This window comes from Arcicella sp. GW822-FHT02H01, assembly GCF_058802005.1.
Window position 1 is genome coordinate 4,597,128 of sequence record NZ_JBXANT010000001.1, and the last position, 115,343, is coordinate 4,712,470.

The 115,343-nt window shown below is 35.7% G+C and carries 108 protein-coding genes, 1 tRNA gene and 2 pseudogenes (2 of these 111 cut by a window edge); 48 read left to right on the forward strand and 63 right to left on the reverse strand.

Going from position 1 to position 115,343, the window contains the following annotated elements; genetic code table 11:
* From AC1RNE_RS19155 to AC1RNE_RS19175, 5 genes and pseudogenes are all read right to left on the reverse strand, one after another.
* A protein-coding gene (locus AC1RNE_RS19155; protein ID WP_492803175.1) for a hypothetical protein crosses the window boundary here: on the reverse strand, positions 1 to 26 show its 5' end (the start). Its footprint begins 3,334 nt before the window's first position; only the first 26 of its 3,360 coding nucleotides appear in the window; its start codon is at positions 24 to 26; its stop codon lies beyond the left edge, outside the window.
* 477 nt (positions 27 to 503) lie between these two features.
* Positions 504 to 1,344 (reverse strand): annotated as a pseudogene (locus AC1RNE_RS19160) (transposase).
* Positions 1,345 to 1,419: 75 nt separating this feature from the next.
* Positions 1,420 to 1,776, reverse strand: coding sequence for a hypothetical protein (locus AC1RNE_RS19165; protein ID WP_492803176.1), 357 nt, complete (start codon positions 1,774 to 1,776; stop codon positions 1,420 to 1,422).
* 25 nt (positions 1,777 to 1,801) lie between these two features.
* The gene (locus AC1RNE_RS19170; RefSeq protein ID WP_492803169.1) at positions 1,802 to 3,121 is read right to left on the reverse strand and encodes a phage integrase SAM-like domain-containing protein; all 1,320 of its coding nucleotides are present in this window, start codon (positions 3,119 to 3,121) and stop codon (positions 1,802 to 1,804) included.
* 292 nt (positions 3,122 to 3,413) lie between these two features.
* A tRNA-Ser gene (locus tag AC1RNE_RS19175) sits at positions 3,414 to 3,498 on the reverse strand.
* Positions 3,499 to 3,734: 236 nt separating this feature from the next.
* Between AC1RNE_RS19175 and msrB the strand changes: the two genes are divergently transcribed.
* From msrB to hemF, 3 genes are all read left to right on the forward strand, one after another.
* Entirely contained in the window at positions 3,735 to 4,208 is a 474-nt protein-coding gene (gene msrB / locus AC1RNE_RS19180) for a peptide-methionine (R)-S-oxide reductase MsrB (RefSeq protein ID WP_492803178.1), read from the forward strand.
* Between the two features lie 152 nt (positions 4,209 to 4,360).
* On the forward strand, positions 4,361 to 6,934 hold the full coding sequence (locus tag AC1RNE_RS19185; protein ID WP_492803179.1) for a penicillin-binding protein 1A: 2,574 nt from the start codon (positions 4,361 to 4,363) through the stop codon (positions 6,932 to 6,934).
* Between the two features lie 34 nt (positions 6,935 to 6,968).
* Positions 6,969 to 7,862 carry an oxygen-dependent coproporphyrinogen oxidase gene (gene hemF, locus AC1RNE_RS19190; protein ID WP_492803181.1) on the forward strand — a complete coding sequence of 298 codons (894 nt, stop codon included), beginning with the start codon at positions 6,969 to 6,971 and terminating at the stop codon, positions 7,860 to 7,862.
* A 24-nt stretch (positions 7,863 to 7,886) separates the two neighbouring features.
* Here the strand turns inward: hemF and AC1RNE_RS19195 are convergent, their stop codons facing one another.
* The 3 genes from AC1RNE_RS19195 to AC1RNE_RS19205 all read right to left on the reverse strand — a co-directional run bounded on the left by AC1RNE_RS19195 (position 7,887) and on the right by AC1RNE_RS19205 (position 10,220).
* Positions 7,887 to 8,339: a helix-turn-helix transcriptional regulator gene (locus AC1RNE_RS19195; RefSeq protein ID WP_492803182.1), complete on the reverse strand. Its 453-nt coding sequence runs from the start codon at positions 8,337 to 8,339 to the stop codon at positions 7,887 to 7,889.
* Between the two features lie 280 nt (positions 8,340 to 8,619).
* Positions 8,620 to 9,030, reverse strand: coding sequence for a hypothetical protein (locus AC1RNE_RS19200; protein ID WP_492803184.1), 411 nt, complete (start codon positions 9,028 to 9,030; stop codon positions 8,620 to 8,622).
* Between the two features lie 95 nt (positions 9,031 to 9,125).
* The gene (locus AC1RNE_RS19205) at positions 9,126 to 10,220 is read right to left on the reverse strand and encodes an o-succinylbenzoate synthase (RefSeq protein WP_492803186.1); all 1,095 of its coding nucleotides are present in this window, start codon (positions 10,218 to 10,220) and stop codon (positions 9,126 to 9,128) included.
* Between the two features lie 402 nt (positions 10,221 to 10,622).
* On the opposite strand from AC1RNE_RS19205, the gene lpxK reads away from it, so the two are divergent.
* The 6 genes from lpxK (at position 10,623) to AC1RNE_RS19235 (ending at position 19,355) form a co-directional block, all read left to right on the forward strand.
* The gene (gene lpxK / locus AC1RNE_RS19210) at positions 10,623 to 11,651 is read left to right on the forward strand and encodes a tetraacyldisaccharide 4'-kinase (RefSeq protein ID WP_492803187.1); all 1,029 of its coding nucleotides are present in this window, start codon (positions 10,623 to 10,625) and stop codon (positions 11,649 to 11,651) included.
* Between the two features lie 110 nt (positions 11,652 to 11,761).
* Positions 11,762 to 13,774 carry a putative porin gene (locus AC1RNE_RS19215; RefSeq protein WP_492803189.1) on the forward strand — a complete coding sequence of 671 codons (2,013 nt, stop codon included), beginning with the start codon at positions 11,762 to 11,764 and terminating at the stop codon, positions 13,772 to 13,774.
* Between the two features lie 242 nt (positions 13,775 to 14,016).
* Positions 14,017 to 14,634, forward strand: coding sequence for a MiaE family protein (locus tag AC1RNE_RS19220; protein WP_492803190.1), 618 nt, complete (start codon positions 14,017 to 14,019; stop codon positions 14,632 to 14,634).
* 438 nt (positions 14,635 to 15,072) lie between these two features.
* Positions 15,073 to 18,060: a PD-(D/E)XK nuclease family protein gene (locus tag AC1RNE_RS19225; protein WP_492803192.1), complete on the forward strand. Its 2,988-nt coding sequence runs from the start codon at positions 15,073 to 15,075 to the stop codon at positions 18,058 to 18,060.
* 213 nt (positions 18,061 to 18,273) lie between these two features.
* On the forward strand, positions 18,274 to 18,765 hold the full coding sequence (locus AC1RNE_RS19230) for an RNA polymerase sigma factor (protein WP_492803194.1): 492 nt from the start codon (positions 18,274 to 18,276) through the stop codon (positions 18,763 to 18,765).
* A gap of 2 nt (positions 18,766 to 18,767) precedes the next feature.
* Entirely contained in the window at positions 18,768 to 19,355 is a 588-nt protein-coding gene (locus AC1RNE_RS19235; RefSeq protein ID WP_492803195.1) for a hypothetical protein, read from the forward strand.
* A 64-nt stretch (positions 19,356 to 19,419) separates the two neighbouring features.
* Here AC1RNE_RS19235 and AC1RNE_RS19240 read toward each other — a convergent pair whose 3' ends face one another.
* On the reverse strand, positions 19,420 to 20,964 hold the full coding sequence (locus AC1RNE_RS19240) for a hypothetical protein (RefSeq protein ID WP_492803196.1): 1,545 nt from the start codon (positions 20,962 to 20,964) through the stop codon (positions 19,420 to 19,422).
* Positions 20,965 to 20,973: 9 nt separating this feature from the next.
* Complete coding sequence (locus tag AC1RNE_RS19245) at positions 20,974 to 21,513, reverse strand: RNA polymerase sigma factor (protein WP_492803198.1); 540 nt, start codon at positions 21,511 to 21,513, stop codon at positions 20,974 to 20,976.
* 331 nt (positions 21,514 to 21,844) lie between these two features.
* Here AC1RNE_RS19245 and AC1RNE_RS19250 point away from each other — a divergent pair, with 331 nt between their 5' ends.
* The gene (locus tag AC1RNE_RS19250; RefSeq protein ID WP_492803199.1) at positions 21,845 to 22,825 is read left to right on the forward strand and encodes an oxygenase MpaB family protein; all 981 of its coding nucleotides are present in this window, start codon (positions 21,845 to 21,847) and stop codon (positions 22,823 to 22,825) included.
* 391 nt (positions 22,826 to 23,216) lie between these two features.
* Here the strand turns inward: AC1RNE_RS19250 and AC1RNE_RS19255 are convergent, their stop codons facing one another.
* Complete coding sequence (locus AC1RNE_RS19255) at positions 23,217 to 23,627, reverse strand: SRPBCC domain-containing protein (protein ID WP_492803200.1); 411 nt, start codon at positions 23,625 to 23,627, stop codon at positions 23,217 to 23,219.
* Positions 23,628 to 24,106: 479 nt separating this feature from the next.
* On the opposite strand from AC1RNE_RS19255, the gene AC1RNE_RS19260 reads away from it, so the two are divergent.
* Together AC1RNE_RS19260 and AC1RNE_RS19265 are read left to right on the forward strand one after the other, a co-directional pair.
* On the forward strand, positions 24,107 to 25,813 hold the full coding sequence (locus AC1RNE_RS19260) for an FAD-dependent oxidoreductase (RefSeq protein WP_492803202.1): 1,707 nt from the start codon (positions 24,107 to 24,109) through the stop codon (positions 25,811 to 25,813).
* An 18-nt stretch (positions 25,814 to 25,831) separates the two neighbouring features.
* A complete protein-coding gene (locus AC1RNE_RS19265; RefSeq protein WP_492803204.1) occupies positions 25,832 to 26,296 on the forward strand; it encodes a VOC family protein in 465 nt (154 codons plus the stop codon).
* 159 nt (positions 26,297 to 26,455) lie between these two features.
* On the opposite strand, the gene AC1RNE_RS19270 is transcribed toward AC1RNE_RS19265, so the two are convergent.
* Positions 26,456 to 26,992 (reverse strand): REP-associated tyrosine transposase, encoded by a 537-nt coding sequence (locus AC1RNE_RS19270; RefSeq protein WP_492803206.1) that lies wholly within the window; start codon positions 26,990 to 26,992, stop codon positions 26,456 to 26,458.
* Positions 26,993 to 27,081: 89 nt separating this feature from the next.
* Positions 27,082 to 27,813, reverse strand: a complete 732-nt coding sequence (locus AC1RNE_RS19275; protein ID WP_492803208.1) for an LOG family protein — start codon at positions 27,811 to 27,813, stop codon at positions 27,082 to 27,084.
* 110 nt (positions 27,814 to 27,923) lie between these two features.
* On the opposite strand from AC1RNE_RS19275, the gene rpiB reads away from it, so the two are divergent.
* The gene (gene rpiB / locus AC1RNE_RS19280; RefSeq protein WP_492803210.1) at positions 27,924 to 28,364 is read left to right on the forward strand and encodes a ribose 5-phosphate isomerase B; all 441 of its coding nucleotides are present in this window, start codon (positions 27,924 to 27,926) and stop codon (positions 28,362 to 28,364) included.
* 70 nt (positions 28,365 to 28,434) lie between these two features.
* Here rpiB and AC1RNE_RS19285 read toward each other — a convergent pair whose 3' ends face one another.
* Positions 28,435 to 29,832, reverse strand: coding sequence for a hypothetical protein (locus AC1RNE_RS19285; protein ID WP_492803212.1), 1,398 nt, complete (start codon positions 29,830 to 29,832; stop codon positions 28,435 to 28,437).
* A 147-nt stretch (positions 29,833 to 29,979) separates the two neighbouring features.
* Between AC1RNE_RS19285 and rbfA the strand changes: the two genes are divergently transcribed.
* Both rbfA and AC1RNE_RS19295 read left to right on the forward strand, forming a co-directional pair.
* Positions 29,980 to 30,360 (forward strand): 30S ribosome-binding factor RbfA, encoded by a 381-nt coding sequence (gene rbfA / locus AC1RNE_RS19290; RefSeq protein WP_309921334.1) that lies wholly within the window; start codon positions 29,980 to 29,982, stop codon positions 30,358 to 30,360.
* 169 nt (positions 30,361 to 30,529) lie between these two features.
* Complete coding sequence (locus AC1RNE_RS19295; RefSeq protein WP_492803214.1) at positions 30,530 to 31,750, forward strand: ABC transporter permease; 1,221 nt, start codon at positions 30,530 to 30,532, stop codon at positions 31,748 to 31,750.
* A 235-nt stretch (positions 31,751 to 31,985) separates the two neighbouring features.
* On the opposite strand, the gene AC1RNE_RS19300 is transcribed toward AC1RNE_RS19295, so the two are convergent.
* The 5 genes from AC1RNE_RS19300 to AC1RNE_RS19320 all read right to left on the reverse strand — a co-directional run bounded on the left by AC1RNE_RS19300 (position 31,986) and on the right by AC1RNE_RS19320 (position 35,181).
* A complete protein-coding gene (locus AC1RNE_RS19300; protein WP_492803216.1) occupies positions 31,986 to 33,218 on the reverse strand; it encodes a dicarboxylate/amino acid:cation symporter in 1,233 nt (410 codons plus the stop codon).
* A gap of 124 nt (positions 33,219 to 33,342) precedes the next feature.
* On the reverse strand, positions 33,343 to 33,777 hold the full coding sequence (locus AC1RNE_RS19305) for an SRPBCC family protein (protein ID WP_492803218.1): 435 nt from the start codon (positions 33,775 to 33,777) through the stop codon (positions 33,343 to 33,345).
* A 6-nt stretch (positions 33,778 to 33,783) separates the two neighbouring features.
* Positions 33,784 to 34,257 (reverse strand): Dps family protein, encoded by a 474-nt coding sequence (locus AC1RNE_RS19310; protein WP_492803219.1) that lies wholly within the window; start codon positions 34,255 to 34,257, stop codon positions 33,784 to 33,786.
* Positions 34,258 to 34,287: 30 nt separating this feature from the next.
* The gene (locus tag AC1RNE_RS19315) at positions 34,288 to 34,635 is read right to left on the reverse strand and encodes a hypothetical protein (protein ID WP_492803221.1); all 348 of its coding nucleotides are present in this window, start codon (positions 34,633 to 34,635) and stop codon (positions 34,288 to 34,290) included.
* Between the two features lie 189 nt (positions 34,636 to 34,824).
* Positions 34,825 to 35,181, reverse strand: coding sequence for a tRNA-binding protein (locus tag AC1RNE_RS19320; protein ID WP_492803223.1), 357 nt, complete (start codon positions 35,179 to 35,181; stop codon positions 34,825 to 34,827).
* A gap of 181 nt (positions 35,182 to 35,362) precedes the next feature.
* On the opposite strand from AC1RNE_RS19320, the gene AC1RNE_RS19325 reads away from it, so the two are divergent.
* Positions 35,363 to 35,593 (forward strand): hypothetical protein, encoded by a 231-nt coding sequence (locus AC1RNE_RS19325; protein ID WP_492803225.1) that lies wholly within the window; start codon positions 35,363 to 35,365, stop codon positions 35,591 to 35,593.
* A gap of 127 nt (positions 35,594 to 35,720) precedes the next feature.
* On the opposite strand, the gene gloA2 is transcribed toward AC1RNE_RS19325, so the two are convergent.
* The 3 genes from gloA2 to AC1RNE_RS19340 form a co-directional block, all read right to left on the reverse strand.
* Positions 35,721 to 36,110 carry an SMU1112c/YaeR family gloxylase I-like metalloprotein gene (gloA2, locus tag AC1RNE_RS19330; RefSeq protein ID WP_492803227.1) on the reverse strand — a complete coding sequence of 130 codons (390 nt, stop codon included), beginning with the start codon at positions 36,108 to 36,110 and terminating at the stop codon, positions 35,721 to 35,723.
* Positions 36,111 to 36,241: 131 nt separating this feature from the next.
* On the reverse strand, positions 36,242 to 36,742 hold the full coding sequence (locus AC1RNE_RS19335; RefSeq protein WP_492803228.1) for a DinB family protein: 501 nt from the start codon (positions 36,740 to 36,742) through the stop codon (positions 36,242 to 36,244).
* 88 nt (positions 36,743 to 36,830) lie between these two features.
* Entirely contained in the window at positions 36,831 to 37,523 is a 693-nt protein-coding gene (locus AC1RNE_RS19340) for a helix-turn-helix transcriptional regulator (protein WP_492803229.1), read from the reverse strand.
* 403 nt (positions 37,524 to 37,926) lie between these two features.
* Between AC1RNE_RS19340 and AC1RNE_RS19345 the strand changes: the two genes are divergently transcribed.
* Together AC1RNE_RS19345 and AC1RNE_RS19350 are read left to right on the forward strand one after the other, a co-directional pair.
* Entirely contained in the window at positions 37,927 to 39,540 is a 1,614-nt protein-coding gene (locus AC1RNE_RS19345; protein WP_492803230.1) for a helix-turn-helix domain-containing protein, read from the forward strand.
* A 138-nt stretch (positions 39,541 to 39,678) separates the two neighbouring features.
* Positions 39,679 to 40,044, forward strand: a complete 366-nt coding sequence (locus AC1RNE_RS19350; protein ID WP_492803231.1) for a LytR/AlgR family response regulator transcription factor — start codon at positions 39,679 to 39,681, stop codon at positions 40,042 to 40,044.
* A gap of 679 nt (positions 40,045 to 40,723) precedes the next feature.
* Here AC1RNE_RS19350 and AC1RNE_RS19355 read toward each other — a convergent pair.
* From AC1RNE_RS19355 to AC1RNE_RS19365, 3 genes are all read right to left on the reverse strand, one after another.
* Positions 40,724 to 42,085, reverse strand: coding sequence for a RagB/SusD family nutrient uptake outer membrane protein (locus AC1RNE_RS19355; protein WP_492803233.1), 1,362 nt, complete (start codon positions 42,083 to 42,085; stop codon positions 40,724 to 40,726).
* A 79-nt stretch (positions 42,086 to 42,164) separates the two neighbouring features.
* The gene (locus tag AC1RNE_RS19360) at positions 42,165 to 45,227 is read right to left on the reverse strand and encodes a SusC/RagA family TonB-linked outer membrane protein (RefSeq protein WP_492803235.1); all 3,063 of its coding nucleotides are present in this window, start codon (positions 45,225 to 45,227) and stop codon (positions 42,165 to 42,167) included.
* A 355-nt stretch (positions 45,228 to 45,582) separates the two neighbouring features.
* Positions 45,583 to 46,335 (reverse strand): patatin-like phospholipase family protein, encoded by a 753-nt coding sequence (locus AC1RNE_RS19365; RefSeq protein WP_492803237.1) that lies wholly within the window; start codon positions 46,333 to 46,335, stop codon positions 45,583 to 45,585.
* Between the two features lie 115 nt (positions 46,336 to 46,450).
* On the opposite strand from AC1RNE_RS19365, the gene AC1RNE_RS19370 reads away from it, so the two are divergent.
* The 3 genes from AC1RNE_RS19370 to AC1RNE_RS19380 all read left to right on the forward strand — a co-directional run bounded on the left by AC1RNE_RS19370 (position 46,451) and on the right by AC1RNE_RS19380 (position 50,395).
* On the forward strand, positions 46,451 to 47,296 hold the full coding sequence (locus AC1RNE_RS19370; RefSeq protein WP_492803239.1) for an MBL fold metallo-hydrolase: 846 nt from the start codon (positions 46,451 to 46,453) through the stop codon (positions 47,294 to 47,296).
* 179 nt (positions 47,297 to 47,475) lie between these two features.
* Positions 47,476 to 48,222 carry a BamJ family beta-barrel-assembly machinery protein gene (gene bamJ, locus AC1RNE_RS19375; protein WP_492803241.1) on the forward strand — a complete coding sequence of 249 codons (747 nt, stop codon included), beginning with the start codon at positions 47,476 to 47,478 and terminating at the stop codon, positions 48,220 to 48,222.
* Positions 48,223 to 48,226: 4 nt separating this feature from the next.
* Positions 48,227 to 50,395 (forward strand): carboxy terminal-processing peptidase, encoded by a 2,169-nt coding sequence (locus tag AC1RNE_RS19380; RefSeq protein WP_492803243.1) that lies wholly within the window; start codon positions 48,227 to 48,229, stop codon positions 50,393 to 50,395.
* A 204-nt stretch (positions 50,396 to 50,599) separates the two neighbouring features.
* Here the strand turns inward: AC1RNE_RS19380 and AC1RNE_RS19385 are convergent, their stop codons facing one another.
* The 3 genes from AC1RNE_RS19385 to AC1RNE_RS19395 form a co-directional block, all read right to left on the reverse strand.
* Positions 50,600 to 50,767 (reverse strand): FeoB-associated Cys-rich membrane protein, encoded by a 168-nt coding sequence (locus AC1RNE_RS19385; protein WP_492803244.1) that lies wholly within the window; start codon positions 50,765 to 50,767, stop codon positions 50,600 to 50,602.
* 18 nt (positions 50,768 to 50,785) lie between these two features.
* A complete protein-coding gene (locus AC1RNE_RS19390) occupies positions 50,786 to 51,589 on the reverse strand; it encodes an inositol monophosphatase family protein (RefSeq protein ID WP_492803246.1) in 804 nt (267 codons plus the stop codon).
* Between the two features lie 144 nt (positions 51,590 to 51,733).
* Positions 51,734 to 54,178, reverse strand: coding sequence for a hypothetical protein (locus AC1RNE_RS19395; RefSeq protein WP_492803247.1), 2,445 nt, complete (start codon positions 54,176 to 54,178; stop codon positions 51,734 to 51,736).
* Positions 54,179 to 54,432: 254 nt separating this feature from the next.
* On the opposite strand from AC1RNE_RS19395, the gene lolA1 reads away from it, so the two are divergent.
* Positions 54,433 to 55,068, forward strand: a complete 636-nt coding sequence (lolA1, locus tag AC1RNE_RS19400; RefSeq protein ID WP_492803249.1) for an outer membrane lipoprotein periplasmic chaperone LolA1 — start codon at positions 54,433 to 54,435, stop codon at positions 55,066 to 55,068.
* 157 nt (positions 55,069 to 55,225) lie between these two features.
* Here lolA1 and AC1RNE_RS19405 read toward each other — a convergent pair whose 3' ends face one another.
* The 13 genes from AC1RNE_RS19405 to asnS all read right to left on the reverse strand — a co-directional run bounded on the left by AC1RNE_RS19405 (position 55,226) and on the right by asnS (position 66,580).
* A complete protein-coding gene (locus AC1RNE_RS19405) occupies positions 55,226 to 56,020 on the reverse strand; it encodes a sterol desaturase family protein (protein ID WP_492803250.1) in 795 nt (264 codons plus the stop codon).
* A gap of 225 nt (positions 56,021 to 56,245) precedes the next feature.
* On the reverse strand, positions 56,246 to 57,553 hold the full coding sequence (murA, locus tag AC1RNE_RS19410; RefSeq protein WP_492803251.1) for a UDP-N-acetylglucosamine 1-carboxyvinyltransferase: 1,308 nt from the start codon (positions 57,551 to 57,553) through the stop codon (positions 56,246 to 56,248).
* Between the two features lie 78 nt (positions 57,554 to 57,631).
* On the reverse strand, positions 57,632 to 58,468 hold the full coding sequence (locus AC1RNE_RS19415; protein WP_309921222.1) for a DUF4290 domain-containing protein: 837 nt from the start codon (positions 58,466 to 58,468) through the stop codon (positions 57,632 to 57,634).
* A 41-nt stretch (positions 58,469 to 58,509) separates the two neighbouring features.
* Positions 58,510 to 58,839 (reverse strand): diacylglycerol kinase family protein, encoded by a 330-nt coding sequence (locus AC1RNE_RS19420; RefSeq protein ID WP_492803253.1) that lies wholly within the window; start codon positions 58,837 to 58,839, stop codon positions 58,510 to 58,512.
* 49 nt (positions 58,840 to 58,888) lie between these two features.
* On the reverse strand, positions 58,889 to 59,554 hold the full coding sequence (locus AC1RNE_RS19425; RefSeq protein ID WP_492803255.1) for a DUF1361 domain-containing protein: 666 nt from the start codon (positions 59,552 to 59,554) through the stop codon (positions 58,889 to 58,891).
* Entirely contained in the window at positions 59,541 to 59,966 is a 426-nt protein-coding gene (locus tag AC1RNE_RS19430; RefSeq protein WP_492803256.1) for a hypothetical protein, read from the reverse strand. The genes AC1RNE_RS19425 and AC1RNE_RS19430 overlap by 14 nt, the downstream gene beginning before the upstream one ends.
* Positions 59,963 to 61,453: a DUF4153 domain-containing protein gene (locus AC1RNE_RS19435; protein ID WP_492803258.1), complete on the reverse strand. Its 1,491-nt coding sequence runs from the start codon at positions 61,451 to 61,453 to the stop codon at positions 59,963 to 59,965. Before AC1RNE_RS19435 ends, AC1RNE_RS19430 begins: the two co-directional genes overlap by 4 nt.
* A gap of 38 nt (positions 61,454 to 61,491) precedes the next feature.
* Entirely contained in the window at positions 61,492 to 61,791 is a 300-nt protein-coding gene (locus tag AC1RNE_RS19440; protein WP_492803259.1) for a winged helix-turn-helix domain-containing protein, read from the reverse strand.
* Positions 61,792 to 62,033: 242 nt separating this feature from the next.
* Complete coding sequence (gene creD, locus AC1RNE_RS19445; RefSeq protein ID WP_492803260.1) at positions 62,034 to 63,452, reverse strand: cell envelope integrity protein CreD; 1,419 nt, start codon at positions 63,450 to 63,452, stop codon at positions 62,034 to 62,036.
* A 95-nt stretch (positions 63,453 to 63,547) separates the two neighbouring features.
* Positions 63,548 to 63,847: a winged helix-turn-helix domain-containing protein gene (locus tag AC1RNE_RS19450; RefSeq protein ID WP_492803262.1), complete on the reverse strand. Its 300-nt coding sequence runs from the start codon at positions 63,845 to 63,847 to the stop codon at positions 63,548 to 63,550.
* 48 nt (positions 63,848 to 63,895) lie between these two features.
* Positions 63,896 to 64,507 carry a hypothetical protein gene (locus AC1RNE_RS19455; protein WP_492803263.1) on the reverse strand — a complete coding sequence of 204 codons (612 nt, stop codon included), beginning with the start codon at positions 64,505 to 64,507 and terminating at the stop codon, positions 63,896 to 63,898.
* 83 nt (positions 64,508 to 64,590) lie between these two features.
* Complete coding sequence (locus tag AC1RNE_RS19460; protein WP_492803264.1) at positions 64,591 to 65,055, reverse strand: nuclear transport factor 2 family protein; 465 nt, start codon at positions 65,053 to 65,055, stop codon at positions 64,591 to 64,593.
* A 94-nt stretch (positions 65,056 to 65,149) separates the two neighbouring features.
* Positions 65,150 to 66,580 carry an asparagine--tRNA ligase gene (gene asnS, locus AC1RNE_RS19465; RefSeq protein ID WP_492803266.1) on the reverse strand — a complete coding sequence of 477 codons (1,431 nt, stop codon included), beginning with the start codon at positions 66,578 to 66,580 and terminating at the stop codon, positions 65,150 to 65,152.
* A gap of 431 nt (positions 66,581 to 67,011) precedes the next feature.
* Between asnS and rpoN the strand changes: the two genes are divergently transcribed.
* From rpoN to AC1RNE_RS19480, 3 genes are all read left to right on the forward strand, one after another.
* The gene (gene rpoN, locus AC1RNE_RS19470; protein WP_492803268.1) at positions 67,012 to 68,469 is read left to right on the forward strand and encodes an RNA polymerase factor sigma-54; all 1,458 of its coding nucleotides are present in this window, start codon (positions 67,012 to 67,014) and stop codon (positions 68,467 to 68,469) included.
* Between the two features lie 108 nt (positions 68,470 to 68,577).
* On the forward strand, positions 68,578 to 69,228 hold the full coding sequence (locus tag AC1RNE_RS19475; protein ID WP_492803269.1) for a hypothetical protein: 651 nt from the start codon (positions 68,578 to 68,580) through the stop codon (positions 69,226 to 69,228).
* Positions 69,229 to 69,295: 67 nt separating this feature from the next.
* Positions 69,296 to 70,075, forward strand: coding sequence for an enoyl-CoA hydratase/isomerase family protein (locus AC1RNE_RS19480; protein WP_492803270.1), 780 nt, complete (start codon positions 69,296 to 69,298; stop codon positions 70,073 to 70,075).
* A gap of 540 nt (positions 70,076 to 70,615) precedes the next feature.
* Here the strand turns inward: AC1RNE_RS19480 and AC1RNE_RS19485 are convergent.
* On the reverse strand, positions 70,616 to 71,995 hold the full coding sequence (locus AC1RNE_RS19485) for a Gfo/Idh/MocA family protein (protein WP_492803271.1): 1,380 nt from the start codon (positions 71,993 to 71,995) through the stop codon (positions 70,616 to 70,618).
* Between the two features lie 160 nt (positions 71,996 to 72,155).
* Here AC1RNE_RS19485 and AC1RNE_RS19490 point away from each other — a divergent pair, with 160 nt between their 5' ends.
* Both AC1RNE_RS19490 and AC1RNE_RS19495 read left to right on the forward strand, forming a co-directional pair.
* Positions 72,156 to 73,178 carry an SPASM domain-containing protein gene (locus AC1RNE_RS19490; protein ID WP_492803273.1) on the forward strand — a complete coding sequence of 341 codons (1,023 nt, stop codon included), beginning with the start codon at positions 72,156 to 72,158 and terminating at the stop codon, positions 73,176 to 73,178.
* 115 nt (positions 73,179 to 73,293) lie between these two features.
* A complete protein-coding gene (locus AC1RNE_RS19495) occupies positions 73,294 to 74,433 on the forward strand; it encodes a poly(ethylene terephthalate) hydrolase family protein (RefSeq protein WP_492803274.1) in 1,140 nt (379 codons plus the stop codon).
* A gap of 126 nt (positions 74,434 to 74,559) precedes the next feature.
* On the opposite strand, the gene AC1RNE_RS19500 is transcribed toward AC1RNE_RS19495, so the two are convergent.
* Positions 74,560 to 75,312 (reverse strand): hypothetical protein, encoded by a 753-nt coding sequence (locus AC1RNE_RS19500; protein ID WP_492803275.1) that lies wholly within the window; start codon positions 75,310 to 75,312, stop codon positions 74,560 to 74,562.
* A 202-nt stretch (positions 75,313 to 75,514) separates the two neighbouring features.
* Here AC1RNE_RS19500 and AC1RNE_RS19505 point away from each other — a divergent pair, with 202 nt between their 5' ends.
* Positions 75,515 to 76,528 (forward strand): sensor histidine kinase, encoded by a 1,014-nt coding sequence (locus tag AC1RNE_RS19505; protein ID WP_492803277.1) that lies wholly within the window; start codon positions 75,515 to 75,517, stop codon positions 76,526 to 76,528.
* Positions 76,525 to 77,244: a LytR/AlgR family response regulator transcription factor gene (locus AC1RNE_RS19510; protein ID WP_492803279.1), complete on the forward strand. Its 720-nt coding sequence runs from the start codon at positions 76,525 to 76,527 to the stop codon at positions 77,242 to 77,244. Before AC1RNE_RS19505 ends, AC1RNE_RS19510 begins: the two co-directional genes overlap by 4 nt.
* 152 nt (positions 77,245 to 77,396) lie before the next feature.
* On the opposite strand, the gene AC1RNE_RS19515 is transcribed toward AC1RNE_RS19510, so the two are convergent.
* From AC1RNE_RS19515 to AC1RNE_RS19540, 6 genes are all read right to left on the reverse strand, one after another.
* Entirely contained in the window at positions 77,397 to 78,320 is a 924-nt protein-coding gene (locus AC1RNE_RS19515) for a ketopantoate reductase family protein (protein WP_492803281.1), read from the reverse strand.
* Positions 78,310 to 80,211 (reverse strand): CocE/NonD family hydrolase, encoded by a 1,902-nt coding sequence (locus tag AC1RNE_RS19520; RefSeq protein WP_492803283.1) that lies wholly within the window; start codon positions 80,209 to 80,211, stop codon positions 78,310 to 78,312. The genes AC1RNE_RS19515 and AC1RNE_RS19520 overlap by 11 nt, the downstream gene beginning before the upstream one ends.
* A gap of 10 nt (positions 80,212 to 80,221) precedes the next feature.
* Entirely contained in the window at positions 80,222 to 80,779 is a 558-nt protein-coding gene (locus tag AC1RNE_RS19525) for a DUF1572 domain-containing protein (RefSeq protein WP_492803285.1), read from the reverse strand.
* Positions 80,780 to 80,791: 12 nt separating this feature from the next.
* Complete coding sequence (locus AC1RNE_RS19530; RefSeq protein ID WP_492803287.1) at positions 80,792 to 81,073, reverse strand: antibiotic biosynthesis monooxygenase; 282 nt, start codon at positions 81,071 to 81,073, stop codon at positions 80,792 to 80,794.
* A gap of 19 nt (positions 81,074 to 81,092) precedes the next feature.
* Complete coding sequence (locus tag AC1RNE_RS19535) at positions 81,093 to 81,929, reverse strand: alpha/beta hydrolase (RefSeq protein WP_492803289.1); 837 nt, start codon at positions 81,927 to 81,929, stop codon at positions 81,093 to 81,095.
* A gap of 63 nt (positions 81,930 to 81,992) precedes the next feature.
* Positions 81,993 to 82,589, reverse strand: a complete 597-nt coding sequence (locus AC1RNE_RS19540; protein WP_492803291.1) for a TetR/AcrR family transcriptional regulator — start codon at positions 82,587 to 82,589, stop codon at positions 81,993 to 81,995.
* 398 nt (positions 82,590 to 82,987) lie between these two features.
* On the opposite strand from AC1RNE_RS19540, the gene AC1RNE_RS19545 reads away from it, so the two are divergent.
* Positions 82,988 to 83,299, forward strand: a complete 312-nt coding sequence (locus tag AC1RNE_RS19545) for a hypothetical protein (RefSeq protein WP_492803292.1) — start codon at positions 82,988 to 82,990, stop codon at positions 83,297 to 83,299.
* A 30-nt stretch (positions 83,300 to 83,329) separates the two neighbouring features.
* Here the strand turns inward: AC1RNE_RS19545 and AC1RNE_RS19550 are convergent, their stop codons facing one another.
* Entirely contained in the window at positions 83,330 to 83,545 is a 216-nt protein-coding gene (locus AC1RNE_RS19550) for a hypothetical protein (RefSeq protein WP_492803294.1), read from the reverse strand.
* Positions 83,546 to 84,016: 471 nt separating this feature from the next.
* On the opposite strand from AC1RNE_RS19550, the gene AC1RNE_RS19555 reads away from it, so the two are divergent.
* From AC1RNE_RS19555 to AC1RNE_RS19585, 7 genes are all read left to right on the forward strand, one after another.
* The gene (locus tag AC1RNE_RS19555; protein WP_492803296.1) at positions 84,017 to 84,712 is read left to right on the forward strand and encodes a hypothetical protein; all 696 of its coding nucleotides are present in this window, start codon (positions 84,017 to 84,019) and stop codon (positions 84,710 to 84,712) included.
* A gap of 504 nt (positions 84,713 to 85,216) precedes the next feature.
* Positions 85,217 to 85,663 (forward strand): hypothetical protein, encoded by a 447-nt coding sequence (locus AC1RNE_RS19560; RefSeq protein ID WP_492803298.1) that lies wholly within the window; start codon positions 85,217 to 85,219, stop codon positions 85,661 to 85,663.
* Positions 85,664 to 85,911: 248 nt separating this feature from the next.
* Entirely contained in the window at positions 85,912 to 86,391 is a 480-nt protein-coding gene (locus tag AC1RNE_RS19565) for a MarR family winged helix-turn-helix transcriptional regulator (protein ID WP_492803300.1), read from the forward strand.
* Positions 86,392 to 86,520: 129 nt separating this feature from the next.
* Positions 86,521 to 87,303, forward strand: coding sequence for a PhzF family phenazine biosynthesis protein (locus AC1RNE_RS19570; protein WP_492803302.1), 783 nt, complete (start codon positions 86,521 to 86,523; stop codon positions 87,301 to 87,303).
* Between the two features lie 13 nt (positions 87,304 to 87,316).
* Entirely contained in the window at positions 87,317 to 88,279 is a 963-nt protein-coding gene (locus AC1RNE_RS19575; RefSeq protein WP_492803304.1) for a GNAT family N-acetyltransferase, read from the forward strand.
* A 1-nt stretch (position 88,280) separates the two neighbouring features.
* Positions 88,281 to 88,775 carry a GNAT family N-acetyltransferase gene (locus AC1RNE_RS19580; protein ID WP_492803306.1) on the forward strand — a complete coding sequence of 165 codons (495 nt, stop codon included), beginning with the start codon at positions 88,281 to 88,283 and terminating at the stop codon, positions 88,773 to 88,775.
* Between the two features lie 49 nt (positions 88,776 to 88,824).
* A complete protein-coding gene (locus AC1RNE_RS19585; RefSeq protein ID WP_492803308.1) occupies positions 88,825 to 89,925 on the forward strand; it encodes a hypothetical protein in 1,101 nt (366 codons plus the stop codon).
* Here the strand turns inward: AC1RNE_RS19585 and AC1RNE_RS19590 are convergent.
* The 4 genes from AC1RNE_RS19590 to AC1RNE_RS19605 form a co-directional block, all read right to left on the reverse strand.
* A complete protein-coding gene (locus tag AC1RNE_RS19590) occupies positions 89,882 to 90,571 on the reverse strand; it encodes a hypothetical protein (protein ID WP_492803309.1) in 690 nt (229 codons plus the stop codon). The genes AC1RNE_RS19585 and AC1RNE_RS19590 overlap by 44 nt on opposite strands.
* Positions 90,572 to 90,582: 11 nt before the next feature.
* Positions 90,583 to 90,951: a GntR family transcriptional regulator gene (locus AC1RNE_RS19595; RefSeq protein WP_309919152.1), complete on the reverse strand. Its 369-nt coding sequence runs from the start codon at positions 90,949 to 90,951 to the stop codon at positions 90,583 to 90,585.
* A 1-nt stretch (position 90,952) separates the two neighbouring features.
* Positions 90,953 to 91,717 (reverse strand): hypothetical protein, encoded by a 765-nt coding sequence (locus tag AC1RNE_RS19600; RefSeq protein WP_492803310.1) that lies wholly within the window; start codon positions 91,715 to 91,717, stop codon positions 90,953 to 90,955.
* A gap of 65 nt (positions 91,718 to 91,782) precedes the next feature.
* On the reverse strand, positions 91,783 to 92,616 hold the full coding sequence (locus AC1RNE_RS19605) for an ABC transporter ATP-binding protein (protein WP_492803312.1): 834 nt from the start codon (positions 92,614 to 92,616) through the stop codon (positions 91,783 to 91,785).
* A gap of 238 nt (positions 92,617 to 92,854) precedes the next feature.
* On the opposite strand from AC1RNE_RS19605, the gene AC1RNE_RS19610 reads away from it, so the two are divergent.
* Positions 92,855 to 93,055 (forward strand): hypothetical protein, encoded by a 201-nt coding sequence (locus AC1RNE_RS19610; protein ID WP_309919161.1) that lies wholly within the window; start codon positions 92,855 to 92,857, stop codon positions 93,053 to 93,055.
* A 471-nt stretch (positions 93,056 to 93,526) separates the two neighbouring features.
* On the opposite strand, the gene AC1RNE_RS19615 is transcribed toward AC1RNE_RS19610, so the two are convergent.
* Positions 93,527 to 94,792 carry a dipeptidase gene (locus AC1RNE_RS19615; RefSeq protein ID WP_492803314.1) on the reverse strand — a complete coding sequence of 422 codons (1,266 nt, stop codon included), beginning with the start codon at positions 94,790 to 94,792 and terminating at the stop codon, positions 93,527 to 93,529.
* Between the two features lie 125 nt (positions 94,793 to 94,917).
* Here AC1RNE_RS19615 and AC1RNE_RS19620 point away from each other — a divergent pair, with 125 nt between their 5' ends.
* Entirely contained in the window at positions 94,918 to 95,844 is a 927-nt protein-coding gene (locus AC1RNE_RS19620) for a carbohydrate kinase family protein (RefSeq protein WP_492803316.1), read from the forward strand.
* A gap of 64 nt (positions 95,845 to 95,908) precedes the next feature.
* Here the strand turns inward: AC1RNE_RS19620 and AC1RNE_RS19625 are convergent.
* From AC1RNE_RS19625 to AC1RNE_RS19640, 4 genes and pseudogenes are all read right to left on the reverse strand, one after another.
* Positions 95,909 to 96,226 (reverse strand): annotated as a pseudogene (locus tag AC1RNE_RS19625) (putative toxin-antitoxin system toxin component, PIN family); the annotation flags it as partial.
* Between the two features lie 97 nt (positions 96,227 to 96,323).
* Entirely contained in the window at positions 96,324 to 96,548 is a 225-nt protein-coding gene (locus AC1RNE_RS19630) for a DUF8507 family protein (protein WP_492803317.1), read from the reverse strand.
* A 165-nt stretch (positions 96,549 to 96,713) separates the two neighbouring features.
* Positions 96,714 to 97,739 (reverse strand): 3-dehydroquinate synthase, encoded by a 1,026-nt coding sequence (gene aroB / locus AC1RNE_RS19635; RefSeq protein ID WP_492803319.1) that lies wholly within the window; start codon positions 97,737 to 97,739, stop codon positions 96,714 to 96,716.
* Between the two features lie 112 nt (positions 97,740 to 97,851).
* A complete protein-coding gene (locus tag AC1RNE_RS19640; protein ID WP_492803320.1) occupies positions 97,852 to 98,619 on the reverse strand; it encodes a DeoR/GlpR family DNA-binding transcription regulator in 768 nt (255 codons plus the stop codon).
* 213 nt (positions 98,620 to 98,832) lie between these two features.
* On the opposite strand from AC1RNE_RS19640, the gene AC1RNE_RS19645 reads away from it, so the two are divergent.
* The 3 genes from AC1RNE_RS19645 to AC1RNE_RS19655 all read left to right on the forward strand — a co-directional run bounded on the left by AC1RNE_RS19645 (position 98,833) and on the right by AC1RNE_RS19655 (position 104,241).
* Positions 98,833 to 101,847 carry a SusC/RagA family TonB-linked outer membrane protein gene (locus tag AC1RNE_RS19645; RefSeq protein ID WP_492803322.1) on the forward strand — a complete coding sequence of 1,005 codons (3,015 nt, stop codon included), beginning with the start codon at positions 98,833 to 98,835 and terminating at the stop codon, positions 101,845 to 101,847.
* A gap of 100 nt (positions 101,848 to 101,947) precedes the next feature.
* Complete coding sequence (locus tag AC1RNE_RS19650) at positions 101,948 to 103,267, forward strand: RagB/SusD family nutrient uptake outer membrane protein (protein WP_492803324.1); 1,320 nt, start codon at positions 101,948 to 101,950, stop codon at positions 103,265 to 103,267.
* 248 nt (positions 103,268 to 103,515) lie between these two features.
* Positions 103,516 to 104,241: a GAF domain-containing protein gene (locus tag AC1RNE_RS19655; protein ID WP_492803326.1), complete on the forward strand. Its 726-nt coding sequence runs from the start codon at positions 103,516 to 103,518 to the stop codon at positions 104,239 to 104,241.
* A 159-nt stretch (positions 104,242 to 104,400) separates the two neighbouring features.
* On the opposite strand, the gene glmS is transcribed toward AC1RNE_RS19655, so the two are convergent.
* The 3 genes from glmS to AC1RNE_RS19670 form a co-directional block, all read right to left on the reverse strand.
* Entirely contained in the window at positions 104,401 to 106,236 is a 1,836-nt protein-coding gene (gene glmS, locus AC1RNE_RS19660) for a glutamine--fructose-6-phosphate transaminase (isomerizing) (protein WP_492803327.1), read from the reverse strand.
* Between the two features lie 161 nt (positions 106,237 to 106,397).
* Positions 106,398 to 107,963, reverse strand: coding sequence for a DUF4270 family protein (locus AC1RNE_RS19665; RefSeq protein WP_492803329.1), 1,566 nt, complete (start codon positions 107,961 to 107,963; stop codon positions 106,398 to 106,400).
* Positions 107,875 to 108,684, reverse strand: a complete 810-nt coding sequence (locus AC1RNE_RS19670; RefSeq protein WP_309919185.1) for a glycogen/starch synthase — start codon at positions 108,682 to 108,684, stop codon at positions 107,875 to 107,877. The genes AC1RNE_RS19665 and AC1RNE_RS19670 overlap by 89 nt, the downstream gene beginning before the upstream one ends.
* A gap of 355 nt (positions 108,685 to 109,039) precedes the next feature.
* Here AC1RNE_RS19670 and panC point away from each other — a divergent pair, with 355 nt between their 5' ends.
* The 5 genes from panC (at position 109,040) to AC1RNE_RS19695 (ending at position 112,780) form a co-directional block, all read left to right on the forward strand.
* Positions 109,040 to 109,876: a pantoate--beta-alanine ligase gene (panC, locus tag AC1RNE_RS19675; RefSeq protein ID WP_492803332.1), complete on the forward strand. Its 837-nt coding sequence runs from the start codon at positions 109,040 to 109,042 to the stop codon at positions 109,874 to 109,876.
* A 104-nt stretch (positions 109,877 to 109,980) separates the two neighbouring features.
* Positions 109,981 to 110,331, forward strand: coding sequence for an aspartate 1-decarboxylase (gene panD, locus AC1RNE_RS19680; protein WP_492803334.1), 351 nt, complete (start codon positions 109,981 to 109,983; stop codon positions 110,329 to 110,331).
* 92 nt (positions 110,332 to 110,423) lie between these two features.
* Positions 110,424 to 111,416 (forward strand): lysylphosphatidylglycerol synthase transmembrane domain-containing protein, encoded by a 993-nt coding sequence (locus AC1RNE_RS19685; protein ID WP_492803335.1) that lies wholly within the window; start codon positions 110,424 to 110,426, stop codon positions 111,414 to 111,416.
* Positions 111,388 to 111,864 (forward strand): D-glycero-beta-D-manno-heptose 1-phosphate adenylyltransferase, encoded by a 477-nt coding sequence (gene rfaE2 / locus AC1RNE_RS19690; protein ID WP_492803337.1) that lies wholly within the window; start codon positions 111,388 to 111,390, stop codon positions 111,862 to 111,864. Before AC1RNE_RS19685 ends, rfaE2 begins: the two co-directional genes overlap by 29 nt.
* A gap of 223 nt (positions 111,865 to 112,087) precedes the next feature.
* Positions 112,088 to 112,780, forward strand: a complete 693-nt coding sequence (locus AC1RNE_RS19695) for a zinc metallopeptidase (protein ID WP_492803338.1) — start codon at positions 112,088 to 112,090, stop codon at positions 112,778 to 112,780.
* Between the two features lie 320 nt (positions 112,781 to 113,100).
* Here AC1RNE_RS19695 and AC1RNE_RS19700 read toward each other — a convergent pair whose 3' ends face one another.
* Positions 113,101 to 114,753: an amino acid permease gene (locus AC1RNE_RS19700; protein WP_492803340.1), complete on the reverse strand. Its 1,653-nt coding sequence runs from the start codon at positions 114,751 to 114,753 to the stop codon at positions 113,101 to 113,103.
* A 258-nt stretch (positions 114,754 to 115,011) separates the two neighbouring features.
* Here AC1RNE_RS19700 and AC1RNE_RS19705 point away from each other — a divergent pair, with 258 nt between their 5' ends.
* Positions 115,012 to 115,343, forward strand: partial view of a glycosyltransferase family 2 protein gene (locus tag AC1RNE_RS19705; RefSeq protein ID WP_492803342.1) — the 5' portion only. The gene runs 676 nt beyond the window's last position; the window shows 332 of its 1,008 coding nt (coding positions 1-332); the start codon lies at positions 115,012 to 115,014; its stop codon lies beyond the right edge, outside the window.

The following is a 115,343-nucleotide window of genomic DNA, read 5'->3' on the forward strand; positions in this document are numbered from 1 at the left end:
CTAATGGTAGAATAAGTGCTAGACATTGAATTTTTTGTTGGTAAAAAGGACATAGAAAGCTTATTACAAATGTAGGATGATCTCATTTTTTGTTGTAGTAGTTATAATTATAAAATCAAAAGTGGATTTTTTTTGGTTTAAGGTAGCTTTGAATTTTAAAATAGTTGATAATAAACAAATATATTTAAGTGACCTTGAAAAATAAAAAGGACAAATTTTTAGAAGAAATCAATACAAACTGTAAAGATTTAAATTAAGGATATGACAATAGAAAAAGATTTTAAGTGGTTAAATAATTTATTTTGCTAACGCTGTTTGATGTGATTTATAAAGAGTTTTCTCTAAATATAAATACCATAAATAACTATACAAATAAACAAAATAATTTTTAATTTTTAAATATAATTTGTTTAGAATTATGGAAAAAATTCTAAAATAAATTTAGGTAACTTTTATAGTTTCTAATCTTAAAAATACCTCAAAATGGAAATCTTATTACGAAATCATCTTGATTTTTTTATTTTCTTAATTGCCATGATAATAAAAGCGATAAAGTTAAATCCCATCCAACTTGAGAGCGTTGTATCAAATCGATTTAACAAAGACCTATAACTATCTATTCATGGGTTAGTTCTTTCAATAGAATATCTCTCTTTGTAAAGTTCTTCGTCAATGATGCGAGACCAATTATCGTCAGTAGTGTTCCTTTTGTTATGAGCAATATTGGCAATAATTTGTTTTTGATAGCATAATTGATGTAAGTTTTCTGCGTCAAATCGCATCGGCGAACCGCCCTCCATCTGCATTCATAAATAGTCAATCAACTGAGATATTAGCATCCTCTAACATCTTGGTAAGTTCCTCAAAAGTCTTCTTGATATTAAATAAATCATTGTGATTACCTAAAACTGGCGTTGACATAGCTAATACAAGTCCCTGTTTATCAGTTAAGTAAAGGAAGTTAGTTGTTTTTCACTTCTTTCTGCCTTGATAAGCAACTTGCTCTCCACCTCACATGCATGAAGAATGACTTCCATCTAAGTTTATCATTGAAAGGTCGAAAGAAGACTTATACTTTTTCAAAAGTTCTATCCAACATTTCTTCCACATACCTTCCTTACACCAACGACGATAATGTCCAAAAACAGTTTTGTAATTAAGAACATGAGTGCTGAATAAACTATCGACAGGTAATAAATGCCATTGAATCCCAATCTTGAGCTTGTAAAGAATACAGTTAATGATTTCACAAGTCGGAGCTTGTGGCTTAAACCCTCGTTTTCTCAGAGGTAAATGACAAATTATTTCTGATTCTATTATATCTTTGCTCAGTACGTAGTACATAAAAAGGTCGCTTTGGTATGGTTCGCAAAACAAATATCAGCAACCTTTTTTATTTTTAAGCAATTCTATCAAAAGTCAAGATGACTTCATAATATGTTTATTAAGTAGTTGATGTACTTTGTGGATATTTTTTCGGGTTAGCGGATTGTTTTTGGCAAAAGAATAGGAATCGTACAAATCATCAGTTTTTTTGGTATAATCAGGCAAAAACTCAATACCAAATCTTTTGTGTTTGATATATGAATCAAGTTCAATTTCTTCTCCTTCAATCTTACTAGAATATACTGAAGCAACAGCTGTATAAAAGCAGAAATTATCTGTCGAGAGTTCGGCATCATATAAATCAATAAAAGCAGATTTTGTCTGAGCTTTCCAGCTCAGACAAAATTCTGATAACAAAAAGGAAGGGATTATTTTTAATTGATAGTCCATGTTAAGGTGTTTTAGTATAATAAATTTACAGTCCCATATTTGAAAATATACCACTTATATTGGTAATTTTTAAGTTTTCTAAATCTTGAGCTTCTAGGAATGCCCTGTATTTCTTACTTTTCTGAATTTCAATTACAACCCTTCTTTCATCAGCTTTTCCATACTTACTTAAATATCTAAGGTTTTTAATTCCTAGTAAAACCATAACACCGTCTGTACTCCAACCTTTGTCATTCAATAACCAATCGACTAGGGTTTTTCTACCAGCTTTAATACTAATTTTTTGGACAAGCATTTCAGGAAATTCTAATTCTGCTGCGATAAGTTTAAGATGATCATTCATTGTTGCATTTGATTTTATAGGTAAGTTGGCCCATCCATCGTACTTATTTAGAATTTCTTCTACCTCGGCAAAATACGGTACTTTAGCTACTACTTTTGTTTTAATTCTGGATTTGTAAATCCACATTTTTCCATCTATACCTAATTTGTAGTGCTTTTCTTTTACCTTTTCATCTTTAGCAGTCTTTATAATTTCAATTAAATCAGCATAGTGAAAGCCCGTCTTACAAAAAATGATAAATAAATCTGCTACTTCTTGTTTAGCTTGTGTTCTAAATTTGTGATTTTTAAGTTGTTGAAACTGAAATTCGGAAAGGTAAATAAAATCATCAGCCTCTGGTTCAATAAATGTTATGTCAGCAATAGGATTAATGTGGCAGCCATCTACATTATTTGCCCCCCAAGTTGCAATTTGTTTGACTACTTGACATCTCTTGTGCACAGTTAGCGGAGCATATTTTTCATGGGTTTCCATCCAAAACCTAAACGACTTTAAGTAAGTAGGAGTAAATTCTGAAATTGTTAATTTAGGAGCTTTCTTATATAGGAAAAAATTAAGTAAACTATCCCTTACATTTCTATATTTTGTTAAAGAACCCAAACTTAATTTTTTTCCGTACAATTCAGGGTCTTTTACAAATTTTTGCCAAGCATCTGCTACCTCGATAAAACTCGGTTCTGCTATAATTTTTTCTTCAGGAAGAGGTTTCCCGAAATCCAAAATTGTTTGTTTTAATTTCTTAACATCAAAAGGTTCATTTTTTCTTTTTAACAAATTGTAAGCAAAGTGGATGTCCGATTCAATTTGGGAAAGCGTTTCATTTTTTAAACTTGCTAAAGGGTCATCATTTTTAATCCTTTTATTTAAAGTATCCCAATTATCTGAAAGAATCTTAATGTTTGTTGAACCAAGCTCGATTCTTTCTCCATTGTAACTGATTTTGGTGTAAATTTTTGAGTAGGACGGATTGCTACAACTGTGACGCATAAATAGAATTTCCATACGGTGTCCTAGGATTTTTTTTTCATGTGGTAGATATTAAATTAAGTGTTGAACATTTAATCTAAAAAAATCCACTTGTTGCTAAAAAGTTATTTGTTTAATGCCGAAAAGTGCCACCAGACGTTTTACAAGTGCCACCACTTTTGCCACCAGAATAATTTTGGCTGAGATATATTTCTTTTGAATTGTAGGAGCTTAAGACAGGGAAAAGGCTTTAAAATGCCCAAAAACAAAAAATCCTACCTTTTTTGAGGTAGGATTATGCTCATAATCAGACAAATATGTGACCTTGTAGAGAGTGAGGGATTCGAACCCCCGGACCTGTAACAGTCAACAGTTTTCAAGACTGCCGCAATCGACCACTCTGCCAACTCTCTTCGTTTTTGATGATGCAAAATTAGTACTTTCTTTCTTTTTGTGCAACTTTAAAGTGAAAAAAATATCAAAAAAAAATAACAAACAATTAACTTGTACTGATTATCAAGTAGATAAAATAAAAAAAACTTTTACACTTTTTTTTTCGTATATGATAATATAGCGTAGCTGAGGGTCTCCTAGGCATGTTTTATTAAACCAAATCCCTCTTGGAGACAGGGGGACATACAATCTTAATATGAAAAATCTACTATTGTCACTATTCATTGCTGTTATTACAGCGGCCTGCAAAGGTTATGCACAGGAGGAAATGCCTCAAAAGTTTGAAATTGAGAAGTCGGATGAGGCGTGGAAGAAAACGTTAACACCTGAACAATTCCAGATTACTCGAAAGAAGGGTACTGAAAAAGCTTTTTCGGGCAAGTATGTGTATAATCATCAGGTAGGAACTTATCATTGTGTGTGTTGTAAGCAAGAGATTTTTACTTCAAATACTAAATTTGAAGCTGGCACCGGTTGGCCATCATTCTGGAGTCCGATAAGTAATACTAATGTATTAGTAGTCTCAAATGACGGCGGAGGGATGTCTCAGGAAGAAGTAATTTGTAGCAAATGTGGGGCACACTTAGGGTATCTTTTTGATGATGGCCCTAAACCAACAGGAAAACGCTATAGTATTAATTCGCTATCGTTGGTATTTGAAAAAAAATAATAAAGAAAAATAATTAAGTTGATTCATACGCTTATTAGTGTATGAATCAATTTTTTAACATTAAAGCTTTCATTTTCTATCTTAATTCACTCCCTAATCTAAAAGTTTTGTCGTAAATTGTCACCTATTTTAGTTTGATAAATAAGTGCGTGATGAACAAGATAAAACAAATCATTCAAAATCTTAGTGTTATTCTTCAAGCAGCTCTATTGAATTCTCTGCATTGGCTTTGGCTTCAAACAGATAAGTTGTTGGTTGGGATACTGGGTGAAGAAAAGGTACAATCATTTTACAAACGCCTTGATAGCATTAAGGCTTATTTTTCAGATTTTAAACATAGCTTCGATAAAGAGTCTACCTATTATCGTCCGATAAAAACGCTCTGGAAATCTTTTGCATGGACAGTCTTCGCAGGCGCGTTTTACCTTTTTTGTATTCAAACAAACTTTTTGTGGCTAACGGGCGAGATGCCTTCAGTAGGTGAATTGCAGAATCCTAAACTTTCGCAATCATCAGAGATTTACTCAGAAGATAATGTTTTGATGGGTAAGTTCTTTCAAGAAAACCGTACTCCCGTTAAAAACTATAAAGACCTTTCGCCTTATTTAGTGAAAGCACTAGTGGCTACTGAAGATGCCCGCTTTTACCAACATTCAGGAATTGACTTTAGAGCTGTCTTTGGGGTAGCTGTAGGGATTGTTACAGGTGCTAGCGAACGTGGAGGAGGTAGTACTATTACGCAACAATTAGCTAAAAACCTTTTTAAAACCCGTAAAAAGCAAGGTGTTTCAAAGAAAGGCTTATTTGGATATGTACCTGTGTTGGGCAAATTCGTCATAAAGACCAAAGAGTGGTTAACGGCTATTAAGCTTGAAAGGTATTATACCAAAGAAGAAATCATTTTATGGTATTTGAATACGGTTGATTTTGGGAGTAATTCTTATGGTATAAAAGTAGCCGCCAAGACCTATTTCAATACGTCGCCAGATAGCTTAAATGTGCAAGAATCTGCGGTGTTAGTAGGAATGCAGAAGGCTACTAATACATATAATCCAAGAAGAAATTACGAAAAATCGTTGAAAAGAAGAAATACGGTATTGTCGCAAATGTTAAAGTATGGTTATTTGACGAAAGTCAACTATGACTCTCTGTCAAAATTGCCAATCACTTTAAAAATTAATGAAGAGTCGCCTTATGATGGTACTAGTAACTATTTCAAAACGGCAGTAGCCAAGGCTTTGAGAGAATGGGCTGATACCAGTGATGTAGATTTAGACTTATACCGAGATGGGTTGAAAATTATTACTACTGTAGACTCAAGGATGCAAATCTATGCAGAATCGTCCTTGCAAGAAGGAATGAGGGTTTTGCAAAAAACATTTGATAACCACTGGGCAGGTAAAAATCCTTGGTCAGACGAAAAAGGAAACGAGATTCCCGGTTTTATTGATACCGTAGCCAAGCGTACAAGCTATTATAAATCGCTGGCAGTAAAATACAAGAACAACCAAGATTCTATTTGGCATTACATGAAAGATGTAAAGCGTAAAATGTGGGTGTATTCAAGAAATGGGTCGGGTGAAGAAGAAATGACAATGAGTGCCTACGATTCGATTGTATATTACAAACGCTTTTTACAAGCTGGTATGATGAGTATGGATCCTTTTACAGGGCACATCAAAGCGTGGGTAGGTGGTCTAGATTTTCAGTATTTCAAGTATGACCACGTTAATCAAGGACGCCGCCAGCCGGGTTCTACTTTCAAGCCATTTGTATATACTACTGCCATTGATGGCCCTAAAGATATGTCACCTTGCTCGCAGATTACTGATGAACCTTTTGAGATAGAGGTAGAAGAGAAAGGCGAGAAAAAAATATGGCGTCCGCATAATGCCGATGGTAGGTTTACTTATCAGACGATGTCGCTGAGGCGAGCCATGGCACGTTCTATCAACTCGTGTGCGGCATGGCTTACCAACGAAGTTGGTCCCGACTCAGTTGTGTATTATGCCCAAAAGATGGGTATAAAAAGTCCACTGGCGGCTGTGCCTTCTATCGGGCTTGGGTCAAATGATGTTACGCTCTTTGAAATGGTCGGAGCGTATGGTTGCTTCTTGAATGAAGGAATGTACACCCAACCTATGCTGGTTGTTGAGATTCAAGATAGAAACGGCAATACGATTCATACTTTTGAACCTGAACGTCATCAAGCCATCAGAAAAGAATCGGCTCAGTTGATGAGATATATGCTAGAAGGAGGATTGGAAGAACAAGGGGGTACTTCGCAAAACCTTTGGTCGTTCAAAGATTTATTTGATGGTAAAGACCGCTATAAATCACGCTTTGCAGGAAAAACGGGTACAACCTCAAACCACTCTGATGGTTGGTATATGGGGTTAACTAGTAATTTGGTAACGGGTACGTGGGTAGGAGGAGACGACCGCTCTATTCACTTTAGGAGTGGGGCGTATGGTGAGGGTTCCAAGACGGCACTGCCGTTGTTTGGGCGGTATATGTCTAAAGTAGTGAAAGACCCAACCCTCGAGGCTTATCATCCCGTACCTTTTGAAAAACTGGATATCAAGCGTGTAGGAAAGACATTCAATTGTGTGACAAGATATGCAGCAGTAAATGATTCAACCAGTGCCGATAGCAATGGTGTACGGTCTGATTCACTGGCTCCGATAAGACAAGGGGAGGCTAGGGTAGATACGAGTAGGAATTAGGAAAATGAGGTTCTTATCTTAAATTTTAAAAACTATGACAAAAGAAAGCATCTCTGAATACTTTAAGGAATTACAAAATCAGATTTGTATTGCCCTGGAAAATGCCGATGGAAAAGCAACTTTTCATGAAGATAACTGGCAACGTGAAGGTGGCGGTGGCGGACGTAGCAGAGTAATCCAACAAGGGAATGTCATCGAAAAGGGTGGTGTAATGTTTTCGGCTGTTTGGGGAGACCTCCACGAGAAAATGTTGGCTTCGATGGGGTTAACGGAGAAAGTTGACTTTTTTGCGACAGGCGTATCGATTGTATTACATCCGCATAGCCCTAAAGTACCAATTATCCACATGAATGTGAGGTACTTTGAGATGTCTAACGGAACCTATTGGTTTGGCGGAGGTATAGACCTTACCCCGCATTATGTAGTAGAAGAAGATGCCGTTTGGTTTCATCAATACTTAAAAAATATTTGTGACGAACATAACGAGGCTTACTATCCTAAATTCAAAACTTGGGCGGATGATTATTTCTTTAATACACATAGAAATGAAACACGGGGTATTGGAGGAATATTTTTTGATTATCAGAAGCCTAACGAAACCCGTAATAAACAACAATTGTTTGCTTTTGTAAAGGCAATTGGCGAATCTTTTGCACCGATTTATACCCATTTCATGCAAAAGAACAAAGATTTACCTTTTACGGAAGAAGAGAAAACTTTTCAAATGCTTCGTCGGGGACGTTACGTAGAATTTAATTTAGTGCATGACAGGGGCACTAAGTTTGGACTAGAAACCAACGGAAGGACTGAATCAATCCTGATGTCGATGCCACCTATGGCACAATGGGTTTACGATTTTAAAGCCGAGGAAGGTTCAGAAGAAGAAAAAACCTTGAGCTTGTTAAAGAAAAGTATTAATTGGGTTTAGAGGTTTCTCTAAACCTTTTTTTGTCTACCCCCTAATTTTTTCTTCAAGCAATTTAATCTGAATTTGTAAGGAAGTAATTACAGATGATTTACTATCGAGTAATTGTTTTAATAATTGCAACTGTACCTCTAAGCCCTCAATTTGCTGGTGGAGTAATTTATTATGAAACTCTAGCTGTTTGTTACGGTCACTAAAATCACTAGGAGATTCTTTCTGAACAATGCTAGATTGTATAAGTAGGTTTTGTTGTAGTTCCTCCGCAGAAGTAACTGCAAAATCTAGTTTTTGTAAATTATCTAGGTTTATTCCGAAGTAGTTACAAATGGCATCACAAACATCTAATGAAGGGAAAGTATGTCCATTTTCATAGTCAGACAACGCACTTTTACTAACATCCAGTATCTTGCCCAATGCTTCTAATGTCAACTTATTTCTTTTTCTCAGTATTCTGAGATTGGCACTAAACTTACTTTCCATTTAATCTATTATTTGTTAACGCAATTTAACGATTTGTAGGATGTTCTGAAAATCAATAATTTGTTTAAATGGTAATTTGATTTTTCTAAATCAGAAAGGTCTCCGCAACACCTTTCGCAGAGACCTTTAGGTTCAATTATTCAACAAAGGTAACCTCATCCCCAATCCTCGCCAAGAAAGGCTCTCAGCTCAAAAAGTTTTCTTCTCAGCACGAGAGGAAGTTACATGGTCACCGACCGTTGTAGATGAGGTAAATATTTGTAATAACTTTTAGATACTCTTATTCAGCCTCTGCCGACCATACAATCTTTTTCTTTTTACCAACTACCAATACAATTCTGGTAGGGCTTGGCAAAAGCATTAGTCTTGCATTAGCAACTGGGTTTTCTTCTAGTTCTACTTCTACGCCAGCATCAGCACCTACTTCAATGCCACCGTCGCTAGTTTCTTTGAACGAACGAGCCAAATAAGCAGTTGGTAATAATACATCTGAATCTGGACAATATTCTTTATGAATTTCTTGCAGAATATTCTCTAAAAAATCAGCGTATTTATCATTAAAATCATCTTCTAAATCGTGAAGGGCTTCTTCTACATCGTCGTAATCACGGTGATCATAACCCATTTGACTAAGAGCGATTCGTTTTTCAAACAAAGAAAGAAGTTCTTTATCAAGTTCCTGAATATTCATTGAATTAAATTTTGTAATTGATATATGCAATACAAAATTGCAAAGTACTTAGTTGAATCTCAAATTTATCGGCAAAAATTTATCACAAAAAAATCCTAAACCAAAAAGCTAAGGGGAGCTAAATCCCAAGCCTGTTGAGGATTATACAGAATTTTGCCATCACTAATTTCTAGTGGCGAAGCAATATTATTATGGTACAATTGCCCCGTACCAAGCCCTTGTGGCAAAGGATTGTTGAATTCGGCAGTAAATTGACTGATGGCATTCAAGCCAACGTTCGATTCTAAAGCAGACGTAAGCCACCATCCAATTTTTAAACGATTGGCATTTTCAATCCATTCTCGGCATTGCTGAAAACCGCCCACTAAGGTAGGTTTTAAGATAATGTATTGAGGCATTATTTTTTTGAGCAACTTATATTTTTCAGTGTATTCTCGTACACCGATTAGTTCTTCATCTAGGGCAATTGGAATAGGAGTAACTTGGCAAAGTTCTGCCATTAAATCTTCGTTGCCATGACGAATGGGTTGCTCGATGGAATGTAGTTGATATTGAGCTAGACGTTGTAGCTTGGGCAGTACTTCATCTATCGAAAAAGCCCCGTTGGCATCTACGCGTAAGGTAATTTGTTCAGCAGTATAGCGTTTGCGGATGTATTCTAGCAGTTCACATTCTTTATCAAAATCAATAGCACCTACTTTTATTTTGATGGTATGATAGCCAGCCGCTAGCTTTTGGTCTATTTGACGAAGCATAAAATCCTTGCTTCCCATCCAGACCAATCCATTGATTTCTATTTGACGTTCGGCCTTTGCAAAGCCATTGTTAAAGGGCTTTTGCTTGCCACCATTCATTAAATCGAGCATGGCAGTTTCGAAACCAAAAACAACCGAAGGAAATGATTTTTCGAGTACTTGTTCAAGGATGATGTTCAAGTTCCACGGATATACCTCTAATTCAAGGGTATTGAAGTTTTCGCAGATACCAAGTAGTTGTAATTCAAAATCTGGGCGGTCGTCAATACTGAGTCCTTTTAAGGGAGAACATTCACCCAAACCAAAAACAGTAGGATTTTCGGAGTCAAAAATCTTAATGAAGTAGCTATCTTTGTGCGTTAGCACACCTCGAGACGTTCCTGCCTCGAAATTAAAATTCAGTGTATATTTTGCAAAGACAGCTTTAAGACTCATTTTCTGGTAAGCCCAATTGTTTTAAAGAATTTAGCAATAAGAATTTTGCCGAAATAAATAAATTTCAGCAATTATTTTGTAATTAATCGTCTGATTGTGTGTGTATTAATGGTTATGAATAGACCTTCCGAGAGCTAAGTACTTCGTTAAAGTATCTTAAAAGGGATTTGAAATTAGTAAAAAGTCAGAACTCTTTATGAATTTTACAGTGTAAAATTTTTATTTTTTCTGAACAAGGCAAAATTTACTACTTTTTTGAAGGTAATTTCAAATAAAAGGTAAATATATTGTAACATCATTTACTGCCCGACCCATCCCTAGCGAGGGACTTAAGTCCCTCGCTAGGGATGATGGTTTTAATATTCCTAGTCGCAGGAAGGGTGAGGTAAAACAAAAAAAACTATGCGGTTTTTTCTTTTTCCTTTTACATGGTTGTATGGTTTCATTACCGATTGTCGTAATTTCTGTTACGACAATCATCTGTTTTTTAAAGTCAGTCAGTTTGAAAAGCCTGTTATCAATATTGGGAATTTAACAGTTGGTGGAACAGGCAAGACGCCACATGTAGAATACTTGATTAAGTTGTTAAAAAATCGTTTTTCAATAGTCATTCTTAGCCGAGGCTATGGACGAAAAACCAAAGGGTTTATCGTAGCAGATGCGTTGGCAACGGCTGAAACCATTGGTGACGAACCGATGCAGTTTTATAATAAATTTCATAAAGTACTAAAAGTTACTGTTGGGGAAAAGAGAGCAGAAGCATTGACGAATATTTTTAAGATTTTTCCTAAAACAGACCTCGTCGTGCTAGACGATGCCTTTCAGCACAGGGCTGTAAAACCATCATTGAATATATTATTGATGGATTATAACAGACCTATTTACGAAGATTACGCTTTTCCCTTAGGACGGCTCAGAGAACGCCGTCATGGGGCTAAAAGAGCGGATATATTGATAGTCAGTAAGTGTCCCGACGATTTATCTGTTGTAGCACAACAAAAAATCAGTGAAAATATTTTGCCTTATTTATCCCCACAAACACCCATTTTTTTTACAGGAATACGTTATGGTAAGCCACAGGCAATTAATGGAAATATTCAAGGAGCTTGTCATAAAACAGTCTTATTAGTGTCGGGCATAGCACGTCCTGAGCCTTTTGAGGCTTATTGTAGACAAAATTTTAAGGTGGTTCAACATTTAATTTATAAAGACCATCATCATTTCAATGAGAAAGATTTTAGCTTGATACTGGAAACATTTCATAACATTCAAGAACCAGAAAAAAGTATTTTAATGACCGAAAAAGACATGGTAAAGTTTCAAGATTTCCTTGACAGTAAGGAGATATCAATGTTTTATCTACCAATTGAGATTTATTTCTTGAATAATAGCCATCAATTATTTGATGATTTAATCCTGAGAAGAATGTAGGGCAACAAAATAAAGTTTAAATTGCCTTATTCAAGCTTTTTAGCAATTTATGATGTCTAGTTGGTACATGTGCTTGAACCTCTTTCGCCTTTTTTATTTAATTTTGTATTGTGAATTTTAAAAGATATATCCTGACTTTCTTAGGACTTCTGCTTTCGGAGGTCTTATTGGCACAAATTCCTTCAACTTTTGGTACGGGAAATACGTCAACAAATAATTTTCCGCAAGGAAAAACAACAGATAAACCTAAAAGTCCTACTGGTAGGGCAGGCGTGGATGACTCTACAAAGGTTATTTATGGACCTACTTCTACCCAATACTTTTTAGAGGAAGATGTTTTCAATAATCGTAAAAAGCTTATCCCGATTGATACTTCCCTTGGCGAAGGACATAATTATAACTTTATTCAACGCAACAGAAACCTGTATCAAGATTTAGGGAATATTGGCACAGCGATACGTCCTATATTTTTTAAAGAACCTGAGCAAATAGGGACGATGCTAGGCTATGATGCCTATTCCCTTTATGCCTTTAAACCTAATCAAGTAAGGTATTTCAATACACGTTCGCCTTTTACCAACTTGGTGTATGTAACGGGGGGTAATGAACAAGATTTATTACAATTTGAATTTAGTAGAAACGTAGATTCTTTATGGAATTTTAGTATCAATCTACAGCGAATAGTGACGAATAAGCAATTAGTGACGAGTTCTACTTCAACCAATAAAAATGCGATTGGTCATTGGGACTTTATGTTGCATACCAATTACCAAACCAAGAACAAGAAGTACCAATTGTTGGCCTACGCCAATTTATCAGACCATAATTCTAATGACGAAGGTGGCGTGTTGCCCCAAGGCAGAAGCTACGATTTGATATTACAACAAGGCAATAATGCGGCTATCGTCAACAATGCTTCTACGCGGGATAAGTTTTATAACCTGCATTTATACCATGAATATGTAGGATATAAGGCTTTTCAAGTATATCAAGTAGTGGACTATCAGACTAGAAAAGTACAATTCAGAGACCCTGACTATGTAGCCAACTGGACAAGCGGATTTTACCCAATAGCCTATGATTCATTAGGCAAAGGCTATCGCTATACTACTGATACCACTGTTACGAACAAAATGAAATTGGATTCGCTTTATAACGAAAGTCAATACAGTATTTTTGAACATAAGTCGGGTATCAAAGGCTTTTACAAAGGATTCAATTATCGTCTTCATTTGCGTCAGCGATTCTTTAGTTTCAGTAACCCTTTGTATAATTACAGCATTAACAGAAACGAAAACTTTTTGGGGGTTTGGTTGAACCAATATTTCAAGGATAGCACCAGAGCCTTCGCGGAAGTAGAATATTTGCTGACAGGTAGTGATTTTAAATTGAATGTAGAGTTTCAAGGTAAGTGGCTAACATTGGGAGGAAGGGCAATGTCTACTTCACCCACCTTGGTACAGCAAATAACCTTTAACGATGGCTTTAGGTGGGACAAAAATACCAATGCCTTCGTCACCGACCGTGGTATTAGCAATAATATGCAAACCTACCACGCTTATGCTTCGGCGAGTCCTAAGTTTGGGAAACTGACGCTAAGACCAAGCGTTGATATTAGTTTGGTTAACAGTTATATTTATTACGACACGCTAGCATTTGTAAAACAAGCAAGCTCAGATATTGCTATTTTTAAAGCTGGTCTTGGGTATGATTTTCACAAAGGAAGATTCTCGACAGTAGGACAATTGTATTTAACCACGACAACTGGACCCGACTTAATCAGGATTCCGAAGATTTTTGCGAATACTCGCTTTGCCTTTGATTTACTCTATAAAAAGAGACTCTTTATTCATACAGGTGTCGAGCTCCACTACAAGTCGAACTACTATGCAGATGCCTATATGCCTGCTATTCAGCAATTTCATTTGCAAGATAAACAAATGATTAATGGGTATGTCCAAGCAGATATATTTGCTGATATGCGTATTAACAGGGTACGCTTGTTTGTAAAATTTGCCAACGTAGCCCAAGGACTTTTGGGCAATGGCTATTATGCCGCCCCAGGTTTTTTAGGAATGGGAAGAACCTTTGGATTTGGCTTGCAATGGTTGTTGTTTGATTAGGAGGAGGACTTTAGGACTAGAAGACTTTAGGATTGGAGGACACAAGATGTTAGACTTTAGACCTAAAAAATCTCCCAAATCAGCGTATCAAATCTGTGTAAATCTGCGGGTTAAAAACTTTTGAAGAAGGCAGGTTTTAGGACTTGAAGACTTTAGATATAGGGTTAAAAAAATCACCATTCACTCAATCACTCAATAGACAATTCCGAAAGCCGATGACCGAAAGCTGAAACCTATACATTATGACAAACGAACAAAAACAATACGCTACAAAAACAATGTTGGGTTTAAAACTTCCAACTGACCCACGTTGGGTAAATATTGCGGAGAAAAATATTGGAGAGATATTAATAGACCATGCCTATTGTGAGCAAAAGGCAGCCTCGTCATGTATTTCATTAATCATTCAGTTTCCTGAAAAAGAAAAACTCAGAGAAGTATTGATGCCTGTGGTTTCGGAAGAATGGGCACATTTCAGAATGGTAATTAAAGAATTAGACAAACGAGGCTTATCATTGGGCAATCCTCGCAAGGATTTGTACGTTCATCAGTTATATGAAGGTATGAAACGGGGAGGGTCGAGAGAGGAGCAATTGGGTGAACGCCTTTTTATGAATGCTTTGATAGAAGCCCGTAGTTGCGAACGTTTCAGGTTGCTTTCTTTGGAGATTTCTGATGAAAGTCTCAGAGAGTTTTACCATGAATTAATGATTTCAGAGGCAGGACATTATGTTAATTTTATCGACCTTGCTAAGGAGTATTTATCTGAAAGCTATGTAAAACAACGCTGGAATGAATGGCTTGAAATGGAAGCTGAAATCATGAAAAATCTGGAGATGAGAGGAGATAGGGTGCATTAGTTTTTTAGATTGAAGACTTTAGGACTGGAGGACTTTAGGATTTTTAGATTTAAGACGCTAGACGAAAGACATAAGAAGCAAGAGAAAAGGCTTTTGATTCTAGGGCTAAAAAAATCTCCAAAATCAGCGTATCTAATTAGCGTAAATCAGCGGGTAAATATTTTTGGAGACACAAGATTTTATGACTAGATGACTTTAGGATTTTTAGATTTAAGACGCTAGACGAAAGACACAAGAAGCAAGAGAAAAGGTTTTTGATTCTAGGGCTAAAAAAATCTCCAAAATCAGCGTATCTAATTAGCGTAAATCAGCGGGTAAAGATTTTTTGAAGATAGAAGGAACAAGATTTTACTAGGTGACGTGTGATAGTCGATAGCCAATTTAATACCATAGCTGACAGCCGACGACTGATGACTGACAGCCATAAAAATAATTATAATGCAAACCTTTCTTGATCAAGCTGCTGAACATATTTATAAACAACATACGCTCAATCAGCTGAGTCGCGTTTGTATCGTTATCCCTTCACGCCGTGGGGTTTTGTACTTCAAAGAAGCCTTAGCCAGACTTTCCGATAAGCCCTTTTTAGCCCCTGATGTATTGGCAATTGATGACTTTGTAAATACAATGACGGGTGTCCGACAGATAGACCAAGTAGCATTACTGTTTGAACTCTACGATGTTTTTAAGGAGATAGATACAAATGTAGTTTTTGAAAGATTCATGACATGGGCAAGTACCCTGTTGAATGATTTTGATAAAATAGATCAATATCTGGTAGATGCTAAAGCCCTATTTTCATACATGACAGAAGCCAAAGCCTTAGAGCGTTGGCAGATGCAATTAGGAGAGTCTCAAAGAGAGAAAAACCTAAAAACCGACCGTACTGATCGTTATTTTAAGCTATTTGAGAACATCTATTCAGTTTATCTCAATTTGCGTCAACGTCTAAAAGACAAAGGATTGCACTATCGCGGAATGGCGTATCGGGAGTTAGCAGAAAATGTTGATAAATATATTCTGGAAAAAGAGCGTCATACAAAGTATTATTTTGTGGGGTTTAATGCCCTAAGTGATGCCGAAGAAGCAATCATCAGGACGTTACTGAAAAGAAAAAACTTTGCCGAAACACTGTGGGATTCGGATACATATTATTTATACAACAAAGACCAAAGGGCAGGAAATTGGCTTCGTCAATATAAAAATGGCGATGAGAAAAACGGTAAGACGCCACTCTTTAATGAAGAATGGAAATGGCAGTCGGAAGAACTTTTGAAGGGCTCAAAGAACATTCAAATTATAGGCGTTTCTAATGCTAGTGTACAAGCCAAAGTAGCGGGAGATATTTATAAAAATTGGCAAAATTCAACTAATCTTACTGCTGATGACAAATCGCAAACAGCCATTGTGTTGGGCGACGAGAATCTGTTAGTACCCGTGATGAATTCTTTAGATGAATCCGTCAAAGATTTCAATATTACGATGGGGCTTTCTTTGCGGAACTCCATGCTTTTTACCTTGATAGATGCCCTTTTTGAGCTACAAAGGAATTTAGTAGAATTTAAAACAGAAGATGATGAAACAGTAAAAATTCCAAAATTCTCGCATCGACAAATTGTAAGAGTACTAAATCATCCTTTCTTGAGGAGGTATGAGTTGGTAAAGTTTCAGGTTCAACAAGGGGAGGTTCAAACCGAAAACCCCATCCGCAAAACCCTGCGGGAAATCACTGAAAGAAATCGTGTTTTTTTAAGCTCTAAAGAACTATTAGAAATTGCGGAAAATGAACCACTGTTCACTACAATTTTTAAACATTGGTATAACAAACCCAGAAATGCGATTAAGTGTTTTTATGAATTAATCGACTTATTAAGGGATGTTTACAGGGATAATCAAGATGCTATTGAAACAGAATACCTTTATCAATTTTACCTGATTTTGCAAAGAATGGAAGTAATCTTGCAAGAACGAGGCGAAACCGTGAGTATCCGTAGTTTCAAAACATTCTTGTATGAACTGATTAAACAAACCAAAATTCCTTTTGAATCTGAAACAGACGAAAGTCTACAAATTATGGGGATGTTGGAAACACGTACCCTTGATTTTGAAAAGGTAATTATACTGTCGGTTAATGAAAAAACATTACCACAAGGGAAACGCCAAAATACGCTTATTCCTTTTGATGCCCTAAGCGACCCACAGTTCAATTTGCCGACACACAACCATGCTGATGCCGTGATGGCTTATCACTTTTTTAGGCTATTACAACGTGCTAAAGAAATAGTATTAGTGCATGTGTTACCCTCAGATACCTATGGAGCTGGCGAAAAAAGTCGTTTTATCTTACAGATAGAACACGAATTAGCCAAGTTGAATAAAAATTTAAACATTACTTATCCAACCGTAAAATTTATAGGATTAGGAGAGTCGGAAGAGGTAGAAGAAACCCCTTTGCTCATTCAGAAAACCGTCGATATTCTGGCATTTATCGAAAATGAAATCACTGATAAAGGCATTTATCCTTCTCAGCTCAACCAGTTTCTGGATTGTTCTTTAAAATACTATTTTACACGCATTGCAGGTATCAAGCAAGAAGAAGAAGTTGAAGAAAAAATCGGCGTTGATACGTTTGGTAACTGGGTGCATAAAAACTTTGAGAACATTGATAAAAACTTTGTCGAGAAAGGAAGTACTATCGAGAAAGAAGGTTTACAAATAGTACTGGATAACATCGATGACTATTTAAAACAAGCCTTTATAGAGACGAATCAGGGTTTGAAAGTAGATGATGGCATGAACTTTATTTTATACCAAATTGGTGAAACCATTGTTAAGAAATTTATTAATTATCAATTAACCAACGAGCTTTTCCCGATTGAACTATTAGACGTAGAAAAAACACTAAAAGTAAGTTTCAATGCCAATGTAAATGGCAAAGAATTAGTAGTGAAAATAGCAGGAAGAATAGACCGATTGGATAGGGTGTCAGGTAATAAAATCAGGGTAATTGATTATAAAACGGGTAAAGTAGAAGCCAAAGATTTGCTCATGAAACCCGAAGATTTTGAAGAAAAGCTACTAGGAGATACCGATAAAGACAAATTTCGCCAGCTTTGGCTGTATAAATACATGGTGCTGAAACAGATGCTTTCGGTAAAGGGATTAACCATCAGAGGCGTAAAATTACCAGAGGATGCCAACGAAGTAAGTGCTGGCATTTATTCGTTCCGTAATATAGATGAAGGATTGTTGGAACAAAAAATCAATTTTACGCTGGGAGAAACAGCACAGGAGTTTGTGATAGAATCGGAAAAATACCTCAATCGTTTTGTCAATGAGTTATTAGACCCCGTAAAACCATTTGAAAAAACCAAAGACCAAACTAAATGCGAATACTGTGATTACCGACGGATTTGTGGAAGGTAACAACATCAAAAAGGTAGGGTCGTATGCAATACGACCTCTCTACGACCTTACTAGCAAGGAAACAATTTATATGATACCAAAAATGACGAATGCAATTCGTCACTACTGAACTGTCCCCTTCAAAATATTTCCCAATTATTTTTCCTTCTCTTGTGATTTTTTCACCATGTTGTACACTAATACAGTATCATCAATAAAAAGGATAACATCTTAGTGGACAAAAAGGAAACATTTATAAAAGCAATAAAAGAGAATGAAGGATTTATCTTCAAAATTGCTGCTGTATATACCAATAATACAGACGATAAGCAAGATTTAGTACAAGAAATCATTTACCAACTTTGGAAATCGTACGACTCTTTTAATCACCAAGCAAGTCTGAGTACATGGATGTACAGGATTGCGTTGAATGTAGCAATTTATCAACTAAAAGTCTCGAAAAGAAGGGTTTTGACTGTCCCCATTGATGGTTATTTTTTGGATAATCAAGACAATGATGATAGTGATACAGAAGAACAATGGCAAATATTTAGACGACTAATTGATAGCCTGAATTTATTAGATAAAGGTATTGTCATGCTCTATTTAGAGAATAAAAACTATGAGGAAATTGCAGAAATTATTGGTATTTCAGTGAGCAATGTAGGCACTAAACTTTCAAGAATTAAAGAAAAACTAAAAGCACAAATTACTAAACAACGATAACAATGGAATTAGATGATTTAAAAAACACTTGGGAAAAGGCAAATAGTCCATCAGAAAAACAACGTTTAACCTCTCAAATCATAGACCAAATGACACAGCAAAAATATGACTCGAAAATGAAGAAAATTGCTTATCCAGAAATAGCAGGAATAGCCGTTTGTTTAATTGGCGGAGCTTTTATAGCCATCAACTTTTATAAATTAGATACCGCTTTTTTGCAAGGTGTCGGTATTTTATCAATAATGCTATTACTAACGCTTTCTGGAATTAGTTTGTTAAGTTTACGACAATTCAATATATCCACAGATGTCAATAAGCCTTATGCAGAAACGCTTAAAATGTTTGCTAGTCAGAAAATGCAATTCTTCAAACTACAGAAAATCAATGTAACGTTGTGCTATTTATTGTTGGTTACAGTAATCATTTTATTGTCTAAACTCTTCAATGGTAAAGACATCACAGACAGTAAATCTTTTTGGATATTCTCCTTTACTATTGGCTATATCTTCTTATTATTTTACTCGAAATGGGTAGCTAAATTTTATCAGAAAACATTGAAAGAAACAGAAGAATTATTGGCAGAATTATAAATTATCAATCAGTAGGGTCGTATGGCATACGACCCCAATTGTCTAATGCAAGGTTTATTTATCCCTACAAACTCAAATTAATACCAACCTGTAAAGCATTGCTTCGCATATACGTTTTTACTTCTTGATTTTGTACCCACGAATTAAATGAATTTTGGGTTGAACCTTCTATATGCAAACCCAATCTTGGAGCAAATTGCCAGCGAATACCAAGGCCAGCTCGAATACCAAACACAAAATCAGAGGCATTTTCAAGATGACCATCGGTATAGCTAAATTTAGCTTTTTCCGCTAATGCTAAAGACGACATCAGCATCATTCGAGAATCATTTGCTATATAAGTATAAGAGGTTTGTCTTTGAAAAACAAAATCAGCAAGTGCATATAGTTGAAAATTGATGTATTTTTTCTTTTTACTTTTAAAGGATATAATATCATTCTGAGTGGTTAATGCCAAGCTATAAGTCTTCATCGTATGATTTTCAAACAAGAATACGTCTCTTGTGGTATCTAAAGTATTAGGCACTTTTGTAACAAAACCATCAAACCTATCAATAGGAATATTAACTGTACCAGTTGGCAAAACTGCACTATAATATTGCATACCATTTTTGGTAGTTAAATTTATTTTGGGAGACACCCACAAACTACTCCAAATAGGTAAATAAATGTATGGAGCACCCACATCATAAGTATTGTATGCCAAACTTATGCCCATTCTTGATCTTTTTGTGAGTTTCCACGCAACGCCAGCTTTCAAATTATAGGCTGTTCCTTTGTCAGGATATTGGGTAGTACCTATTAAAGATTTATCAGATTTTAAAGTCCATTCATTCCAGAGTTTACCATAATCGAATGAAAAGATAGGGTGTTTTAAACTGAATTTAGAGCCTGTATCTTCAGATTTACCCTCATGTTTGTCTAACCCTTCATCAGTCAACGGTTGAATGGGACGAATTTTACCAATAAGGTTTTTATTGTTTTTCGTTGATAAATCATTCAATTTTAGGTCTTTATGGATGATTATATTCAGATTGTTATTGGCTACCTTGTTGTCTGTAGTAAGTATTGCGGTATTGTTATTGTCAATTGCTACAGATGATGAGTTTGTGGTACTGTTAGTTTTATCACCATCAACTTTAGTTGAATACAATCTTGTATGATTTACTGGTTTTCTATAAACCGTAGACTTGACAGCTTTTTGCTTCTCTACATGATTAACAAAACTAACTAAACTACTTGTTGAATTTTCAATATCATTCTTTTCAGATTTACCCTCATTAGCTATGTTGTTTGTGCCTACTTTTTCATCTTTTGAGTTAGCTAATACTTGTGTTGTATTTATTTCTTTACCAAGTGAAGCAATCTCTTGATAATTCGCCTTCATTGTTTCATTATCATCTGTTAAAAACCAGAAAGCGATACCAGCAGTAATGATAAGTCCCAATGATAAGATAGTATATTTAAGCAAAGGTGTTATGCCTGCGGTTTCTTTACCAATGGTTTCGGTAGCGATACTACTCCAAAGGTTTTCGGGCGGAGGAAAAGCTTGATTTTCAAGAGACTTTTTGAAAAAGCTATCTAATTTATGTTCTTGGTTATTTTCCATTGTTAGTCTTTATTTCGTTACCGCCGATAATTTTTTCTGTAAAATTCTTCTAGCATCTGCTAAGTTAGATTTAGAAGTACCCTCGCCAATACCCAATTGTTCAGCGATTTCTCGGTGTTTCAATCCTTCAAAAACATAAAGGTTAAACACCAATCTGTATGATGGTGGTAATTCTTGAATGAGTTGTAAAATTTCTTGGCTTGATAAATAACCTAGGATGTCATCATCGCTTTCTAGGTCAAAAGTCTCCTCATGGTTGTTTATCGTTACCTGCTTCCACTTGGTTTTGCTTCTGAAATACTCTAAGGCAGTGTTTACCACTATTCGTTTTGCCCACCCTTCAAAAGAACCTTCATTTCTGAAATTTTTTAGTTGGTGGTAAATCTTGATAAAACTTTCTTGTAAAATATCCTTAGCTTCGTCTTTGTCAGCCGCATAACGCAAACACACGCCAAACATTTTTGGCGAAATAACTTGGTAAATCTTCTCGAAAACAAGATGATTTCCCTCTTGAAATTGTTCTATGTATGATGAGAGTTTATCAGGCATAATTTTAAACGAATAGCTAAGAAATCGATTTCTAAAGATAAGATGGATTTTGTGTAGAAAAGGTGGGGTGGAGGAGAGAATTTTTTTTGAGATAAAAGACGCTAGATTTAAGACTTTAGATACAAGACTAAAGAAAGCGAATTACAGATGAATGAAAATAACATTAAGACTAAAAAATTCTCCAGAATCTGCGTATTAAATCAGCATAAATCAGCGGGTAAAGATTTTTTGAAAGAACTACTTTATTGGTCATGATTTTTTGCCCGCAGATTTACAGAGATTTGAATCACAGATTTACGCAGATTTTTCTAACGTCCTAAAGTCCCCTAAAATGCAACTAATTAAACCAACCCGCTACTTTCCGAATGAATTAATGGACAAACTTCGCCAAACTGGTGATGAAGTAGCTGATAATATCATTCTACAAGTATTTCAGCAAACCGAGATGGCAGGGCTGCGTCATTTTTTCCAATGGCTCAATACTAACGAAACAGAATATTCTTTAGCAATTGTCAACGAATTCGTAAATCAGCAACCCATTTTACCAGACTTTGCTAATTGGAAAATGATGCAAAAAGGCATGAAGTTTTTTCAAGAAAATCAAGAACGTATTAGTATTATGTTGGCTTGTTTGGCTTTGCCGTATTGTTATGCAGGAGCAGATGGTGCAAGAGTGTTAGCAAAATCACAGCGGATTCAAACAGATACCCTAAAGCGACTAGAAGAAACAGGTGACTTTATATTTACCGTAATGCAAGAAAAAAACTGGCACAATGGTATTGCTTATCGTAAAATATTAAAGATAAGATTAATGCACGCCACCATCCGTTTTTTTTCAACATATCATGGAACATGGGATAACGCATGGGGAAAACCCGTCAATCAAGAAGATATGGCTGGTACAAATGGAGCTTTTTCATACATTGTTATCAGAGGTTTAAGGAAGTCGGGGAAAGCACCCGAAAGTACAGAAGCCGAAGCCTATTTGCATGTATGGAATGTAATTAGCCATATCATGGGCGTAGAAAAAGTATTAATCCCTAATAACCTTAGAGAAGCCTTTACGCTCGACAAAGTAATTGCCAAGCGCCAGTTTCGGTCGTCTGAAGAAGGTAAGTTACTTACCAAAGCCCTTTTACAAACCTTAGAAAGCTTTGTGCCAAATACGTTGTTAAAATTATTTCCAGCAGCACAAATGCGTTTTTTATTGGGCAATGAAGTAGCAGATTTATTAGGCATTCCTGCTGTTCCATTTGAAAGTAAATTGATACCTTTTATTCCTAGCAAGGTATTATTTAAGTCTTCTGAATAATACTAGTAGAAAGTTGACACTTCTCCTGCTTGGCGTAGTGTTCCTACACTACGTCAGTGTGTACTGCAATGTTACATTGCAAAAATGCAAGGCCTTTTATAATTATGTTCAAGTTGTGTACTCATACCACTATCCTTTTTGGACTAGGTGTAGCCTTCTAAGAAGCCCCTGCTTGGCGTAGTGTTCCTACACTACGTCAGTGTGTACTGCAATGTTACATTGCAAAAATGCAAGGCCTTTTATAATTATGTTCAAGTTGTGTACTTATACTACTATCCTTTGTGGACTAGGTGTAGCCTTCTAAGAAGGACTGACACACTGACGTAGTGGAAAACACTACGCCAAGCAAGGGTACTAAAGTCTTAAATCTAAAGTCTAACGTCTTCTAGTCCTAAAGTCCCTCCACATATTTTTTAAAATTATCTATCACCGCTTGTGTAAAAGCTTCTTGATCAGGGATAGGCGTTTGGGCTTCTGGGTCGAAGTTTTCAATTAAAATCGTTTCATCGCCATTTGACTTGAATATATTTACAACTTTTCGACCATCAAATAAAGTAGATTTAATGTATTCGTTGATAATTACTTTGTCGTAGATACCCGTAAAGTCAAAGGCTACGCTACCGTCTTTGGCTTTCATTTTGTAGATAAATGTTCCATTATCTTTTAAATCTAGCGTTACACTGGTAGTTTCCCAATCCTCCGAAGGATTATTCCATTGAATAATGTCGGCTGGCGTTGTCCAGCATTTCCAAACCTTTTCTATGGGGGCTTTGATACTTGTTTGTACAGAGAGTGCTTCCATCTTTTAATGATTATAATGATTAAGGTTTGTCAACCAAGAAAATTTAAATAAGTTTTACTTGTTAAATAGATACCAAATTTATCTCAATACTATTCAAATTAAGAAAATAAACACAAAAATGCTAACCCGATAATTTAGTTCAACCAACCAACAATCCACAAGCTTTAGTAGCTTGGAGTGTGAAGGATTAGAAGATTAGAAATACATATTTAATAAAGTTGCGGATGTAGCAAGCTAACAACTCGAACAACGTGTTATACAATGCCTACTGTTGAAATTGCAGGTACTCGTTATCCAGAAAAAACAATGGGTTTTGTAGATAAATAATATTTTTTAGTATAAAAAGAACAGAAAGTCCTTTCATTGATTTGAGAGGACTTTCTGTTTTATTATCTGTTCAAACCCCACAGGTTTGCATTGGTTTACGTAGATATTTTTTACTTTTATCTTACGATACCAAGATTCAATATTATTAAACGATGAACATCAACATAAATCAATTTGAACAGAATACTTATGATGCCATAGTAGTGGGCTCGGGAATTAGTGGGGGGTGGGCTGCTAAAGAACTTTCGGAAAAAGGATTAAAGGTTTTAGTACTAGAACGTGGGCGAAATATTGAGCACATCACAGGCTATAAAACTGCCTTAACTGACCCTTGGAATTTTGAGCATGGTGGAAAAGCCCCTTTAGATATTGTTGCCAAGCATCCTATTCAAAACCGTACGGGGTTTACCATTACAGAGTCTACTCATGAACATTTTGTAAATGATTTAGAAAATCCATACATCGAAACCAAACGTTTTGATTGGATTCGTGGGTATCATGTAGGCGGACGTTCATTAATGTGGGGACGTGTTTCGTTACGTTGGAGCAATATTGATTTTGAAGCAAATTTGAAAGAAGGTATCGGGATAGATTGGCCTATTCGATATAAAGACATTGCACCTTGGTATAGCTATGCCGAAAAATTTGCAGGAATATGTGGTACACGAGATGGACTGCCACATTTACCCGATGGCGAATTTCAACCACCGATTGAATTTACCTGTGCCGAAGAACATTTTGCAAAAGAAGTCCACCAGAAATTTCCGAATCGTTATTTGATTCACGGTCGTGGAGCACACATTACTAAGCCTACATCTGAACAATCGGCGTTAGGGCGTGCTTCTTGCCAGTCGCGTGATATGTGTATGCGTGGTTGTCCGTTTGGGGCTTATTTTAGCTCGCAAGCTGCTACTTTGCCTGCTGCTCAAAAAACTGGAAACCTTACAGTACGTCCGCATTCTATCGTGAATTCTATTATTTATGATGAACAAAAAAAGAAAGCAAAAGGTGTAAGAGTCATTGATGAACAAACGGGGGAATGGCATGAGTTTTTCGCCAAAATTGTGTTCTTAAATGCCTCCGCCTTGGGTTCTACCTTTATCTTATTGAACTCTGTATCCAACCGCTTTCCAAACGGAATGGATGATAGCGGACAATTAGGGCATAATTTGATGGATCATCATTTCAGAATTGGTGCTTGGGGCGAGATAGATAAATTTAAAGATAAATATTACAAGGGACGAAATCCAGTAGGGGGCTATGTGCCACGTTTCCGAAATATAGGGACGGATAAACGTGATTATTTACGTGGCTTTGGCTATGAAGGGGGAGCAAGAAGATATAGGCAGTCGGGAGGAGAAAATGAATTTGGAGCGGACTTCAAACACAAGCAAACACAAATAGGAAATTGGAGCATGGATTTAGGAGGCTTTGGTGAATGTTTGCCTTATTATGAAAACAAGGTCGAACTGTCTAAGCAAATTTCGGATAAATGGGGACAACCTGTTTTAAAAATGGATGCTGAGTTTAAAGAGAATGAAAAGAAAATGCGTGTGGATATGAAAAATGATGCTGCCGAAATGCTGGAAGCCGCAGGATTCAAAAATGTAAATAGTTATGATGATATTAGTTACCCTGGGTTAGGGATTCACGAAATGGGAACTGCCCGAATGGGACATGACCCTAAGACTTCGGTGCTCAACAAATGGAATCAGGTTTGGGCTTGTAAGAATGTATTTGTAACAGACGGTGCTTTCATGACTTCGGCATCTTGTGTGAACCCATCGCTTACTTATATGGCCATGACTGCCCGAGCGGCTGATTATGCGGTGAAAGAATTAAAAAAAGGAAATTTATAAACAATCTAAAATCAACCAATGAAAACAGTTCAATTGATTGCAGGCTTACTCGTTTGCCTCGTGTTCAGTAATAAAACTTTCGCACAAGATGCTCCTAAAAAAGGGATAGAGATTCTTTCATATAACCACGTGGGTTTGGCAGTAAAGGATTTGAAAGTAAGTGCAAAGTTCTATCGAGAAATTATCGGATTATCGCCTGTAGATGTGCCAGATAACCTATTGGCTATAAGAAGATGGTTTAAAGTAGCCCCGGGGCAAGAATTACATTTATTACTGGGTAGAGAGCAACCTGTAGCGAATAATGATAAAAATGGTGCACATTTTTCATTATCAATTCCTACAAATTCTGCCGATGGTATTGAGGCTTTTTTAAAAGCAAATAATGTGGCTTATCATAGACAAATGCGTTTTGATGGTGCGTTCCAAATCTACGTTACTGACCCTGATGGTTATGTAATAGAATTGAATGAGCCTAAGAAATAGATACAAATGCAGTCGCTCGCTTCAAGCGAGTGACCATTATTAAAAGGCTTCCAGCCTTTATTGTTTTTTCGGCTGGAAGCCTCATAATAGTCGTCACTCGCCTGAGGCTAGCGACTACATATAATGGTCACTCGTTTGAAGCGAGCGACTGCGGTTGTATTACCTTTGACTAGTTTTTATGGGCGAAAGTGGGCAAGCACTGCTATACAGATAATAAGCAGGGTCTGTGACTATACCAGCCGCTACAGGATTGTTGTGAATATAATCTACTTTTTGTTGGGTTACTTTCTGAGAATATAATTCAATGGGATAATTTGTTTTTTGCCAAAACATAAACTCAGCATTTTGTGCATAGCGATTAGCAAAAAACTTAAACATATACATCATCCATTCTTGCCTACTTTCTTCTGGATTCGCTTGAATCAGTTTTAGAATTTCTTTGGCTGAATAACTCTTAAAGTCTCGTAATAAATCGCCCAATCGTAATGCATTATTTCTCCTACAAATTAGATGGATATGACTTGGCATGATTACATATTCAAAGATTTCTAAATCTTTGTGAGCCTGACAATACTTTAAATTTTTAATGATTTCTTCAGTATAGATTTGTCGTGTGAAAACATCAATCCAACCTACTACGGAGAGCGTTATGAAATAAGTAGCATAAGGAACGTTGGCTTTTCTTAGTTCAGACATATTAGTGTTTTTTTTAGGGGTAGATTTAGGCTGGAAGCCTTTTAATAGCAGTCACTCGCCTGAGGCGAGCGACTGCTTATTTACTTTTCTTAGAAGTTTGGTTTCAACAAATACTTAGCGTAAAAATCATCAATTACTTTTACGGCATCCGTCGGATTATCAACTAATGAAATCAAGTTTAAATCATCTGGATTAATATTTCCTTCCGAAATCATTGTTTCTTTTACCCATTCTAATAATCCACTCCAATATTTTTTGCCTACCAATACTACTGGAAAACGCCCTATTTTTTGGGTTTGCATCAATGTAAGTGATTCAAACATTTCGTCTAAAGTACCAAAGCCACCGGGCATGATAATAAACCCTTGAGAATATTTTACAAACATTACCTTACGAACAAAGAAGTATTCAAAATCAATACTCTTGTCGCGGTCGATGTAGTCATTTGGTTTTTGCTCAAAAGGCAATTGGATGTTTAACCCTACAGATTTCCCACCTTGTAATTTTGCACCTTTGTTAGCAGCTTCCATCAGGCCAGGCCCACCCCCAGTAATTACGCCATAACCATGACGAACTAGCTTAGAAGCAATTTCTTCAGCCATTAAATAATAAGGATTTTCGGGTTTTGTTCTTGCCGAGCCAAAAATAGAAACACATGGACCAATCTTTGCTAATTTGTCTACTCCCTCTACAAATTCAGCCATAATCTTGAAAGTTCTCCAAGATTCTTCAGAATGAATTTCTGCCCAAGTATGGTCAATAAACGCTTTTTTAATCTTATCATCGTGCGTCATTAGTTTCTCGCTCTCTCTGTCTGTCATAGCTTTTCGAATTTTAATCGTTAAAAAATATTGATACTTCCGTACCTTTGTTAATGAATAAGTTGAAGTAACGAAAAAAAACGTTAGATTTTACAAATACATACTTTTTTATGGAATTTATCAAGAAAATCGCCATCGGTGGTGACCATGCAGGGTTTGAATATAAAACCGAATTAATAAAGTTTTTAATAGCCGAAGGCTACGAAGTAAATGATTTTGGGCCTTATAGCGATGCTTCTTGCGACTACGCAGACTTTGCTCACCCAGTAGCATCAGCCGTAGAAAACAAGGAATATACTTTTGGTATTTTGTTGTGCGGTAGTGCCAACGGAGTGGCTATTACGGCTAATAAACATCAAGGAATTCGTGCAGGATTGGCTTGGAACGTAGAAGTTGCATCATTGATACGTCAGCATAACGATGCCAACATCTTGTGTATTCCTGTTCGCTTCATGAGTTTAGCAGATGCTATTGAAATTACAAAAGTGTTTTTCTCAACTGAATTCGAAGGAGGAAGACATAAAACTAGGATTGATAAGATACCTTGTTAATCCTACATTATCACTAGGCAGGGACTTAAGTCCCTGCCTAGTGATAAGAGTTTAAAATGAGTAATTTATATTAATTCAACTCATAAACACCATTCCCAATCGCATGATATTTGCGGGCTAACACAGGTATTCTTTTGAATAACTTCGGTGTTAGGTTTACCTTATCAATAATTACTTCTGGATAATCTTTCTCGAAATTGCTTAAAATGTTAATCACATTATTATAGTTATCCAGGTTCTCCAGTTCGTATTTTGCTAAACTCCAATTGATATAAGGCGTAGCAGCAAAGTTATTTTTGTACTCCTCCATACCATCGCCAAAAACCAGTATTTTTTTATTGCTTAGCTTTATCTCAGGCTCTTCCTTTAGTTTCAAATTTTTCAGTTGTACAAAAGTTTCTACCCCTTTGAAATATACTGCTTGATAGTGAATCAATAAAACAGCCGAAAACAACGCCAAGCATGTTAGCTCTGCCAGCCAAGCCCTTTTGGTATTATTAAAAAAACTAACGGTAAAAAATGCGATAGCAGGTACAAAAATGATGAATTGCATAGGTGCCAAGAAAGGCATCAAACCAATAGATACAACCCCAGCAATGGCCCAAATCATCATTACTTGTTGACAACGAATCTGGTAGTTGTTGAACCCAACGGCATTTACCAATCTTAGAAATCCTAATACGCCAAAAGTAAAAGGAAGAAGCAAGGTGGCCAACAAACTTCGAAAGTCATTCAAATCATATTGACGAAGTTGTAATACAGAAGAAATAAAATTTCTAGAGAAAGCGTCATACGTACCATTCAGATAGAAAAATAGTGCAGTAAGTAATAAAGGGAACAAAAAACCAAAGATTGATAAAGAGTGCTGGCGCAACGTAGTACCACTAAAGAATAATAATGAGGAAGTAGCCCACAAAATAAATACCCCTGCTGGAGGATAAAATAAAGTAGCCAGCCCTATAAAAAAGCCAATTTCAAATACTTCATCGGTTGCTTGAAGGCGGTTCATTTGTTTAACCAATGTACCTAACGACAGTAATACGAAGGTAGTAGCCATCAATACTGGTGACAGTGTACAGCAGTCGAACGATATGTTCATAAAAAGTAAATAGAACAAACCTGGCAGGTAATTCCTTTTCGCAAAGAGGTCTCTGTTATTGACCATTACGTTGAAGTAAACAGCTTGAAAGTAGGTAAGTAGCAAAGCCACAATTTGGTAAACAGACTGCGAACGTCCAAAGAGTCCGTCGATTCCTGCATATACCAATGTAGAAAGCGGAGCAGTGTTATCCCAGATTTCAGAATACATTACAAAGCCTTTGTTGATTTGCTCGCCAACCAACATCCATTGCAATTCTGGAATCAGTTGTGGCAAACCTACCAAATACACGGGCATTCGGATAAGGATTAGTAAAATCAATAAACTAAAAATTTGATAGACAGCGTTTACTTTAAAGAAACTGAGCATATTTTGTTAAGGTATTCAAGTTTTTCACGAATTTACGGTGAATCCAATAATTATTCCGAAATTTGTGAGATTATTGAAGAAGAGCATAAGAAGTTTATGCAACGGCGCAGATGATGATTATAAGTATTTGCAGAAATTAACATTAAAATGGAATCGAAAAGACAACAACAATTCGCTAAATTAATTCAACAAGATTTGAGCGACATTTTTCAAAAAGATATGCGTACAACTTTCGGAAAGGCATTTGTAACGATAACAGACGTTAAAATGACTCCCGATTTAGCAATAGCAAGAGTATATCTAAGTTTTATGCTAGCTAACGATAAAGCAGGTTTGTTACAAGACATTCGTGAAAAATCTAAGCATATTAGAGGGATTTTAGGCAACAGAATTCGTAATCAAGCGAGGATTATTCCAAACCTTGAATTTTTTATTGACGATACAGCAGAATATGCTGCCCAAATGGATGCCTTAATTTCTGGCCTTGATATTCCACCTTTGAAAGAAGGAGAGGAGATAGAGGAGTAGAAAGTTGGTGATTGAGTGAGTTGTGAGTTAGTGATTTCAATGAACACTTTCAACACTCTTCATTATATATAAAAGATATTTTAAGAAAAATTGTCAACTCGCAATTCACTAACTTACAACTACCTAATTCACTCAATCACTAACTCACTCAATCACCAATAACTCTATTATGAATTTCCCCTTTTTTATTGCAAAACGATACTTTTTTGCTAGGAAAAAAACATCTTTTATTTCTTTAATATCGATGATTTCGATGTTAGGAGTAGGTGTTGGAACGATGGCTTTGGTAGTTGTTTTGTCAGTATTTAATGGGCTAGAAGATTTCCAAAGAGGCTTGTATAAAAGCTTTGATGCAGATTTGAAAGTTAGTGCTAAAAAAGGAAAATACTTTAGTTGCCCACCAGCACTGTTAAAAAAAATCAGCAAGGTTCAAGGTATAGGAAGCATCACACAGGTAATTGAAGAAAACGTGTTGCTACGTTATCGCAATGCTCAAATGGTAGTAAATTTAAAGGGTGTTGACGAAAGTTTTTTGAAACAAGAACGTTTGCAAAAAACGATGATTGATGGTCACGCCATCCTTCAAGATAGTGGCATTGCTTATTCCATTGTAGGGTCGGGGATTGCTGTAAAACTAGGAATAGATATTGATGCGTTCTTTACGCCTTTGGAAGTATGGTATCCCAGAAACAAGCAAACTAAAACGTTGGATTTTTATGCTACCGATGCTTTTAATAAAATGAATCTGGTACCAGCAGGTGTATTTGCGATTGAACAACAATATGATGACAATTATATTTATGCTCCGCTTTCGTTTGCCCAAAATTTATTTGAACTAGAGAATCAGCGAACGGCTTTAGAAATAAAAGTAGCGAATGAAGAGGAGGTGGCGACTATTCAAGATGCACTAAAGGATGTGTTAGGCAATGAATTTGTCGTGCAGAATCAAGATGAACAACACGCTTCTTTATTAAGGGCTATCAAAATTGAAAAGTTGTTTGTATTCCTAACACTTACTTTTATCATAGGTATCGCTAGTTTTAATATATTTTTCTCCCTGTCGATGTTGGCTATCGAGAAAAAAGAAGATGTAAAAACCTTGTATGCCATGGGAGCAGATGCCAGAATCATACAAAAGATATTTTTATTAGAAGGAGCAATTGTAGCGTTTACAGGTGCCATTGTAGGGTTATTATTAGGCTTCACCCTTTGCTGGTTACAACTAACTTATGGCTTTATTTCAATGGGAATAGTCGGTGCGTTAATAGATGCTTATCCTATTAAAATGGAGGTTTCTGATTTCTTCTTTACGGCTGTAGTGGTTGTAATCATTACGTTATTAGCCTCATATTTTCCAGCTAAAAGAGCAGCTAGTGTTGAGATTGTTTAGGAATAAAACATCGCTTATTAATCCTTCTATCACTAGCGAGGTACTTAAGTACCTCGCTAGTGATAGAAGGATTAATAGTTTCTTGCTTTGTTTGACCTTATTTAAGGAAACATTTTGTAAAAACGGCTCTTTCAATAATATAAATCTCAAAATCCTTTTCTATTAGCTGGTGACTTAAGTCACCAGCTAATAGAAAAGGATTTTGTCTAAATAATCTATAATACGGATTAAAGTGTTAAGCTTCGCTCAATTTCTCGCCTTCCCACTTACTCACTACTACAGTAGCCACAGCATTACCCACAACAGATGTTGCCGAACGACCCATATCCAAGAAAGGATCAACGCCCAAAAGCAATACTAAACCCTCTTGTGGAAGTCCAAAGAGCGTCATGGTGCCCATAATTACTACTAAGCTAGCACGTGGCACACCTGCGATACCTTTGCTCGCTAATAATAACGTTAATAACATGGTTACTTGTTGGTCTAAGTTCAATGGCATACCGTATGCTTGGGCAATAAAGCCTGTTGCAAACGTCATGTACATCATCGAGCCATCAAGGTTGAAACTATAGCCTAAAGGCAATACAAAACCAATGATTCTTTCGCTGATACCTAAGCCCTTTAACGATTCTATTTGCTTTGGCATTGAAGCCTCAGAACTTGCCGTACTGAATGAAAGTAAAATAGCATCTTTCATCGCTGCCATCAATCGCCAATATGGGATTTTCAGGAAGTAGCAAATTAGCCAAAGTACTACGAAAATAAAGAAGAGTAATGCACTGAAAAAGCAAACAATTAGGTAAGCGTATGATACCAAAACACCTAAGCCATTGCGTGCAATCACGTTGGTCATCGATGCAAAAACTGCAAATGGAGCCAACAACATGATATAGCCTACTATCTTAAAGATAGCCTCGCCAATCCAGTCGATGCCTTTTGATATTTTTTTGCCATGTTCGCCCATAGTAGCCAAAGCTATCCCGAACACAATTGAAATCATGATGATTCCTAATGTTTTGTTTTCAGCAAATACTTGGAAAATATTGTCGGGGAAAATCTCGAAAAGGAAGTCTCTAAAAGTCTTTAAAGGTTTGGCTGTTACGCCTGTTTCTATACCTGTTGGAGGGAGTTTCCAAGTACCAAATTCACCTGGACGAGTAATATTTACAAAAACTAAACCTACCAGTAATGATAAGATAGTAGCGAAATAAAAGTACGCCAACGTTTTCAAGCCAATTCGACCCACCAAGCGGAAATCGCCCAATTTAGCCACGCCCACAGATAAAGTACAGAAAATAAGTGGACCAACAATCAGGTGAATACTTCTTAAAAATATATCTCCTAATAGTTTTATATTCTTGCTGGCTTCATTGATTTGCTCTTCACTCAGCTGAGTGTGCATAATTTGCCCTACAATTATTCCGATGATAAATCCGATGATAATTTTAGTGGTAATGTTTAGCTTCATTTAATATTAAGTTTGTTTGTGTCGAAATGATTAGATTTTAATCCTAAATTTCAATGAAATGTATTTTCTCAAAACGAATTAACACAAAAAATCCACCCTTTGCAAATATAGAGTGGATTTTGCTTTATTGAAAGTAACGTTTATAAATTGGTTTTCTATATAAAAATTGAAGATATAACAGAGGATATACCAAGTAATCCGTCAATAAGTAAGGAGTATTAAAGTCGATATTATCAGTGATTATCGTACCAGTTTGCAGGCTTTCTAGCCTATGTTCATGGTGCCAATATTTCAAAAAGAAAGGAAGGACAGTACCTTGGTCGATAAAATAAATGCTGCGTTCGCTATTTTTTTGTTCGATGATGTTTGAAATCCAATCTTGTTTAAAGAAAATAAAGTTCAATACCAGATGCACCACATCTCCTGTTCGACAGCCATCAAACTGTTTAATAACGACAGGAGGAAAAGGAGGAGCGAGAGCTTTGAATAATTTTAAATCAAAGCCTTCCCAAACACTGAGAAGGTCTTGATTTACGGTTGTCTTAATCTGTATTTTCATGGAGTATTAGCTTAAATAAGCCCTGATTTTCCATGCTATTTTTTCGTGTTCAGCCATTAGTCCCGTTAAAAAATCGCTTGTCGCAGCATCTCCCAATTCATCGGCAGTAGTTTTAATATCCTGTCTTAATACCCTGATAATTGTTTCGTGGTCGTTTAGTAATTCTTGCAACATTACTAAAGCAGAACTTTGTTGATGTTTAGTCTCTAATAGTCTGGTTACAGACAGAAACTCGTGCAAAGAAGCCAACGGAAAATGCCCTAGAGTACGAATACGCTCAGCAATTGCATCAATCTGCTCGTCTACGAAATCATACAAGCTCTCAAAAAAAGTATGATATTCAATAAAATTGGGACCAGTTACATTCCAATGATAATTTCTGGTTTTGGTATAAAGTACGTATTCGTCAGCCAATAATGTATTCAGAAGTGTCGAGGTTTTCTGTAAACTCTCAATAGAAATGCCAATGTTTGGGGTCATAAATTTATTTTTTTACTGATAACTTTCTAATCAACTAATTATGTAAACCGCTTTTGAGGTAAATATATGGATAATGGCCGCTAGAATAGCCTTTCCAATATTAATAAAAGCACTTGTAATGAATTCAACCGTACTTTTAACCCCATTAGCCAACCATTGAATCAATGATTTTGTAAAATGGTTATTATCGGTTTTTTCAGGCTCTTTTTTTAAAAGAGTAGCTGTTTGTATAACGTCAAATTGTTGATTATTGTTTCTGAGAGTATCTTGTCTAGTACGGTGTTTTGTATGCATCACCGTAGAATATTCAATCAAACCAAAACCCGATGCTTTGGAAAAAACAAAGAAGGTAAGTATGAAGATGAATAAAGTTTTCATTTTTTCAGTTGAGGTCAAAATAACAATACAAATTAATATAAGCAATTAAGATTAGTATGTAAAATTAAACATAATTATTGGAATATTCTTCATCCACAAAGTTATTTCAATATCAAAAATGTATCGTATAAACGATTGAAAACAAAGCTTATAGCAGGATATCCAATACGAGTAGTTCCCTAAAACCTATTATGCCAACCTCGTGCCATTTGGTACATTTCTTTCTACTGCGGCTAATACTACTTCGCCATCTGGCAAAATAAAACCTGTTACCAATACTTCTGAGATAAAATTGGCTACTTGTCTGGGTGGAAAGTTCGTCACGCAAATAACCTGCTTACCTACTAGTTCTTCTTTAGTATATAATTTAGTAAGTTGGGCCGACGATTTTTTAAGGCCAATATCTGGACCTAAATCTATGATTAGTTGATAGGCAGGCTTTTTGGCTTTGGGAAAATCTTTAGCCTCTAAAATAGTTCCTATTTGAAGCTTTACTTTCTCAAAATCTTCCCATGAAATACTTTCAGAGCTATCTATGTTTAACATAAGGTAATAATAATGAGTAAAATTATTTTTTGTAAAACAGGTATTTTTACGCTAAAATCTTCTATAAAAACTCGCTTACTTTGTAACAGTAAATCGTACTTGAAATAAGGAAAAATTTACGTCAGCCTAAGTATTTCAAAATATTATTCTTTTTTAAAGAGTTTGACTAGCCATTTAATTTATGACAGAGCACGCACCTTTTCAATTAACGAGTGAATCTGGTGAGGTATTTAGTCCAAATGATGTTTCATTTGTGATGTATTCTCAAGTGCTTAATTTACTTTTTGTAAAACTAAATAGTAACATTGCTCGGGAATCTATACAAATAGGAGTACCCAAAAGAAAGAAAAATCTTCTACAAAACTGGCTTGATTACCACAAAATATACTATCCGCCTGAGGATTTCTTATAAATAAAATTACAATACCTATTATATACTTAATAATCTAACCCGTGCAAATTTTAGTTCCTATACACAAACTTCCCTCTTAACCTTATGGTTCTGTGGTACTACCTTTCGAAAGAAAGTGGTACCACTTTTATTTTTCATAGAATTCAATCGGTAAACCATCTGGGTCGCTGATAAAAAAGAAGCTCTTTCCTGTAAATTCATCCACTCTAATACTTTCACAATCTACCTTACATCCTGTTAGATAATCGTGTGTTTCCTGAATATTGTTCACCTCAAATGCTAAATGTCTTAATCCACAAGACTCTGGTCGTGATGGGCGAGCAGGAGGGTTCGGGAATGAAAATAACTCTATTTGATAAACTCCATTTACTGATAAATCTAATTTATAAGATTCCCTTTCAGCCCTAAATACTTCATTCTCAATATTAAACCCAAGTATTTCAGTATAGAATTTTTTAGAAGTAGGATAGTCCGAGCAAATAATAGCGATATGATGAATTTTATTGATAGCTAGCATAATCTTCTTTTTTATTTTTACAAAGGTATTGATTGCTACAACATTCTTCAACTATAAAGGCTTATTCTTGAATAGTAATTTGGATAATAGGAAAGCTAATTTTAATAGCCTTCCTATTCAATTCATCTTAACTAATACAAACCCATTTCATCAGCACTTGGTCCATAACACCCTGGAATAGGAATATCCAGCAAACGCAAGAAAACACCTAATTGTGCTCTGTGGTGCACAATTTGACAATAAGCATGGCGGATAGTTTCGCTTTTGGGCGTAGTGCTATAAATAGTATCGCCATTCCTTAAAGTCCAGCTTTCATCTAATTGGTCTTCAGTAGCTGCTAATAAATGAGTTTTGGCATCTTCTAAATTTTTTTCGAATAAATCTAATAGGTCGGCTGTCGTATTAATAGTGGCAGGTTGATAATCGCCCACGCCAAAATCTAATTCACTCGTTGTTAATGCCAATCCTACCCACGATGGTAACTCAGCAATATGAGTTGCCAATCTAAGCACAGTCATACTTTTAGGATGAGGTTGCCAGTTGAATTTATCTGCTGGAACAATCGATAACATTTTACGAGTACTAACCGCTTCTTGGTCTAACTCCTTTAAGAACATTGCAATCATCGTCATTTTGTTAGTTTTTTTGGTTGATGATGCAAAGAAACGGTCTCTCACTGACAACCCTATGTCAGTACTTTTTGAAGAGACATAAATAAAATTAATAATTGACAGGAAGCAGTTTCATATAGTCTGATAGGGGGATATGATCATTTTTTTGAAAGGGCATTTGGGTATCTTTTACAACAATAATTCTAGATACCCTGAAATCTCGATACTCGTTTCTTTTATGACACCAAGCAATCAAATGCCAGTTGAAAGCATAGAAAATTAAGCCTATAGGTTCAGCCCGTCGATTACTGATTTCATCACTATTATTCTTATAGTCAAAGTCGATGATAGTTTTAGTAGAAATAGCTTGTTGCAAAGCTGATAGGTATTCATAGTTTTGCTGTTCACGGTTTGGATGAACCTGAATTTTGATATTATCTGAAAGGAAATCTATCTTATCTTTTTGAGCATTGGGCAACACAGACTTTACTTTATTCAAAGCGTTGGTATAATGTTTTTGTATTGATTTATCAGTAAAACGATATACGATAGATTCCATTAATAAAAGAGCATTGGCTTCATCACTCGTCAGAGAAATAGGAGGGAGGAAGAATCCCTGAACGATAAAATATCCTTTGGTTTGTTCAAAACCTAATGGTATTCCTGATTCATTCAAGGCTTTTAAATCTCTATAAACTGTACGAATACTAATCTGGAATTTTTCTGCAATTTTTTCGGCAGGAGTATATTTTTTGGATTGAAGTAAAGTAAATATGCCAAATAGTCTATCAATACGATTCATAAATGCCGAGGTTGAAAAATAAAATAATAGTGAAAATATATAGAAAATATTAAGTGGAAATAACGTTAGAATAAATAAAAAAATACCAACAATCAACTTTTTGTTAAAAAAAATAATTCTTGATTAATCTTATATTTTTTTCGATTATACAATTGTTTAAGCGTTCATGATTTAGTATCTTTGTTTTAAATAACACACTAAGATACATTTAATAATATTTTTATTAATCAATTTCAAAAAACCTCGTATATTAACATATGTTAATATACCATATTTTTGATTAGGCTTTTAATGAAATAATTAATCATCATATTATTAAATAAATTTGGCTAAGTAAGTAGAACGATAAATGTTAATTTCTCGACTTTTTAGAGAAATGGTTTTCTGTATAATATGTTTTGTTTTGTGCAATCATAAAACTTTCGCAAATGAAACAATCAACCTGACAAACCTTTCTTCACCCTTCAATATAGCTTCTTCACTGGAGTATTTCGAAACGAGTAATTCAAAACTCAGCTTTCGTGATATTCAAAGTAAACCTTTCTCTGTTTATAAAAAAAATAACATTCATGTTGGTTTTTCAGATGCTACTCAATGGTTTAAAATAAGTTTAGTTTCAGCAAAAACATCTAATTGGGTATTTGAATGTGACAATCCAATAATTGAATACTTTGATGTATTTATCCCCCAACAAAATAATCAATATAAGGTATTCAAAGGAGGCTGTTTTATAGCCAAAGATAAAAGAAGTTATAGCTCATATTACCCCATTATTCATTTTAATTTGTTGGCTAATCAACCCAAAACACTTTTTATTAAAACTACTAGTCAAAGAGCTTTTTATGCAACTTTCCTGATAATGCCCGAACCCGTCTATGAAATTAAAAGATATTCAGACGAACGTAAAGTATGGATTTTAGATGGTGTTCAACTTTTGGGAAACTTACTCATTTCTATTATAGCCTTCTTTTTATTGAAAACCAATACCTATAAGATTTTCGCTGTTTATTCATTCTGTATTTTGTATACGATATTAGCCTATCATGAATCAATCGGAGATTTCTTTACCAACAACCCAATACAATCTACCCTCCTCAACGCACTGCCTTATCGCCTTTTGGCTATCCTAGAAATTATATTGACATGCTGCTTTTTACCGATAAATACTTTATATCCTAAATGGATAAAATGGTATTTGTATGCATTCATCGTTTCAACTTTTGTATTGACGCTAGCCATCTATTTTGATTATAACTGGAGGTGGATAAAAATGAATGTATTAAATACGCTGATTGTGGATATATCTATCTTGCTACTTTTTGCGTATGCTTATTACAAAAAGGTAAAATTGGAATGGTACTTTGTGTTGTCATTTATATTTAGCTTCACAGGCTTTATTCTTCTTCAACTCAGGCTTTTACAAGTCATAGATTTTGCTTTTATCAATAGCCTTGTATTTTTTTCAGACCCTATCAAAATTACCTTTTTTATTTTGTTAATCTGTAAAATCTACCTCAGGTCTCAACAATCTGAAGCTGACGCTACAAATATGTTAGAATATCAACCTGAATATCACAACATACCGCTTAATAATGATGACCTTCCTTCGCCGATTACCTATTTCCCCGACCCAAATTTTGAACAAGAGCAATTCTCTATACCCATACAACAAGAACAAAATATTAATCAACAAGACGAAGTTTTTCTGCAAAGGATAGAACAAATTATTGAAGCCAATTTGTCAGATAGTGCCTTCAATATTACAGACTTAGCCGATGAACTTAATCTAAGTACTGTACAATTGAGAAGGAAATTAAAAATTTTAACGAACCAGACCACCGTTGAATTTATCAGAAATTACCGCTTAAAAAAGGCAGCAGAACTACTGAAAAATCGTAATGGGAATGTATCCGACGTGGCATTTCAAGTAGGTTTTGAAAGTCTTTCATATTTTACAAAAGTATTTCAAGAGTCTTTCGGAAAATCACCGTCTGAATGGTCTAAAAGCTTTAAATAGTATTTTTTTTAGTTAGTAATGCCCGTGTAATAGTACTTTTTGGATTTTTTTGTCATAAATGAACAAATTTTTGTCGATTTTAAGTTAACGTTTTCAATATCTAAATTGCAATTTTGTAGTAGTAATAATTATATAATTATGAAAAAATTATACCTTACTAAAAGTAGTCAAGTTGCTCTCACAGAAATTCTATATTTAAAGAGTGATGAAAATTATACAGCTATTTATACGACTAATCAAGAGCGTTTGATTGTCGCGCGTACGCTAAGAGTAATGCAAGAAAGAATAGAAGACGCACAGTCTTTTATTAGAATCAACAACAATTATGTTGTTAATATTTCTTTCATGAATGGTTGGCGGAAAGACGACAAAAAGCTAGTAATTATACTTGACGATGGTCAGGAATTTGTAGTATCCAGAAGAAGAATTAGCGACTTTAGAGAGGCAATACGAAAATCTCCTAAAGCTTTATTATTGAAGAACAAAACCTCTTTAGAAATATAATATTAACCATTTATTTTAATTTTTTAGTACCTAACACACCCTAAAACCACAGAGTCGTCATGCATGATTCAAGCCTGTTAGTAAAGTATTTCTTTATTAGCAGGCTTTTTTGTGTTTAAGAAAAAATCTTTTAAAGATAGCGGTACACTTACAAATGTAAAAAGGGCTATCTCTATAATCTGAGACAGCCCCTTGAGCAGTTAAGCTATATAGTTTTTGGTTAAGGAATCCTTATTTAGGGTTTTTGGGTATTATTGCGGTATTTCTTTGAGACTCAAGACTGCCCCAACATCTGTAGAAATTACCTAATAATATTTAAACGATACAATATACAAAATTGTACTATACAAACAAACGAAAAGTTAAATTTATATATAACTCATGCATTTTTTCGCAGTTTTTAGTATATATAATGAATAAAAGGTTAGTTAATTTCGACAAGTGGTATTAATATTAAGATAAATAGTAATGTTTTTTGGGGTGAAAAAATATTTGAATAAAAAATTATCCTAATATATATATAATCAGTATTTTGTATTATTTATATATTCTAGGATTCGTGAAATGATAAAAAGTATTGCTTCCTAAGGTTGGGCTAATAGCACAATATTCTGAAAATAAAAAGGCCATTGCAAATATTGCAATGGCCTTTTTACTAAATTATTCAATAATCAATTTATTAATATCCTTCGTTCTGCACCAAACTTGAATTGGCATCAGTTTCTCTCATCGGAATTGGGAAAATCAACTTCGGAGAGTTATAAGGATATGACTTTGTTTCATTTCCGAAGTTTTTCGTGAATGTCTGTTTGTTACGTTTGATATCGTGAATCCAGTGTCCTTCAAAAGCTAGCTCGAATCTTCTTTCTTTTAAGATAGTAGCAAGGTTAACAGAAGCGTAAGGATTTGCATTCGCTCGTGTTCTTAGTCTGTTAATATCAGTTAACGCACTTGCGCCTACTGGAGTACCACCTACACGGAAGTTTCCTTCAGCACGTGTCAAATACATTTCAGCCAAACGAATCAATGGAATATTTGCAATTTGAACAGCCCATTTAGCCGTAAAAATATCACCTGCATCATAGAAGAAATCACCTCTATCATCAGGAATATCATAGCTATTATAGTGCTGAGGATTAATGATAATATCACCACGACCACCCTGAGATGCAGAAGCAAAGAATGTATTGAATGAGTTATCGTTATCTTGATCAGTTTGTTGAGCAGCAAAAATATCTTCAGATGAGTTTGAAGAGTTATTGAAAGCTTCGAAAAAAGTTGCTGTTAAACTATAAACGTTAGAAGCGATTACTCTGTTAGCAGCTTGACGAGCTCCTTCATAATTTCCTTGCATCAAATAAACTCTTGATAACAACGCGGCAGCAGTATATTTGCCGATAAAAAAGCCATTTCTAGCAGGCAAAAGAGACTCTGCACTAGTCAAATCGGCAATAATCTGTTGGTATACTTCTTCTACAGTATTTCTTTTTGCAAAGCTAGCCGTTGTAATTTCCAAAGTTGGTGTTGTAATAACAGCTACTCCTAAGTTAGTTTTAGGGTCGCCGTCCTGATATGTCTTAGCATATACTTTTACCAATTCAAAAAGCATCCAAGCTCTGATTACTTTTGCTTCACCTTCTACGGTTTGTTTTTTTGCAGCACTTACTACGCCTAAGTTTGCTAATACGGTATTCGCAATATTAATGGTGCGGTAAGTATCCAACCATGTAGTAGCCGCCTGTCCGTTATCTTTCAATAAGTTTTTACCAAAGATTTGCGCAGGAGCAGCAAAAGTACCTTGCCACTGAATATCGCCATTATCAGCAATTAATTCAGCATCTCTTTGTGGATTACCCCCAAGTACGTCGGCATCAACCATTGAATCGTATGCACCAATCAAAATAGCTTCAACGTCAGCAGATGTTTGCACAGCCGAAGAGGCATCGATACTATTGACAGGCTTAACTTCAAGTTTATTTTCACAGCCCATTAGCGCAATGCCAAGTGCTATTGAATATATTATTTTATAATTTATTTTCATTTTTATATCCTTTTGTTGTTTGTAATTTATGAGACTATGCTCGTAATAGCTGACTCATAATTTCTAAAAAATAACAATCTTAGAAGCCAAGGTTTAAACCAACAGTTATTGTCTTAGGTTGCGGAGCAGCATAAAAATCGTTTCCAGCTGCTACACCAGTCAAATAATCTGTATTAACTTCTGGATCCCAACCTGTGTATTTGGTGAAAGTTAATAAGTTGTTGGCAGTTGCGTAAACTCTTAATTTTGATAATTTTAGTTTGTTTACAATTGCCTTAGGGAAAGTATAACCTAGTGTTACTGTTTTTAAACGAGTATAGCTAGCATCTTGTAAATAACGAGATGATTCAGCAGTACCATTGGCAACATCTGGTAAATAACGTGCCTGAGGAACCATAGTGATATCACCTGGTTTTTTCCAACGATTCAACTGATCGATTGTTTGGTTATCATAAAACTCGCCATTAGCCGACATGAATTTACCAGCACCATTGTAAACGTCATTGCCATACACACCTTGGAATGTGAAGCTTAAATCAGCACCTTTGTAAGAAAATTCGTTCGTAATACCACCAATCCATTTCGGGTTTGGATTACCAATTACAGTATATTGTGCTTCGTTAACATCATTCGTTACACTTCTGTCAATAGTACCGTCTGCTTTAGTTGAGTTTTTGTAATAAATAGCATCACCATTAGCAGGGTCAACACCAGCGTATTCTGGACCGAAGAAAACACCTAATGGTTGGCCTTCAACTGCACGGTTCAAATAACCACCAGTAATGACTTGTCCTTGAAGATTCAAGATTTTGTTTTTGTTGGTAGCAGCATTTACCGATGCTTTCCATTTCAAATCGCCAAAGCTATTGTCTGTTCTCAATACAAATTCCCATCCTTTGTTTTCTAATTCACCAACGTTTTTCAATAAAGTAGCGAAACCACTTGTTCCTGGTACGTTTACGTTCAATAATAAGTCAGAAGTATGTTTGCTATAATAATCAACTTCAGCAGATATTCTGTTATTGAAGAAACCAATTTCTACACCAATGTCTGTCTGAGCTGTTTTTTCCCATTTCAAATCAGGGTTAGCCAATTGTGTAGCTCTTTGACCTGGAATACCTACATAACCAAAAGCAGCAGAATATAGACCTAATGAAGCATTGTTCGAAATCTCGGCATTACCCGTTAAACCATAACTACCTCTTAATTTCAAATAACTGATTTGACGAATATCTTTCAAGAATTCTTCTTCAGATAAAATCCAACCAGCAGAAGCAGCAGGGAAGAAACCATAACGGTTGTTTGCACCAAAACGAGAAGATGCATCGGCTCTACCACTGAAACTTAACAAGTACTTGTTATCAAATTTGTAGTTAACTCTACCAAAGTAAGATAAAAACGAATAGAATGTTTCAGATGAATTAGCATCTGCTTTAGTAGCACCCGATGAAAGCATTTTATACGAATTACTTGGGAAACTTCTAGCAGTAGCATCAATATAATTTCTTTTTGATTGTTGGTAACTCATACCAGCCAATGCCTGGAAATCATGTTTCTGAGCAAATACTTTATTGAATGAGAAGAAGTTGTTAGTACTGTAGTTAAATACTAATGTATTTGTTTTATAAGCTTCTCCTTGCGTAGCAGTTGTATTATTACGAGCCGTCTCTTTACCATAATATTGGTCTTCAGCTTGGAATAACATATCATAACCATATTCAGTTCTGAAAGACAAAGCTGGTAAAATATTCCACTGACCATATACATTACCAATGCTGCGATATACCTCTGTGTTGTTATCAGTATATTTGATACTCAATAATGGGTTATAATACTGCGTAATTACAGCACCGTTATAGCTATCTGTATAGTCGCCTGTACGTGGGTCAATTACTGGTGAAAGTGGTGCTAAAGCAATAATTTGCATTGGCGTAGAGAATGCATTATCATTTGATAAACGAACGTTGAATGAACGAGCCAAACTAGCATTCAAACCAATAGAAATTTTATCAGAAGCTTTGTGGTCTAAGTTCAAACGAGTACTAAGACGTTCGAAGCTGTTTTTTACGATAATACCTTCTTGTTTACTATATGAACCAGAAGCATAAAATTTAGTTTTGTCGTTACCACCACTTACGTTGATATCAAACTGATTTACATTACCTTTTCTAAGTACTTGGTCTTCCCAGTTAGTGCTAGTATAATTAGGAGAAGTTGGGTCATTCCATCTTGCTCTTTCACCTAATGCATAACGGTCAAAACGAGTTTGTCCACCTGCAACATTGTAACCAGCATTAACACGTGCTTCAGTAAATAATTCTACATATTGTGCAGTATTCAAGAACTGACGGTGACCTGTAGCCTCGCTGATACCAGAGAAGTAATTGATATTGAAGTTAGTTTTACCAGCCTTACCTTTTTTAGTTGTTAAAATCACAACACCGTTTGAACCTCTAGAACCGTAGATTGCAGCAGCAGAAGCATCTTTCAAAATCTCGATAGATTCTACATCATTAAAGTTAATGTCTGCAATAGGGTTAGTAGGCCCACCAGTCGTAGATTGATCCGTTGAAGTAATAGGAATACCATCAACAATATAAAGAGGGTTATTACCCGCAGAAACAGAAGAAGAACCTCTGATTCTCATTTTGATACCTTGACCTAACTTACCATTTCCAGATTCAACAAAAACACCCGCTGCTCTACCTTGAATAGCCTGCTCAGCAGAAATTACTGGTAGATTTTCAATTGATTTTGCACTAATCTGAGCAACGTTACCTGTTAAATTTGTTTTCTTCTGTGTACCATAACCAACCACAACTACCTCTTCTAAAGACTTAGCATCTTCTACCAATTGTACATCAATGATAGATTTGCTCCCAATTGTCACTTCTTGTGAAGTAAAACCAACAAAACTAAAAACTACTGTTTTTTGATTGTTTGAAACGTTCAAAGAGTAACTACCACTTGCATCTGTTTGTGTACCTTTAGAAACACCTTTTACTTGAACTGTTACACCAGGTAGAGCAGAGCCATCGCCTGCTGCGGTTACCTTTCCTGTAATACGACGATCCTGAGCAATCATACTCAATGAACATCCAAAAAACAGAAGTAGATTGATAAATAATAAACGTTTGTTCATGAAATATTGGGGTTAATTGATAAAAAAAATAGTTTGCAATTTGTACTTTTTAATGTAATTGATTTTTTAAATGCTGTTTTTTTATAAAAATTTCAACCATTTTGAAATATTATTTTTGTAGAATATTGAAAAATGGATTGAAAAATATAGCTGAAAAATGTATTTTTTTTATAAAAATGAAAATTTATGTTATTAAATCAATCACTTTTTGTGAAAAAAGTAAAATTTATGAATTTAGTCGTTTAATTTGAATAGCAGATGGGAGACTTTTGCTAAGTTAAAAACACTTTTGTAAAATATCAATATAAAATCAAATAAAAAAATAAAACTTGCACTATTTTTATATTAAATTATCTTAAAGTATATTTTCAGGAAGAGATAAGGATTTTGCAAATTCATAACCTACTTTGAAGATATTACTAGCTTTACGGATATCCTGAGGATCAAAGTTTTTAAGAAGGGGAGGTTCTATGAGAAAATTGCACAATCCTAGCCTGCTTTTAGAATTGTTGTTGATGGCTAAGAAAAGTGATTTTTGAACCATTGAGGCCATTGATTTTGGTATTTGATTCATGCCATACGGGTTGCAATGACTACCAATAATATAATCGTATTTACCTATTAATGGTTCTATAGGCATGTTGTTTAAAATACCTCCATCTAACAAGGTTTGATTATTCATCACGATGGGCTCGAAAAGTCCTGGAATACAACACGACGCCATGATGGGTTTTAATAATTCGCCCGAAGAAAAATAAATGGTTTCACCTGCATACAAATTAGTAGCATTGATGGTAAGCGGAATTTTGAGGTGTTCAAATGAATTATGAGGAATATATTTTAAATAAGCTTCTTCAGCACGTTTCATATTTAACAAGCCTACGCGGCTCCAAGCAGGGCGTAACGCACGCAAAGTATTGGTTGAAACTACTATTTCATAAATCTTATCTGGTGAATATCCTGCACAAAACATTGCCCCTGCAATAGCCCCTGCACTACAGCCAGAAATACCCGAAATTTCAATGTTTTTTTCTTGTAGGGCTTTTAGTATGCCAAGATGAGCAATACCTCTGGCGCCACCACCCGAAAGGACTAGACCGATTTTCATAGTGTTAGGTTGTTTTTTCAGCAATACTGATTGTAATCCGTTCGTGTAAAATACTGCTCAAAGTAAACAACTTCTTATAAATTGCAAAGCTTATTGAAACAAAATCATATTAAGAATGAAATTACATACCATAGATGCAGGATTTTTTAAGCTAGATGGCGGAGCAATGTTTGGTGTGGTGCCGAAATCTTTTTGGCAAAAAACGAATCCTGCCGACGAAAATAATCTTTGTTCATGGGCAATGCGATGTTTGTTGATAGAGGATGACAAAAAGCTTATTCTGATTGATACAGGCATGGGCGAAAAGCAGGATGCTAAATGGCAGGGTTATTATTACCGACATGGCGAGGGCGATTTGGTGAAGTCTATCCGAGCCAAAGGGTATTCAGAAAATGATGTGACTGATGTCATACTGAGCCATCTGCATTTTGACCATTGCGGAGGTGCCGTAAAATGGAATGCTGATAGGACTCATTTTGAGTTGACTTTCAAGAACGCTCGCTATTGGACACACTCTGAACACTTTGAGTCAGCTATGAACCCCAATCCTCGAGAGAAAGCTACTTTTTTTAAAGAAAATATTTTGCCTATTCATCAAGCAGAACAACTGTTTTTTACAGATAAAGCCATAGAAAAACCTTTTGATAATATAGCAATAATAACCGCCGACGGGCATACCGAGAAGATGTTGATGCCCTTAATAACTTATCAGGACAAAAAGATATTGTTTATAGCAGATACCATTCCTTCATCATCCCATATACCAGTGCCTTATGTGATGGGTTATGACGTTAGACCACTACAAACAATGGAAGAAAAAAGTACTTTATTAAGTAAAGCTGTAGAAAATAATTGGATTTTATTTTTTGATCATGACCCTCTCTATGACTGTGCCAGCATAAAAATGACTGAAAAAGGCTTTAAACCAGCGCATCTCGGCAGATTAGATACTTTTATTTGATTTCTATTTAGCCATGGCGAAATAATTTTGTTGCATCAGTTTTCGTTATTAACTTTAAGAATTATAAAAAATAAGTTTATTTATATTATTTCTCATTCAAACAAAATATCTCTTGAATCATGGGCGAATCGTTCAGGGGTATTTTAAAATTTAAGATTGATTCGTTCCTACAATAACAGATGAAATTAAAGAATATCTTACTTTGCTCAAGCGTAGTTTTGACTCCATTTTTAGTAAATGCACAAACTAAACCAGCTGCTAAAAAAGTTGCTGTAAAACCTAAAACAACTTCAGTTATACCAGCTCACACCACGGCGCACTCAGTTTCTTTGGCTTCATTAAAAGATTCAGCTAGTTATGGACTAGGAATTTTGGTGGCACAAAATTTTAAGATGCAAAACATAGAAATTAATGCAGAGCTTTTACAAAAAGGCTTTAATGAAGTAATGAAAGGAGCGCCTACGCCAATTACGGATATGCAGGCAAACCAGTTGCTTCAAAAATATATGCAAAAAGAGCAGTCGAAACAATTTGAACCAAACAGATTGGCTGGTGAAAAGTTTTTGGCTGACAACAAAAAGAAAGACGGAATCGTTACGTTAGCGAGTGGTTTACAGTATCAGATTTTGAAAAAAGGCGATGGTCCTATTCCAACAGCGAGTGATAAAGTAAAAACACATTATCATGGAACATTGATTGATGGAACGGTGTTTGATAGTTCAGTAGATAGAGGTGAACCAATTTCGTTTCCAGTGACTGGCGTAATTCAAGGATGGGTAGAAGCCCTTCAATTGATGCCAGTAGGCTCTAAATGGAGATTGTTTATTCCTTACGATTTAGCATACGGTACTCATGGTAGTGGCCCGACAATTAAGCCATATTCTGCTTTGGTTTTTGAAGTAGAATTGTTGGGTATTGAAAAATAGACTAATGAAAAATAAGATGATGAAATACTTTCTTGCTCTTGTGCCAATTTCGCTCCTTGCGTTTTTTGGCTTACAGTCCTTCTCGCACAATAATGGTAGCCTTTCGGGGGCTGATTATAAATTTGCGGCTGATGATTTACAACCGACTGCTACTCAAAAGAAAGTCGAAAACTTAGTGACTGAAATCCTAAGTAATTATCATTATCGTCGTGTGCCTTTGAATGACTCACTTTCTTCTAAAATCTTCGATAATTATATCAAAGAGCTGGATTTCAATAAAATGAATTTCACTGCGAGTGATATTGATGGTTTTGAGAAATTCCGTTATCAGCTAGATGACCAATTGAAAAATGGTGAGTTGACCGCTGCTTACCAAATCTATAATGTGTTTAGAAACAGGGCAAAAGAACGTTTTACGTTTGTGGCGTCTATGTTATCAAAACCTGTGGATTTTAAGGCTGACGAAACTTACACTCCCGACCGTGAAAAAGCTACTTGGGCAAAGTCTAACGAAGAGTTAGATAATATCTGGAGAAAAGCAGTTAAAAGTACTTTGCTAGACTGGAAAATTAGCGGTAAGGCAGATACTTCGGCCATTAAAGATTTAAGAGAACGTTATAAGCGTACGGAGAAATACTTTGACAAGACGAAGAGTGAGGATGTATTTCAACAGTTTATGAATTCGTTTACCGAAAGTGTAGACCCACACACTACTTACTTTATTCCTAAAACGGCTTCTACTTTCAACCAAGAAATGGCTCAGTCGTTTGAAGGAATCGGAGCAACCCTTAGAAACGAAGGCGATTATGTAATGATTGTTGATTGTATCGTAGGAGGACCTGCTTTTAGAAGTAAATTGCTCAACCCGAAAGATAGAATTGTGGCGGTAGCTCAGGGAGATGATAAACCTTATCAAGATATTGTAGGTTGGTTTACTGATGATGCTGTTAAGCTTATTAAAGGCCCAAAAAACACCGTAGTACGTTTAAAGATTTTGCCAGGCGATGCTCCGATAGGTTCAGTGCCTAAAGAAGTACGTTTGGTACGTGAAAAAATTAAACTGGAAGACGGAACTGCTAAGAAAGAAGTATTAAACTTCAATCGTGATGGCAGAGAGTTCAAATTGGGTTTAATTACTATTCCACTTTTCTATCGTGATGCAGAAGGTGCTAGAAATGGCGAACAAGGGTATAAGAGCACGACAGCCGATGTGAAAAGATTCTTAAATGAATTCAAAGCTGATAAAGTTGATGGTGTAATTGTTGATCTTAGAAATAACGGTGGAGGTTTCTTAAACGAAGCTGTTAGCTTAACAGGTTTGTTTATTTCACAAGGACCAGTGGTACAACGCCGTCAGTCGGATGGAGAAATCAGTGTAGAAAACGATAGAGACCCGTCTATTACTTATGATGGACCATTAACAGTACTAGTTAACCGTTTCTCTGCTTCTGCTTCTGAAATCTTCGCAGGTGCTATTCAAGATTACAAACGAGGTTTGGTAATTGGCGAGCAAACTTATGGAAAAGGAACCGTACAGAGTTTAGTAGATTTAGACCGTTTCTTGAAAGGTGAGCCAGAAGGAGTAGGGCAGTTGAAAATAACGATGGAGAAGTTTTATCGTGTAACGGGTAGCAGTACACAGCACAAAGGAGTAACACCTGATATCGAGTTGCCTTCTTCTTTCAGTGCATCTGAATTTGGAGAAAGTTCTCAGCCAAGTGCTTTGCCTTGGGATATGATCGCTTCAACTAAATATTCGCCTACGACTGATATCACAGACCAAACTGTGGTGAAATTGAGAACCTTGTATCAAGATAGACTAAAAACGGATGCTGATTTGAAAAAATTAGTAGCTGATATTAACTATATCAAAAAAGCGAAGGAAAAGAAAACCATCTCTTTACAAGAAGACAAGCGTCGTAAAGAAATAGATGAGCAGAAGAAGAAAAATTTGGCTGATTTGGGTGAAGAATTGACAGGAGCTACTGAAAAAGAACCTGAAAAGACTCCGACTGATTCAACTAGCATTGCTCAAGCAAAATTGAAAATTCTGAAAGACAGAAGAAGTAAAGATACTTATTTGAAAGAAAGCGAAAGAATCATCACAGATTTAATCTTGGTAAATCCAGCGACACCTCAGATAAAGCTTAGTAATGTAGAGAAGAAGAAATAGGTAAGTAGCTTTAAGCTATAAATAGTCAATAAAAAAGTCTTTAGGAATTTTCCTAAAGACTTTTTTATTGACTATTTAGTAATGAATTAAAATTAAACAATAGAATACAAATGAGTAATTTATAAGCGACTCACCGCCGCAGTTAAAATGTATTAATCACTAAACCACTCATTCATTAAATCACTCAATTACAATTCGCAACTCTTACTTCGCTTCCATCTCAGCAGCAATTTTGTCAAAATCAATTGCTCCACACGAGCCACAACCTTTAGAGCAACCAGCATTCTTTTTGATACTGAAATTCTTGATAACAATATTGCCTAAGTATGCTACAGCACCTAAAAATATGATAGCAATAATGACATTTTCCATGATAATCTTTATTTAATGTTAAGACTTTGTGATATTCCAATTACGAACAATCACCTCCTCTAGTTCAGAAAACATTCCACAGCCCGCAATTAGTTCACGTCCGAACACGAAATCGTCGCCACCTTTAAAATCTTTTACAAATCCACCTGCTTCTTGAACAATCAAAGTGCCAGCAGCTACATCCCAAGGTTTTAGATTATATTCAAAAAATCCTTCAAAGCGTCCGCAAGCAGTATAGGCTAAATCTACAGCGGCTGCCCCAAAACGACGAAGTCCATGTGATTTTTGCATCAATTCTTTCAAGATACCAATATAATTTTCCATCAATTCAAAATCATAATATGGAAAACCTGTTGCTATCAAGCTTTCGCCTAGTGTTTTGGCAGAAGACACTTTAATAGGCTTTTCATTCAAATAAGCACCTCCGCCAAGCCATGCACTAAAGCATTCGTCTCTATTGATTTCGTAAACTACACCTAATACAATTTTACCTTCTTTGATTAAGGCTATTGAAATAGCAAAAACAGGCACGCCGTGGATATAATTAGTTGTACCGTCTACAGGGTCAATAATCCAAGCTAACTCATGATTTTCGGCTTGTTCTGCTGTGCCTTCTTCTGCAATAAATCCAGCTTCAGGAACAATTTTAGAAAGCCCCGCTACTAAAAGCTCTTCTGTTTGTTTGTCAACATAAGAAACTAAATCATTCAGCCCTTTGTATTCAATACTGTCTTTACTAAATTCTGAGGCTGCTTTTCTAACAAATTCTCCCGTCTTACGGGTTAAATTGCTTACTTCTGTTGTTAATTGTTGTAAGTTCAATGAGTTATTTTGTTAACTTTATTTTCCTGTCCTTCGTCCCATCTTTAAATTCGATTTTACCCGCTGATTTTCAGAGATTTTATACGCTGATTTACGGTGATTTTTAAAAACGATAACCGAAATCTGATACCCGATACCCTAAAACTATTTCTTTTTCACCTCAAAAAATATGGCTAAGCCTAAAACGCTTACCAATACAATTGACATAATAAGGTCTACAGTTCCACCTTTTTTAACTGATTCAGGTTCGAATTTAAACTCAATTGTGTGTTTTCCAGCAGGAACTACCATCGCTCTAAGGATATAATCTGCTCTTAGGTGTGGCTTATATTGTCCGTCGATATACGCTTTCCAGTCAATATTGCCACGGTAAAATATTTCAGAGAAAACAGCTAATTGTTCTGTTTTAGCATCTGATTGATAAGTTAGTGCATTTGGCTTGTACGACGTCAACACAATTTTATTGGCAGCACTGTCTGGCTGAATTTTCAAATTAGCCACTTGGTCAGCAAATCTTTTGTCGATGAAAGCAATATCTTTAGGCTCAAACTTATCTAAAGCTTTCATTTCTTCATCGGCATTGGCTACAATTTTAAATGAATTAACAAACCAAGCATTACCGCAAGCCTCTGGGTTTTGTTGTGCTACTGGCTGACCTGTCTGCTGATTTGGCATGATGAAATACTTCGTATTGAGCATATTCAATACCTGCATATTGTTTTTGGCAATCTGGTTTTCAATGATTTCTGAATAGCGTCGTAATTTAGCCCCATGATACCCACCGATAGATTGGTGATAATACGACGCTTTAGCATCACTACTGAAACCACCAGCGGCTGCGGCATCAAATACTCTGTAGATACTTTTATCTTTCAGAATTTGCTCGTCGGCAGCAGTTGGAGTAAATAGTTCTTCGTATTCAGAATTAGAAACGAAGTTGTCATTATTGAAATAGCGTTTGTCAACTCCGAATAAATCTATTACGATTAATAAAATTAAAACAGGATAAAAAATACCTTCCTTGATTTTGCCCGAAACCCATGCCCAGATTAAACCAGCAGCCAATAGAATAAAGGCTAACGAACGGAAAGCATCTGAACGCATCAACGACTCACGGTCTTGTACAATACCTCTCAAGATTTGAGCATCAACGCCCTTATCCCCTGTGATTTGCATTGCTTCGTCGCCTACAGATTTGAAACTAAAAAACAAGCTTGGTATAAGCGCAAAAATTACGCATAATCCAGCGGTTAATGCCAACCCATAAATCAATGGCTTTTTGATAGTTTCAAATGTTGGTTTGTTATCACTAATCTGTTTTAAAGCAAGTACGCCCAATATTACCATCGCTAGTTGCGTAAGCGATAAAATCATGGTAATGGCTCTGAACTTATTAAACATTGGGAAGTAATCAAACATTGGGTAGTTTAATAAAGGGAAGTTTTTACCCCAAGCAAGCATCGTAAAAAACACGGCTGTGCCTACTAACCACCATTTTAATGAACCTCTCACTAAAAAAGCACCCAAAGCAAACAAGAAACAAATGATTGCTCCTGCATATACAGGTCCACCCACATTAGGTTGGTCGCCCCAGTAGGCTGGTCCTCTTTCAGTAAATGGCAAAGCGTTCTCTTCTGGAATGCCCGCATTAACCATTGCTTTTAAGGTCTCTGATTTTTTGCCACCCAAGCTTCCGCCCATTGTTCCACCATAAAAATTAGGAATCAATAAAGTACCAGTTTCACCAATGCCGTAGCTATAACTAAAGGCATAATCGCGGTCTAAACCACCCTTCGACTCTGTATTGCTCGTTAATTCAGACTTACCACGAATGGTTTCTTTAGAGTATTCATAGTTGTTCCAAAGGCGCATTGTGTGGTTAGCTACCCCAACAAACGAACCTAAGCCCAACGCTAATAAAGCAAAGACGAGTGATTTGATTTTTCCTTCCTTTACGTGGTTGATTATCTCAACAATAACGTATCCGAAAAGCAACAAAGCAAAGTAATAGGTAATCTGTACGTGATTGGCATAAATCTCCAAACTCATAAAGAGTGCTGTTAAGGCTCCTCCCAATAAATACTTGCCTCTAAAGCATAATACTGCCCCTGCTGCTATCATCGGAGCATAAGCCAAGGCAATGGCTTTTGAAGTGTGTCCTGCGGGTAGAATAACCATATTGAGCGTGCAGAAAGCATAGCCGATGGCACCAATGATGGATTGCCAAGTATTTGCTCCCAATACGATTAATAGAATATACATACCCAGCATCTCTAAGAAAATAACGTTGATAGGCAATGGTAAAAAGCCCATTATATCACCACCAATGGTTGAGCCTATGCTATTTGGATAGGCACCATGAATCATATAAGCAGGCATCCCTCCAAACATCGAGTTTGTCCACCAAGGTACAACACCTGTTGCTTTGGTAAATTCTGTAGATTCGTGTGAAGAAGCCAATGACATGGTGATGTCGTGTTGCTTTAATTTTTTGCCTTGTAAGGCCGGAGAGGCATAAATTCCTGCAAGCACAACAAAAGCAATGACTGCATATAAATGTGGGAGGAATTTCTTGAATGAAAACTGCATATTTTTTTGTAAGATTTGGACTTAAATTACCTTGTATGCAAAGATAAAGTTTCTAATTTGAAATTTTGCATGAAAGCTACTTACTCCGCTTTAAATTAGGGTTAATAAAAAATAAGGTTAGTAAATCGTTAAATCGAGGCGATGGTTTATTGAAATTTTGAACTTTTTAAGCACCTTTGTGTTTTTATTACGATTGATTAAACCAAACAATACTTGTTTTGTCCAAACGAAAGCAAATTAAAATATATTACAAAATGATGAACAAAAAGATTTTTTTACTTGCCATTTGCCTAATAATTACTGTAGTAGGGGTAAAAGCTCAAGATTCGAAGGCTGGAGTAATTATTGATGCCATGCAGAAAAAGTACAAATCAATGAAAGCATTTAGTGCTTCATTTACGTATGGTGCGGATGGTTCAAGTCAGGTTTTGCAAGGAAATATTACGGTAAAAGGACAAAAATATCGTTTAAAAACAAGCGGACAAGAGATTTATAACAATGGTAAAGAGGTTTCTACGTATATCAAAGAAACCAATGAAGTGAATATTTCGGAATATGAACCATCGGATAATGATTTAAACCCTTCAAGAATTTATTCATTTGATAAAAAGGGGTATCGTTATGTGTTTATTCAGGAAGTAAAAGAAGGAGCGGAGTCTTATGAAGTAATTGAGCTTTCGCCAGAAAAGAAAGGCACGCAGGTTTCGAAGGTGAAAATTAAATTGAATAAAAAAGATAAGTCTGTGAAAAGCTGGACTATTACCGATAAAAATGGTAAACGTCAGACTTTCAAAGTAAACAATTTTGTTCCTAACGTACCTGTAGATGATAAATACTTTGTTTTTGACAAAAGTAAATTTCCAGGGGTTGAGGTGAATGATTTGAGATAGGTTTCTGTGAGACTTTAGGATGTTGGACTGTAAGACTTTAGGAAACAGTCTAAGCATAATTTTTATAAAATAGATAATAAATGCCACTCACTTCACTAGCGAGGGACTTAAGTCCCTCGCTAGTGAAGTGAGTGGCATTCGTCTTTAACAGCGTTTTCTACTGAATTTCCTTTCTCTCCTCAAACTCTTTTACAAAATTAGGGCTTTCTGTTTTGCCTATCTTGTCCCAAAAGGTAAAGTACAAACCATAATTGTAGCGATAATATTTATGGTGATGACTGTGATGTGTAGCGCCAATTATGTATTTGCCCAGTTGGTTTCCAACGATGTTTTTAGGATAAATTTCAATGTCTAAATGGTTAATGGCCGCAGTGACGGTCATAATAGTTAAGTGAATCACGATAGCAAAAATATGCATGGGTAGAAAAATTACAATCAATGGCATAATTAGGGCTTCTAAAATACCTTCAATGGGATGGAACGAGAAGGCCGTCCAAGCGGATGTAATTTTACTTTCATGATGGACATGATGTACTATTTTGTAAACCTTGGGCTGGTGCATCCAACGATGAATCCAGTAATAGTACGTTTCATGAATGAACATCGATAATAGAATACTAACAGGAAACCACATGAGCGGGAATGCATTAATATCTAGATAAATAGCTGTATGTCCTTGTTGCCAAAGTACTGCTGTAAAAGCTCCGATAACAGAAAATATCAAGGCGGTGAGTAATGACCAAAATATTTCTTTGCGGAATTGTTCGGGAGGATATTGCTTTTTGTTGAGCTTTCTAATTTCCCATATTTTTGATTTCCAAATGTAGAAATAAAGGTGAAATATACTTGCCAACAAAAAGTAACGAAAAACCACTATGGCAAATATGACGATGCATAGCCACAAAAAAACAATCGGTTCAGCAAAGTTGAAATTAAATACGTTTGGTATCATATTGTTTCAACTTTATTGAACCTAAAAATGTTTTAAAAAGTTTTGAGCTATGAGCTATGAGCTATGAGCTATGAGCTATGAGCTATGAGCTATGAGCTATGAGCTATGAGCTATGAGCTATGAGCTATGAGCTTTAGGCTGTCAGTCGTCGGTCTTCAGCTTTTGGACATTTGCCGTTAGTTGTTGCATGACATGATAGTACAAATAATCACTCACTCACAATTATTAAAGCCTTACAATCTCAGCACCAATAGCATTCAAACGCGTATCAATGTTTTGATAACCTCTGTCTATTTGCTCAATGTTTTCAATGATTGAAGTACCTTTTGCCGACATTGCTGCAATCAAAAGAGATACCCCTGCACGAATATCAGGAGACGTCATTCTGATACCTCTTAGTTGTTGCTGGCGATTTAATCCAACGACAGTAGCACGGTGTGGGTCGCAAAGGATAATCTGAGCACCCATTTCAATCAATTTATCAACGAAGAACAAACGGCTTTCAAACATTTTTTGATGAATCAATACCGTTCCTTTTGCCTGAATAGCTGTTACTAATACAATGCTTAGTAAGTCGGGCGTGAAACCCGGCCAAGGATGGTCAGAAACGGTAAGCATAGAGCCATCAATGAATGTTTCTAATTCATAATGTTCTTGAGAAGGAACATAAATATCGTCACCTCTGATTTCTAGTTTAATACCCAATTTTTGGAAAACCAAAGGAATAATGCCTAAATCTGGAATAGAACAGTTTTTGATGGTGATTTCTGATTGCGTCATAGCGGCCATACCGATAAACGACCCAATTTCAATCATATCTGGTAACATCGTATGTTCAGTACCTGTCAATGATTCAACACCTTCAATCGTCAGTAGATTAGACCCTACGCCTGATATTTTAGCGCCCATTCTATTCAACATTTTACAAAGCTGTTGCAAATAAGGCTCGCAGGCTGCGTTGTAAATAGTAGTCGTACCTTCTGCTAATACTGCCGCCATTACGATATTGGCTGTACCCGTTACAGAAGCTTCGTCTAACAACATATAAGAGCCTTTCAATTGCGAGGCATCTACTTCATAAATTCCACCTTCTTCTTGGCTATAATTGAATTTTGCACCCAATTTCATAAAGCCATAAAAGTGGGTATCTAAACGTCGGCGACCAATTTTATCACCACCTGGCGAAGGAATTCTGCCTTTTTTGAAACGTGCCAACGTTGGTCCTAACAACATTACTGAACCACGGAGGGCAGCAGCTTTTCTTTTATAAGTTTCTGAATTTAAGTAATCAAGGTTTACTTCAGAGGCATCAAACTTTACCGAAGATTCTGCGATGCGAGTACAACGAACGCCCATATCGCCTAGCAGGTCGATTAACTGATTCACATCTCTGATATTCGGTATGTTATGAATCGTTACAGGGTCTTTTGTCAATACTACTGCACACAAAATTTGCAATGCTTCGTTTTTTGCTCCTTGCGGAATAATTTCGCCTTTCATTTGGCGACTACCAGTTACTTTGAATGATGCCATGTTTAAACCTTGTATTGTCTATCTAAAAGTTGAGATAAGTATTTTGGAACGATAATATTGAAATACCTACATCACAAACTATCTTCTGTTTCTATTATTGCTGTTGTTATTATTATTGTTACGATTATCGTTTCTACCGTTGTTATTATTACGATTATCGCTTCTACCACCGTTGTTTCGTGGGTCTCCACTACGATTGCCATCGTTTCTGCCTCCGAAGTTCTGACGACCTCCGCTATTGTTATTACGACCATCGTTTCTACCACCATTGTTACTACTAACGTGTGTATTTGGTGGAGTAGGACGGTTGTTGGCATTACGCAAATTACCTAGCGACGAATGTCCTGAAATAGCATGCACGATAGGAGCAAGGGTGTTATTAGAAATCTCTAAGATATGTCCCCAGATTACCTCATCGTCTACTACTTCACGATTCCAGTTTTGATAGAACGTTTTCATCAAACGCGCGATATGAGCCACCAAAATACGTTTTTCATTATCGTCTGTTTCAGCAATAGCACGGGCAATCAACAATTCTACATTACGGCCATAATAGCGATAACGCAATTGATGCGTATTATAAGGAACTGTTTTAGGAAGTTTACCTACAGCATCAGGTGATGGTGGAGGGAAAGGACTATCAACATCCAACTTGAACTTAGACATGATGTATAAATCATCCCAAAGTTTGTTGGTATAATCTTGCGTATCGCGCATATTAGGGTGAACCTGACGCATCAATTCAACCAATAAATATGCATATTTGGTACGCTTCTCTCTATCTTGAACCGTTAGGATATGGTTCACTAATTTCTGGACGTTGGTTCCGTATTCTTTCATGATATAATAAGGACGATTTCGGTATTCGTCGTGAATGGCTCTTGCTAAAAGGCAAAAATAGGAATATTTATTCAATGAATTTCTGAAAGCCTTAAAACTTTCAGCAAGATGAATATTTATAACGAAAGTTTAGGGATAAATATGATAATTCCTACAATTATCGCAAAGATTGAGGCAATTAGCACCGCACCAGCGGCAATATCTTTGGCTTTGCCTGCCAACGGGTTAAAATCAGGAGAGACTAAATCTACTAAGGTTTCGATAGCAGTATTAACGGCTTCCAGTATCCAGACTAAGGCAATTGCTAGCAAAATCCAGAGCCATTCATTTGAGGAAAGATGAAAATAAAAACCTGCTGATACTACTATGGTAGTAGCTAAAAGATGAATACGAGCATTGTTTTCAGTAATAAACATTGAAACTATGCCTTGAATGGCAAAAGACATACTTTTTATGAATTTCCGAAAATCAATCATCTAACAATTATTATTAAGGTTATTGGTCATTCAAATGAATCAAGCTATAAAGCATACAATATGCCAAGCCTATAAAAGTAGCAAATTCAAAAGTTATTAAAATAGCCGTTGGATTGCCAAACGAATGTAAAACATATTTGGCTAATGGCATAGGATGAATGAAAAAATCCCATGAATTAAAGCGTTCAATCCTGCCCAAAAACACTCCATAGCCCGATAAAGTAATCGAAGCAATAGTAATTACCCTGCTTAGTGATTGTGAAAAACAGGCAGTCCATATTTTCTGAATCCAGTACAAAGAAAGCAGTCCGCAAATCAGACTTACAAAAGCAAAAGTATAAATCATTATCTGATGATGCCAATATGAACTGCCGTTATTCGTATAAGGGTAAAGGTGAACCAAATCAGTGATAATATAAGGGGCATTCGGAAAAAACAATAGCCATAAAATGCTATAAGCCAATATTTTAAGAGGCTGATTCAAGTTGGTGGAAACTAGTTTTTCCATATATAGCACAATGAAGACGGGTACCCAAGCAAGAAATAGATTCCAATTGATGCCTATTAAATAGATATTATGGAAAAAGAAAGCCTCAAAAAGAAATAAAGATACGGCCATGCCCGACATCAAGCCGAGGCTAATAAATACTTGTTTTCTCCTAGTAGAGATACTATACGTTTTCATGATTTTTTTCTTGGTGTTTAAAGTATAAATGATAATAGCAAAATATATTGACTAGTGAGTAGATAAAAAGAACTGCAAAACCTCCAATAATCCACGTTAATTCATCACCCTCATGTTTGCCATTATGTAACATAAAGGCTGTGGCAAAGACAGTAAGTGTATAGCAACAGAATATGGCGAAATAGTAATAAGTTTTTATATCTACTTTTTTATAGTAGGATGAATATAAAAACAGGCATGTTTCAATAATGAATACCTGGATAAGCAATGCAAGCGTGCTATAGAATATTAATATACCTAAAGCATTTAATGAAAATGTTATCTCATCTACGTATGTAAAGAGTCCTGTAAAAATTACAGCACTCCCCGCTAAGGGTGAAAGAATGATTGCTCTAGCTCTTCTTTTGCTCATCTGCTTATTTGTTTAAAGATTTGATTATCAGCATAATTCCAAGACTGCCATTGTTTTGTCTTGTAATTATCCTCAAATCGTTTTAATGCAAGTAGAATAAATGCTCTTTGTGAAATAATAGGTGTAGAACTGGTATGATTATCATTTTTTAAATGGGCGTAGTTGTATACGTTAGTATTAAGATTGACTTTGGAATTACTTAGTAAAGACTTTGTCGCGGGTAAGGTGTTATCACTGAGGTTTAATAAATAGGTTACATCTAGCTGTTTGGCTGTATGAATATTGTATTGAGCAATGGTATTGTCCCAATTGATAAAACTGCTGATAACCAATAGGCTATATGCAAACCATGTATTGGTTCTAAATAAAAACCAAAGTGTTTTTCGGTGTTGTACTTTCCAGAAAGTGCTGATGATACCAGCCATAGAAAGTATTAAGAAAACATATACACCTATACGTTTGTAAGTCAAACCAAACTCGGTGATATACAATTGGTTTTTGAAAATAACACCTGTTAATAAGATAGTATTCTGCAAAAGCCATAGATAAGAAAGCCTTTGTAACCATTGATTATTGGTGTAGAAATTCTGGTTAGCTCTGAAATAATATAAAATAAGGCTAACGGCTAAGAGGGAACTAAAAATCAGGGTATTTACGCCTTGATGAACATATTCAGAATAATTTACGCCATTGGGTAATGCCTGATTTGAAAACATGGTAGAAAAATCGACAATGTTGAAAAATAGGATAAGTAAATTCAACATCGTAAGCGAAATAATACCTTTTGTATTTTCCATTTTCAGGATGGTCAATTGAAAATTTCTTTTTACTTTTCTCTTGACTCTGACTAAGACATTTGGTTGAGCAACATCCCATTCGGTGAGGCTTTCACTCAAAAATTGATAGTAAAAACCAAAGCTTAAGAAGATTCCTAATCCTAAGAAGAGTAGGTATTTACCCGAAATAAAGTCTAGTGAAAAATGAAAATAGCTTTGGAATACAGGATTGGCAGAGGCATATAAAAAATAAAAGACCAGCGTAATTAATAAAGGAAATACATAGAAGGCGGCAGATTTGCTGATTGAAAACCTACTTTTCTGTTTTGCAGATTGATGAAAAATATATTTATCAAAGCCTTCAAATAATACTTTAAAAAAGGATATCATCAATGTGCCAATGCCCTTATACAAGCCTATATACACTGAACTTTGGCTATGATTGCTCAGACCAATTAGTAAAATCAACGAAAAACCATTGGCAATGATAGCCAACATAGTATGTTGCCAAATAATCATAAGGGCCGACAGAATACTTCCGCTAACAGCTATGAGCCAAGTCCTATTATTGAATAATGCAGGACGAACGATGAGCATCGTGCTAATCACTACAAGTGTAAAAATTAAGAAATTAATGCCAGCAGTTTGTTCATAAAACATATAGCTGAATGTAAGGGAGGTAAGTGCCAGCGAGATTTTTTTAGTATCCATGATATCCTTAGTTGCAAATTACTTTGAGTTTAAATTTTTTATAGAGAGCCTTTGATTAATGCTTCTAAAGCATTCAGGTGTTCTTGAAAAGCTTGTTTTCCTTCGACAGTAGCTTGAAAAGAAGTGTGAGGCTTTTTGCCGATAAAGGCTTTTCTGATTTTTACGTATTTTTCTTTTTCTAAGGCGGTAATATGCGAGGCCAGATTGCCGTTGGTAACATTCAGAGCCTCTTTGAATTCATTAAAATCAACCCAATCATTTACTATCAAGAGTGACATAATACCTAGCCTTACACGGTTTTCGAATGATTTATTTATGTTAGAAATAATAGTTTTCATAACGTTCAATCTGATAATTTATAAGGTTCAATTATCAAACCTTTCAATCAAGATTCATATTTACGGTATGTCAGAATGCCGTAGGTAATGTGTAAAAATGCAAAGCCAATTGCTTACTATTGGTTGAGAAAACCAACAATTAAGCCCAAAACGATTGATAGGAATATTGAAATTTCTCATGGTATTTAGAAAAATGGACAGCTTGTCTATTTAAGCAGACAAGACTGTCCTGCATAGAACTATTATTCTTTATTATTGTAGGCACGATACCAGTCTATATTTCGTGTCAGATACATCACAACCGTCAGAATGATTAATAAGCCGATACTTCCAAGGAGTAAAGAATAATCTTCCAGTTGTAGTAATGAATAGAAAAATCCATAAAGCAATGAAAGTATACCATTGAATATCATGGTTGTGCGTGAGTTTTTGAAAATGCTTTGCGTGTAAAAAGTAATCAAAGTCAGTATCGTGACACATCCGATTAGGTAGGCAATATTGAAAGAGAGATGTTCGGAAATTGCCAATAAAAGCACATAAAAAAGACAAATAGCAAACCCTACCAAAAGATACTGAATGGGGTGCAAGCGTTTTCGATTAAGAATTTCTACGAAGAAAAAGGCGATAAACGTGATGACAATAAACATCAAATTATATTTAGTTGAACGCATCGTTTTTTGATACTCATCAACTGGTAAAAGTAGTTTTACACCAAATGAACTTTGTAATTCGCCAATAACTTTTGTACTCCCACCATCTGAATAAGCAACTGTTGTTTGGTCGTGAGGAGTATTATCTTGATAGTTTAGGGCTAAACCGATAAAATTACCAACTCCTTGTTGAGGATAATTTCTATTTAGATGCAATTCATTCCAAACAGCTTTAAAGCCTTTTTTAGTTATTTGGCGTTCGTCGGGTAAAGATTCCCCCACGAAACTCGGCGTTCCCCAAGATGACTCTATCGTTACTTTTGTTGTTTTTCCAAATGGGAGAAAATCAATCTCTTTACTACCATTTAGGTTAATGTGAGCGTCAAAATTGATTGTTTCAGCCGCTAAGTTAATCGGGCAACTTGCCCCAGAAGCAAATAAATCTTTTGATTCAATGCCAGAATTCATTTCAGCATCTATACCATTGATTTTTAGTTTAATTGATTCTTTGATTCCTTTCATATCGGTTATTCCAAAAGAGATAAAAGCTTCAGAAAATAAAAATCTTTCTTTGGGAATTTTCAATAATTCTACATTTGGCTTTTTGAAAAAGCCCTGTATATGAAGTTGAGCATTATAAAGCATCACGACATAAATCCCTCTATATCTTTTTTCTGGAATCAGTTTTCCAGTAATGTTTAGTTGCTCGGGTAGGAAATGAGCGTACGCTATTACAGTTGACTTTTTACCTTTATCATCTTCCTGAATGATGGTGTAGGGAATGGTAATAACTGCCCCACCAATGGTCTGATTACTTCCCCATTTAGAAGTTATTTCTTCCTCAGCTATATCTCTGGTTATTTGTCTTTCATGAATCAAACTTTCTAACATTGTAGAAGGAATCATCAATAACAGTATGAGAATGAAGATGGAAAAAAGTTTTAGCATGACCGAGCTTTTTACCCAATTATTAAAGCGTTCAAAAAGTGATAGTTTTTCAGGAGTTTCCATAATTATATTGGAGTTAAAATAGTGTTGTGCAAATTACTTTGAAATTCAAAGTATAAAGTTTTAAAAAAACGAATGTATACCATTCGTCTAAGTTTTTATAGAGAGCCTTTGATTAACGCTTCTAAAGCATTCAAGTGTTCTTGAAAAGCCTGTTTCCCTTCGACAGTTGCCTGAAATGATGTATTGGGTTTCTTGCCAATAAATGCTTTTCTCACTTGTATATATCTTTCTTTTTCTAGGGCAGTAATATGCGAAGCCAAATTACCATCGGTAACGTTGAGGGTATCTTTAAATTCATTAAAATCTACCCAGTCGTTCACCATCAAGATAGACATCACACCTAACCTTACACGGTTTTCAAAAGATTTATTTATGTTAGAAATAATAGTTTGCATAATGTTCAATCTGATAATTTATAAGAACTCAATTATCAAATCTTCAAATCAAGATTCATATTTACGGTACATCACTATTCCATAAACAATGTGTAGTACTCCAAAACCAATAGCCCAAAATAGTAAACCAAGCTTCCATTCGTCCAATACACCACAAATTAAGCCCAAAACGATTTCGATATAACCGAGGTATCGAATATCATCATAAGTATATTTAGAGGCGTTCACAAGGGCTAAACCATAAAATACCAACGTGGCGGCATCTATTAAATGCGGTGCGTGCTTTAATAAAATCAAGCTAAACAAACCACCCGCCACCAAAGGAATAGCCATGTTTGAAAAGAGTCTTTTAGACGAACTACTCCAAATGTTTATCCCCTTACGTTTGGCATTTCTGATACTAAAATATGCCGAAACGCTAAGTGAAAGTATTAAAACACTGATGCCGTCAATGATAATATATTTTAACAACGGGGCATTGTCTTGTAAATTCAAGTAGTTAGAAGGATACTCAGACAAAATTCTTTGATAGGCCAAATAAGCACCTATCAAGGCAAATGAGCCTGCAAATACGCCTGATAATCCACTAAAGGAAATAAATCGGCTGGAACGTTCCATCATAGAACGTATTTCAGAGATATCTTGTAAGTGTTGATTCATTTTCAAATTACTTTGTATTGCAAAGTACAATCTAAAAAAATAAAATTCCAAATGTTTTTTGAAATTTTATTTAATAATGTTCATTACTCACATTTCCTACGTGTATCAGCCAAAGCAATAATTTTCCAACCGCTTTCGGTTTTATAGAATTGAAAGGCATCTACGCCGCAATGTTGACGCTTACCATTTACATACAATTCGTAGGGCGTCCAAGCAGTTGCCATATTGCCGTCTACTCTGATTTCATAGCTTAATACTCTTTCTTCTATTTGTATATTGGCTGGTAATGAGCCAATGTGTTTGATAAAACCATCCGCATTCTCCTCGGTGGTCAAATCCATGAGGTTAGTCTTACGATTAATACCAATTGATTGCATCCTAATAGAAGGATGGAAGGTAGCACGAATCATCGTAGAATCATGTTTTTGCATGCCATCAAAAAGCTGCACCACTACAGCCTTTACCGCTTGTTCTTCAGGATTTTGAGCAAGAACAGCAAAAGTGGTACATAAGAGAAAAAACAAAAAGTAAATAGAATTTTTTAACATAGCAGTATTGTTTAGTGACAAAGTGAATGAGTGATTTGAGGATTAATTTACAGAAAAATAATCACTAAATCACTCATTCGCTCACTCACAACTATCAAAACTCTGCTGATTTCGGTGTACGTGGGAAAGGAATCACGTCACGGATGTTGGTCATACCTGTTACAAACATCACCAAACGTTCGAAACCAATACCAAAACCAGAGTGTGGTGCTGTTCCGAATTTACGTGTTTCTAAATACCACCAAATCGTATCTTCGTGGATGCCTACGTCTTTAGTACGTTGTAATAATTTTTCGTAATTATCCTCACGTTGCGAACCACCGATGATTTCGCCAATACCAGGATAAAGTACGTCCATTGCACGAACCGTCTTACCGTCCTCATCCAGCTTCATATAGAATGCTTTGATGTCTTTTGGATAGTTCGTCAAGATAACTGGTTTTTTGAAATGCTTTTCAACTAAGTAACGTTCGTGTTCAGACTGCAAGTCGATGCCCCATTCAACTGGGTATTGGAACTTACCTTCTTTATGGCGTTTTGATGATAACAAAATCTGGATAGCTTCTGTATAAGTAAGTTTTACGTATTCGTTATCAATCACAAAGCGAAGTTTTTCAATCAATGCTAATTCCGAACGCTCTTCTGCTTTTTTAGTTTTCTCTTCTTCTTTCAAACGGTTTTCAAGCAAAGCTAAATCGTCTGCACAGTTTTCTAAAGCATATTTAATGACATACTTTGTAAAATCTTCGGCCAAACGCATGTTGTCTTCCAATTCATAGAAAGCAACTTCTGGCTCAATCATCCAGAATTCTGCTAAGTGACGAGCAGTATTTGAGTTCTCAGCACGGAAAGTAGGTCCGAAAGTATAAATCTTCGATAAAGCCATGGCTCCTAATTCACCTTCTAGCTGTCCAGAAACTGTTAGGTTAGTTTCTTTACCAAAAAAATCCTCTTTATAATTTACAGTACCGTCTTCGTTCAATGGAGGATTCTTAGGGTCAAGGGTAGTGACGTGAAACATTTCACCCGCACCTTCAGCATCCGACCCCGTAATGATAGGCGTATGCAAATAGAAGAAACCGTTATCATTAAAATATTTATGAATAGCAAAAGCCAATGAATGACGAATACGGAGTATGGCTGAAAATGTATTAGTACGTGGACGCAAGTGAGCGATTTCGCGCAAGAACTCTAAAGAGTGTTTCTTTGGTTGAAGCGGATATTTCTCTGGGTCGGCAGTACCGTATACTACAACAGATTTTACTTGTAATTCTATTCTTTGTCCCGAACCTTTAGATTCTATTAATGTACCTGTTACGGCTACGCACGAACCCGTAGTAATTAATTTAAGCGTTTCTTCTTCAATAATACCCGGTTCAGCTACAGCCTGAATATTATGAATTACAGAGCCGTCGTTAATATTAATAAAAATTACATTTGGTTGTACACGTTTGGTTCTTACCCAACCTTTTACGGTTATTTCTTGGCCAACTTGGGCTTCTGCTAAAATTTGCTTGATTTGCATTGGTATAATTTCGGATTTTTGATTTTTAGCTTGTTTATCAACAAACAAAAAACACTCGTACTATTGATTTACTAGAATTCAAAATTACTTACAATTACCGAATTAGATGGTATTTTTCATAGTTTATAATTTATCATACATTAAATTTTATCATTGAACGTTAAAATACTAAAGCGTTACTTGATTGTCTGGCTAGTTAATTTTCTTGAAAAAAATACCTTTATTAACTTCAAGGAATAAATTGACGGGGTGCTTAGTTTTTGATTATTAATATTTTACATATTTTTACTGGAAATAAATTGAAAATAATAAACAAGGTGTAATTAAATTCAATAAATTTGGCAAGATAGTTGATAAGGCTGTCATTTCGAATTTTCATTAACCATTTTGCCTTGATCGTTTTACGATTTCTAAATCGCATTTAATACTTTATGCAAAAATTAAGTCTTAATCAAAGTCTCCAACAAAGGCTATCTCCACAACAGATCCAGTTTATTAAACTGTTGCAGATACCTACTTTTGAATTATCCGCTCGGATTGAGGAGGAGTTAGAAATTAACCCTGCTTTGGAAGAAGGTGCAGAAGTAGAAGTAAAAGAAGCTGATGAATACGATGATGATTTTGACGATTATGCTGATGAAGAATTTAAAGAATATGATGATAGAGACATTGATGTAGAGTCGTACCTGAGTGATGATTATAATGGCTATAAGATGCAGGGAGATGGTAATTCGGATGATGATGATAAGGATATGCCGATAGCCATGTTGTCGAATCTGAACGATCATTTACTTTCACAATTGGGATATTTGAGGTTAGACGAGCATCAAGAAATAATAGGGCAACAGTTGATAGGCTCTATTGAATCAGACGGATATATTCGTCGCCCACTACAGGCTATCGTTAATGATTTGGCTTTTACCCAAGGAGTTTATACCACCATTGAAGATATTGAAATTGTATTAAAACAAATTCAAACCTTTGACCCCGCTGGTATTGGCGCACGAGATTTACAAGAATGTCTTTTACTACAGTTAGACCGAAAAGATATTCACGAACCTTTTGTACAAGATGCCATCAGAATTATAGAGGATAGCTTTGATGAATTTTCAAAGAAGCATTACGACAAGATTCAAAAACGCTTAGATATCAGTGACGATGCCCTGAAAAAAACCATCAAACTGATTACCAAGCTGAATCCCAAACCTGGGGCTGCCGAAGAAGATGGTGGCGTAATTCAATACTTGCTTCCTGATTATATCCTGACGAATACCAATGGCAAATTAGAATTATATTTAAATGCTAAGAATGCCCCTGAATTGAGGGTTAGTCACTCGTTCCATGAGATGTTGGATACTTATGAGAAAAGTGATAAAAATAACAGGGCCATCAAGGAAACGGTTACTTTTATCAAACAAAAACTAGATTCTGCCAAATGGTTTATTGATGCTATCAAACAAAGACAAAATACGTTGTTAAGAACGATGAAGGCTATTTTGGATTATCAGAATGAGTTTTTTATGACAGGTGATGAAACAAAATTAAAACCCATGATTTTGAAAGACATTGCTACGCAAATTGACATGGATATTTCTACCGTTTCCAGAGTCGCCAGTAGTAAGTCTATTCAAACAGAGTTTGGGTTATATCCTTTAAAATATTTCTTTTCAGAAGGTATCGCTACCGATTCTGGCGAGGATGTATCTAGTCGTGAAGTAAAAAATATCTTGAAGGAATTAATTGATAACGAATCTAAGAAGAACCCACTTTCGGATGATAAACTAGAGAAATTCTTGAATGAAAAAGGCTATAATATAGCCCGAAGAACCGTTGCCAAATACAGAGAACAATTGAATATCCCTGTGGCTAGGCTTAGGAAACAATTATAAAGTGATGAGCTGTGAGCAATAAGCATTGAGCTTAAGTAAAAGAAAAAATGCTCATAGCTCATAGCTCATAGCTCATAGCTCATAAAATCATAAATAAACAAAAACCACTTGAATACACGTTTTGCCCAAATATTATCAGCATTGTTGCATCCATTAGCTATGCCGACAATTATTTTTGCTGTTCTGTTTTATATTGCACCAGAATCCATTCATAATCTTGAGTTATTTAATGGTACTTCAAGAGTAGGCATGATGAGTTTGAAATTGGGACTTTTGTTGCTCATATTCTTACAAACTTTTGTACTGCCAGTATTCAGTATTTATGCGCTGTATCGGTTTAAAATCATCAGTGATTTAAAAATGGAAACACTGTCGGATAGGCGAGTACCTTATTTGGTTACGGTAGCTATTTATACGTTTGTAGCAGTATTTTTCACCTTCAAACTGCATCAATTTCCCGAAGTATCCCTTATTCTTACCAGTATCGCTTTTTCTATTTCAGCCGTAGCTTTTATTAGTCTTTACTGGAAAATATCAGCCCATGCCGTAGGCATCAGTGGCACCGTAGGGGCTTTGTTGGGGATTGCCATTAAATTTGGTACGGTAGCATTATTCTATCCAGTACTAATTGCCATTTTGGTAGCAGGTTTTCTCATGTCGGCTAGGTTATATCTTAACGCCCATACACCCGCTCAGATTTTAGCAGGAACCATTTTGGGGATTACTGTTAGTTTGTCGGTAGTCATCTTCTTTATTTAAAATGTTATGCTTGCATAATAAATAAAAAAGCCTCAAATTAGAGTTGGTAAATCAAAAAACAACTCTCATGTATCAGCATCTTATCTATCATATTCAGGATGGTGTTTGCACCATTACGCTCAATCGACCAGAGGTTTATAACGCCCTTAACACAGCCCTCATTCAAGAAATAACCCAAGCCATTGAAGCAGTGCATACTGACGAATCTGTACGTGTTGTTGTATTGACAGGTGGAGGCGAAAATGCTTTTTGTGCAGGTGCAGATTTGAAAAGTGGTATGAGCAATGCAACGAGCTTGGGAGATTCCCTTCGGAAAAACTATAATCCTATGATTTTAGCCATTCGCAATTTACCCAAACCTGTAATTTGTCGCCTAAATGGTACAGCAGTAGGAGCAGGCTGTTCGTTGGCGTTGGCTTGTGATATTATCATTGCGGCAGATAATGCCAAGATGTCTCAGATTTTTGTGAGTATAGGGTTGATTATCGATGCAGGCTCTTCGTTCTTTTTACCAAAATTGGTTGGTTCACAAAAAGCCTTTGAATTGTGTTCGACGGGTAGGGTAGTAGAAGCACAAGAATGTTTTGAGTTAGGATTGGTCAATTCAGTAGTACCCAAAGCTGACCTCGACTCAGCAGTCCTTAAAATGGCAAAACAATATGCCAACTCAGCCACGACGGCAATAGGTTTAATCAAAAAAGTATTGAACCAATCATCATTTTCTAGTTTAGAAGAAATGCTAGAATTAGAGGCTATCCATCAAGATTTGGCTGGACAAACAAAGGATTTTGAGGAGGGAGTGACTGCATTTTTACAAAAAAGAAAACCAGTTTTTAAAGGTTTTTAAGATAGAAAACGATTACAATAAAAAAAAGTCGTTAGCATGACCAACGACTTTTTCAATAACCCTAACCCATAAAAAATCTGTAAAAAACTATACTATACGTAATCAGCCAAATTAAAAATTCACCCAAAATCTATTATTAGTTGACGAAGAAATTCGTCAATTTTTGTTTATAATCGACTTAGATATTAAGTATGCAACTCAATGCCAATAGGCTAATACATTGATTTTGCCAAAAAGACAATAAGTAATAAACCCTATGGTTTATACCCTAATATGAAGAAGTGTATTCCAGAGAATACGATTCAACGAGTACCACCAACTCATTTGGTGAAATGATTTGATGATATATTAATTCTAGTACAAGATGTGAAACATTTTCATTAAAAACAAGTTAAATGCGGATTATTTTTGATTTAATGCGAAAATGTACTTTAAGTTTATTGTGAGTCTTAAGCGTGTAATGCTGTTTAATTTACCCTTTATCCCTAGCGAGGGACTTAAGTCCCTCGCTAGGGATAAAGGAAATTCTTCTCTTATATTTTAACCCAATTTCATCGTTTCTGGATTCCAAATGACGGGTTTGCCTATTTCAGCACTTTTATTACAAGCCAATGCTGGGGCGGCGGCTCTTAATCCAAAAGTAGCATCTTCCCAGACTGCTTTGCCTGTCCGAACAGATTCGAAGAAATTGATAAAATGATCAAGCCTTGAGTCATAATTATCCACAGCTTTGAAAGTGATTTCTTTACCATATTGCCATTTAGTATCTTCGTCAGAATATAGGGCTTTGTAGGCTTTTTTAGATTCTTCTTGTTCTGCTTGCGAGAAAGTAAATAGCGAATCATACCCACCGATTTCTGGAGCTTTAGGTCTTTTAAAGTTTTTCACTTTCATACTACTCCACGATAATTCAATTACCCCTTCCGTACCAATCAAACGGGTGGGAGAACCTCCACTACCACCATCAGCTAGGTTTACTCGCGTAAAAAACTGAAACGAAGGATTGGTACTTGTAGCAGGATAATTCATCAAAGCCGTAACAATATCGTAGGCATCTCTACCATCTTTCCAAAGATTCAAATCGCCCAAGGCAAATATTTTATTGGGTCCCGTAGACCCCGTAATCGTATGCAAATTGGTTAACAAATGCACAAATAAGTCTCCCGCTACCCCCGTTCCGTAGTCTTTATAGTTTCTCCAGCGGAAAAACCTTTTGGCATCAAAAGGCATTTTAGGAGCATCGCCAACATAAGTATCCCAGTCAACTGTTTGAGTAGAAGCATCCGTAGGAATAGTATATTGCCATGCACCATTGGCAGAAGTACGGTCGTTGGTAGCTTCTACATACACCAATTCGCCAATAATACCCGACTCATAGATTTTTTTAGCTTCCGCCGTAACAGTGCTACTTGCCACTTGTGAACCTACTTGAAAAACTTTACCCGTTTTTTTCTGTGCCTCAATTACCGCCTTGCCTTCTTCAATATGATGAACCATTGGTTTTTCACAGTAAACATGTTTGCCTGCGTGCATAGCATCAATGGAGATTTTATCATGCCAATGGTCGGATGTACACACTAATACCGCATCGATGTCTTTTCTATTCAGGATTTCGCGGTAGTCTTTTGTCGTAAAAATATCTTTTCCCCACTTTTCTTTTGCTCTTTCCAATCGTCCAGTGTACAAGTCACAAACCGCCACTAGTTCTACACCAGGTACTTTCAAAGCAGTATCAGCATCGTAATGCCCAATAATACCAGACCCAATCAAGGCGATTCTGACAGTATCATTAGCACTGATTTTAGCGGTTGATTCCAAAGTGAAAGTTTTGCCATAAGCATCACTCAGGGTTGTACCACCAATAAGCATTGCCGAGGTTCCACTGATTTTTCTAATAAAATCTCTTCTTGAATGTGACATAGTTAAATTGGATGTTTGATAGTATATTTTTAAGCGAGGAATTTCGTTAAATAAATTACTACTTAATTTGAACAAATGTGTGTTACTTTATCCTGATACGTTCATTTGGCATTTCAGCCATTTGGCGGTATCTTGCACGATACAATGTACAACTAACAAGATGAACGGAAACCTTAAAGATGGACTAAACCTACTCTCGAAACTTACGCCAAAGCGAATTTGGAATGGTTTAAAAGTGGCTACTAGTTTTTATAATTCTAAACTTTTGGGGAGACCAACGCAATGGGGAATGCCCATTAGCATTTCTTTTGAACCCACTACTTCTTGCAATTTGCGTTGTCCTGAATGCCCAAGTGGACTGCGTTCTTTTACACGCCCCACTGGAATGTTAGAGGGAGATTTATTCAAACGAACCCTTGATGAACTAGAAAGCACGTTACTCTATTTAATCTTTTATTTTCAGGGAGAACCATACCTACATCCACAATTTTTGGATTTGGTGGGTTATGCGGCTAAAAAAGGAGTTTATACTGCCACATCGACCAATGCGCATTATTTAACAGATGCTAATGCCAAAAAAACGGTAGAGTCGGGCTTGGATAGATTAATTATTTCGATTGATGGCACTAGTCAAGAAACTTATGAACAATATCGTGTAGGAGGGAAGTTATCGAAAGTAATTGAAGGCACAAAGCATATTGTAAAGTGGAAAAAAGAGTTGAAATCTAGTACGCCTCATATCGTTTTTCAGTTTTTAGTCGTACGACCAAACGAACATCAAATTGAGGAAGTAAAACAATTGGCTAAAGAGTTGGGCGTGGATGAAGTAGGCTTAAAAACTGCCCAGATTTACGATTATGAAAATGGTTCTGACCTTATTCCGACAATCGACAAGTATGCACGCTACAAAAAACAAAGCGATGGAAGCTATAGTATCAAGAATGAATTAATTAATCATTGCTGGAAAATGTGGCATTCATGCGTAATTACTTGGGACGGTCTAGTAGTACCTTGTTGTTTTGATAAAGATGCACACCACCGTTTAGGCGATATGAAAACCCAGACTTTTACTGAACTATGGCATGGAAAATCATATCAGCAGTTTAGACAAACCTTAATTCGCTCTCGTTCAGAAATAGAAATGTGTAAAAACTGTACGGAAGGCACTCAGGTTTGGGCGTAGATTCGGGGCTGTTTGCTTTTGGTTTTTCTATAGTAGCACGAGTTTCCAACTCGTAAATTAACGATTGCTTTACGAGTTGGAAACTCGTGCTACAGAAACAAAAAAATAATTTGATATGGGCAAGGTATTATTTTTAGGGTTCTGTCTAATAACCTCTTGGTCAATCATTCGACCAGTTGAAGTGGAAACAAAGCAATTAAACTACGGGCCTTATCAAGTGGGGTTTAGGATTGAGCAACAATATGATAGCACTCGGATTTATCAGCCAAATAAGGGTGCAACATACCGACCGTTATCTATTCATATTTGGTATCCTGCCAAGAAGGCATCAACGGATAATCTGATGCTTTACGGAACGTATATAGGGCTAGAAACTCAACGGGAAGTGTTTGCTATCACTGATTCTAACCAAGTTGCTGCGTATTGCACTAATGTGGTGGGAGGATATCGCCAATACGCCTTAACCTTTATGAAAAATCTTACAGTGAGCATAGATGATATATTGCATGCCCCCACAAAAGCGATTTATAAAGCAACGCCTGTTAATAGGCGTTTTCCAGTTATCGTCTATGCACCTTCGTTGAGCAAATCGGCGAATCAAAATCATATTGCTTGCGAGTACCTTGCCAGCCACGGTTATATTATCATTTCAGTTGCGTCAGCGGGTGAACAATCGCAGACAATGACCAAGGACACAGCTGGTATCATGGCTCAGGTTAGAGACTTGGAATACATCACGGCTCAAACACAACAACTGCCCAATGTTGATACTTCCAAAATAGGTACTTTTGGATTCAGTTGGGGAGGTATGGCTAATGTCATTTATCAAATGCGGAACCCAAACGTAAAAGCATTGGCCTGTTGGGATGGTAGCACCGAATATCAGGATTATGATCTTATAAAAACCGTTAGCGATTTCAACCCTGATAAATTGACGGTGCCTTACTTGTATTTCAGCAATCAAAACGAGGACTGGTCCACTTTCCCTTTCTTTCGTTCTTTAGCTATTACTACGAAGCATTTATATAGACTTAAAAAGTTAGAACATGCGGAATTTACGGCCTATTGGCCTTTCTATGCTTCTCTTAAGCGAACTACTTCTTATCAAACTGACAGTTACAGTGCCCTATGCCACTATACATTGGCTTTTTTCGATGCTTATCTAAAGGATAGTAAAAAAGCCAAACGGGTTCTTCAGAATTCAAGTGAGGGAAATGGTTTTAGCACTAAGACAATTACTCGATTGCCAATTTGAGGTATCTTTTAGTATTAGCAAAACTTATTATTCCTTTGTAAAGAGCAAATAGTGGTTGATAGGCTCAAAATGATGGATTTTTTCAATTAGGCATCGGTATACTATATGGAAAATTCAGGGAATGTATCAATATAATTTAACCTTAAAACGATACATTCCTTGAAAGTATTCTTTCATTTTAATTACTTCACCACTTTTTTCAGAAAGATAAAAAAGGGCATAATAATTAGGATGAGTAGTATCTGTATGCTTTAATATCCAACAATTTGTCTTTGTATCAATATTGACAGCTATGGCTTCTTTCCCTACTACTTCATACAAATGATAAGCTGGAATGGGACTGTTGGCATCCATGAACGAAATCAGAAAATGTTGCCCAATTCGTTTAATAGGAAGTAAAGGATAAGTCTCCAAATCTAACTCCCAGTTTAAAATAGGTATATTTAGCGTGATTTTTGGGTTTTTAATGACTTTATTATTTGCTACAGTGTCTGATGCTATCATCTCTTTTCCAACAAAATCATACGCTATGATACCTCTTTTCCCATAATTAGCTTTGTGAAAAATAGGCTTCATTGTTGCTCTTTCACAGATGTTAATCACATTGGCTATAACAGTGTCTTTATTAATCCATTTCCAGCCAAATTCTACTACAGGTTTATGATTAAGGGTCGAAAAATGAGTGTTTCTTTCCCAAATGTCGCCAACTCCTTTTCTGACGAAATTACTGTCTGTGAAATAAACTAAGTAAGTAGCTTTACCTTCTTGCAATCGCTTGAGATTGAGTTTGCTGTTGGTGGCAGTAATAGTGTCAATTTGTCCCAAGCTTTTTATGTTGCTCAACAATAAGAACAAGAATAAAAATATGATATGTTTCATAATAATAAATAAAAATTAGAAATTGATTGTAATAACTTTACAAAGCTGTTTAGGATAAGAAAAGACAACAAACTTATTCAACCGATTACGCTTTTATTTTAACCAATGCTATTATCATCTATTTGTAGTATTTGGTTGAATAAATGATGTCATTGGTTGAAAAAACCATCATCTAAAGCAATATCTAGTTTATTTTTATACTATGTTGATAGGTATTAAACATTATAACGATTGGGTATGGCACGTAATCGGTTGGTCGTTGGTTTTTATTCTTAGTCTTTTAGGTGCCCTATCCAGAGATGGCTTCACAGAATCACTGACGTTTACTTTACTAGCTTTACTTTTTTATATTTTAATTGTGTACTCCAATGTATATGTATTCATTCCGTGGCTATGCTTCAAGCAAGGAATATTCATTTATACGTTGGCTTGTTTACTCTGGCTGGTATTGCTTACATTTTTGCGAGCACAAGTGTCTGGATGGATTTACACCTATTTTTTTTCGGGAAAATCACAACCCATTTTACTTAAACAATACAGTACTGTTTTGATTGGTAACTTGTTTATTTTCTTATTTAGCTTTGTGCTACTGCTAATTTTACGTTATCGTTTGGTGTCTCAAACAGCCACCATGCTTAAAATGGAAAATCAGAAAGCCGCATTAGATTTATTACAGTCGAGAGTACAACCTCATTTTTTGTTTAATACGTTGAATAATATTTACTTCGAGGCCGTAAAAGAATCGCCACTTACAGCACAACTAATCGAAAAGCTATCTGACATGATGCGATATTTTACCGAAGAAAGTCACCAAGAAAAAGTATTACTGAGTAAAGAATTACAGTTTATCGACCATTATATTGATTTGGAACTCATTAGGATGCGTTATCCTCCTTCGATACAATTTACTCGTTCAGTCTCCGAAAATACTATGATTCCCCCTATGCTATTGATTACTTTTATTGAAAATATTTTCAAACACGGTATTGACAAAACTTCTCCTCAAAATGAAGTTATCATATCGTTGAAACAAGAAGGACAGCAATTGATTTTCATAACTCAAAATAGTTTACCAGCCATTTCTGTTACCCAAAAATCGGGCTCTGGTTTGTCCAATCTTGAACGCCGCTTAGCATTAATATACTCATCTAATTTTGAGCTATCTATAAAAAAGACAGCAAGTAATTTTACAGCCACTTTAGTTATAACATTATGACAAACATACGTTGTCTTATTGTGGATGATGAACCTGCTGCCATAGGTTTGATTGAAATGTATGTTCAACAAGCAACTAATTGGCAACTAGTAGGAAAATGTTATCATGCACTTGAAGTAATTTCATTGTTGAAACAACAAGAAGTAGATGTTATTTTTTTAGATATCAATATGCCAGGTTTAACAGGTATGGAATTAGCACAATTTTTACCCAAAAATATAAAAATAGTGTTTGTAACTGCCTATGCAGAACATGCTATAGAGAGTTTTGAGTTTGCTACGATTGACTATATGTTGAAACCACTAACCTTGCAAAGATTTTTAAAGTGTGCTGAAAAGATTAATAATGAATTTATAAAAAATAATGATTTATTGAAGAAACTGGGTGATGAAGAAATTCACCAAGAATACTTTTTTGTGAAATCTGGAAAGCTTATCGAAAAAATTGCCATTAACGATATTTTGTATTTCGAAGGAGAAAAAGAGTATGTAAAATTAGTGACACCCCATCGACCAGTCTTGTTATATCGTAGAATGAAAAGTTTAGAACAACAACTTCCCTCGATTTTTTTCAGGGTGCACCTTTCATTCATTATTAATATAAATCATATAAGTAAAATTGCGGATAATCATGTATATATCGGTAATCGAGTAATCGCTATAAGTAATACATATCGAGAGAGTTTTCTGGAAATGATTAAAAAAAGAAGTTTATAATATTTAAACTATCTAATTAACCACTCGCTTGGCGTAGTGTTTTTATACAGTAGCACGAGTTTTCAACTCGCAAAGCAATCGTTAATTACGAGTTGGAAACTCGTGCTACTGAAAAATGCCATTTCAAAATACTTAGCTTTTAAAAGATTTTATTAACAAAAATTCAAATCAGCCTTTATTTTTGTAAGGTCGCCAAGTAGTTTTGTTTGTACTACTTCATTACCTTTGCCTAATTTCTGGGCAATAACTACTATAGCAAAATTTAGTGTTTCAATCTCGGTTTTTCGTTTATGATTAATGTCTTGTAAGGTCGAAATAAGTTGTCCATCCGACATCCTGCTAATCATTAATACACTTTCAATGACCTCCTCTTCAGTTATTTCAATACCAGATAAATTGGCAATTTTAACACATTCGCTAATTACATTTTTGGCTAAATCGATAACGCCATGATCTCTTAAAAATATACCATTATCAGTATCTAAAAGAGGACAAATGGAATTGAAAACACAGTTTACAATCGCTTTTTTCCAGATAGTATATTGAATGTTTTCTTCTGCTCTAAATTGAAATATTGGGTTGTTTAGTTGGCTTACAATATGTTGGAGGCTATCTTCTTTACCATTAATGATACCAATTTGTGATGCTGCTACGGGTTTGAACCTTACTAGGTTTTCTGCTATTACTTGACATGTAGTAAACAACACACATCTATGAATATCTGTGAACCCCTTTTCAAGAAATGGAGATTCTATCCCTAGTCCATTTTGTAGAAGAACTATCGGCGAGTATTTAGCACTTATTTTTAAAGTTTCAGCTAGCTTTTCATTTCCAAAAGATTTATTGGTGACGACCAATATACCATCGAATGCTGAATGACTAGAAAGGGAACTCACTTCGATTTCGGCTTTCAAAATAGTTTGTTGATCTGTTTGAACTGATATCGTTTCGTATTGCGTAGGGATGTTGTCTACGCTTCCCCTGATGATATATACGTCTTTGCCCTCTAATTTCAAAAAAACTGCTAATGCTTTACCCACAGCTCCTGCACCGATGATGTATATTTTATTTCCCATTTGTAGTGTTTGATAAAATGTTTACGGAAATTTTACTTTCGCTGAATATTTTTATGGTTGCTTTCTGAAAATCTCTTTCGTTGGCTTTATAAATATTGTTTACAAATTTTTGAGGATTAATATCAAACAAAGGAAAGGCGGACGACTGTATTTGAATCACGATGCTATGCCCTTTTTTGAAGGTGTGGTAAACATCCTGAAGTCGAAAATCCAGATTAGTTTTCTGGTTTGGAACAAGTGGTTCAGGACGGGTGAATGAATTTCTGAATTTTGCTCTCATTATTTCACTACGAACCATCTGTTGGTAGCCAGCCAATTTGATACCTACTGGAGTGTAGGGACTATTAGGTTCATTTTGAGGGTAAGCGTCGATAACTTTAACAAAAAAATCAGTATCAGTTCCTGTTGTCGAAAATTTCAGATTGACCTTTATCTCGCCAATAAAGGTAATATCCTCCTGTAATGCTTCGGTTTTAAAAGTTAGCACATCCTTTCTATGAGTAACAAACCTTTGGTCGTCACTCATATAATTAGGTAAAAAATCAAGGGTTTCAAATACTCCTTCTGCATAAGGAACAGGATTCTTAGGGTCGGATACATATTGTTGAAATCCTTTTTTCGAGAGGACTGCTGATAGTTTTTTATCTGCATGAAGGTATAAATCTAACCCTACAGCATCTTTAACTGGATATTCCGCAAAATTTGTCCATTCTTTTTTACCTGTATCAAAAAGGAAGGCTTTAGGCAATACCGTCCCTTTGTCGATTACGTTTTTTAAATGTTTTTTATAAAATGCTAATTCGATCTTTTTCTGAAAAAATGTTGCTAAACTATCACCAAAATAAATGTTTCCTTGTAAATGATGTCCCTGTTCTCTTGACCAATCTCCATGACCAAAAGGTCCCATAATCAACGTGTTTGACACAGCAGCGTTGTTTTTTTCTATCTGCTTATATATATCCAATACACCAACCATATCTTCGGCATCAAACCAACCGCCAACATTTAATATGGGAGGCATTTTTGTATGGGTATTCAAATGAGGAATTATACTGCGTTTTTGCCAAAAATCATCATAGTTAGGATGCTCGATTATTTCATTCCAAAAGAAATTATCTGAATACAGTTTCCCAAAATTTTGTAGCGGAGTCATTGATTTATACCAATTGTAACCATTGTTGGCATTAATTTCAGGGAAATGTGCTAGAAACCAATGACTTTCGGTTGGTTTTTGGGGATAAATACCGAAAACTGGCAGGGCATTTCCGACAGCCAAAACAAAAGCTCCATTATGGTGGAAGTCTTCAAAGAAAAAATCTGAAATGGGTGCTTGTGGAGACACAGCTTTAATAGCAGGATGCCCGCTTAAAGCACCTGCAATGGCATAAAAACCAGTATAGGAAATTCCGTATAATCCTACATTTCCATTATTGTTCGGGATATTTTTCAATAACCATTCTATGGTATCGTATGTATCAGATGATTCGTCTACGTCTTTTGAAGTCTTTTTTGACGGAATGAAAGGACGCATATTTGTAAAAATACCCTCTGACATGTATCTTCCTCTCACATCTTGCTTGACAAAAATAAATTTTTCTCGCATTATATGGGTTGAATAATACAGGAGCTTTGGGTAATTGCTAGGTCCATAAGGTGAAGAGCCAAAGCATGTACGGTGAATTAAGAAAGGGTAGGGGTTTTCACTGGAAATATCTTTAGGAATATAAATGGAGGTGAATAATCTAACGCCATCTCGCATAGTGATGTACACTTCTTGTTTAGTGAAATTTTCACGTACAAAAACTGAATCCTGTTGAGCCAATGTTAGCTTTTGACCAGTTAACATCAGAGGGAAAAGAACAAGAAAGATGGCAGATAGAAATGTTTTCATTGTTTGTATATTATTTTAGAAACTCATCTGTAAAATGAGTTTTCTGTTTTGGCTTGGAAAATTTGTTGTTATTGTAACTATCCGAATTACCTTTTGGGATAGATAAAGATTGCCAGTTATCAGTAGCCATTTTACCGATATAAATAATTTGCCCAACATGGTATGGATAATGAGCAAGCTGTCTGTTGATGGCTTCCTGCACGGTATGCCCTTGGTTTCGGATATAAATGATAGTGTCTAAATCGGCATTGGTTAATGTATTGAGTGTATTAAATAGGCAAGTCCACCCTTCATTCCATTTAGTCATTAATTCATCTTTGGTATGGATGATGTTTTCAAATTCAGTATCCCTATTCCTCCATTCTTTTTCACCATCTGTTGTTAAGAAATCCGACCATCGCGAGAGCATATTTCCAGCAAGGTGGTTTACAATCATCGCAATACTATTACTTTCCTCGTTGTATTGCCAGAAGAGTTTATCTTCGCCTACTTGATTAAAGGTCTTTTCTGCAAGCATTTTGTAATACTCAAATTGCTTAATGGCACTATCTAAATAATTGTTATCCATCTTATTGTATAGTTATAATATTCCTTCTTCTAGTTTTTCTAAGTAAATAAACGTTGGCGCTTTTACTCCTGCTTTCATTCTAATGTCAATTAGCTCGGGCGACTCAAAGAACTTTTTTGCATTATCAAGGGAAGTCCATTCAGAGAAATGAACAATGTTGTTAGCATCTTGTTCATATTTAAGTAACTCATAAGAAATTTCGCCTGCTAGTTTCCTAATGGTGGCGGCTTCGTCAAATACTTTTTTCCACAATAGATAATCTTTTACTTCGTGTATGATTAAGACGTATTTCATGTTAAAAGAGCGTTTTTGTTTATTTTATAAAACTGATAATCTCCTGTAGTAATTCTTCACTTTTCAATTCATGCCCAAGTCCCTTAGTAAGTTTCAGCGTTGAGCCTCTCCAAGCTTGACTTAGTTTTTCTGAATCTAAATAATTGGTAGATTTATCTCCTCTATCATGCACAATGAGCGCCTTTGTTTTAATATGTTGGGCAAAATTGATTGCTGAGAAGTATGATGGCTTTTGATGTAGTTCTTTTTCAAATTGCTCGGAAATCAATTTGATGGCTTTATTGGAAAGTCCCAAGAATTGAACATAAAACGCAAAAAACTCTTCTACTTTTCCTGGAGCAGCCAAAATAATCGCATTTTGAATGGATGCCTCTGGATTTCGACTTAGGTAATAAGTAGTAGCAAAACCACCTATTGAATGCCCGATGATGGTGTGTAAATCGGGGTGCTTTTCCAAGAATTTCGACAAAGTTCTTTCATAGATAACTAAATTCATGATTTTGCCCGTAGAGTTACCATGTGCAGGAGCATCTAGTGCCAAAACAGTAAAGTCATGTTCGACCAGAGCGTTAATATATGATTTCCACCTGAAACTATGGCTTGCCCAGCCATGAACCAATAATACTTTTTTGGAACCAGTACCCCATCGGTAAGTTTGAATCTTGTTTCCGTCTATTTCAAGTATTTCAGCAAAGGCAGGCATTAAAAATGCTTGGTGGTGTGGCTTGAGACCTTTTGAAAAGGGAGTACAGAAAAGATTAAAACCATCTTTTTTTAGCTTTTTAGGAAGCACAAAGGCTAACAGATTGAAATAAACACCTGTTAGACGTGCTGATATTTTCTTAATGCTTGCCATTCCGAAATTTTAAATAAGAGTAAGTTAAAATAAACCGAACGGTTTGTTTTTGAATGAAAAAATTTATCGTAAATATTGTGTACTAATAGTAGCTTTTAGGTTTTCTAACAAGCCATTTAATATTTTTGGATTATCCGCCAATTTACTCATCATTAGCCCCCCTTGAATAACACTAAATATTAAGGTGGCTTCCTTCTGAGCATCTAAATCATCCCTAAATTCTTTTGATTGGATACCCTTTTGAATAATTAACGCTAAGCCTCCTAATAGTTCATCCAGTGCTTTTTGTGCTTTGATTTTCAGGAAGGGTAGATTGTCGTCAGATTCTATTGCAGTGTTAAGTAAAGGGCAACCTCCTTCTGTTAAGGGACTTACGCTGTAGTTTTTATAAAAACTTAAAATGGCGAAGAGTTTGTCCTTGGCAGTATTTTCTTTTTTAATTTTAAAACGTAAAGCTTCTAAAAGCTTTCCAATAGAATGTTCAAATGCTTCAATAGCAATTTGGTCTTTACTTTCAAAATTACCATATACACCACCTTTGGTTAATCCAGTGGCCAACAAAATATCACTCATAGTGGTTGCACTATAACCCTTCGTATTGAAAATAGGAGCTGATTTTTCAATAATAGCTTGTCTGGTAATATCTGATTTCGTAAACATGAAACAAATATAAACCAATCGGTTTATAAAATACAAATGTATTTTGTTTTTTATAGATTAATGTAGGTCACTAAAAATCTTCTCTTTTCAAAAAGGAGAAGATTTTTTTGTTTAATTTGCTGTTATTGGTCTTTGTCACGGTGTCGCCTAGACGGTGTCGCCCAGATTAACAACATGTGTGACAGTAATGCATAAAGTGAATTTATCAATACCAAGTAGCGAGGTTTTGCAAATCTTCATCCCTAACGAGGGAATTTATTCCCTCGTTAGGGATGATAGAGCTTAACAGCCTAAAACCTGATGCAGTCAGAGACTGTTTATTATTTATAGCTCCAATTGTGAAGACATGGAACAGCACGGGATGTAATTTATGACTAACATATACAAAAGATAGCGATATGGAATGGTATGATTTGATAAATAAAGATGGAGTAGATTGGCATAAAATAAAAGAGAAATATCCAATGTGGAAAAAAATAGAATGTCGTGTCATTGTGCATCGGCCATTCGGAGTATTTTTAGACATAGGAGATAAAGAAGTTCTAGGTATTGTTGCTGTAATTGATTTTGAAAAAGACACTGCTTATCCTGCTGTCGATAGTGTCGTGACTGGGGTTGTTATAGGATACACAGGAGATGTACGCAATCAAATATGGATTAGTATAAATCCAAAAGTTATTTCAGGGGAAAAGATTCCATTTGGACATTAGCTAATAATCTGAAATTGCCGACTTTGATTTCTATGATAAAAACAAGGAAAAATTAACGGAATTTTCATATTTTTTCTTTCTTTGTACAAATGATATTACACGGTGGATTAATTTGTTTTTAACCGCATTTAAAATTGACAATTTTGATTTGCCTTTTGCTAATTTTTTTTCATAATATTCTTTGAGCTGTTTATCATCTTTGACGGCTGATAAAGCTGCCATTTGTAAGACAGATTTGAGTTTCATATTGGCTAATTTAGACCCTCGCTTGGCATAGTGTTTTTCACTACGTCAGTGTGTCAGACCTTCTTAGAAGGCAACGCCTAGTCCGCAACGAATAGTGGTATATGAGTACACATCTTGGGAATAATCATAAAATGCGTTGTATTTTTGCAATGTAACATTGCTGTACCCACTGACGTAGTGCAGGAACACTACGCCAAGCGAGGGCAGGAATTTATACATGCTTCTCATTATAAAATGGGGCTATTTGAGACTATGATAAAAAAATAGGGTCAAGATACTGGCCCGACTCTTTTCCAAAAATTTACCGAAGCTTCTGCTTACAGTTATTCTTTAGTATCAGCAAAAAGTATGGGAGAATTTAAATATGTACATTTTTTTAGGGATTATCCTAGTGCAACTAATAGTTTTAGAACACCGCAAGCTTTTGGCAGGAGAAAATTTGGAGTACCAACAACCCTTAAATAAAAGCACATGAAAAATATAATGATTTTTATCCTTATTTTCTCTTTATTCCTAAGTTGTAGAAAGCAAAAGGATAAAGATTCTATTATTCCGATAAAACTAAGTTTATTATATATCTCTCCTTATGAGAAAAGATTTGAGACTGGATATGCCTTAGAGGCACGCATAATAAATATTCAACATCACAATATAGCTTTTCGCTCACCTAAGATTACATTTGAACAACTAGATTCCACTGGTAAATGGCAAAATATTTTTGATCAAACAGTACTAGATCTTGTTGATAGAGAAAAGTTTTTTCCTAATGAGAGAGATATTGGCTATAGTATTTTAGAGCATGATAAAAAGTTTGAAATATCAAAAAATATATTAAAAAAAATAGAAGTACCTATACAAACTAGAAATTTAGCCGTAATTCAGTCAAACGGCATCTATATGACTTTTCTTAAAAAAGATTCTATCCGAACAATTTCTCGTTCAATAAATACTCTTTTAGATATTCACAATACATTTAGTTACGACATTTTAAAGGGAAAATATCGGGCATTTTGTAAAATAAAGGAAGAACATCTATTTCACAAACTCAAATTTTGGAATGATAAGAATCAAAAGTCTGAGTATGAACTCCCTATCTATTGGGGAAATTTTAAATTTATAAAGGAACCCAAAATCCAAAGTGATACTATTTATTTTAAGGTTTTCTGATTATGAAGTTTCTAATCTCAATCCCTGCTTGGCACCAACTGCAACACTTGTTTCAATAGGTGCGAAAACTAACTTATTTTAAAACTAGCTATCTTTACTACCCTCGCTTGGCGTAGTGTTTTTCACTACGTCAGTGTTTCAGGCCTTCTCAGAAGGCGACGCATAGTCCCCAACGGCAAGTGGTATATGAGTACACAACTTAGGAATAATTATAAAATGTGTTGCATTTTTACAATGTAACATTGTAGTACACACTGACGTAGTGTAGTAACACTACGCCAAGCGTCGGGTGTGTTAGGCATTCTTAGAATCCAATCTCCCTGTTCAAAGTCTTTTTGGACTTTGAACAAAAATAAAACACAGTCTCTGCAACCTCCTTCTCTTAAAGGACTCATACTATAATTTTTATAGAAACTTAAAAAAGCAAAGGACTAACGGGGGTGCAAAGTAGAATTAGAAGAATTAGGCATTTTGTTAAGAGTAATCAATTAAATGTTTTGAACTATGAATGTATATATAATAGTAGAAATGCAAGAAACAGATACTGTTTTCGAAAAACTAAATGTTGAAAAAATTAGTATGGATAAGTTTTTAACTGAACGTAAACTGAGTGTAAATTATGATCAAGAAAAGATTTTGGACTCTCTGTACACTGAATTAAGTAGAAAAAAGAACGATGTTTTGATTCGTTATTATCACGATATTGATTCAATAGTTAATTTATCAAATAAACTTAAAGAAAATAATCATCGATTACATACGGTTTTTATTCCCTCACCACAACAATTATTAATAAGAAAGGAAGAAGAGTTGGAATTTACCCGTAAACATGCTAATTGGGCAAGTTTCTCAGCTTCTCAAATTGAGGAAGGCTATCAAGAATGGATAAAAATATATGAAAAAATAAAGCAAGAACTGCCTAAATATGCCATTGAAGTGAAAGAAGTTTAATATAACACATGTTGGTCGGGATGTTAGCTCGCTACATCTTCGACTTTATTAAATAAGGATTTATAATCCTTAACACACCAATCTAAAACTTGTAGTTTATAAAACCACTGTTAGGGGTAACAAAATAACATTATCTGAAAATCTCTCCTCTAAAAATCTTCTCTTTTTCAAAAAGGAGAAGATTTTTTTGTTTAATTCAAAAAAACTTTTAAAATTTGCGTAATCACTTACGTAATTGTTTACATAAAATGGATTTAATATCAGAATTAGGCCCTTTGGCTTTTGGAAGTAGGCTCAAACGACTCAGCGAGACCATCATGCGTGGTGGTGAAGATGTGTATCGTTTCTACGGCGTTGACTTTCAACCAAAATGGTTTCCTATTTTTTACTTTCTGTCTCAGAAAAACGAGGCGGGGATTATGGAAATAGCTGAAGGCTTGAATGTTACACATCCTGCCATTATTCAGATGGCGAAAGAATTGGAGAAAAAAGGTTTGATAATCTCTAAGAAGTCGGACGAGGACGCTCGTAAACGTAATTTGAAATTATCGAAAAAAGGAAAGACTTTATTACCGACACTCCAAAAAATTTGGGAGGAAATAAAATTAATGAATGCCGAAATCATCGAGAATCAAGAGCATAATTTACTGATAGCTGTAAAGGAAATTGAAGATGCTTGGACTGAGAAAAGCTACTTAGAACGCTTTAAGGAATTTCATGGATTGTAGGCTTTAGGCAGTAAGCATTAGGCTATATGCCATGAAATTTTCCATAAGAGTACGTTAAAAGACAACTGCAAACACAGCAAAATACTAACCGCTTATTGCCTAAAGCATACAGCATAAAGCCCCAAAATTATGAACCTAACAATCTATCAATTAGACGCATTTACGAATGAAGTATTTGCGGGTAATCCTGCCGCTGTAGTACCCCTTACTGAATGGATTGCTGATGACTTAATGCAAAAAATTGCTGCTGAAAATAACCTTGCCGAAACGGCTTTTTATGTTGCCGAAGGGGAACAATTTCATATACGATGGTTTACGCCAACCGTTGAAGTAAACCTCTGTGGGCATGCCACTTTGGCAACGGCCTATACCATTTTTGAGTACGCTAAATATCCAAAAACAACCATAGCATTTAAGTCTAAAAGTGGTATTCTGAAGGTAGAAAAGAAAGGCGATTTATTAGAACTAGATTTCCCCGTTGATATGCCAGTAGTGACTGAAACGCCTGAAGAATTAATAGAAGGACTAGGAATAAAACCCCAAGAAACCCTAAAAGGCATAACAGACTATTGCTTGGTTTTTGAAAACGAAAGTCAAGTAAAAGCCCTAACGCCCGATTTCAAGACCATTGCTAAGGTAAAATGCAGAGGTATCATCGTTACTGCCAAAGGTAATGAAGTAGATTTTGTGTCAAGGTTTTTTGGTCCACAGTCAGGGATAGATGAAGACCCCGTCACAGGCTCAGCCCATACCACCTTAACCCCTTACTGGGCAGAAAAACTAGGAAAGAATATCCTAACAGCCAAGCAAATATCTGCCAGAGGAGGCGAATTACTGTGTACACTAACGGGCGACAGAGTAAAAATGGCGGGTCATGTAGCGCCATATTTAATAGGTCAAATTATAGTTTAAAGAGAACACAAAAATGATACAGATACAATCGTTTGAAAATCAATATACAGACCAAGTAGTGGAGTTAATTTTGAATATTCAGCAAAATGAATTTCAAGTGCCAATTACCATTAATGAGCAACAAGATTTATTAGACATTCCGAACTTTTACCAACAAAATAATGGTGATTTCTGGATTGCCCTTTACGATAATAAGGTAGTAGGAAGCATAGCATTAATAGATTGTGGTGAAAACGTTGGAGCCATTCGCAAAATGTTTGTGAAGAAAGAATTTCGTGGGAAAGAATACGGCATTGCTCAAAAACTACTAGATATCCTTACGACATCAGCTCAGAAAGCAGGCATGACAAACCTATATTTAGGAACATTAGAACGCCTACAAGCAGCCATTCGCTTTTATATCAGAAATGGTTTTGAGGCTATCGAGAAACAAAATATTCCTTCTGTTTTTCCATTTATGCCAGTAGATACTCATTTTTTTGAAAAAAATATTCAAACAAATCCCCAAGAAATCATGGAGAATAATGTACAAATTATTGAATATCAAGAAGCCTATAAAGACGACTTCAAACGCATAAATGTTGAATGGATTGAAACGTTTTTCAAAGTAGAGCCTCACGATTTGGAGCAATTAGAAGCACCAGATGAAATTATAGCCAATGGTGGACAGATTTTCCTAGCAAAATTAGGGGATGAGATTGTGGGTACATCTGCCTTAATCCATGATGGAGACGGTATTTATGAATTGGCAAAAATGGGCGTAACACCTAAAGCCCAAGGCTTAGGATTAGGCAAAAAACTATGCGTAAAAACGATTGATGAAGCCAAAGCACGTAAAGCTAAAAGCTTATATTTGTTGTCGAATACAGCGCTAAAACCTGCTATTTCAATCTACAAAAGCATAGGGTTTGTGGAGGTTCCGATTGGAAAAACTTTATACGAAAGAACAGACATTAAAATGGATTACCCGATTTAGTATGAACATAAAAGTAGTCAATACAGAAGCTGAAATCCAGCTTTATTATACGTTATTGCACAAAGCTATTACAGAAGAATCTCAGTTTTTTAGGGTTTCGCCAGTGGATATTGCTGGCGAAGCTTTCCCTACTGAAAATACTTTTGAAAGCTTTACTTTAGGAGCTTTTTCTGACGAAGGAGAGCTGTTAGGAACAGTTGGATTTAAAAGAGAAAGTGTGTTGAAACTCAAACACAAAGGGTTGATTTTCAGAATGTATGTAGCACCTAAAGCCAAAGGATTGGGACTTGGACGAAAATTATTGCAAGCTGCCATCGAAAGAGCTAAACAAGGAATAGGCCTAAAACAAATCGTATTGACATTGATAGCTGATAATCATCGGGCTAAAAATTTGTATCTTTCGGAAGGTTTTGAAGTATTTAGTTTTGAAAAACAAGCTATCAAAATGAGCGATGATTTGTTTGTAGATGAAAATGCGATGGTGAAATATTTTTAGCTTTTAGATTTAAGCTTTGAGCCATGAGATTTTCTTAGATTTTACTAGATTGACAATAGACGATATAATTTTAAAAATTGCAGATTTACAGATGTCTGCTGATAGAACATATTTCCCTGAAGGCATTTTTGAGTCTTTCAGGGAAAATAATATTTTGCATTATCGTCGTCCAGATACTAATGTTTTTTTTACAACTATTACCGTTTTTACGTTGAATAGCATCAAAGAAAACCTATCGCAAACTTCACAAACACTTATTGGAAAAATTACTGAAAAAGCGATTGGCACTTATCCACTTTTTCAGAATAAAGATGGACTGAATACCTATAACTTCTTTCAAACAAAACCGTCTCAGCATTTTCCTCATGGCAATATCCTCCATAAACTGAATCACTTTAAAATTCCTGATGATATTGACGATACTTCAATGGTTTTTTTGACGAAGCAATTTTCACAAGAAGAAGCCATTGCTTTGAAAGATAAACTAGTAAAACATTCAAACGGATATACGCAGACCATTGAAAATACCTTTGAGGAATACAAAACCTTAAAGGCTTATTCTACTTGGTTTGGTAAAAAAATGTATATTGAATTTGATGCCTGTGCTTTATCAAATATGATTTATTGCTTGCTTTCTTATGATATAGCACTCGACCAACATGGGGAAGATGCTGTAATATACCTTCAACAAATTATCTTATCGAATCAGTATATCAATCAATCTTTTAGAGTAGCACACCACTACGTCAGAACACCTATCATCATGTATCACATAGCTAGGTTAATGGCAAAATTTAGGATTGAGGCTTTAGAACTTTGCAGAGAAAAACTAGTAGCAGATATGTTGGACTATTTGAAGCAGCCAGATTTAGCTTTGATGGATAGAATCCTCATTGAAACAAGTCTATTGCGCTTCAATATCTCCTTTGAAAAAACCGAGCTTGTCGATTTCTCAAAGGAGATATTTACAGGTTTTTACTTCTTTATTGCAGGGTTGCTGACAGCCTACGAAAATCCGATATTGTATAAAATTGCTTCTTCAAAGATATTTCATATCAATTGGACTTGCGAAGCACATTGTTGGGCTTTACTAGCAGAATGGATGACTATTTCTTCACAAAAGGATTCATCGCATTGCCTTCAATCGTGATACTAGCAGAATCACTCAAATCAAATTTAGGTGATAGCAATGCAGTTTTATTCAATGATAAAGTAGATTTACCTTTCAATGAAATGTCCGAATTAGCAACCTTTGAATCTTTTAGATGGAAATGATAGTAACGATCCCAATCATCCCTCCAATTGTGTTTAACTTCTGCATTGTCAGCTTTGATGTTTACCGCCGTTAAATCACAATTGTTTAGCGTTAAGTCTCCAGTGGCAGTACTATTTACAGCTAAATTACTGTTGGCAAATTTGGTACTTTTACCATTAATTTTTACCGATATTTCATAGCCTTGTAAAGAAATAGCAGGAATTTTAGGAACAGTAATAATTATTTTTCCATATATTTCTGAGCTACTATCAATCTTCAATGACTCTCCTACAACTTTAGCATTAGGCACGTTCTTGATACTGTATTCAGTGCCTTCTTCTATTTCAACATTAATATTATCATAATCTTCTAGTGATATCAATTCAAGGTTATTAAATGGTTTTAGTTTAATAACTTGTTTTGAAATATCAATTTTAGCAACCTTGTTGTTGTATTCAGCTTTAAGCAATATCGTAAAAGAGGTCATACCAATTACTATTATACAAGCCAAAGCTACCAATAATTTATTTGATGTTTTCATAAGGTTTGTGCTTAAAAATTAGCTGTTTTAAATGCCTCGAATCTGTCTTTAATAAAATCAAAATCTAGCCCTAACAAATGAATATTTTTAAAGAATACTGGTAATTCATTTCCTAAGAACTCTTCTTTTCTAAAGGCTAGTACTTTGTCTTGGGCATCATCTGATACAAAAAATCCCATGCCTCTTTTAGTAAAAATAATTTCCTTTTGTTGCAAGAACTCGTAGGTTCTCATTACCGTATTAGGGTTTACTTCTAACTGAACAGCTAGTTCACGAACTGATGGGATTTTATCGCCAATCATCCACTGTTTCAGTAAGATACGCTCACAAATATACTCTGCTATTTGGAGGTAAATTGCTTGATTATCTCTGAATTCCATGTTAAACCTCCTTTTCTTTTAATTTAAAATAGGCTATTATTGCTATCACTGGTGCTAGTAAATAATAGAAAGCATATTTTGAGCCATCCATCATGAATTGGAATTCACTTGAAAGATGTTGTCTATTATGATCTCCCATATCAATGTTATGTGAGCCTGAACCAATGATGATTTTGTACAACAAATACTGAATCAATCCCAACGATGCTAATATCAAAAATCCTGTAAAGGCTGTTTTGATATAAGACATCCTGCCAAAATAAATAGCACCTAATATCACAAACATCTGTAGGGCAACCCATACGCATATTAAGAAACTATAATCTTTATAAGAATCTAGTACCATAGCATACAACATTTCGTTGTGGGGATTGCCCGAAAGCTTTACGAAAGCGCCATCAACCAATCCGAAAGTAATTGCATAAACTACAGGAAAGGCAATGAGTGCATAAAACATACCAGCAGTGATTTTTTCAAAGTGCGATGCTGGCGTCATTAAGAAACTCAACGTCTGACTATTGTTGCCAAAATCTTTGAAAAGATAATTTGAAAATAATGTTCCTCCTCCCAAAAGACCAATAATAAACATCATTGTCTGCATGCCTCTTTTTAGCATATAATCATTTTCCGCGTCAAAATTGATGGAATAAATTACCGCAGTAATACAGACAAAAATGACTAGTCCCATCAGAAATATAAACTTGTTTTCAGTCCATTGTCTTTTCACGAGGAGTGAAAAACGACTGTAATCAAAAAAGTTATTCATAGTATTTTGCTCTAAGTTGTTGGATAGTCATATTCGTGATGACTATTGAGTTAAACAGATAAAGGCTATTGAAAGATGTCTTTAATAGACTGACGATTGGCTAAAGCAGCATTGAATAATAATTCTAAATCTACTTTATTATTTTCGTGACCATTATTAGGCATCACCACTGAAAATCCTCTTATCGAATGTTCAGAATACAAAACTTTCTCATGGTCTGTCACTACAGAAACCGTTTTGAAAGATAATTTTTCAGAAATTTCTTCAGTGGTTGCATGCAATAACACTTCCGAACCGTCTAGGATAATGATAGGGTCTATCAAAGAATCTAAATCTCGTACTTGGTGTGTCGAAATCACAATAATACGTTCGTCAGTAGCCACAGAAGCAATGATTTTACGAAACTGACTTTTTGAAGGAATATCCAAACCATTGGTTGGTTCGTCCATAATCAATACTTTAGTATTTGTTGCCAAACCAAAGCCAATCAAAGCCTTTTTCTTTTGCCCTAATGATAACTCCGTAAACTTCTCGTTATCAGAAATCTGAAATTCTTCTAAATATTCCAAAAATTGTTTTAGCGAAAAGTTTGGATAAAATGGCGAATAAGTAGCTACAAAATCCTTGATTTTTACTGGTGGTGTATAAAATTCTTCAGGCAAAAAATACATCTCTTGTAAAAAACTAGGCAGACGGTCTTGAGCTTTATAACCATTTACGGTACAAGAACCTTCGGTAGGAAATAACAAACCCGCTATATTTCTAAGTAATGATGATTTTCCTGCCCCATTTTTACCAAGTAAGCCATATACGTTTCCCGCAGATAGGTTTAGGTTTAAATTTCGGAATACAGGTTTTCGTTTTCCATAATTAAACGAGAGGTTGTTTATTGATATCATATACTGTATTAGTTTAATAGTACACTACAAATATAATACAATAGGTTTAGTAAAAACAAATTGTGGAGATTGAAAATGGAGGAATGGTTTTTTTATATGATAAATGGTGGAGGAATAATATTTATTTAATCTCCTCAAAATAATAGAAGGATGTGCTATTAAGACTAAAATGGAGCATCTCTTATTAAAAAATATAATGCAATAAACTTATTACGAATCATCTAAAACTTCAAACGCTATGCAAACACAAGCACACACATTACCAGCAATTTTATCATTTTTTATTCCAGGCTTAGGTCAGTTAGTCAAAGGACAAATTATCAAAGCAATTATTATATGGGTAATAGCTGGGGTAGTCTCTTTCTTTTTCTGGTGGACATATATCATTCCATTTATTGTTTGGGCTTGGAATGTTTATGATGCTTATACTGATAATTAATCCCTTTATAGATGAGTTATGGCAAATTTAAAATCATAAAAAGCGGTCAAAATTAGTTTTTTGACCGCTTTATGATTTGGGGGCAATGCCTATTATTACATTGTGTATCAAAAACAAAATTACCTTAACAAAATTACCTTTCTATTAGCAGGTGACTTAAGTCCTATTGATTACCCACATCTTTTAAAAAGTTGAAATGAAGATGTAATTATTGATAAAATTGGTTCAAATAGACTTAAATCGGCTTTCAAATCGAGCTTTGGTCACCTCATGTCACAGCCTGAATACGTGAAGTTCTTATTCCTAGCGAGGGACTTAAGTCCCTCGCTAGGAATAAGAACTTGATTATTAGTTATTTATATACTTGTGGATAATCACTAGGACTTAAGTCAACAGCTAATAGAAAGGTGATTCACCTATACAAGTCTAAAAACTTTGTTATTTAAGAGAACATTCTTGATAACTCACGTTTTACATTCCCTTCGCTACCTCCGCTACTTTATTCCATACCCTAAACACATTCTTATAACAAATCTTTTCAATATCCTTTTCGGTATAACCTCTTTTTAATAATACATAAATCAGATTAGGCAATTGCGAACAATCTTTTAAACCGTCAGGCAGGGTTGGACCTACACCATCGAAATCAGAACCTAGTCCTACGTAATCTATCCCTGCAATTTTCTTTACGTGGTCAATGTGGTCGGCTACTCTTTCCACATTCGTTAGTGGTGTTGGATGAAGTTTGTCATAATCCGCCTCATAAGCTTTAGCAGCCGAATCTTTAGGAACTAAATTATGCTCTTTTTGCCATTGACGTAAATGCGTTCTTTTGGTTTCGTAAGTTTTGTTAGAGACAGAATCCAAGAACATCGAAGAGTAGTTAATCATAATCACGCCTCCTTTTTTAGCCATTGCCTTTATCAGGTTATCTGGGGCATTTCTAATAAAACCAGGGGTAAAAGTTCTACAGGAAGAATGAGAAGCAATGACAGGGGCTTTGGAAAGCGCTACAACCTGAGCAAAAGTTTCATCAGAAATATGCGAACAGTCGAGCATAATACCCAATCGATTCATTTCTCTGACCACTTGTCTACCAATTGGGCTCAATCCTCGCCACGTATTAGTAGTGTCATACGAGGTATCACAAATAAAATTATCTTCCCCATGGCAAAGCGTAATGTAGCGTATACCTCTATCATAAAAATACTGCAAATTCGCCAAGTTGCTTTCTACAGGCGAACCGTTTTCCATCCCCATTGGCAATGAAATCAAGCCTTTTTTAAAGTTGGCTTCTATATCAGCAGGAGATTTTGCCAGGGCAAATTTATCAGGGTATTGTTTTACCAAATTCTCGACCATATCAATCAGGGAATCTGCTAAGGCTTTTGAAAATCCTTTTTTACGTTGTAAATCCGCAGGTACGTAAATAGACATAAAAGGAGCTGTTAAACCACCTTTTTTAGCACGGACATAATCAAAATCTCCGCCAGCTGTTTGTACGGAAACATCTTCCATCTTGGCGTGGAGGCGATAGGGCAAGTCTACATGCCCATCAACGATGATGTATTTATGGGCCAACTCATCCGCTTTTTTGCGAAGTAAAGCCTCTTTATCATCTGTTCGATGTATCGTTGGGACATGCGTGATTTTCTTCTTTGGCTTTCCAAATGATATTCCCTGAGTCAATATCAAAAAAGTGAACAAAGCAATTGAAAAGTAGTTTTTTAGCATCATATTGTCGTGAAGGTTTTATTATTAAATCTACTCAATTTTTACAGAATTATCAGTAATTTGCACGGATAAAGCACTAAAAATTATTGAATATTTGGGCTTTAATCCAGCAATCCATTTTTATAAATATGAAAAAATATGCATTACTTTCGGTTGGTGAGCTCTTGGCCGACTTTATTGGTACGGAAATACAAGAAAGTATTCTTGAAACTTCTACTTTCGAACGGTTTCAGGGGGGAAGTCCCGCTAATATGGCTGCCAATATGGCTCGTTTAGGGATGAATACCGCCTTGGTTTCCTGTATTGGCAACGATAATATCGGTATTTACCTAAAAACAGAAGTAGCCAAAACAGGAATTGACATCAGCCACATAGCCATTGATGATTTTCAGCCGACAAGTATTGTAGTGGTTTCTCGAACCAAAGGCACGCCAGATTTTATTGCCTATCGTACGGCAGACCGTATGCTTCAACCAGAGCATATACCTGATAGTTTATTAGAAGCCTCCACTATTTTTCATACTACTTGTTTTGCATTGAGCCAAGACCCTGCCCAAACTACTATTGTGGATGCTGCCAAACGAGCAAATGCACTTCATTGTAAAGTTAGTTTAGATGCTAATTATGCCATACAAATTTGGCCAGATAGAAAACAGGCTTGGGAAACTATTTCAGCCTATTGCTCACATGATGCTTTGGTAAAATTAAGCGAAGATGATGCCGAAAGAATATACGGACATAAAGTATCAGAAGCACAAATCCTGCAAGATTTTCATGCGATGGGAGCAGAGCTAATTTGCCTAACCAAGGGCGGAGATGGCTCAATCATTTCTACTGAAAAAGGAACAAAGCAAATAACATTGGGCGTAAAACCTCTCGAAGTAGTGGATGCAACAGGAGCGGGTGATGCGTATTGGGCAGGCTTTCTGACAGCCTATACTGAAGGAGCTAGTCCAGAAAATTGTGCAAATGCTGGGGCTAATTTAGCAGCTTTAAAACTGGTAACTAAAGGGCCGTTGCCTGCGAAGGTGGATAAGGGGATTTTGTATGTGTAGCTAAATCAATCAGATTCTACAACTTTTTAAAAAGTTGTAGAATCTAGTCTTTATACTTTGGAAACTAGATTTCTGCAAGTACTTCTTTAAACTCAACTGTTTTAATTCTTGTGACTAAAGGGAATGATATTTTTTCTAAAATGTTAAAATGATTATCTTCTGAAACAAGATAATGGGCATTAGCTGCTACTGCACAATCAAAAAATTTATTATCATCAGGGTCTTGTTCTATGGCATTCCATTCATAAAAACGAATAATTTGAATTACGTTTTTACTCATCATTATCTGTGTTAAGGTGTTTTCTGCATCTTTTACTGAAAAAAACCTTTCAATAATTTCAGCATATTCATCTAATATGTCAGTAGTAACACATAACTGGTATTTTTCTTGTAAAAAGGCTTACCAAACCCAATGAAATGGAGATTTTCTAGAAATACTTGCTACTAAAACATTGGTATCTAAAACAATTCTGAGCATATTAACGTGCTTTTCGGTCGTGCCCTTTTAATATTTTCTCAAAATCTTCATCAGTATATTCTTTATTAGCAACAGATTCATCCAAATACTTTTGCATCTTTTGATGATTAAAGTCAATTAATAATTGCTTTAACTCATCCAAATCTTGCTCATCATATTGTTCTTTTACCACTTGTAAAACTAGCATCTGAGCTTGAGTTAAGGGAGTTTTTAGGGAGTTTCTCATTGCTTTTCCGTTTTTACAAATATAACTGTTTTAGAGGGCTTTCTAAGCTTAAAATAAGTTATTGATTTTTGAGAAGCATTTAATGTATATCTGGTATTTCTCAAACTTCAGATTAGACAACTTTTCAAAAGTTGTCTAATCTTGGCAAATCTAAGCTCAATAAACCTACCCAATATAATAAAGTAAAGCTTCTTTCATTTCGCTGGCCGAAACTGAAATGTCATAAGTACATTTACCAATTCCTTCTAATAACGAAAATCTAATTTCTTTGCCTTTATTCTTTTTGTCTTGTGCTGTTAATGCAATAATCTCTTCTAGTTCACTTTCTTTGATGGTCGCTTTTCCGTACACAGCAAAGATAAATTCCTCAATTTTTTCCAATGATTGTTGGTCAATCATGCCTCTTTTGAAAGAAATATACGCTTCACAAATCATTCCTGCTGCAATGGCTTCACCATGTAGTAAGTGCAATTTGGGCTTGCCTAAATAAAACGTTTCGATGGCATGCCCCAACGTATGACCAAAATTCAATATTTTTCTTAATCCTTTTTCAGTAGGATCTGCTGCTACTACTGCCTCTTTGATGGCTACAGAATGTGCAATTAAGTCAGCAAAGTTCTGTTCTTCAAAATCTATTTTTCTAATTTCATTCCATTTGTCAGCATCTTGTATCAAACAATGTTTGATAATTTCACCAAAACCCGAACGAAGCTCTTGCTTAGGTAAAGTTTTCAAGAAAACGGGGTCAATCAGAACGGCATTAGGTATTTTAAATACTCCAATATGGTTTTTTAATCCTTGAAAATCAATCCCAAGTTTTCCACCAACACTAGCATCTACTTGTGACAATAAAGTTGTTGGAATTTGAATAAAATCAATACCACGTTTATAAGTAGCTGCACAAAATCCCCCCATGTCTCCAATTACGCCACCACCCACATTGATTACTAAACTATGCCTGTCTAAAGATTGATTCGTTAGTCCTTCCCAAATAACCTCGCAAGTACTTAAATTCTTATTGGCTTCACCCGATTTTATTTTTGTTAGCTGATGCTTAGGTAATAGAGGCTTAATGATAGGATAGCAATTACGATGCGTTTTTTCATCGACAATCACATGAATTTTGGTGTATTGGTTTTCAGCCAGAAATGCTGGGAGACTTTCGGTAATATTGGAAATAATGACAGACATTTTTGATTTTGATTAACGTTTGAGTTGCCCTTCTGGAAGCACAAGGCTAGTCCACATAAAATATGGCTACAAAATTAATCAATTATTTTCCATCAAGACTTACCTTTTTTATTTATAGGATGTATTTTACCAAATCATGATAAGGTTTCAATAATTCGTGGCTCGGCGAAAGTTCGGTAATCAAGTAATCTATTTCATTTAAAGTACACACACGCAACCGCAAATCAGAATTTAGTTTTTCTGAAATAGTAGTAGCCACTACTTGTCTTGATGATTTTATCATCGCCTTTTTAACCTGTACTACCTCATAGTCTGAATCACTGATTCCTTCGGGGTCGAAGCCATTAATACCCAAAACGCATAAATCAGCTTTGATGTCATTAATTTTACTGACAACCTCACCTCCGACGCTGATTTTAGAGATATTGGAGATTTTCCCCCCTAAAAAAATTACTTCTACATTCGGATGTTCGGCTAATTCCAAAGAGATTAGTGGGCTTACGGTAAAGAATGTCACATGCAAATTATTAGGCAACTGATTCGCAATGGCTCGCATAGTAGTTCCTCCGCTGGTCAGGATAGTCATTCCATCCTTGATTAGCTTAATCATTTTAGTAGCAATTACCTTCTTTTGGTCATAAGCATACGTATCCGCTTGGGTAGCCGAAACATTATATGATTTTGATAAAGCACCACCATGCACCTTTACAATTTTATTGTCGGTAGCCAATTCATTCAAATCACGACGAATAGTGTCTTCTGAAACATTCAGAATTAAACTGAGGTCGGAAGAAAGTATTTTATTATGAAGATTAATCTGGTGGATTATTTGTAACTGCCTTTCCTTTTTTAACAAAACTTTACTTTCTAAAATACTCATGCGTTTTTTTGCGGGTTTTTGATTGAATTTTTGAAAATTAAACAGAAATAAGTTGAAATTTTACGATAAAAATAATGATTTTTGAATTATTTTATTATTTTTGTTAAAAAGTAATTTTAATTATTGCATGAATTCGCCTACTATTTTACTTTTATTGCGGATAAAGATGCATAAAAAGGCATTTAACTCTTCACTCAACCCCCAAAAAATCAAATGAAAAAACATTTCCTATCTACTTTGCTTGGGCTGTTTGTCATGATGTTCTCATTGAACGCTTTGGCACAATCCATTGTCGTAAAGGGTAAAGTTTTGGATGAGAGTAACGAACCCTTAATTGGCGCTTCTGTCATCTTAAAAGGTACTCAAATTGGTACTGCTACGAATGTTAATGGTGAATTTACGTTAAATGTCAACGTAAAAAGCGGAAGTTATGATTTTGAATTTCGTTCGGTAGGTTTTCGTTCGGTCATCAAAAAAGTAATTATTGGCAAAGAAAGCCCAATCGTATTGTCGGTTCAATTACCAACAGATGCACTTGGACTAGATGAAGTAATTGTAACGGGTACGTCAGTAGCCACTAGCAAAAAACAATTGGGTAATGCCGTTACTTCATTAAAAGCATCAGATTTACAATATTCAGCAGCTACTTCTATTGACCAAGCTTTGTCTGGTAAAATTGCTGGAGCACAAATTACACAAAATTCTGGAAACCCAGCAGGGGGTATCAGTGTTCGTTTACGTGGGCCAAGTACAATTGTGGGTTCTTCTGATCCTTTATATATTGTAGATGGTGTAATTGTAAACAATGATTCACGTGAACTATTGGATTTAGGAGGGTATGCTCAAAACCGTTTGGTTGATTTAAACCCAAATGATATTGAAAGAATTGAGGTGATTAAAGGTGCTGCTGCTGCTGCCATTTATGGTTCAAGAGCCAGCAACGGGGTTGTTCAGATTTTTACCAAAAAAGGAAAAGATGGCAAAGCAAGCGTTAGTTTCTCCTCTACTTTCAGAGTAAGTGAAGTCCGCAAGACCTTGCCTTATAATACTTATGGAAAAACTTTCGTCAATACTGTTACAACAGATTTAACACAAACAGATGTAACACGTTATGATTTCCAGAAAGACATTTTCCGTCAAGCAGTAGGAAACGAGCAGTATTTGTCAGTTTCTGGCGGTAATCAAAATTCTAATTATTTCTTCTCTGGCTCGATGTTCCAGAATCAAGGTATTGTTAAAAGCTCTGATTTTAATCGTGCCAATGTAAGAATGAGAATTGGCCAGCATTTGAACAAATGGGCAAGCCTTACCATAGGTGGAAATTATACTTATAGTAGCTCAAATGAAATTCCGAACGGAGGTATCAACGAAGCCTACGGAGCTTTAACAGGATTTATCTTCTCGAATAACTTTGTGAATCCTGCTAAAAATGAAACAACAGGCGCTTATCCATCTACAGCTCCAACCGCAGTAGTTCGTAGAACAAACCCTTTGGAAGCTATCGACCGTTTCAAGTTTAAACAAAGTACTTCTCGTTTTACGGGTGATGTACAATTAAACCTTACGCCAGTAGAAGGACTAGGGATTGACTATACCTTTGGTTTAGATACTTATACACAATTGGGTACTGCTTATATTCCTCCAGTAAACACTACGCCAAGTTATGATGCTGGTTTGTCTCGTCGTGCTGATGCCAATGTGTTACAACTGAATAATGATTTGAATATTCGTTACCAAACTAAAATAGGTGACCTTATCGAGTCTACTACTGGTGTAGGTGGAACTATTCAATACGACCGTTCGCAGACTACTTCTATCAATGCACAACAATTGGGTATTTTTGGAGAAACCGTTAACAATGGTGCTTTGATAGTAGCAGGGGAAAGTCGTGCAGAGAGAGCTTTCGCAGGTGTTTTTGTACAACAAACTTTTGGAATTGCTAATAAATTATATTTGACAGGGGCTGGTCGTTGGGATGCTGCCTCAGTATATGGTATCGATAATCGTTGGCAGTTTTATCCTAAAGCAAGTGCTTCATACGTAATATCTAATGAAGAATTCTGGAAAAATAGCTTAGAGGATATTTTACCCAACTTTAAAGTAAGAGCGGCTTGGGGACAAGCAGGTAACTTAACAGCCATTGGTGCTTACGACCGCTTTACAAACTATTCACCCGTTACGACAGGTGGTTTAAATGGTTATTTAGCTCCATTAACTTTAGGAAACTTTACAGTAAAACCTGAAAGACAAACGGAATTAGAAATCGGTACAGATTTCAGTTTATTGAAAGACCGTATCGGGGTAGAATTTACTTATTACAACAAAGAAGTAAAAGACCTAATTCTGAACCGTACATTAGCGCCAACTACTGGTTATAACAACCGTTTTGTAAACATCGGTACGATGACTAACAAAGGTTTTGAAGTAATGGTACGTGCTATTCCGATTCAAAATAAAAATGTAAAATGGACTACTACTATCACTTACACACAAAATAAAAACGTAATTGATGGGGTAGAAGGCAACGGAGTACTACCATTTGCAGGTGGATTCAGCCAAGTGGCAGCCGTAAATGGTTATTCGCTAGGTGCTTTTTATTCAACATTCTTCGCACGTAAACCAGATGGCACTTTATTATTAACTCCAGGAGGTTTACCTCAACGTGAAAGAGGAACACAATTAGCCAATGGTCAATATACAATTGGTAGAGATGCTAGTGGACAACCAAGCGGTGCTATTTTAAGTAAAGTAATTGGTAATCCAAACCCTACTGCGGTGTATTCATTCATCAATGAAGTAGAATACAAGAAATTCACTTTCCGTTTGCAGTTGGATGCTATGCAAGGCTTTGATGTATTTAACTTTACTCGTAGAGTTGGCGAACGTGATTTATATGGTGGCTTGGCAGGTTATGAACCAGAATTAAAAGGGCAAGTGCCAAAAGGTACAAGTGCTGCCTTGTTTAGTATTTTCGAAAATTATATCGAAAAAGGTTCTTTCGTAAAAGTAAGAGAAGTCTCTATTTCGTATATGGCTACTCCTAAAGCGTTGGGCTTGAAAAACATCCGTATTTTATTGGCTGGCCGTAACTTATTATCATTCGATAACTACAGTGGTTACGACCCAGAAGTAAACGCCGCAGGGCAGTCTAATGCTGTGCGTGGTTTCGACTTTGTGGAGGTACCTATCCCACGCCAATACTCTATTGGTTTAACAGCTAATTTTTAGGGAATCAATGAATTTTAAAATGTTTAATTAGGATAAAGTTTTAACAAATTGACCAACTCATTCTAAAAATAGATTATTCATTTTTAATTAAGAATAGACGATGAAACTCAAGATAAAAATATTTACAACCAGCCTTTTAGTCGCTTCAAGTATGATGCTGACTAACTGTAGCATGGACATTAAGAATCCGAACGGCCCAACAGACGCTCAGATTTTATCAACACGTGACGGACTTATTACTTTAAGTGTGGGGTTACGTCAGAATTATTCAACTACAGCATTGAGTGCCTTGATTTTAACCCCTGGCACTACATCACGCGAAATCAAAGGAATTACCACTTTTACAAACATCATTGAAATAGAGGCAGGCGGAACCGCTTTGCCTACATTCAATGGTAACGTATTAGGGGTATGGTCTAGAATGTTTCGTATCATGGGCATGGCTGATGATATTATTGCAAGTGCTCCTGGAGCTTTAGCAAGTGATGCTGCCCTTAAAAGTGGTATTGTAGCCCATGCTAATTTATTCAAAGCAATGGCATTAGGTGGTTTAGCAACTTCTTTTGAAAAACTGCCTTTACAAACAGATAAATTAGGACAAGCCATTTATTCTGACCGTACAGAAGCATTAAAACTGGCAGTAAAATTATTAGATGAAGCTGTGACAATGGTGTCGACGACAGCCCCTTCGGCTGAGTTTAGAACAAAAGTAACAGGAGCAGACTTTGACCTTATTAATACCATTCAAGCTTATCGTGCAAGATATAACATAATGCTTGGCAACTTTGATGCAGCCATCGCAGCCGCTAATGCGGTGGACTTGTCAAAGAAGTCTTCATTTGTTTTTTCTTCACAAAGTCAGAACCCAATTTATACAGCTACGCAAATCAGCAAAGATTATGCTCCGCGTGATAACTTTGGTTTACCTACAGCTTTGGTTGATGCTGACGACAAGCGTTTGGCTTTCTATTTAGCTACGCCAGATGTAGTAGTAGGAGGGGAGAAGTTAAAAAGACTCGTAGGCTTTTTTGATGCCGTTGATCGTCCTATTCCAGTGTATTTGCCAGATGAAATGCGTTTAATCAGAGCAGAAGCTAATCTTAGAAAAGCTACTCCAGACCTTGTAACAGCCTTAGCTGATATCAATGCCGTAAGAACACAGGCATCTGGCGATGCTTTTGGCGTAAATGCAGGCTTATCAGCTTATACTGGCGCTGTAACAAAAGATGCTTTATTAATTGAAGTATATAAACAACGTTCTGCCGAGTTGTTTATGACAGGATTAAGATTAGAAGACAGTCGCCGTTTTGGAAGACCTGCTCCACCAGCAAGTTTGATAGAACGTACTCGTAATTTCTATCCCTATCCTGACCAAGAAAGGTTGACGAACCCAAATACGCCAACCGACCCAAGTATTTAATCATCATAAACTAATATATGCCAGATAATAGGGCAAGCGAAAGCTTGCCCTTTATTGTTTTATTAATATTTATTAAAACTATTCCATGTTTTTAATGTATATTTATTTAGTGTTAACTATTTTTTCAATCAAGCTCACCGTAAATTATTACACTTAACAAAATTAGCTTATCATACCAATACCTAGGAACTAAAAAAATCTATAGCCTTCCTTCATCAGCTTGATAGAAGAATGGATTAAAATTGAATATGGATAAAGACCAAACTGAAGGAGAAAGGCTTAAAGAAGTACGTCGTTTTTTAGAATTGGATTTTAGTAAATCATCAGATTTGCAGGATATTGTAGACTTAGCCGCACAGGTTTGTGATAAACCTGTAGCACTTATTACGCTTTTGGATGAGAAAGTAAGCTGGGTAAAAGTAAGGTCTGGTCGTGCGTTTGATGTGGTGCCTAGAGAAACCTCATTTTGCAAATTCGGTATTGAACAAGACGATATTCTGGTAATTCCAGATGCTTCAAAAGATAAACGTTTTGATAAAAACCCTTTGGTGCAGTCAGACCCTAATATAAGATTTTATGCAGCAGCCCCCTTGATTTTAAATAACGGACTTAAACTAGGAACATTATGCTTGTTTGATTCAAAACCTAGTGAAATTAATTTCATACAAGAAAAGGCTTTAGCTGTACTTTCAAGGCAAGTAATGTACCTTATGGAATTAAAATTAGGGCAATTATTACTAAAAAAACAATTAGAACAAACAGAAGCCAGAAATGAATCCTTAAGGAAGATAGCTGTCATGCAATCTCATGAAATTAGACATCCACTTACGTCAATTATGAGTTTAGTTCAGTTAATTAAAGATAAGCTATACGCCGTAGATGAACATTGGTTAAGCATGATGATTGAAGCAACAAACACTTTAGATAATAGAATAAAGGCTATCGTTAAAGAAACTACTGCTGATAGAAAATAATATTGTACATCAAGATATTTTCAAGGGCAACTAAAGATGTAATAAAAGAATATAAACAATAATAAAAGACCGTTAGGGCTTTTTCCTAACGGTCTTTTGTCTAACGCCTTGTTTCTAAATTTCCTAACAATCTTTTGTCTAGCGTCTTGTTTCTAAAAACTACTCTACAGTAACAGACTTAGCCAAGTTTCTAGGTTGGTCTACATTACAGCCTCTTAATACCGCAATATGATACGATAATAGTTGCAATGGAATAGTTGCCACCAGAGGAATCAAAGCCTCGTGCATAGCAGGGATTTCGATGGTATAATCTGCCATAGTTGGAATCAATTTATCGCCTTCTGTTACAATGGCAATTACTTTCCCTTTTCTAGCTTTTACTTCTTGAATATTCGATACTACCTTTTCGTAAGAGCTATCTTTTGTAGCAATAAATACAACAGGCATTTCTTCGTCAATCAAAGCAATAGGGCCATGTTTCATCTCAGCAGCAGGATAACCTTCTGCATGGATATAGGAGATTTCTTTCAATTTCAACGCCCCTTCTAATGCTACAGGAAAGTTATAGCCACGACCAAGATAAATAAAGTTACGCGAGTCTTTAAACTGCTCGGCAATTACTTTGATTTTCTCATCTGTTTTCAGAACAGTTTCTATTTTAAAAGGAATACGTTCTAATTCAAACAACAATCTTCTGAAAGTGTCTTCGTGTAAAGTTCCTTTTTTGCGAGCAACGGCAATGGCCATCATCGCCAGCACTGTTACTTGTGCTGTAAAGGCTTTGGTAGAAGCCACACCGATTTCAGGCCCAGCATGCGTATAAGCACCTGCATGGGTAGCTCTTGGAATAGACGACCCTACTACATTACAAACACCAATGATGGTTGCCCCTTTAGACTTTGCCAGTTCAATCGCTGCTAGGGTGTCGGCTGTTTCTCCTGACTGCGAAATAGCAATCACAAAATCGCCTTCTTTGATGATCGGGTTACGATAACGGAATTCAGAAGCATATTCTACTTCTACGTTAATACGTGCCAATTCTTCAAAAATATATTCTGCTACTAAACCAGCATGCCATGATGTACCACAGGCTACTATCACGATTCGCTTAGTCTTCGCTAATTTTTCAACATAATCACGTAAACCGCCCAATACTAAAAGTCCACTATCAGCATTCACACGACCACGCATACAGTCGGCTACCGAACGAGGTTGCTCATAGATTTCTTTGAGCATAAAGTGTTCGTAACCACCTTTTTCAATCGCTTCAAGCTCTAATTCTACCGTTTGGATATAAGGTGATTGAAGGATATTATCAACGTTTTTCACTGTTAATTCTCCATCACGCACTACTGCCAATTCATAATCATTCAAATAAATTACTTCGTTGGTATATTCTATAATCGGCGTAGCATCTGAAGCAAAAAAGAATTCACTATCACCTACACCAATTACTAACGGAGAGCCTTTGCGGGCAGCAATTAATTGAGAAGGATTAGTAGCATCCATAATAACGATAGCATAGGCACCTACTACCTCTTTCATTGCCAAACGAACAGCTTCTTCAAGCAAACAGCCTGTATTTACTTGTATATCTTCAATAAAATGGATGAATACCTCTGAATCTGTATCAGAATAAAAAATATGACCTTTCTTGAGAAGGTTTTTCTTGATAGAAGAATAATTTTCTATGATACCATTGTGAATAATGGCTAAGTTTTGGGAAGCAGAGTAATGTGGATGGGCATTTACGTCGTTTGGTTCGCCGTGGGTTGCCCAGCGTGTATGCCCTATACCAATGTTACTATGAAGGTTTTCGTTTTTAAGGGCTTCTTCAAGGTCTTTTACCTTTCCTTTCTTTTTGTAAACATTTAGTCCATCGTTCAATAAAGCAATACCCGAACTATCATATCCACGGTATTCTAAACGTTTTAATCCCTTGATAATTAAAGGATAGGCTTCACGATGCCCAATATAAGCCACAATGCCACACATATATTTATAGTTTAATTGGTTATCACTATTGCTCCTTAATTAATTATTTAAATCATTAATCTGGTTACAGAAGAAATAGTCAGTAATATATTGCCACAAAAATAGAGCGGAGAATCCATATTATGGTTCTCCGCTCCAGAATAATTTCAAGAAATTACAGATTATTTTGTAACGTAAGTATAATAGACTTTTAGCTTGATGTTATTACGGTCGAAAATCGCACGTGTAACATCAGGGTTTAGTACACTTTTTCCTAAGGCAGGACCCCTTGCGCCAGTAGTAGAATTTGTTGCAAATAGCGTAGGAGTAATAATCCAACCATTACTATTTTTTCTACCCGCTAAAATGTTTTGTAAAGAACTCGTCACATTAAAGGAATACTCATTTGTCCTGCTTGCGTAAGATGCTGTCGTACCTTCACCCAATACAAAAGAAAAACTGCCTTCACCCGTCGTTGTTGTTCTGAGTGGTCTATTGGCAGGCGTTGTTTCTACTAGTATCAAATCAGTTGGATAAGTATATCCCGCTGGATTACCTTTTGGCTCAAGAATTAATTGAGCTTTGTTGATAGCGATGTCTTTATTATTTTTTAGTTTCAATAAACTTGGGAATTTCACTTTTATCCCAACTCCTGTACCCGACTGTAAATAAGCTTCATTATTAGTCTGGCTACTTGGTAAAATATCAGTTGCCTTAGTTAACTTACTGATTGTTGTACCAGTACGAGTAGGCGTTATTTTATTGAATCTTGCATTAAAGCTAGTCCCGTCAGCATTTGTAATAGCCACATAAAAATTATTAGATTTTGTGGTATCAACCGTCAGGGTACTATCCGCTGTATTGGCTGTATTTCTTATAGTATAGGTATATTTATAGTGATAATAAAGTTGCATTTGAACTCCTCCAGACGAGAAACCAACGATTGCTGCATTATTATTACTTTCCGAAACCAGTGCTAAGCCCCTTACAACTTCTTTGAACCCAGTACCTACTAATGCTTCAGTTTTAGCGATGTCTCTTTGACCTTCTAAAAATTTCACAAAAGATGGCTCGGTGATGGGTATTCTAAGCGAGTCAAATTTACCTGTTGTACCCTGAATTACTCTTTTATCTCTGATAGGGCGAATTTTTACATTATTTAATTGACCAATCGGAGTAGGATTCAACGCTGGAGCAGTACTGTTGTTATAATAAACAACGGTAGGGTCGAGGGTCGCAGTTGATGCTAATTGATATAATTTGAAACTCTGATTTTGAAGCGTATCTCCTTGAACAAAACTATAAGGTAAAATCAAACGAATAGAGTCATTTTTAGAAGGATACGTTATCCATTTTACATTACTTCTTCCAGCAGTATCAACGTTAGAACGTATGGTATCGGCTGTTAAGTTTGATATCTGGAAATAGGCTGTAGCTTGTACAGCACCCAAAGTAGGATCAATAAAACGACCAACCAAAAGATTACCTGTACTATAACTAGCGATAGAATCTAATAAAATGGTAGAAGCATCCACTGTTAAAGTATCAGTATATAATAAACCAATGTCTTCAACAAAAACATCTGAACCTACCCCTTTAGGGTCTTCGCAGGCAGACAAAATTGCTAAAAAAGAAAAGAAAACACCAAAAATGAATGCTTTACGCACTTGCCAACTCCGTGTAAATATTGTAGTAACTGTCAATACTCTCTTCTGGAACGTATTCCAATTTTTTTGCGGGTAATTCATTAAAAATAGTGTTAAATTTCTCAGATACTTCTTCTTCCATCGTAATTACGACGTCGGCATATTCTACGCCAATCTTAACAAAACCTTGATAATCTGCTGATTCTAAACTTCCCAGCATATCATCTTCAACATTCAACATTTTTACTTTGTCATATAGCCCTTCAAAAGCAAATTTATGAGCAAAGTCGTTGTTGAAAACAGAAAATACCGTTTTAGAATCTTTAAACATAGGGTCGTTTCTGTAAGTAGTCTTTAAATACAAAGGTATTAAAGCCGTCATCCAGTCGTTACAATGTACTATATCAGGAGACCATCCCAATTTCTTTACAGTTTCAAGCGCGCCTTTACAGAAAAATATTGCACGCTCGTCGTTATCTGCATAAAATCTGTCTTCTTTGTCGGTAAAAACGTACTTTCTTTGAAAATAGTCTTCGTTATCGATAAAATATACCTGTAATTTTGCCGATGGCAAAGAGGCTACTTTAATTGTTACGGGCTTATCGTCGTCACCAACTGGTACCGTAAACCCAGATAACCTTACTACTTCATGAAGTCGGTTTTTACGTTCATTAATTAACCCGAAACGAGGTACTAAGATTCTTATTTCAAACCCTTTTTCCTGCATAGCAGCAGGGAGTTTTCTAACAAAATTAGCTACTTGAGTCGTAGAGAGAAAAGGGTCAACTTCACTGGCAACGTAAAGGATACGCAATTTAGACATTGTTGTCGTTGTTAGGAGCTTTGATGTTGTTAAAAAGTGTTAAAGGGGCATAGTAGTTCATGAAGTTGATGATTTTATTGAATGAAATCTTTCGATTTCACCAAAGCAATAAATACTTATTTGCCAGAATCTAAACAACCAACATTCTTGACTGAATTACCTAAAAACTACTAAAACAAAAAGTCAAAGCAAGAAGGATTCACATAAAAATTATGCAAAAATATAAAAAAAATACGGAAATTCCACAAAAAATTGAACGTGAATGTGTTTAGAATGAATAACAACACGTATAAAGTTGTATCAATGACACAATTTTTTGTTCATTTAAACCCGAAAAATTAAAGAATAGAATATTATGCAAGTATTTTTTGAGATTAAGACTTTACAAGCATATTTACAAAATCAGCGTAAGTCAGGAAAAACAATAGGCTTTGTGCCTACCATGGGAGCCCTCCATCAAGGACATTTGTCGCTGATTGAAACCGCTAAAAGCCAAAATGATGTAGTAGTGTGTAGTATTTTCGTCAACCCCACCCAATTTAACAATCCGCACGATTTAGCGGTATATCCCCGTACATTAGAGGCTGATTGCAAAATGCTTGAAGAGGCATCTTGTGATATCGTTTTTGCTCCGAGTGCCTCAGAAATGTACCCGAGCTTACCCACCTTAAAATTTGATTTTGGTACACTTGAAAATGTAATGGAAGGAAAGTTCCGACCAGGGCATTTTAATGGCGTTGGTATCGTAGTTTCAAAATTATTTAACATTGTACAGCCAAATAAAGCGTATTTTGGACAAAAAGATTTACAGCAATGTGCCGTAATTAATTGTTTAGTCAAAGATTTAAGCTTTTCGCTTGACTTGGTGATTTGCCCTACGCAAAGAGAAACCGATGGACTGGCGATGTCTTCAAGGAATCGGAATTTAAGTGAAGAGCAACGAGTAATAGCTCCAGAGATTTATAAATCTTTATCGGCTGCTGGTGAATTACTACAAACTAAATCATCTACAGAAGTCAAACAGTTTGTAACAGCCTATTTTGAGGTAATTGAAGATATCGAATTAGAATATTTTGAGATTTCAGACTTTGAAACCTTATTGCCTATTGAGGAACTTTTGGAGGGAAAAACGGCTTTGTGTATTGCGGCTTTCTTGGGCAAAACCAGATTGATTGATAACATAATTATTTGAAATAGTCAATCATTAGGAAGCAGTAAAAATAATCTATCTTTGTAGCATAATTTTCAAAGAGTAGGTTAACACTGTTTGATATTCACGTTTATTAAAAAATTATTATGTTTCTTCATGTAATGAAATCAAAGCTCCATAGAGTAAAAATTACTCAAGCGGAGTTGAATTATGTCGGAAGTGTCACGATTGACGAGGATCTGATGGATGCCGCCAATTTGCTTGAAAATGAAAAAGTACAAATTGTAAATAATAACAATGGCGAGCGTTTTGAAACGTATGTAATTAAAGGAGAGCGTGGTTCAGGTACTGTTTGTTTGAACGGAGCCGCTGCCAGAAGAGCCCAAGTTGGCGATATTGTTATTATTATTGCTTATGCAATCATGACAGATGAGGAGGCTCGCGTGCATAAACCGAGTTTGGTCTTTCCTGATGATAACAACAGATTGGTAAATTAGTGTGTTGCTGTCTTTCTTGTTCAAATTGAGTATTGGTAAAATTACCGATTGATTATTTACCAATACTCAATTCCTATTTGTTGACTTCTCTTATGAAAAAAATACTTCAATATACCATTTCGCTAGTTTTGGCGGGAGGTTTGCTTTGGTTTGTGTTTAAAGACATCAGTTTGTCTGAAATGCTTGAAGAGTTCCGAAAAGCAGACTATAAATGGTTGATGCTTTCTGGAATTTTGGCAATCATCGCCCATGTCAGCAGAGCCCTCCGCTGGAAAATGCTAATGAAACCCCTTGGATACCGACCATCCACTTTTAATACAACCCTTGCTGTTTTTATTGGTTATTTTGCTAATTATGTCATTCCCAGAATGGGCGAAGTGTCACGATGTGGAAGTTTGAAAAAAACCGATGATATTCCTTTTGAAAAATCGTTTGGAACGGTATTGACGGAAAGAATTTTCGACGTAGTATCCTTGTTGATAGTATTATCCTTAAACTTGATTTTAGAGTTTGATAAGCTACAGCATTTTTTCATGGAACAGTTCGCTTCAAAAATATATTTGATAGTTGGGCTATTGGCGTTTTTAGCCGTGGCAGGTATTGTAGGAATCTATTTGTTTAGAAAATATCAGCAAAAATTATCAGATGTGCCTGTGCTGGGTAAAATAGTAGGCTTTTTAAATGGCTTATTGGATGGTTTGATGAGTATCAAGAAAATCGAAAAGCCGTATCTCTTTATCTTTTTATCAGCCAATATTTGGGTAATGTACTGGCTTTCGGCATATGTGCTTTTTTTTGCTATTCCCGAAACAGCGCATTTAAGTTTATTGGCTGGACTGACTGTACTAACGATGGGCTCATTTGGAATGGCTGCACCCACCCAAGGAGGCATTGGCCCTTTTCATTTTTTGGTAGGAAACGCCTTAGTGCTTTATGGCTTGCCACAAAAAGACGGTATTATTTTAGCTACTTTTATACATGGTTCGCAAATGGTTACGTTGTTAGCTTTAGGTGCACTAAGTTTCTTGATTACCTTATTTATTAAACCGAAAACTAATGACACAAGACAAAGTAGTAACCCTTAATGAAGCAATAGAACGAGCGGAAAATTGGCAAAGTGAAGGCAAAAAAATAGTTTTTACAAATGGCTGTTTTGATATCGTGCATTTAGGACATATTGATTATTTAGAAAAGGCTAGAAACCTTGGTGATAAGCTAATTTTAGGATTGAATACTGATGCATCCGTAAAGCGTTTAAAAGGCGAAAGTCGTCCTGTTGTGAATGAATATGCTCGGTCAAGAATGATGGCAGCATTTGAGTTTATTGATGCTGTAGTGCTTTTTGATGAGCCTACTCCCAAAGAGTTAATCGAAAAAGTGAAGCCCGATATTTTAGTAAAAGGGGATGATTATACGATTGAAACTATTGTAGGGGCAGATTTTGTTATAGGAAAAGGAGGGGAAGTAAAAACAATACCTTTGGTAAAAGGTTATTCTACCACTACATTAATAGAAAAAATTAAACAAATTTAATCGTTAGCTAAGTAGTAAACGGTCCGCCGTCGCGGTAGTAAATAGTGATTGGTGATTAGTGTGTCAAGGTGCTAATTATCACTTGTTTACGATAAATGAAAACATTACTTAAGTTGTATTGATTACTTAATCCACAGTAAAATAAACGAGAAGGCTATTATATAAATTAATTACAGTTTATTAATATTCAAAACTCATCACTCACAATTCATAACTTTTACTTATGATAGGCATATATTTAATTACCTTAGTTTTTGCAGGAATTGGAATGTTCGTGCAATGGAGATTAAAAAGTAAATTTCAACAGTATTCAGAAATTGGTTTGGCGAATGGATTATCTGGACAAGAGATTGCAGATAAGATGTTGCGTGATAATGGGATTTATGATGTAAGAATTATTTCTGTAGAAGGACAATTAACCGACCATTATAATCCAGCAGACAAAACTGTCAATTTAAGTCCTGATGTATTTTATGGCAGAAGTGCTTCAGCAGCGGCAGTAGCAGCCCACGAATGTGGACACGCTGTTCAGCATGCTAAGGCTTATTCTATGTTACAGTTTCGTAGTGCTATGGTGCCAGTATTGAGCATTGCTAACAACTTTATGCCCATAGCATTAATGATTGGGATGATGCTTTTGTATTCTACGGGTAATAAATTAGTATTGACGATTGGCGTGGCGATGTTCGCACTAGCTACTTTATTCAGCTTTATTACGTTACCTGTAGAGTTTGATGCTTCAAGAAGAGCCTTAGCTTGGATGAGCGAACGCAATGTAGTAACCACACGCGAACACGAAATGGCAAAAGATGCTTTATGGTGGGCAGCAATGACTTACGTAGCGGCTGCTTTGGGTATGTTAGCTCAATTATTGTATTATGTGTCTTTACTCTCAGGCAGAAGGAGCGATGATTAACTAGATGATTATGAGTTAATTTACCATTAAACACGAGTCATCCTGAATTTTAAAGTCACAAAAAAAGCGGTCGAAATTAGTTTTTCGACCGCTTTTTTATTTATAAACACAGATTGTAGTTCCGTTAGGAACACTATATCGGCGGCCGTCGTTGCGGTAGAAGCATCCTGTTGTTAAACCTCTCCAATCCCCATCGGGGCGGTATATATCGCCCCGATGGGGCTTGGTTGGTGAGAGAATGTTGTTTACAATATGACTACCAATATACCGCCTCTATGAGGCTATTTTGTCAACTTTCCTATTCCTTATTCTAAGAAATTTTACTTAGCAAGTTTACTATTTTTATAACCATACATAAAATAGATAACCAAACCGATAGCAAGCCAGATTAAGAAGATTGTCCAGTTAGTAATGCCTAATTCAGTCATTAAATAAAGGTTCGTCAGAATCCCTAAAACTGGTAAAATCGAGAATTTGTGCATATAAGCAAGTACTGCTAAACCAGCCCACACTAACCAGAAAACAATTAAAAGTGGTTTGGTTTCAAGCTCAGAGAAGAAAACATTATTATTAATAGTAAAAGCCAGTGCAATAATTAATAGCGGACCAACGATAAACTGCCCATTCAAATAAGGAATTTTGAATTTAGCATCTTTAGATAAACCTTGATAATCTAAATATAGCACGCCTCCACAAACCAAAATAAAGGCAAAGAATGTCCCTACACTGGTTAAGTCAACAAAGAAGCCCATATCCAAAAATAAAGAAGGGACTGCTACTACAAAGCCTGTAACGATGGTAGCGAAACTTGGCGTTTTGAATTTAGGGTGAATTTTAGAAAAACGTTTCCAAAGTAAACCATCACGACTCATAGCCATCCAGATTCTTGGTTGTCCCATTTGGTAAACCAATAAAGCACTAGTAATGGCTACTACGGCTGAAACCGAAATAATACCTGCCATGAAATTAAAATTGATTTTTTGGAAAACATACGCCAAAGGGTCATCAACTTTTAATTCAGTATAATTCACCATACCCGTCAAAACTAGCGTAATACAAACATATAATACTGCACAGATGACTAAGCAGTAAATCATCGCTCTAGGTAAATCTCGTTGTGGATTTTTACATTCCTCCGCTGTGGTAGAGATTGAATCAAAGCCGATAAAAGCAAAGAATACTGATGCTACGCCCCCTAGCACCCCCTGCACTCCATTAGGAGCAAATGGTGACCAGTTTTCGGGTTTAACATAAAATGCTCCTACTGAAATTACGAGTAGAATAACCACTAATTTTAATACAACCAAGAAATTACTAGCAGTTCTTGATTCTTTCATTCCCACATATACTAATGATGTTACGAGCATCGTAATAACCCCTGCTGGCAGGTCGATTAGCAACTTGATATTCCCTAAAACAGGTGCATGTTCATAGGCCTTTGCAGCGAATATATCACTATCAGTTTGTTTAGCAGTAACATCTAGGCTAGCCAAAAATGCCTTATGAGCAGTACCATAATCTATCGTCAAGTAATCTGGAAAGTTTATGCCAAAACCATGAAGCATACCTACGAAGTATTCAGACCATGAGATCGCTACTACCATATTAGATACAGCATATTCCAGAATCAATGCCCAACCGATAATCCATGCGAAAATTTCGCCAAATGAAACATAAGCATACGTATAGGCACTTCCTGAAACAGGCACCATTGAAGCAAATTGTGCGTAGCAGAGTGCTGTGAAAATACAAGCAATAGAAACGAAGACAAAAAGTAATGAAACGGCTGGGCCGCCCTCAAAGCTTGCTCTACCAATTGTACTAAAAATACCAGCCCCGATGATGGCTGCAATACCGAATGAAGTAAGGTCTCTGACACCAAGAATCTTCACTAATCCCCCCCCATGTGAGTCTTCGCTTTGTTGTAAAACGTTATTAATAGATTTGCGTCTGAAAATAGAATTGTCTGACATTTAGTTTGAAGTTAAGTATTTGCCATTGAAAATATTCTTAAATCTAAACAAGTAAATTGATAATGCCATAAATAATTAAGATAGATTCGTATTTCAAAAAATCAAATTATCTTTGCATTTAGATCATTGTAGTATTTCAAGGTTATTTGAAATATAATCAATTCTCATGAACCCAGTCTGTTATAAGCTTGAAGAAATAAGTGAAATTTCAATCTTAAAAATTGAAGCACTTTGCTCTAAAATAGCTAAAATTCCTTTATGAATCAAATCGCAGTAGTCATTTTAAATTATAATGGTCAAAAACATTTAGCTGATTTTTTACCCTCTGTTATAAAATACTCATCTTGTGCTACAATATACATTGCAGACAATGCTTCTACAGATGCTTCGCTGGCATTATTAAAAACTGAATTTCCAACAGTTAATATTATTGAGCTTACCGAAAATCATGGCTTTGCACAGGGGTATAACGAAGCATTGGCGTTGGTTGAAGCGGAGTATTATGTATTACTGAATTCTGATGTCGAAGTGACTCCGCATTGGATTGAGCCCATTATTGAATTGATGAATAATGATAAGACTATTGCGGC

Bases quoted from the DNA above. Each gene is read 5' to 3' on its own strand.
- AC1RNE_RS19365 (WP_492803237.1), bottom strand. From the start codon at position 46,335: ATGAAAATCGGTCTAGTCCTTTCGGGTGGTGGCGCCAGAGGTATTGCT.
- AC1RNE_RS19455 (WP_492803263.1), bottom strand. From the start codon at position 64,507: ATGAATCAACACTTACAAGATATCTCTGAAATACGTTCTATGATGGAA.
- AC1RNE_RS19255 (WP_492803200.1), bottom strand. From the start codon at position 23,627: ATGGAAGCACTCTCTGTACAAACAAGTATCAAAGCCCCCATAGAAAAG.
- AC1RNE_RS19655 (WP_492803326.1), top strand. From the start codon at position 103,516: ATGGATAAAGACCAAACTGAAGGAGAAAGGCTTAAAGAAGTACGTCGT.
- rfaE2 (WP_492803337.1), top strand. From the start codon at position 111,388: ATGACACAAGACAAAGTAGTAACCCTTAATGAAGCAATAGAACGAGCG.
- AC1RNE_RS19535 (WP_492803289.1), bottom strand. From the start codon at position 81,929: ATGGCAAGCATTAAGAAAATATCAGCACGTCTAACAGGTGTTTATTTC.
- AC1RNE_RS19195 (WP_492803182.1), bottom strand. From the start codon at position 8,339: ATGGAAAGTAAGTTTAGTGCCAATCTCAGAATACTGAGAAAAAGAAAT.
- AC1RNE_RS19395 (WP_492803247.1), bottom strand. From the start codon at position 54,178: ATGCAGTTTTCATTCAAGAAATTCCTCCCACATTTATATGCAGTCATT.
- AC1RNE_RS19560 (WP_492803298.1), top strand. From the start codon at position 85,217: ATGAATGTATATATAATAGTAGAAATGCAAGAAACAGATACTGTTTTC.
- AC1RNE_RS19695 (WP_492803338.1), top strand. From the start codon at position 112,088: ATGATAGGCATATATTTAATTACCTTAGTTTTTGCAGGAATTGGAATG.
- AC1RNE_RS19480 (WP_492803270.1), top strand. From the start codon at position 69,296: ATGTATCAGCATCTTATCTATCATATTCAGGATGGTGTTTGCACCATT.
- AC1RNE_RS19505 (WP_492803277.1), top strand. From the start codon at position 75,515: ATGTTGATAGGTATTAAACATTATAACGATTGGGTATGGCACGTAATC.
- bamJ (WP_492803241.1), top strand. From the start codon at position 47,476: ATGAAATTAAAGAATATCTTACTTTGCTCAAGCGTAGTTTTGACTCCA.
- AC1RNE_RS19370 (WP_492803239.1), top strand. From the start codon at position 46,451: ATGAAATTACATACCATAGATGCAGGATTTTTTAAGCTAGATGGCGGA.
- AC1RNE_RS19700 (WP_492803340.1), bottom strand. From the start codon at position 114,753: ATGTCAGACAATTCTATTTTCAGACGCAAATCTATTAATAACGTTTTA.
- AC1RNE_RS19430 (WP_492803256.1), bottom strand. From the start codon at position 59,966: ATGAGCAAAAGAAGAGCTAGAGCAATCATTCTTTCACCCTTAGCGGGG.
- AC1RNE_RS19500 (WP_492803275.1), bottom strand. From the start codon at position 75,312: ATGAAACATATCATATTTTTATTCTTGTTCTTATTGTTGAGCAACATA.
- AC1RNE_RS19665 (WP_492803329.1), bottom strand. From the start codon at position 107,963: ATGAATTACCCGCAAAAAAATTGGAATACGTTCCAGAAGAGAGTATTG.
- AC1RNE_RS19435 (WP_492803258.1), bottom strand. From the start codon at position 61,453: ATGGATACTAAAAAAATCTCGCTGGCACTTACCTCCCTTACATTCAGC.
- AC1RNE_RS19565 (WP_492803300.1), top strand. From the start codon at position 85,912: ATGGATTTAATATCAGAATTAGGCCCTTTGGCTTTTGGAAGTAGGCTC.
- AC1RNE_RS19595 (WP_309919152.1), bottom strand. From the start codon at position 90,951: ATGGAATTCAGAGATAATCAAGCAATTTACCTCCAAATAGCAGAGTAT.
- AC1RNE_RS19495 (WP_492803274.1), top strand. From the start codon at position 73,294: ATGGGCAAGGTATTATTTTTAGGGTTCTGTCTAATAACCTCTTGGTCA.
- AC1RNE_RS19385 (WP_492803244.1), bottom strand. From the start codon at position 50,767: ATGGAAAATGTCATTATTGCTATCATATTTTTAGGTGCTGTAGCATAC.
- AC1RNE_RS19250 (WP_492803199.1), top strand. From the start codon at position 21,845: ATGCAACTAATTAAACCAACCCGCTACTTTCCGAATGAATTAATGGAC.
- AC1RNE_RS19580 (WP_492803306.1), top strand. From the start codon at position 88,281: ATGAACATAAAAGTAGTCAATACAGAAGCTGAAATCCAGCTTTATTAT.
- AC1RNE_RS19420 (WP_492803253.1), bottom strand. From the start codon at position 58,839: ATGTCTTTTGCCATTCAAGGCATAGTTTCAATGTTTATTACTGAAAAC.
- AC1RNE_RS19590 (WP_492803309.1), bottom strand. From the start codon at position 90,571: ATGAAAACATCAAATAAATTATTGGTAGCTTTGGCTTGTATAATAGTA.
- AC1RNE_RS19310 (WP_492803219.1), bottom strand. From the start codon at position 34,257: ATGACCCCAAACATTGGCATTTCTATTGAGAGTTTACAGAAAACCTCG.
- AC1RNE_RS19170 (WP_492803169.1), bottom strand. From the start codon at position 3,121: ATGGAAATTCTATTTATGCGTCACAGTTGTAGCAATCCGTCCTACTCA.
- panD (WP_492803334.1), top strand. From the start codon at position 109,981: ATGTTTCTTCATGTAATGAAATCAAAGCTCCATAGAGTAAAAATTACT.
- AC1RNE_RS19300 (WP_492803216.1), bottom strand. From the start codon at position 33,218: ATGAAGCTAAACATTACCACTAAAATTATCATCGGATTTATCATCGGA.
- AC1RNE_RS19610 (WP_309919161.1), top strand. From the start codon at position 92,855: ATGCAAACACAAGCACACACATTACCAGCAATTTTATCATTTTTTATT.
- murA (WP_492803251.1), bottom strand. From the start codon at position 57,553: ATGGCATCATTCAAAGTAACTGGTAGTCGCCAAATGAAAGGCGAAATT.
- glmS (WP_492803327.1), bottom strand. From the start codon at position 106,236: ATGTGTGGCATTGTGGCTTATATTGGGCATCGTGAAGCCTATCCTTTA.
- AC1RNE_RS19525 (WP_492803285.1), bottom strand. From the start codon at position 80,779: ATGGATAACAATTATTTAGATAGTGCCATTAAGCAATTTGAGTATTAC.
- AC1RNE_RS19235 (WP_492803195.1), top strand. From the start codon at position 18,768: ATGGAATTAGATGATTTAAAAAACACTTGGGAAAAGGCAAATAGTCCA.
- rpoN (WP_492803268.1), top strand. From the start codon at position 67,012: ATGCAAAAATTAAGTCTTAATCAAAGTCTCCAACAAAGGCTATCTCCA.
- AC1RNE_RS19620 (WP_492803316.1), top strand. From the start codon at position 94,918: ATGAAAAAATATGCATTACTTTCGGTTGGTGAGCTCTTGGCCGACTTT.
- AC1RNE_RS19515 (WP_492803281.1), bottom strand. From the start codon at position 78,320: ATGGGAAATAAAATATACATCATCGGTGCAGGAGCTGTGGGTAAAGCA.
- AC1RNE_RS19645 (WP_492803322.1), top strand. From the start codon at position 98,833: ATGAAAAAACATTTCCTATCTACTTTGCTTGGGCTGTTTGTCATGATG.
- AC1RNE_RS19555 (WP_492803296.1), top strand. From the start codon at position 84,017: ATGAAAAATATAATGATTTTTATCCTTATTTTCTCTTTATTCCTAAGT.
- AC1RNE_RS19490 (WP_492803273.1), top strand. From the start codon at position 72,156: ATGAACGGAAACCTTAAAGATGGACTAAACCTACTCTCGAAACTTACG.
- AC1RNE_RS19245 (WP_492803198.1), bottom strand. From the start codon at position 21,513: ATGCCTGATAAACTCTCATCATACATAGAACAATTTCAAGAGGGAAAT.
- aroB (WP_492803319.1), bottom strand. From the start codon at position 97,739: ATGTCTGTCATTATTTCCAATATTACCGAAAGTCTCCCAGCATTTCTG.
- AC1RNE_RS19270 (WP_492803206.1), bottom strand. From the start codon at position 26,992: ATGTCTGAACTAAGAAAAGCCAACGTTCCTTATGCTACTTATTTCATA.
- AC1RNE_RS19260 (WP_492803202.1), top strand. From the start codon at position 24,107: ATGAACATCAACATAAATCAATTTGAACAGAATACTTATGATGCCATA.
- AC1RNE_RS19520 (WP_492803283.1), bottom strand. From the start codon at position 80,211: ATGAAAACATTTCTATCTGCCATCTTTCTTGTTCTTTTCCCTCTGATG.
- AC1RNE_RS19275 (WP_492803208.1), bottom strand. From the start codon at position 27,813: ATGACAGACAGAGAGAGCGAGAAACTAATGACGCACGATGATAAGATT.
- AC1RNE_RS19425 (WP_492803255.1), bottom strand. From the start codon at position 59,554: ATGAAAACGTATAGTATCTCTACTAGGAGAAAACAAGTATTTATTAGC.
- AC1RNE_RS19670 (WP_309919185.1), bottom strand. From the start codon at position 108,684: ATGTCTAAATTGCGTATCCTTTACGTTGCCAGTGAAGTTGACCCTTTT.
- AC1RNE_RS19570 (WP_492803302.1), top strand. From the start codon at position 86,521: ATGAACCTAACAATCTATCAATTAGACGCATTTACGAATGAAGTATTT.
- AC1RNE_RS19305 (WP_492803218.1), bottom strand. From the start codon at position 33,777: ATGAAAATACAGATTAAGACAACCGTAAATCAAGACCTTCTCAGTGTT.
- gloA2 (WP_492803227.1), bottom strand. From the start codon at position 36,110: ATGCTAGCTATCAATAAAATTCATCATATCGCTATTATTTGCTCGGAC.
- AC1RNE_RS19335 (WP_492803228.1), bottom strand. From the start codon at position 36,742: ATGACGATGATTGCAATGTTCTTAAAGGAGTTAGACCAAGAAGCGGTT.
- AC1RNE_RS19265 (WP_492803204.1), top strand. From the start codon at position 25,832: ATGAAAACAGTTCAATTGATTGCAGGCTTACTCGTTTGCCTCGTGTTC.
- lpxK (WP_492803187.1), top strand. From the start codon at position 10,623: ATGCGGTTTTTTCTTTTTCCTTTTACATGGTTGTATGGTTTCATTACC.
- AC1RNE_RS19325 (WP_492803225.1), top strand. From the start codon at position 35,363: ATGACAGAGCACGCACCTTTTCAATTAACGAGTGAATCTGGTGAGGTA.
- AC1RNE_RS19545 (WP_492803292.1), top strand. From the start codon at position 82,988: ATGGAATGGTATGATTTGATAAATAAAGATGGAGTAGATTGGCATAAA.
- AC1RNE_RS19630 (WP_492803317.1), bottom strand. From the start codon at position 96,548: ATGAGAAACTCCCTAAAAACTCCCTTAACTCAAGCTCAGATGCTAGTT.
- AC1RNE_RS19685 (WP_492803335.1), top strand. From the start codon at position 110,424: ATGAAAAAAATACTTCAATATACCATTTCGCTAGTTTTGGCGGGAGGT.
- AC1RNE_RS19460 (WP_492803264.1), bottom strand. From the start codon at position 65,055: ATGTTAAAAAATTCTATTTACTTTTTGTTTTTTCTCTTATGTACCACT.
- AC1RNE_RS19605 (WP_492803312.1), bottom strand. From the start codon at position 92,616: ATGATATCAATAAACAACCTCTCGTTTAATTATGGAAAACGAAAACCT.
- hemF (WP_492803181.1), top strand. From the start codon at position 6,969: ATGACAAAAGAAAGCATCTCTGAATACTTTAAGGAATTACAAAATCAG.
- AC1RNE_RS19600 (WP_492803310.1), bottom strand. From the start codon at position 91,717: ATGAATAACTTTTTTGATTACAGTCGTTTTTCACTCCTCGTGAAAAGA.
- AC1RNE_RS19440 (WP_492803259.1), bottom strand. From the start codon at position 61,791: ATGAAAACTATTATTTCTAACATAAATAAATCATTCGAAAACCGTGTA.
- AC1RNE_RS19200 (WP_492803184.1), bottom strand. From the start codon at position 9,030: ATGAATATTCAGGAACTTGATAAAGAACTTCTTTCTTTGTTTGAAAAA.
- AC1RNE_RS19185 (WP_492803179.1), top strand. From the start codon at position 4,361: ATGAACAAGATAAAACAAATCATTCAAAATCTTAGTGTTATTCTTCAA.
- AC1RNE_RS19650 (WP_492803324.1), top strand. From the start codon at position 101,948: ATGAAACTCAAGATAAAAATATTTACAACCAGCCTTTTAGTCGCTTCA.
- AC1RNE_RS19240 (WP_492803196.1), bottom strand. From the start codon at position 20,964: ATGGAAAATAACCAAGAACATAAATTAGATAGCTTTTTCAAAAAGTCT.
- AC1RNE_RS19615 (WP_492803314.1), bottom strand. From the start codon at position 94,792: ATGATGCTAAAAAACTACTTTTCAATTGCTTTGTTCACTTTTTTGATA.
- AC1RNE_RS19350 (WP_492803231.1), top strand. From the start codon at position 39,679: ATGAAAAAATTATACCTTACTAAAAGTAGTCAAGTTGCTCTCACAGAA.
- rbfA (WP_309921334.1), top strand. From the start codon at position 29,980: ATGGAATCGAAAAGACAACAACAATTCGCTAAATTAATTCAACAAGAT.
- AC1RNE_RS19225 (WP_492803192.1), top strand. From the start codon at position 15,073: ATGCAAACCTTTCTTGATCAAGCTGCTGAACATATTTATAAACAACAT.
- AC1RNE_RS19510 (WP_492803279.1), top strand. From the start codon at position 76,525: ATGACAAACATACGTTGTCTTATTGTGGATGATGAACCTGCTGCCATA.
- AC1RNE_RS19405 (WP_492803250.1), bottom strand. From the start codon at position 56,020: ATGATACCAAACGTATTTAATTTCAACTTTGCTGAACCGATTGTTTTT.
- AC1RNE_RS19355 (WP_492803233.1), bottom strand. From the start codon at position 42,085: ATGAAAATAAATTATAAAATAATATATTCAATAGCACTTGGCATTGCG.
- AC1RNE_RS19450 (WP_492803262.1), bottom strand. From the start codon at position 63,847: ATGCAAACTATTATTTCTAACATAAATAAATCTTTTGAAAACCGTGTA.
- AC1RNE_RS19340 (WP_492803229.1), bottom strand. From the start codon at position 37,523: ATGAATCGTATTGATAGACTATTTGGCATATTTACTTTACTTCAATCC.
- AC1RNE_RS19220 (WP_492803190.1), top strand. From the start codon at position 14,017: ATGACAAACGAACAAAAACAATACGCTACAAAAACAATGTTGGGTTTA.
- AC1RNE_RS19640 (WP_492803320.1), bottom strand. From the start codon at position 98,619: ATGAGTATTTTAGAAAGTAAAGTTTTGTTAAAAAAGGAAAGGCAGTTA.
- AC1RNE_RS19295 (WP_492803214.1), top strand. From the start codon at position 30,530: ATGAATTTCCCCTTTTTTATTGCAAAACGATACTTTTTTGCTAGGAAA.
- rpiB (WP_492803210.1), top strand. From the start codon at position 27,924: ATGGAATTTATCAAGAAAATCGCCATCGGTGGTGACCATGCAGGGTTT.
- AC1RNE_RS19380 (WP_492803243.1), top strand. From the start codon at position 48,227: ATGAAAAATAAGATGATGAAATACTTTCTTGCTCTTGTGCCAATTTCG.
- panC (WP_492803332.1), top strand. From the start codon at position 109,040: ATGCAAGTATTTTTTGAGATTAAGACTTTACAAGCATATTTACAAAAT.
- AC1RNE_RS19530 (WP_492803287.1), bottom strand. From the start codon at position 81,073: ATGAAATACGTCTTAATCATACACGAAGTAAAAGATTATCTATTGTGG.
- msrB (WP_492803178.1), top strand. From the start codon at position 3,735: ATGAAAAATCTACTATTGTCACTATTCATTGCTGTTATTACAGCGGCC.
- AC1RNE_RS19320 (WP_492803223.1), bottom strand. From the start codon at position 35,181: ATGTTAAACATAGATAGCTCTGAAAGTATTTCATGGGAAGATTTTGAG.
- AC1RNE_RS19165 (WP_492803176.1), bottom strand. From the start codon at position 1,776: ATGGACTATCAATTAAAAATAATCCCTTCCTTTTTGTTATCAGAATTT.
- creD (WP_492803260.1), bottom strand. From the start codon at position 63,452: ATGGAAACTCCTGAAAAACTATCACTTTTTGAACGCTTTAATAATTGG.
- AC1RNE_RS19285 (WP_492803212.1), bottom strand. From the start codon at position 29,832: ATGCTCAGTTTCTTTAAAGTAAACGCTGTCTATCAAATTTTTAGTTTA.
- AC1RNE_RS19360 (WP_492803235.1), bottom strand. From the start codon at position 45,227: ATGAACAAACGTTTATTATTTATCAATCTACTTCTGTTTTTTGGATGT.
- AC1RNE_RS19205 (WP_492803186.1), bottom strand. From the start codon at position 10,220: ATGAGTCTTAAAGCTGTCTTTGCAAAATATACACTGAATTTTAATTTC.
- lolA1 (WP_492803249.1), top strand. From the start codon at position 54,433: ATGATGAACAAAAAGATTTTTTTACTTGCCATTTGCCTAATAATTACT.
- AC1RNE_RS19485 (WP_492803271.1), bottom strand. From the start codon at position 71,995: ATGTCACATTCAAGAAGAGATTTTATTAGAAAAATCAGTGGAACCTCG.
- AC1RNE_RS19550 (WP_492803294.1), bottom strand. From the start codon at position 83,545: ATGAAACTCAAATCTGTCTTACAAATGGCAGCTTTATCAGCCGTCAAA.
- asnS (WP_492803266.1), bottom strand. From the start codon at position 66,580: ATGCAAATCAAGCAAATTTTAGCAGAAGCCCAAGTTGGCCAAGAAATA.
- AC1RNE_RS19540 (WP_492803291.1), bottom strand. From the start codon at position 82,589: ATGTTTACGAAATCAGATATTACCAGACAAGCTATTATTGAAAAATCA.
- AC1RNE_RS19315 (WP_492803221.1), bottom strand. From the start codon at position 34,635: ATGAAAACTTTATTCATCTTCATACTTACCTTCTTTGTTTTTTCCAAA.
- AC1RNE_RS19575 (WP_492803304.1), top strand. From the start codon at position 87,317: ATGATACAGATACAATCGTTTGAAAATCAATATACAGACCAAGTAGTG.